We start from the raw sequence: 110938 nt of genomic DNA, 5'->3' as shown, positions 1-110938 counted from the left end.
TTCAGCTCGGCCCAATCCGGCCTCCAGAAGCGCTGGAACAGGTGATATTTGCGCGCCGCCGGCAGCCATGCGGCATAGGCGATCAACGCCACCATCTGCAGCAATTGCACCGTCAGCGAGGCAATCGCGGCCCCCTCGACGCCCAGTTCGGGCGCCCCCAGACGACCGAAGATCAGAACCCAGTTCAGGAAGATATTGACCGGCAATCCGATCAGGGTGATCCACAGGACGACCTGCGTACGCTCCATCGCGGCAAGGTAGCTGTTCAACGTCAGAGCGCAAAGCACCGGGAGCATGCCGAAACCCGCGATCCGCAGATATTGCTGCGCAAAATGGGCGACGACCGGCTCCTGACCGATGGCCAGTAGGATGGGTTCCGAATACCACATAGCCGGCATGACCAGAAGCGCATGGGCTATCGACAGCCACAACGCCATCCTAGCCGAACGCCGCACTTCGGTTTCATCGCCGCGCGCAATGGCGGCGGCGATCAGACCCATCACGCCGATGCCGAAGCCCATGCCCAGAAAAAACAGGATGTGGAAGAACGAGGTGGCGATCACCAGCGCGGCCAGTTCCTCGACGCCGTAGCGCCCGATCATCACGGTATCGGCCACCCCTATGGCCATGCGCGCGAGATGGCTGCCGACAAGCGGCAGGCCGAGCGCGAGAGTCGCACGCAGATGCGGGGCATAACGGTCGTAGGTCATGGCACTGCCTTATCCTCGGGCAAATGCCGTAGCAAGATGCAGCTATGCAACGCTTACGGGCGGATCTCGACCTGTGTGCCAATGGCTGCATGGGCGAAGATCTCTTCGATCTCGGGATTGGTCAGGGCAATGCAGCCAGCCGTCCAATCACCCTTGACCTTGAAGCCATCCGCGATCTGGTTCGGCTGGCCGTGGATCATGATATCGCCGCCCGGATCATATCCCGCCTTCCGCGCGGCCTCGCGGTGGCGCCTCTGAGGGTAATCCAGCCCCAGGGACAGATGATAGGCACTTTGCCGGTTCAATCGGTCGATATGAAACGTCCCTTCGGGCGTGCGGCCATCGCCTTGTCTGGATTTATCGCCATCGGGCGAAAACCCCAACGCGATACGGAACGTGCGTGAACCACCGTTCCGCTGAAAGACCGTCATCTTACGCGCCGCCTTTTCGATCAGGATCCGCTCGACCGGTGAGGTGATAGGCAGTTCCGGAACCGGCTTGGGTTGGATCGACGGCAATCCCAGATCAGGCAGATGGAATTGCGGCAGATCAAAATGCGGCAGCCGAAAGCGTGGAAGACCGGGAAGACTCCAGCCCTCAGCAGGTCGTGGGGGCGCGACGGGTGCGGTGGCCTTTTGCGGTGCCCAAAGGAGCCAAAGCCCCCAAAGCACCGCCACCAGACACAGCGCAGAAAAAAGCGCCCCCAGACGTCTCATTGCAGATCGCTGAAGGCGCGCTGCAGCCGTTCGACCGCCTCGACCACGCGGGCACGGGGCGTGGCTAGGTTGAAGCGCTGGAAGTGCTCTCCGCCCAGTCCGAAACTACCGCCATGGTTCGCCGCGATACGGGCCGTGCTTTGGACACGCGTGATGAACTCTTCCGACGACATCCCCGTCGCCGAGAAATCGACCCATGCCAGATAAGTCGCCTCTAGCGGCATCGAGCGCAGGCCCGGGATCGCGTTGATCCCTTCGTCGAAGATGCGGCGGTTGCCGTCCAGATATTCGACCAGTGCGTCCACCCATGCCGCCCCTTCGGGCGAATAGGAGGCGGCAACCATGCCCAACCCGAACATCCCCGGAGAGATCCCCAGCGCGACCATCCGCTGCCTGATCCGCTCGCGCAAGGCTTCGTCGGCAATGATCATGTTGCCGATATGGGCGCCGGCGATGTTGAAGGTCTTGGTCGCCGCGGTCAGCGTGATCAGGCGAGGGGCAATCTCGGGCGCGACATTGGCCATCACCTGATGCCGCGGCGATCCGGGAAGGACGATATCGGCGTGGATCTCGTCCGAGATCAGGATCAGGTCGTGCTTCACGCAGAAATCCGCGATCTCGCGCAGTTCGGCCTCGGACCAGACCCGACCACCGGGGTTATGCGGCGAGCACAGGATCAGCATCTTCTCGCGGCCGGTCATGCGCACCGCCCAACCGTCCCAGTCCAGACCGTAGCGGTCACCTTCAAGTGCCAGCGGGAATTCGGTCACCTCGCAGCCCGCAGCGCGGGTGATGCGGGCAAAGGCGTGATAGACCGGCGTCATCAGGATCACCCCATCGCCCGGCTGCAGCAGGGCGTCGATGCAGATGCCGGTGCCGTTCACAAGCCCGTGGACAGTCAGGATCCACTCGGGCTGGATCTGCCAGCCATGCCGTGTCTCGGACCACCAGCGGATCGCCTCGGTATAGGCGCGGTTCGCACCGGGATAGCCATAGACACCATGAGCGGCGATGGCTTCGACCGCGCGCTGGACCGAGGCGGGCGGGCGGAAGTCCATGTCAGCAACCCACATCGCGATTCCGTCCTCGGGCGCAACGCCGAATGCCGACTGCATGTCGTCCCATTTGCTGCAATCGGTGCCGATGCGGTCGATGATCTCGTCAAAGTCGGGTTTCGTCATGGTTTCCTCTCGGATTCTGGTGCGCCTGAACATAGCGGCTTGTTGCGCAAGGCCAAGGCTTGCCCTAGATCACAGGCATGACATTGCGCAGCATCCTTCTTCACCCCGATCCCCGGCTGAAAAAGCCGTGCGACCCCGTCGCGCGCATTTCACCCGAGATCGAGACATTGGCCGCCGACATGCTGGCCACCATGTATGACGCACCGGGCGTAGGTCTGGCTGCGCCGCAGGTGGGCGTGCTGTCGCGTATGTTTGTCATGGATTGCGAGAAAGACCCCGAGGCACCGCCGAAGCCCATCGTGATGGTCAACCCTGTGATCACATGGGGCTCGGAAGGGTTGAACACCTACGAGGAAGGCTGCCTCTCGATTCCTGACCAATATGCCGAAGTGACCCGTCCCGCCGAGGTGCGCGTCGAATGGCTGGGGCTGGACGGCAAGACCCATGAGCGCGAGTTCGACGGGCTTTGGGCGACCTGCGCCCAGCACGAGATCGACCATCTGGATGGCCGTCTGTTCATCGACTACCTGAGTCCGATGAAGCGCCAGATGATCACGCGCAAGATGGTCAAGCTCAAGCGCGACCGCGCCCGCGCCTGATCCGTCCCAGTTAACGATTTCCGAAAAGCACCGCCGATGACCGTCCGCCCGTTCATTCCCTATTCCGACCGTCGCCTGCATACCGCCGCCGAACCAGTGGCCGAGATCACCGAGACGGTGCGGATGATCTGGGATGACATGATCGACACCATGGATGCGATGCCAGGCGTCGGGCTTGCCGCGCCGCAGATCGGGATCATGCAGCGTCTGGCCGTGGTCGATGCCTCGGACAAGCGCGGCCAAGCCGTGCGCATGGCCAACCCCGAGGTCCTGCACGCCTCGGTCCAGATGCGCGGCCATGACGAGGCCAGCCCCAACCTGCCCGGCGTCTTTGCCAAGATCGAGCGTCCCCGTGCGGTGACTGTCCGCTTCCTCAACGATCAGGGTCAGATCGAGGAACGCGATTTCGTCGGATTGTGGGCGACCTCGGTTCAGCACCAGATCGACCACCTGAACGGCAAGGTCTATGTTGATCACCTGTCGCCTTTGCGCCGCAAGATGCTGGTCGCGAAATCGGACAAGCTGAACCGGCGCTGAGCGGCGCTTTCTTTTCGCGAAAACCGCGTCTAACCTGAGCGCGGGCGTAGATTCATAGGCCCGATCCTGATCGAAAAGGGACCGCCGGCCTATGTTTTCGATTCTTCCTTTGTTGGCCGGACTGCTGATGGCCGCAGCCTCATTGACCCCCTCGCTGATTCCCCGCGACTGGATATTGCAGGGCGTGCTGGCCGGAACCTCGATGGCGGCAGGCTATCTGGTGCTGGTCTTTCTGCTGGCGCTGTGGCGGGCGTTACAGATCCCGCTGTTGCCCCGCCGCTGGGCAACGCTCTGCCATGTCGTATTGGCCATTCCGGTGCTGGCTTTGCTGGTGCGCTGCGTCGCGCTGACCGATGACTGGCAGAACAGCATCCGTTCGCGCATGGAAATGCCGCCGCTGGAGGCCGCGAACACCACCAAGATGATCCTGCTGGCGGCTGCGGTATTCCTGATCCTGTATCTGCTGGGTCGGGGCATGCAGGGCCTGTTCAACCTGCTGCGCAACCGGTTGGCGCGCTATATCCCCTCGGCCAGCGCGAATGTGCTGGGATTGCTGCTGGCGGCGGTGATCGTGTTGCTGGTCACCCGCGACGGCGTGGTCAACTGGGCCTTCCGCATCGCCGACCAGTCCTATGCCGCAGCCCAGCACATCACCGACCCGAACACCCCTGCCCCGATCGAAGACTGGCGCGCGGGAGGCCCCGATTCCAAGGTCGATTGGGGCCTGATGGGCAAGCCGGGGCGCGATTTCGTCCTGAGCGGACCACGCGCCGCCGCGATCTCGGGCTTTGTCGGGCGTCCGGCGCTTGAACCGCTGCGGATCTATGTCGGCCTTGCGCAGGAAAAATCGCCTGAGGTCCGCGCCCAGATCGCGCTGGACGAGATGATCCGGCTAGGCGCGTTCGAGCGCAAGGTGCTGATCGTCGCCAGCCCGACCGGCACCGGCTGGATGGACCCCGCCAGTTACGACGCGCTGGAATACATGCATGCGGGCGATGTCGCGACGGTGGCGGTCCAATATTCCTACCTGCAAAGCCCGATGGCGCTGATCTTTGAAACCCAATCGGGGCTGGATCAGGCCACCGCGACCATGCGCCTGATCTACGAACATTGGCGGCACATGCCCGACGACGCCCGACCCCGGCTATATATGCACGGGATCTCGCTGGGGGCGTGGTCGTCGATGTATTCCTTCAGCCCGTTCCAGATGATGAACGAGCCGATTCAGGGCGCGCTGTGGGTCGGCCCGCCTTTCCCGTCGGAACTGTGGCGCCAGACCAACAATGCCCGCCGCCCCGGCAGTCCCTTCATCCTTCCCGAAGTGGATGACGGCGAAGTCATCCGCTATTCCAGCCAGTTCGCGCCGCCCGACCGCTCGGGCAAGCCTTGGGGACGGCTGCGCATCCTGTATCTGCAACACGCCAGCGACGCGATCGTGTTCTACAACGCCACCTCGCTTTGGCGCGCGCCGGAATGGATGTATGAACCGCCCGCGCCGGATGTCTCACCTTTCCTGAACTTCACCCCGATTGTCACCCAGTTGCAGCTGGCCGTGGACATGGCGGTTTCGACCTCGACGCCACCGGGCTTCGGTCATACCTACGATGCCGAGGAATATATCGACGGATGGGTCGCGGTCACCGCGCCCGAAAACTGGACGGCAGCGGATACCGCGCGGCTGAAGGCGAAATGCGGCAAGGACGGGCTGCTCGGATGCAAAAACGGCTGATCCTGATGGGTGCAGGTGCAGGTGTTGCAATCATTCTGGCGATACTCGGCCTGAACACGGCGCGTAACGCCGCGGGGTGGCAGCCGATCACCCAAACGCCCGCCGAACGACTGGAAATGCTGGCCCCGTCATGGCGCATCCTGCAACCCGCGACTCCCGGCCCCCACAAGGCAGCGATCCTGCTGTCGGGCTGCGACGGGGTGCATGACAATATGGATTACTGGGCGCAGGTCATGCTGAAGCAGGACCGCGCCGTGATGATCCTGAACAGCCACGAGCCGCGCCGTTTGGACCGCGCACAGGCTTGGCGAGCGGTCTGCGCCGGACAGATACTTCCAGGGGCAGAGCGTGCGGGGGATCTTGCCGTTGCACTGACCGCCATGCACCGGATGTCCGGCATCGAACCCGACGACACCTTGATCCTTGGCGCCTCACATGGCGGCTGGACCGCGATGGAGTTCATGGCGGGGCTAACCAAAAACACCCCGCCGCCGGGGCTCACGGCATGGCCAGACAAGCCCGCCAGCCTTGCGGCCCAGATCGGTCCGGTCGTGCTGCTTTACCCCTATTGCGGCATTCTGAGCAGCGGCGAGGAACGCCGCTGGCCCGAAGGCACTGCCGGATTGATGATCCTTGCGCAGAAAGACAGTATCACCGACCCCGAGGCCTGCCGCAAAATGGCCGACAAACTGGCGGGAAAAGGCGTCGGCATCAATGTCACGACTTTGGCCGGCACCGATCACGGTTTCGACCAGCGCGAACGCTCGTCCCTTTCCCCGCTCGAATTCAATCAGCCCGCCCGCGACAAGGCGACCAAGCTGGTGACCGACTTCCTCAAGGGTTTTGAATCCGCCAAACCGAAGATATGACAAGCGCGACATAGGTAAGGGGCCAAAGCATATGCGCGTCATCTTCATGGGAACTCCGGATTTCTCGGTACCTGCGCTGCGCGCGATTGCCGCCAGCCACGAGGTCGTCGCGGTCTATTCGCAACCGCCCCGCGCCGCCGGTCGCGGGCAAAAGCCGCGCCCCTCTCCGGTCCATCGTACCGCTGATGAATTGGGTCTGCCCGTCCGCACCCCCGAACGTCTCAAATCCCCCGAGGATCAGGCAGAATTCGCCGCGCTGGATGCCGATGTCGCCGTGGTCGTCGCTTACGGCCTGATCCTGCCGCAAGCCGTGCTGGACGCGCCGCGACTTGGTTGCCTGAACATCCATGCCTCGCTGCTGCCACGCTGGCGCGGTGCCGCCCCGATCCACCGCGCGATCATGGCGGGCGATGCCGAAACCGGTGTCGCCATCATGCAGATGGAGGCGGGGCTGGATACCGGGCCGGTTCTGGCCGAAACCCGCACGCTGATCGGACCTCAGGACACCACGGCGGATCTGCATGACCGCCTGTCCGCGATGGGGGCTGAACTGATCACCCGCACGCTTGAAAACCTGCCCTTGCCCGCCACGCAGCAACCGGCCGATGGCGTGACCTATGCCAACAAGATCGACAAGGCCGAGGCCCGCATCGACTGGAACCGACCGGCCACCGAGATCGACCGCCAGATCCGCGCGCTTTCCCCGTTCCCCGGCGCATGGTGCATGATCGGGGAAGAGCGGGTGAAGCTGCTGCGCTCGCGCCTGACCGAAGGTTCGGGTGTGGCAGGACAGGTCATCACGGGCTTTGTCATTGCCTGCGGCGAGGGGGCCATCGAAATCCTCGAGGCGCAGCGCGAAGGCAAGCGTCCGATGCCTGCCTCCGAAATCCTGCGCGGTCTGACCTTGCCGGAAAGCCTTGGCTAAGCCTTAGCGATAGCTGCATTTTCATCACAACGCCGCCTCATCTCGTGCCGGAATAACCGGAGCCTTCCCGACCATGTTATCATCCTGTCACGAATGGTTCATGGGAGGTTGCGATGGACGAAACGATGCGCCTCATGGCGGCGAACTGGTGGCTGATCCTGCTGCGAGGAATTGCGGCAATCCTGTTCGGGATCGTTACTCTGATCTGGCCCGGCCTGACGGTGTTTGCTCTGCTGCTGGTCTTCGGAGCCTATGCGATCTTTGACGGTGCGCTGACGCTGGTCACTGCCTTCCAACGGCGCAATTCGGACGAGCGCTGGTGGGCATGGGCGCTGGACGGTCTGCTTTCCATTACCATCGGCGTCATGGCGCTGTTCTGGACCGGACCGACGGCGCTTGCCTTCATCATCTGGATGGCCATCTGGGGCGTCATCGCCGGTATCTTCCGCATCGTCGCCGCCATCCGCCTGCGCAACGAGATCGACGGCGAATGGGCGCTCGGACTCAGCGGACTTCTATTGCTGATCTGGGGCATTTTGATGGCAACCCTGCCAGCGGCCGGACTGCTCAGTATCGCATGGCTGATCGGAACATTCGCCCTGCTGATCGGGATCAGCCTGATTGTGCTGTCCTTCCACCTGCGCAAACTCAAGACCGCCTAAGTCCCGCGGGGCTTGGCCCGCGTTGTCGGGTCGGCCTCGAGCGGATTTTCGGGCCACGGGTGGCGCGGATAACGACCGCGCATGTCCTTGCGCACATCCGCATATCCTCCGGACCAGAAACCGGGAAGATCGGTCGTAACCGCAATCGGCTTGCCGCCCGGAGACAACATCGAGATCCGCAGCGCCCGCCCGCCCACAACCGGATGGCGCGCGACCCCGAACAATTCCTGCAATTTCAGCTCGATCGAGGGCGTCTCGTGGTCGTAATCAATCGGCACCTTGCGCCCGAGCGGCGTCACAAAATGCGCCGGAGTCGCAGCGGCCAGACGTTGCTGTCCGTCCCAACCGATCCGGGCCTTCAGGGCCTCGGTCAGGTCAAGCCCCTTCAGATCCGCAGCCGTCCGCATCTTGCCAAGCCACGGCAGAATCCAGTCCGGATCGGCCAGCAGGCTTGCATCATCGACCGGACCAAGTTCGGGCATCAAAACAATCCGCGCCCGCAAGCGCGCCGCACCCGCAGTCCAGTTCAGACCGATGGCTCGCAACCCCTCGAAGGCTGCGCGCGCCATTGCATCGGGATCCGGATCGTCCAGCGCCCTGTCGGCAAGGACCAACGCACCCAGCCGTTCCTGCCGTCGGGCTGAGATTCGTCCGTCGCGACGCGCCCATTCGACCTGCTCGACGATCTCGATACGGTCGGCAAACAGGCTGCGAATGTCATCCTCGTCAACGGCAACCGCCATGCGGATGCGGGCCTCGCGCGTGTCGCCGTCCAGATCGGTCGCAACGACAAAGCGGGCATTCGCCAAGACATCACCCTCGGGCATGATTGCGCCTTTGCCGCCCGAAAGAACGTAACGGGGCTGTTCGCCCTTGCGCCGCAAACCGATCCGGTCCGGGTAGGCCAGCGCGGCCATCGCTCCAACAGACAGCCCCTGACCGTCACGGGCCATCCGCCGCAATCTTTTCGCATCGTCGCGGATCCGGTGCAGTCCGCCGGAACTGATCTGCCAAGGGTGACGCGTCTCATAGGCACGACTGTCGTTGATTGCGCTCAGCCGCAGGGTCAGGTCTGTTGGCGCGCCGGTCAAAGGATCACGCTCGGCCAGCAGCGCGGCAAGATTTGCCGCATCCTTGCCCGCGACCGCCAGCATATGCGCAAGTCGGGGATGCAGCGGCAACGCAACCAGCGCACGACCATGCGTCGTGATGCGATTGTCGGCGTCAAGCGCCTTGAGGTCACGCAAAAGCCCTCGAGCTTCGGCCAACGCCCCTTCCGGCGGAGGCGTGAGGAAGGCCAGATCGCTCCCGTCCGACCCCCAATTCGCCAGCTCCAACGCGAGTCCCGCCAGATCGGCCACCGCAATCTCGGGCGGCGCGAAAGCCGGCAACGCGCCCTCTTCGGCCCGCGCCCACATCCGGTAGCAAATTCCAGCCGCGACCCGACCCGCGCGACCACGGCGCTGCTCGGCCTCGGCACAGCTGACGCGTTCGGTCACCAAGCGGGACATGCCGGAACCCGGATCAAAGCGCGCCCGCCGCGCACGTCCCGCGTCCACGACGACCGTAACCCCCGGAATCGTCAACGAGGTCTCTGCGATCGACGTGGCCAATACGATCCGCCGCCGCGCTCCGGCGGGCTGCAAGGCGGCGCGCTGTGCCTTGAAATCCATCGCCCCGAACAAAGGCACGACCTCGGCTTCAACATTCAACGCCGAAGCGACACGACGGATTTCGCCCTCGCCCGGCAGAAACGCAAGGATCGTTCCGCCCGTCGCACGGGTCGCGGCTTCGGCCTCGGAAATCAACCTCGCTGCCTCGGGGACCAGACGCGCCTGCGCGGGCAATGGCCGGTCCAGCCAACGGGTCTCGACCGGAAAGGCCCGCCCGTCAGAGCGGATCACCGGCGCATCGTCCAGCAAAGCCGCGACCGGCTCGGCATCCAATGTGGCGGACATCATGACAATCGCCAGATCAGGCCGCAGCGCCTGCCGAGCCTCCCATGCAAGGGCAAGGCCCAGATCGGCGTTCAGGCTCCGCTCGTGGAATTCATCGAAGATCACGCAACCAATGCCCGACAGTTCCGGATCGGATTGCAGCATGCGGGTCAGAATGCCCTCGGTCACGACCTCGATCCGACGGCCCGCAACTGCTTCGCCGCGGATGCGATAGCCGACGGTCTGGCCCAGCGGTTCGCCCAGCGTCTCGGCCATCCGTTCGGCTGCTGCCCGAGCCGCCAGACGGCGAGGTTCCAGCATCACGATGCGTCCCGCGACAACAGGCAGTAGTGCCAGCGGGACCCGCGTCGTCTTCCCCGCACCCGGCGGCGCCATAAGCACAGCGCGGCCATACGCCTTTAGCGCAGCGACAAGCTCGGGAAGGGCGGATTCGATAGGTAAAGTCATGCGGCGCTTATGACAAAACTGACCCGTCCTCGAAAGGGTTCGCGTCCATTTCTGGCGGAGCAGTCGGCGCTTTTTGTGGAACCGGACATGCCGGACGTGATCGCTACCGACGATGCGACGTTTGGGCCATAAGCCACGGGGACACTACAAATCTGCGGTCCCTCTGCATATCTTGGGGTCCAAGAAGCCAGACCGGGGACAGGATGGGTATCGCAGACGACTTGATGCAGGGCTTGGGGATCTCGGACCCGGTGATCCGGTTGGGCGTGACCGGCCTGTCGCGGGCGGGCAAGACCGTCTTCATCACGTCGCTGGTCGCAAATCTGTTGGATCGCGGCCGGATGTCGGCGCTGCGGGCGGCGGCGGATGGGTCGCTCAAGACGGCTTGGCTGCAACCGCAACCCGATGACACCATTCCGCGCTTTGATTTCGAGCGGCATCTGGCCGCAATGACCGGCCCCGATCCGCATTGGCCCGAAGGCACACGCCATGTCAGCCAGTTGCGTCTGTCCTTGCGCGTGCAGCCGCGCGGACTGCTGGCAGGGTGGCGCGGCCAACAAGTCCTGCATCTGGATATTGTCGACTATCCCGGAGAATGGCTGCTTGACCTGCGCCTGATGGACAAGGAGTTTGACGCATGGTCCGATGAGGTCTTCCAGCGCATGGAGGGCCGTCCCGCAGCCGACGAATTCCGCGCCGCACTGGCCGCGACCAATCGTGACAAATTCGACGAGACAGCGGCCCAGACCTTGGCCGCCGCCTACACCAAGCACCTTCATGTCGCCCGCGAGGCGGGGTGGTCCGACTGCACCCCCGGTCGCTTCCTGATGCCCGGCGAGCTTGAGGGTTCGCCCGCATTGACCTTCACCCCTCTGCCGTCCGACTTTCGCGACACCGCGCTTTGGCGCGAATTCGCCCGCCGCTTCGGGGCCTATAAGTCGCGTGTGGTGAAACCGTTCTTTCGCGACCATTTCGCCCGCATCGACCGGCAGGTGGTGTTGATGGACGTCTTGGGCGCAATCCATGCCGGACCTCAGGCGGTCGAGGATATGCGCCGCGCCATGGCCGATATCCTGACCGCATTCCGCCCGGGTAGGTCGGGCTGGCTCAGCCAGCTTCTGGGCACGCGGCGGGTCGGTCGTATCCTGTTCGCCGCGACCAAGGCCGACCATTTGCACCACATCCAGCATCCCCGCCTGACCGCCATCACCGGAGCGATGTTGCGCGATGCCCGTGATCGGGCTGATTTTTCCGGCGCACGGACCGAGGCGATGTCCATCGCTTCGCTGCGCACCACGACCGAGGAAACCATCCGGCAGGACGGGGCAGAACTGCCCGCCGTGCGCGGAACCTTGATGGACGGGCGGCAGGCTGCCTTCTATCCGGGCGAGCTACCCTCCAATCCGGCCGAACTTCTGGCCCATGCCCGCCAAGGCGCGGATCGCTGGCTGGACGGAGATTACGCGATCATGGATTTCGCGCCCGCTCCGAACACGCTTCGCGCAGGTGACGGGCCTCCGCATATCCGGCTGGATCGGGCAGCCGAATTCCTGTTCGGCGACCAGATTTGAGGGGATGATAAATGGCTGAACCTCCGAAAAGACGCGGGCCGGTCCTGATCGAGATGGGCGATGCGCCCACGCGTCCGGCACCGGAACCAACCGGCCAACCCAGCGGCCCCGAGCCGGTGACGCATCTCGAGCAGGGCGATGCCGCCAGAGATCGCTCGCGTCGTGCGCCGCGCACGGAACCCCGCGAGGGCGAGGCAAGGCCCTCCCCTGCCGACGCCCCGATGATTGATGACGGGATAACGCCAGCACTTCCACAACCACGGACAATGCAATTGGTGACGCGGCTTGTGGGAGCCGGTCCATCACGGCTGACGCGCTTCTTCATCAATACCGGGGTCGCGCTGTTCAGCTTCCTGCTGTCGGTCGCCGCGCTGCGCTATCTTTCCGACCTGCTGCATTCCTACCCCTTGTTAGGCTGGATCGGCGTATTGCTGATGGTGCTGTTCTGCATCGCGGCCTTGGCCATGGCTTGGCGGGAATATCGCGCATGGGCGCGCTTTGCCGCCATTGACGGCATCAATCGCGAGGCTGGCGCGGCCATGGCCTCGGGAGATGTGAAAGCGGCGCAGAACGTCGTCGGGCGGCTCGAACATCTTTATCGCGGACGCGACGAACTGGAATGGGGCCGCAAACGTCTGGCCGAACGCAAGGCCGAAGCCTACGATGCCACAACCCTGATCTCGCTGGCCGAAACCGAACTACTGGCCCCGCTGGACCAGCAGGCCCGACGCGAGATCGAGGCCGCCGCGCGCACCGTCGCCGCGGCTACCGCACTGATCCCCTTGGCAATGGCCGATGTCGTCGCGGCGCTGGCCGCGAACCTGCGGATGATCCGGCGGATGGCCGAAATCTATGGCGGACGCGCAGGAGCCGTCGGTGGCTGGCGGCTGGCCCGTACGGTGATGACCCATCTGGTCGCGACCGGTGCCGTGGCCGCTGGCGATGACCTGATCCATACCGTTGCGGGTGGCGGGATTTTGGCGCGGGTCTCGAAGCGGTTTGGCGAAGGTGTGGTGAATGGTGCGCTGACGGCGCGGGTGGGCATTGCCGCGATGGAGGTGTGCCGCCCCCTGCCCTTCATTCATCAGCCTCGCCCGAAAGTCGGCAACCTGATCGCACGTGGCCTGAAAGGGCTGTTCGGCGATGACGAGACAAAATCCGGCCCCAGCTGACGGCCTCACCTGATATTTTGATACGCGAAACGACGTAGGGCGTTCTGTCCGGTCAGCCCATGACGTATTCATAGGTTATGAGATCGCGCCGCGTTGCCTTGTCGATGATTACCGCCGTTCTGACGCTGGGACTGGTTGCCGCAGCGCGAGACCGGTTTGACCTCTGGATCGGTGCGACCGAACTGCCGCGGCTTGAGGTCACTGTCGGAGTCGAGGTGCTGGCGCGGGACAATAGCCTGCTGCGCGCGTTTCAGGTCGCTGACGGTCGGTGGCGGCTGGACGCGGGCAATGTCGATCCGCTTTTCCTTGATATGCTGATGCTGTGGGAGGACCAGCGGTTCGAACACCATGGCGGCGTCGATCCGGTCGCGCTGCTGCGCGCTGGCGGACAGGCGCTCTGGCATCGGCGCATCGTCTCGGGGGGATCGACTCTGACCATGCAGGTCGCGCGACTGCTTGAAAGCGGCACGACCGGCGAATGGGGCGGCAAAGCCCGACAGATCCGGCTGGCCCTTGCGCTGGAGCGGAGGTTGTCCAAGCGCCAGATCCTTGATCTGTATCTGCGGCTTGCGCCCTATGGCGCGAATGTCGAGGGTATTCGCGCCGCCAGTCTGCAATGGTTCGGAAAAGAGCCGACGCGGCTTTCCCCTGCCGAGGCCGCCTTGCTGGTCGCCTTGCCACAATCGCCGGAACGCAGACGCCCGGATCGTTTTCCTGACACCGCACGCAAGGCACGCGATCGCGTTCTGGCGCGGGCGGTTCACGCGGGACTGCTGTCGGATGCAGATGCAGGCGCGGCCATGGCCGAACCGGTGCCGCGAAAGCGGCGGGCATTTCCGGCCTTGGCGCCGCTGTTGACGGCACGGCTGGTCCGCACCCATCCCAATGTCGGCCGGATCGAGACCACGATCGACCCGCGTCTGCAACGTCGGGCCGAGGAACTTGCCTCGCGCGCGGTGCGGGGCGCAGGTCGCAGGTTGTCGGCCGCGATCATGCTGGCGGACCACCGCACGGGCGAGATCCTGGCCGAGGTCGGGGCGGCGGATTGGACCGATGGCGGTTCTGCCGGATTTGTAGACATGACGCAGGCATGGCGCTCGCCCGGATCGACGCTGAAACCCTTTGTCTACGGGCTTGCCTTCGATACGGGACTGGCCCATCCCGAAACCCTGATCGAGGATCGCCCTGCCGCATTCGGACGCTGGCAACCGCAGAATTTCGATCACATCTTCCGCGGAACCGTCAGTCTAAGACAGGCCCTGATCTGGTCGCTGAATATTCCCGTTGTGAAACTGGCAGATGCGCTCGGGCCGAACCGTGTTGCGCAGACCCTGCGTCAAGGCGGGATCGCTCTGCGCCTGCCCGAGGAAACCGCAGGCCTGGCGCTGATGCTGGGCGGCGGCGGCGTGACGCTGCAAGGGCTTGCCACGGGATATGCGGCGCTGGCCCGAGGTGGGCGGGGGATCGAGCTATCGGCGCTTCCGGGCGGCGCACGCGAGTTGCCCTTGGCCATGTTCGGTCCGGTCGCTGCTTGGCAGGTCGGCGATGTGCTGGCCGGAAACCCCGCTCCGCATGGGACACGGATCAGGCCGATGGCCTACAAGACGGGAACCTCCTACGGGCATCGCGATGCTCTGGCCGTGGGTTATGACGGGGCGTATGTCGGTGCGGTCTGGCTGGGACGGCCCGACGGGACGCCCGTTCCCGGAGCGTTCGGCGGTGATCTGGCGGCTCCGGTGCTGTTCGATCTGTTCGACGCCCTGCCTCCGGTCCCGCTGCCACCCCCACCGCCGCAAACCCTGACCTTGCCCAATAGCGCGTTGCCCTTGCCACTGCGGCGCTTCGCCCCTGCGGGCGAGGTCAGCAGCATTGCGGCCAATCCCTCGGCTCCGGATCGTTTGGTGCTGACATTTCCGCCCGACGGGGCATTGATCGAAACCAGCGGCCCCTTGGTCGTCAAGGCACGCGGAGGACGCTCGCCATGGACATTTCTGGTCAATGGCGCACCGGCAGGGGTTGGCTTGACGCGGCCCGAAAGCCTCCTTCCCGACCCCGGTCCGGGATTTGCCCAATTGACAGTCATCGACGCAAACGGCGCATCCGCAAGTGCGACCATTAGATTGCAGCCCGCCGATTTGACGCCGCGATGATTTAAGCCGGTCTTTTCATCGCCGCAGTTTGCGACATATTCGCTTCATGTTGCGCATAGATGATCATCTGACGATTCACGACTGGGAACTTTCCGAGCAGTTCAGCCGCTCGCAAGGGCCGGGTGGGCAGAACGTGAACAAGGTCGAAACCGCCGTCGAGTTGCGGTTCGAAGCCGAACGCTCGCCCCATCTGACCCCCGCCGTGAAAGCTCGTCTGCGTCGTCTGGCCGGACGGCGCTGGACGAATGACGGGGCGGTCCTGATCAGGGCCGAGGAAACCCGCAGTCAGGCCCGCAACCGCGAACTGGCCCGCGAGAGGCTGGTCGAATTGATCCGCGAGGCGCTGGTCGCACCGCGCAAGCGGATCGCAACCCGTCCGACACTGGGAAGCCAGCGTCGGCGGCTCGCGGCAAAAACACAAAAAGGGACGGTCAAGTCCCTGCGCGGCAAAGTCCGCGAGAACGAGGGGGGAGAGTGAAGAAGACTCTACGCGACAAACTGGGCCGACTTCTGGGCCATAAGCCGCCGGAAATTCAGGTGGCGGCCTTGTGCATGGATAGCCGCAAAGGCAAGGTTCTGCTGGTGACCAGTCGCGGCACCGGCCGATGGATCGTGCCCAAAGGCTGGCCGATGCCCGGTCGCAGTCTGGCCGATGCCGCCAAACAAGAGGCTTGGGAGGAAGCGGGCGTTCGTGGCAAGGTGGATCAGGACGCGGTCGGGACCTACCACTACGACAAGCAGCAGGATCGCGGCTTTGCCATCCCCGTCGAGGTGCATGTCTTTGTTCTTGAGGTCGATGGGCTGGTCGATGAGTTTCCAGAGGACTCGCAGCGCAAGCGCCGTTGGTATAGTCCCGAACGCGCGGCAGAACTTGTCGCGGAAACCGGATTGAAGAAACTCCTCCGCGCGCTTCCGGCAAAAGCGGGAAAACAGGCCTGAAATGTCGCCCAACGAGCGGGAGTACCGCATCCTAGACAAGGACCTTGGTCGGGTCACCAATGCCGAGCGCGCAGCCTCGGCATCGGCACGTCCTTTGGTGCGGATCGGTCTGGCTTTCGTCTTTATCGCGGCGGCGGCGGAATTCGCGGCGGCAACGCTTGCCGGACAACCCCTGCTGGGGATCATGGCGGCTTCGGTTGCAATTGCGACTTATCTGGCTTTGTCGATTGGCGCGAACGACGTCTCGAACGCCTTGGGACCTGCAGTCGGGGCCGGAGCGATCGGGTTGACCACCGGCCTGTTCCTTGTGGCCGGAATGGATGTGTTGGGTGCTGTTCTGGCGGGCGGGGCCGTAACCCGCACCCTGACCGAAGGTCTGGTCGGTGATACGCTGGGACAAGGCATGCCCACCGCCAAGATGATGCTGGCGGCCCTGATCGGCGCGGCAAGCTGGATCAGCCTTGCTACCCGCCTGAACGCGCCGGTCAGCACCACCCATTCGGTCGTCGGCGCGATTGCCGGCGCAGGTATCGCCACTTTCGGCTTCGGAGCGGTGAACTGGGGCGCGATGGCTGCGATTGCCGTTGGCTGGATCGTGTCTCCGGTCATATCGGGGGTTTTGGCCGCAATGTTCCTGTCGGTGCTGCACCGGCGGGTTCTGGACAAGGACGACCCCATTCCCGCCGGACGGATCTGGCTGACCGTGCTGGTGGCAGCAACGGCGGCGCTGCTGGTCGCCATGGCCTCGGTCGCGTTCCAGGATCTGGGATGGTCCAAGGTGCTGGCTCTGGCCCTGATCGGCGCAGGACTGGGCGCGGGCTACGCGCATGTCATGCTGGGTCGTCAGATCCGGCGCGAGGCAGGCAAGAAGCAGGCATTGGAGCGCCTGCTGGGTGTTCCGCTGGTCGCGACGGCCCTAGTGATGGGCTTTGGTCACGGCGCGAACGATACCTCGAACATCGCGGCTCCGCTGACGATCATCCTGCAACACATCTCGGAAACGGGCGTACCGCTGATGAACCAGCAGATGGTGCTGCTGCTGTCGGGTCTGGGCATCGCCGTGGGGATCGTGCTGTTCGGCGGGCGACTGGTCCATATGGTCGGCAGCCGCATCACCCGCCTCAACCCGTCGCGCGCGCTGTGCATCGCGCTGGCTACGGCAGTCACGGTGCTGGGGTTTTCGCTGGCGGGTCTGCCGGTCTCGACCACACATGTCTCGGTCGGCGGCGTGTTCGGCGTCGGCTTCTACCGCGAATGGCGCGACCGGCAGCGTACCAAGAAACGCGCGCCCATGCCCGATGAGGAAATCCGCCGCCGACATCTTGTCCGCCGCTCGCATGTCCGGACGATTCTGGGGGCATGGGTCGTGACGGTTCCGGTCAATGCCGTTCTGGCGGCGGCTTTGGTGATGTTGCTGAAGCTTTAGCCCGCGAAATCTTTACTTTGCCCCTATAGGCCCCTATCTCTGCCCGATCATGGCTGCCAAATCTGATCCCAACTACAAAATCATCGCCGAGAACCGGCGCGCGCGTTTCGATTACTTCATCGAAAACGACCTCGAGGTCGGCATTGTCCTGACCGGTTCCGAGGTGAAAAGCCTGCGCACCGGCCAGTCGAACATTGCCGAAAGCTATGCCTCGGTCGAACAGGGCGAGCTATGGCTGATCAACGGCTATATCGCGGCCTACAAGCAGGCCGGCGTCTTTGGCCACGAAGAACGGCGGCGGCGCAAACTGCTGGTCTCGCGCAAGGAACTGGCCCGCTTGTGGCAGGCGATCGGGCGCGAGGGCATGACGCTGATCCCGCTGGTCATGTATTTCAATGATCGCGGCATGGTGAAGCTGAAGATCGGCGTCGCCAAGGGCAAGAAGAACCACGACAAGCGTGAGACCGACGCCAAGCGCGACTGGAACCGCCAGAAACAGCGTTTGCTGAAGCACGGCTGACGGCTTCGGGCATTGCGAAGCCGCGCCCCTGCGGTTAGAGGAAAGACGCTTTCGCGTCTGCCCGGGGGAAGGACGATGCCGACAGATTCCGAAGATCCAAGATCGCTCGTTTCGACCGGGTGGCTGGCCGCGCATCTGCACGATCCCGACCTGCGCATTCTGGACGCGACATGGTTCCTTGACACGGGCCGCGATGCCCGTTCGGAATATGCCGCTGCCCATATACCCGGCGCACAATTCTTCGATCTGGACGCGATCACCGACCAGAACAGCCCCCTGCCCCACATGGCCCCCACGCCCGAGACATTCGCGAACCGGATGGGCGGACTGGGGATCGGCGATGCTGATCGAGTCGTGGTCTATGACAACTCTCCGGTCCGGTCTGCAGCGCGCGTCTGGTGGACCTTCCGCCTGATGGGCAAGACCGACGTCGCCGTGCTGGACGGCGGCTTGGGCAAATGGCTGGCCGAGGGCCGCGCGGTCGAGGCGGGCAAGCCCGTGGTCCAGACGCGCGAGTTGACCGCCACATATCAAGCGGATCTGGTCCGTGACGTCACGCAGGTCGCGGCGGCCAGCAAGCTTGACTCGCACCAGATCATAGATGCACGAGGGGAGCCGCGCTTTCGCGGCGAAGCTGCCGAACCGCGCGCAGGGCTACGCTCGGGCCACATTCCCGGCTCGAAAAACCTGCCCTATGGCCGCCTGTTCAATGCCGACGGCACGATGAAATCCAAGGAAGCGCTCGTTGCCGAGTTTCAGGCAGCCGGTGTCGACCTTACAAAACCCGCCATCACGACCTGCGGCTCGGGTGTGACGGCGGCAATCCTGTTCCTTGCGCTCGATCGCATCGGACATATCGACCACTCGCTTTACGACGGAAGCTGGGCCGAATGGGGCAGCTTCCCGGACCTTAAAATCGCAACCGGAGACGCGTGATGCTGGGCAATCTGAAACCGCAAGCCCCCGATAAAATTCTGGCCCTGATGGGCGAGTTCAAGGCCGATACCCGTCAGGGCAAGATCGACCTTGGCGTCGGGGTCTATAAGGACGCGACCGGCCATACCCCGATCATGCGCGCCGTTCTGGCTGCTGAAAAACGCATGCTGGAAACCGAAACGACCAAGACCTATGCCGGTCTGGCCGGTGAGCCCGACTTCCAAAAAGCCATGGGCGAGATGATCCTTGCCGACGGCTACAAGCCCGAGACAACTGCTGCGCTGGCAACTGTCGGCGGCACCGGCGCGATCCGCCAGGCGCTGGAACTGGCCCGTCTGGCCAATCCCGACCTGCGCGTGTTTGTCAGCGACCCGACCTGGCCGAACCACATCTCGATCATGAACTTCATGGGTCTGCCGGTCGTCACCTACCGCTATTTCGACAGCGAGACCCGCGCCGTCAATTTCGAAGCCATGGTCGAGGACATCTCGGCGGCGAAAAAAGGCGACGTGGTGCTGCTGCATGGTTGCTGCCACAATCCGACCGGAGCGAACCTGAACATCGAGCAATGGGCCGAGGTCGCCTCGATCCTTGAGAAAACCGGCGCTACGCCCCTGATCGACCTGGCCTATCAGGGCTTTGGCGATGGTCTGGAAGAAGACGCGGCGGGCACCCGCCTGATCGCCTCGCGCATTCCGGAAGTGCTGATCGCTGCTTCGTGCAGCAAGAACTTCGGCATCTACCGCGAGCGCACCGGCATCCTGCTGGCTCTGTGCGAAGACAAGGCGACCAAGGATCTGGCGCAAGGCTCGATGGCCTATCTGAACCGCCAGACCTATTCGTTCCCGCCTTTCCACGGCGCGAAAATCGTCGCGACCATCCTGAACGACGCAGAACTGCGTGCCGACTGGATGGCCGAACTGGAAGACGTCCGCAACGGAATGCTGCGCCTGCGTTCGCAACTGGCCTCCGAGCTTGGGACACTGTCGGGCTCGGACCGTTTCGGCTTCATTGCGGAACATCGCGGCATGTTCTCGCGTCTTGGCTGCTCGCCCGAGCAGGTCGCCAAGATGAAGGAAGAATTCGGCATCTACATGGTCGGCGATTCGCGTCTGAACATTGCTGGCCTGAATGACACCACCGTTCCGATCCTGGCCCGCGCGATCATCGAAGCCGGCGTCTGATCCGAGCCACTTGGACCAAAGAAAACGCCCGGTTGGTTGACCGGGCGTTTTTCGTTCAGGATTTGCGACCCAGTTGGCGGTCGATATATTCGCGCAATTCCTCGATCTCGGCCTGACTTTCCTTGATATTGCCCTTGGCCAACAGCAATTCGTTTTTGGTCCGCCCCAGTTCCTCGATCAACTGGGCCTCGCGCAGTTCCAGAACACGAATGGCGCGGTGACGTTCTTCATCGGCTTCGTGCAGCTTCTGGGCCATATCGTCCAGCTCGTCCATCTGGGTCGGAGTGACCCGGCTCAGGCGCAGGACCAGCCAACTGACAAGCCAACCAAGGATGAAGGCGGTAAATAGAATGATCGCGGTTGCAATGATGAATTCGTTGCGATTCATGGTCGGCTTTCAGGTGTAACGAGCTTGAGGAACTGAGCTTCTCTAGCCTGTTATGCCAGCACTGTCATTCTTTGGTCGTCGCGGCCCCGTCGGTTTCGCTTTGACCCTCGGGCCCCATCACCCCTTCGCTATTGTCAGGGAAGGCCGCTTCGAGTGCAGGAACGGTCAGCGCCTCGATCAGTTTCTCAAGCACGACGGGGTCGGTCACGGTAACAGGCGGCGCATCGGGGTCGATGGCATCGGACGCGGTAGGTTGATCTGCCTTGGGCGCATCATCACCCAAGGCGACCGGCAAGGCACCGGTGGCCGCCGCGGCCGTCGCCTGTGCAGTCCGAGCCTCGGTTGCCTCGACCGAGTCGGTTACGCCGCTGACATTTGTCGCCGGCGCGACTTCTTCCTTGGTCAGCGGTTCGTCGGACAGCAGGGTAAATTCGATCCGGCGGTTCGCCTCACGCCCCTCCTCCGTGTCATTCCCGGCAATCGGACGGCTTTCCCCATAGCCCTTGGCGACCATGTTCGTGATGTCGATGCCATGTTCCTTCATCGCGTCCAGAACCGCCAGCGCACGGGTGCGCGACAATTCGGCATTCAGATCCTCGGAACCTTGCGAATCCGTATGCCCGCCGACTTCCAAACGATAATCGCCGCATTCGGCCATGATCGTCGCAAGGCGTTCCAGCGTCGGTTGCGGGTCACCGGCGATGACCGATTTCGAGGGCTCGAAACCGATCTCGGATTCATGCATCGCCGCGTTCAGCCCGTCGACACATTCCACGCCGCCGGGAATCTTGACCAAAGGATCAAGCCTGCGGTCGTAGCGCACCGAAAGCTCGTAATGCGCACCGGCTCCCAGTCGTTGCGACAATCGCGCCGCCAGCAAATCCGAGGCGCTTTGATTGCCCGAGATACCCTCGAGCCGGATCAGATCGGGGGTCACATGGACCACACCACTCTCCAATGCGGCGAGCGCCTCCATCGCCGCAATCATGCGCATGGTCCAGCCCGAAGGCATGCTGTCATCCACGCTCAGCGCATTATCGACTTTGCTAAAACGCGAGCGGGCAAGGCTGTCGACGGCATTGCGCATCCGCTCATCGGTGACTGCTCCGCGCAGGGTGACCCCACTGCGGTCCAGAATGGCACTGAAACGGGCAGGTTCGTCCTGTTCGCCCGCTTTCTTTTCGTGCCGTGTCGTCAGCTTGAACAGGGGCGAAAGCGCGCCGTCAAGACGACCGACCGCCTCGTTGAAAACGTCGGCATTGACCGATGCCGGAGCATAAAGCGCAATATCGGTGTTCGAGATCGTCACCGATCCGGCCCCCATCGCAGCGACGGCCTCGATAGCCGGAACCGCAGCTTCGGACCAGTGCGAGGTCGGTGCACCAAGGCCCAGACGGCAGGGCGGCTGGCCCGGAATCCCCGCCTTGACGCCAACATCCACGATCCGCTTCAGACCGGCTTCGGAGTCAGCCGAGCACGCGTCGAACCGTGCGCCATGTTCGTCCTTCACAAAGCGCAGCGTAAAGGGCGTGATGACGGGGCGCGGCGCGGTGATCTCGGCCTGCAATGTAACGTTCTTGGGCTTTGCGCGGTGCAATGCGGCCTCAAGCGCGGCTTTTTCGGCGTCACTGTCGGTGATGGCGCGGATCGACACCTTGCCCGGCTCGATCGAGATCTTGGCGCGCTTGGCAAGCTGCGCCGCCTCAAGACCGAAATCGAAGGCTGCATCCCAGCCCTCGGGTTCGGGATAATCGGCCGTCTCGACCAGATCCGAGACTTTGCTTTCGGTGGTCACGCCTTGCAGGGTCGTGACCATCGCATTGCGATCAAGCGAGGCAGGCACCAGACCGACGACCGAAATTCCCTGATCGTTGCGCAACAGCTCGACCTCGAACGTCGGGGTACCAATGCTCGCGCGGGTGGCAACCTGCATATTGTCGACAACACGGTCCGCACCGATCACGTTCTCGGCTTGGGATTTGGCCCGAAAACGCTGGACCTCGTCCGGAGCAGTCCCCGACAAGCGGACAATCAACCCGTCGGCCTCGACGTTTGCAAAATCATAGCCACCAAGGTGTAGCGCCTCGGACACCTCTGCCTCGGAGCGGTTGCCAAGGAAATCCGTTGCTGCCTCGGCAGCCAGATAGGACAGGCCGCCCGCCGCGACGAGTGCAATGATACTGGTGACCACGGCAAGACCGCGGCGTGGCTTTGGATTGGCCATCGGGGGGACCTTCGGGCTATTTCCGACCGTCGGCGTTTAACGCCAGCGACGGGAAATCGCAATCAGACCAGCCCCGACAAGGCGAGAAACAGCGCAACGATCAGGCCGGCATCGCGATTGGAACGAAAAAGCCTGAGGCACCCCGCACTGTCATCCATGTCGAAGCGCTTGAGTTGCCACAAAAGATGCGCGGCAAAGCCCGCAATCCCCACCAGCGCAAGGGTCAGGCTTACCCCTTTGGCACCGGCGGCCAGCACAGCCAACACCAGAAGCGCGACCGAGGCCGCACCGAACCAAGTCAGCCAGCGCTTCGAATCACGTCCGAACAGACGCGCTGTGGATTTCACCCCGATCAGGGCGTCGTCCTCGGCGTCCTGATGGGCATAGATGGTGTCGTAAAAGATCGTCCACGCAATCCCCGCAAGATAGGCCAGCACCGGTGCGGGGGCGATGTTGCCCATATGCGCTGCCCAAGCCAGCAGCGCACCCCAGTTGAAAGCCAGCCCCAGAAAGACCTGCGGCCACCACGTGAAGCGTTTGGCAAAAGGATAGATCGCGACCAGCGCCAGTGACGCCACGCCCAGCCAGATCGCCGCGCTGCCCAGTGTCAGCAAGATCAGGAACCCGACCAGACATTGCGCGATCAGCCAAAGATACGCGCCTGTCACAGTCACCTGCCCCGAAGGGATCGGCCGCGAACGCGTCCGGCTGACTTTTGCATCGATATCGCGATCCGTAATGTCATTCCATGTGCAGCCCGCGCCCCGCATCAGGATCGCACCCAATGCGCAGGCAACCGCGATCCACAGGTCGCGCCACATCGGAGCGCCCGAGATCATTGCCAGTCCCACGCCCCACCAGCAGGGCAGCAACAGCAACCACGTCCCGATAGGGCGGTCGGCCCGCGACAGGCGCAGCCATGGCCGCCAGCCTGCAGGAGCGTAGCGATCAACCCAATTATCTGCGGGTGCATCGGCGACGCTGCGGTGGGCCTCTGGCGTCTGGCGGTCGGTATGCATTAGTCTGCGCCCCATCATGGCGAAAATCAGGCTGTTCATAGATCACCCGCTGGCACTCGGACAAGGCATCGCGCTGAATACCGATCAGGCCCATTATCTTTCCTCGGTCATGCGGCAGGGACCGGGTGACGAAATCCTGCTGTTCAATGGGCAGGATGGCGAATGGCTGGCACGGATCGAGCGTCTGGCAAAACGCAATGGCGAGGTCGTGCCGCAAAGGCAGTCGGCGCCGCAGATGGACCCGCCCGACCTGTGGCTGATGTTCGCTCCAATCAAGAAGGCCCGCACCGATTTCATCGTCGAGAAAGCCGCCGAGTTGGGCGCGGCCCGCATCTTGCCAGTTCAGACCGACTTCACCAATTCCGAACGTATCCGGCAGGACCGGCTGCAAGCCCATGCCGTCGAAGCCGCCGAGCAATGCGGCGGCACTTTCGTTCCCGAGGTCACGGATCTTGTCCCATTGCCGCGCGTTCTGGACGGTTGGGACGTCACGCGCCGGATCTTATGGGCCGATGAGGCGCTGGTCGGTGCGGCAGAAACCCTTGCGGGCTTGGAAAAGGGGCCATGGGCGATCCTGATTGGCCCCGAGGGCGGGTTCTCCGAATCAGAACGAAAGCGGCTTTGCGCGATGCATTGTGTCACGCGCATATCACTTGGCCCCCGTATCCTGCGTGCCGACACCGCCGCCGTGGCTGCACTCGCGTTGTGGCAATCGGAATTGGGTGATTGGCGCTAAGCCGATACTGAGAATTTTGTGCAATTAATCTGCGTAACCTTAGCGAATCCCGCAGATTAATTGCGCGAGAAAGCCAATTCTGGCCCTTCCACTCAAAAAACAAATGAAATCTGCGCCTTATGCATTCGACGCATAGCGGAAATGCCGCGGTGTTCGTGGAATTTTAACTTTGCCCAGCCTATATGCTTCTCATCAGATAAACGCCCGGATTTAGGGCAACTTCAAACACAGGTGAAATGATGTCGGCGATTGACACGAACCGCGTCCATGGCGGGACGCGCTCTTTCGGTATTGGCTCGAAACTTCTGGCGGCAGTGGCTGCCTGGAATGATGCACGCGTTACGAAAAACGCGCTGAGCCGCCTTTCCGACCGCGAATTGGACGATATCGGTCTGACCCGCGGTGATATCGAACGGGTTGCGCACGCTCGCTAATCGAAGCGTTGCTGCTATAACGAGAACGGCCCCAGGGGAAACTCCCCAAGGGGCCTTTTTCATGTCCAATGATCGGGCAAATCGAAAAAACCCGCCATCTAGGCGGGTTTTCGGTCAGATACGGGTCACGACCAGCGTGGACCACTCGCCGTAATCGTCGCGACGGTCCAGCTCCAGCCCTCCGGCCTTATAGGCCGCAGTCACCTCATCGGCTTGGGTGGTCAGAATGCCCGACAGGATCGCCTTGCCGCCCCGAGCGATATAGCGGGCCATATCCGGCACCAGATCGATCAACGGCTGCTTCAGGATATTGGCGAAAACCAGATCGAATGGCGCAGCGCCTTCGATCAGAGGTTGGTCGAAACCGACGGCTTCGACACATTCGACGCGGCCATCCAGCCCGTTCGCAATGACATTCGCCTTGGCAACATCGACTGCCAGAGGGTCGATATCCCCCGCCAGAACCACGACCGGAAAAACCCGCGCGGCAGCCATTGCCAGAACCGCCGTGCCGCATCCGATATCGACAATACGCTCGGGCGTGGCACCAGACTCGATCAGGCGATCCAGCGCCAGCAGGCAACCTTTGGTCGTGCTGTGATGGCCGGTGCCAAAGGCCATCGCGGCCTCGATCAGCAACGCCTCGGACCCGGCGGGGACTTTGTCGGCATCGTGGCTGCCATGGACGAAGAACCGCCCCGCCTCGACCGGAGATAATTCGCGTTTGACATGCGCGACCCAATCCACCTCGGGCAATTCCGAAATGATGAAGGGATCCGCGCCAAAAGCCGCAGCCATCAACGTCAACGCTATCTCGTCGGGAGCTTCGGTGAAATACAGCCCCACTTCCCAGCGGTCGCTGCCGTCCTCGATTTCGAAAACGCCGCTGCCAACGGGTTCAGGGGTCAGATCTTCACCCATTTCAGCCAAGGCCTCGGCGGCCTCGCGGCCGGCGGTCTGGGTCAGCGCGGTCCATGTGGGCATTAGATTTCCTCGGGAATATCAGTCAAAGGGGCCTGTACGCCCGTGCCGCGCAGCCCGCAATAGCCGTCAGGATAACGGTCCAGATATTGCTGGTGATCTTCCTCGGCCAGATAGAACGGTCCGGCCGGTTCGATCTGGGTGGTGATCGCGCGGAAACCTTCCACCGCGAGCCGGTTACCATAATCTGCCTTGCTGAGTTCGGCCGACGTTTTCTGGCTGTCGGTGTAATACATGATCAGCGAGCGATACTGCGAACCGATGTCATTGCCCTGACGGTTGCCTTGGGTCGGGTTATGGTTTTCCCAGAACACCTGCAACAAGCGCTCGTAGCTGATGCGCGAACTGTCATAGATCAGGCGGACAACCTCGGCATGGGCGGTATTGCCTTCGCAGACCTGCTTGTAGGTCGGGTTTTCCACGGTTCCGCCAGCAAAGCCGACCTCGGTCAACCAGACTCCGTCAAGCTGCCAGAACAAGCGTTCGACGCCCCAATAGCAGCCCATTCCGAAAATGGCCTGATCGAAACCTGCGGGAACCGGTGCATCCAGCGGACGCCCGTAAATACGGTGGAGGAGAGCGGTCATTAGCGCATCCTTTCAAAAGACTTGCCGTGGATTTAAGCGCGGCAATACCTTCGTGCAACGTCACAGGCCCCGCTCGGGTTCGGATCAGGGGCCATAACAGCAAAAAGGCTCTCTCATGCGCGCAGGTCCACGCAATCTGATCACCGATGTCTCTGGCCTGCGGATTGGCAATGCGCGCGATGACGACCTGCGCTCGGGTGTAACCGTGCTGATCGCTGATGCGCCTATGGCATGCGGGGTCAATGTCATGGGCGGCGCACCCGGCACGCGCGAGACCGAGCTTCTGGCCCCAGACAAGATGGTACAGTGCGTGGATGCGCTGGTCCTTTCCGGCGGCTCAACCTTTGGACTGGCCGCCTGCGACGGCGTCTCCGAAGGGCTGCGCCATATGGGTCGGGGCTTCGAGATCGGCCCCGTTCGCGTTCCGATCGTGCCGGGCGCCATCATCTTCGACCTGCTGAACGGAGGCGACAAGAATTGGGCGCAGAACCCTTATCCCGCGCTTGGTCGTGCAGCACTTGATGCGGCCCGCACCGATTTCGCCTTAGGAAGCGAGGGCGCTGGTACCGGTGCGCTGACCCATCAATGGAAAGGCGGCCTTGGTTCGGCCTCGGCCGTTCTGGACAATGGCCTGACGGTGGGAGCTATCGTTGCCGTCAACGCGCTTGGCTCGGTGACGCTTGGCGATACCCGTCAGTTCTGGGCCGCCCCGTGGGAGCTCGACCGCGAGTTCGGTGGACTGGGGCTGGACGGACCCTTTGACGGCACCCTTGAGCCACGGATGACAAAACGTCTGGGCGAGGCCACGACCATCGCCATCGTCGCCACCGACGCCGTCATGGACAAGGCTGCGCTGACACGGCTGGCCACAGCCGCCCAAGACGGCATGGCCCGCGCCATTGTGCCCAGCCACACACCCCATGACGGGGATCTGGTTTTCGCGGTCTCGACCGGCACGAAGCCCATGCCGGACCCTTTGTCGACTCCGTTCCAACTGGGACATGCCGCGGCCTCGGTACTGGCGCGGGCCATTGCTCGGGGGGTCTACTCCGCCACATCCAGATCCGGAGACCTGCAACCCCGCTGGAGCGCATAAAGAAAGGGACGACGGGAGAGAGATCCGTCGTCCCCAAGTAATACACGCCAAGAGGGAAAAACCTGACGATACGACAAAACGTGCGAAAAGCGCACAAGTTCAAAACTATTTCAGCAATCACAGGTTCTTGACTTCCGGCTTGCGCGACGGCCCCGAAAGCGCAAGCCTGTTAACCTACGGGCCTGCCAACGAGGAATTCGGATGAACAAGCATGTGACCGATCTGAAGATGATCCTGAAAGACCCCTCGCTGTTCGAAACCCGCGCCTATGTGGCAGGCGAATGGGTTGGCGCAGATGATGGCGCGACCTTTGCGGTAACCAATCCGGCGCGCGGCGATGTGATCGCACATGTGGCCGATCTGGGCCGCACCGAGGTCGCTCGCGCGATCAAGGCCGCCGACCAGGCGATGAAGCTATGGGCAGCCCGCACCGCCAAGGACCGGGCACAGGTCATGCGCAAATGGTACGACCTGATGATGGAAAACCAGGATGATCTGGGCAAGATCCTGACTGCCGAAATGGGCAAGCCCCTGCCCGAGGCCAAAGGCGAGATCGCATATGGCGCCAGTTTCGTCGAATGGTTCGGCGAGGAGGCCAAACGCATTTACGGCGAAACCATTCCCGGCCATATGCCCGACAAGCGCCTGACCGTGATCCGCCAGCCGATCGGGGTCGTCGGCTCGATCACGCCGTGGAATTTCCCGAATGCTATGATCGCCCGCAAATGCGCCCCCGCCATCGCGGCAGGCTGCGGCTTTGTCGGCCGTCCTGCCTCGGAAACCCCGCTGTCGGCACTTGCGATGGCGGTGCTGGGCGAACGCGCAGGACTGCCCAAGGGCCTGTTCAATATCGTGCCCTCGACCAAGGCCTCGGATATTGGCAAGGAATTCTGTGAAAATCCGCTGATCCGTAAGCTCACTTTCACCGGCTCGACCAATACGGGACGTATCCTTTTGCGTCAGGCGGCGGATCAGGTGCTGAAATGCTCGATGGAACTGGGCGGAAACGCGCCCTTCATCGTCTTTGACGATGCCGATCTGGATGCGGCGGTCGAAGGCGCGATGGCCTCGAAATTCCGCAATAACGGCCAGACATGCGTCTGCGCGAACCGTATCTATGTGCAGGCTCGGGTCTACGATGCCTTTGCCGACAAACTGGCCAAGGCCGTCGAGAAGCTGAAAGTCGGCGACGGCCTGACCGAAGGCGTGACCACCGGTCCCCTGATCAACGAAAAGGCCGTCGAGAAGGTACAGGACCATATCCGTGACGCGGTCGATAACGGCGCGCAGGTCGTGACCGGCGGCAAGCCGATCGAGGGACTGTTCTTCGAGCCAACCGTCGTGACTGGTATCACCCAGACGATGAAAGTCGCGAACGAGGAAACTTTCGGCCCCCTCGCCCCCCTGTTCAAGTTCGACACCGAGGACGAGGCAATCGCTTACGCCAATGCCACCATCTTCGGCCTCGCCTCATATTTCTATGCCCGCGATATCGGCCGCATCACACGCGTTCAGGAAGCGCTTGAATACGGCATTGTCGGGGTGAATACGGGGATCATCTCGACCGAGGTCGCGCCGTTCGGTGGCGTCAAGCAATCAGGGCTTGGTCGCGAAGGCTCGCGCCACGGGATCGAGGATTATCTTGAGCTGAAATATATCTGCCTGTCGGTTTGATCATGCAGAACGCGAAACCCCGGAGCAGCGCCCCGGGGTTTTAAACTAATCAGTTATCTTCTTCTTCGTCGTCTTCATCCGAGGCCGGCAGGTTGAAGAAGCTTTCGGCATCCAGCTTCTCTTCCTTCGCCGGTTTGTCGTCATCGCGCGACAAGGTGAAGTTCTCGAGTCCGGCCATCGAATCCGGCACGCGCGGCTCGTCGGACATCGCCAGCGAGGTTTCGGTCGACAACAGCTTGCGACGCTCGTCATCGGTCATCGCACCACCTTCGGCAGCTTTGCGCTTGGCGGCTTTCTGAACGGCCGAGTCCAACTCGGTCTGACGGCACAGCCCCAAGGCAACCGGATCGATCGGCTGGATGTTCTGGATGTTCCAATGCGTCCGGTCACGGATCGACGCGATCGTCGGCTTGGTCGTACCGACCAGCTTCGAGATCTGCGCATCGGCCAGCTCGGGATGGAACTTCACCAGCCACAGGATCGCGGCGGGACGGTCCTGACGTTTGGACAGTGGCGTGTAACGCGGGCCGCGACGTTTTTCCTCACCCTCGGCGGCAGGATTGTGCTTGAGCTTCAGCTTGTAGCGCGGATCTTTCTGACCCTTCTCGATCTCGATCTGATCAAGCTGGTTCGAGGCAATCGGATCGAAGCCCTTCACGCCAACCGCCACGTCGCCATCGGCAATGCCCTGAACCTCGAGTTCGTGCATGCCACAGAAGTCGCCGATCTGCTTGAAGCTTAGCGTCGTGTTGTCGACCAGCCAGACGGCGGTGGCCTTGGCCATCAGCGGCTTATTCATGACGTTCTCCTTAACAATATCTTCTTCGGCCGGGAAAACGGCTTTTGGCGGGTGCCATTCCATTTTCAGGGGAGGGATTGACAGGTTATATAAGGCTTCATGGACGCGGAATAAAGCCTGAATTTCGTGGCGCGGGATGGCCTGCGCAGCTAGGCTTGCGCCATGAAAACGCTTATCGCCCTTATCCTTGCCACCTGCCTGACAACGCCCGCCCAAGCCCGTGATAGGGCCGGAGACTTCGATTATTATGTGTTGTCACTCAGTTGGTCGCCCAGTTGGTGCGCGCAGGAAGGCAGCGCCGAGGGATCCGAACAATGCGATCCCGGTCGCAAGCTGGGCTTTACCGTCCACGGCCTGTGGCCCCAGCACGAGAAAGGCTGGCCCGAGGATTGCGCGACCAATGCCCGCGACCCATCCAGACGCGAGACGCGCGACATGGCCGACGTGATGGGAACCAGCGGACTGGCTTGGTATCAATGGAAAAAACACGGCCGTTGCTCGGGACTGACCGCGCATGACTATTTTGCGCTGGTCAGGACAGCCACCAAGCGGGTCCACCTGCCCGAGGTGCTGAACCGGCTGTCGCGCGATGTGACCTTACCCTCACGCGTGATCGAACAGGCGTTTCTGGAAACCAACCCCGACATGAAGCCCGAAGGCATAACGGTCACCTGCCGCGCCCGCGCCTTGCAAGAGGTTCGGATCTGTCTGACCAAAGACCTTGAACCACGGCAATGTGCGCATGACAGCCGCCGCGATTGCCAAGGCACCTTCCTGATGCAAGCGCCGCGTTAATCGCGGCGCTTCGGTTTCCGGCCTGTCAACAGCCAGGTCCGGTTCCCGATTCGCACCCCTTGACAAGGCTCGCAGGCTTTCTGCATCAAGACTCGGCTGCGACCTGCAACATGATCTTGCCGATATGTTTGCTGGTTTCCATGCGTTCATGCGCCAAGGCGGCATCGGCCAATGGATAGGTGCTGTCGATGATCGGGCGAACCGCACCGGCCTCGATCAGCGGCCAAAGCTGCGCGGACAGATCCCGCGCGATACTGGCCTTGGCCGCGTCGGTTTGGGGCCGCAACGTCGATCCGGTCACCGTAAGCCGCCGCATCATGATCTGGGCAAAATTGATATCCGCTTTGGCCCCTCCCAGAAACGCGATCATCACAAGGCGACCGTCATCGGCAAGTGCCCGCAGGTTTCGGGCGATATAGTCGCCTCCAACCATGTCCAGAAGCAGATTTGCCCCACCTGCCTTGTGCAGGACGGCAACAAAATCCTCGGTCCGGTAGTTGATCGGCGTTGCGCCCAGTTTCCTGATCGCTTCGCATTTGTCATCCGATCCGGCGGTCGCCCAGACACGGGCGCCCAAAGCATTCGCGATCTGGATGGCCATTGTCCCGATGCCGGACGTGCCGCCTTGCACCAGAAAACGCTCACCTGCCTTCAGGCGACCGCGCGTGACGATGTTTGACCACACGGTGAAAGCGGTTTCAGGCAATGCGGCAGCATCACGCAAACTTACCCCCTTCGGGATGGGAAGCGCGTGATCGGCCGGACAAGTCACATATTCGGCATATCCGCCACCGGGCAAAAGTGCGCAGACCTGATCGCCCACTTTCCAGCGGTTCACCCCAATCCCGATGCCCACAACCGTCCCCGAGCATTCCAGTCCCGGCAGATCCGACGCTCCTGCAGGTGGCGCATAAAGACCCGCACGCTGCAATGCATCGGGCCGGTTGACGCCCGCCCATGCGACGCGGATCAGGATTTGACCATGGCCAGCGACCGGTACCGCGCGTGCGACAGATTTCAGCACCTCGGGCGCGCCGGCCTCGGTGATTTCGACGGCCTGCATCATGTCAGGAATCATGCATCGCCCCTTTCGGCCTCGGGGAGCGTCCGATCCCGTAACGAGCCCGGAGAAGAAGAACGCGTCGGACGCCTGATCCAACCGGTGGCAAAACCGGCCAAGGTTCCGACACCGGGCAGGCTTCCTAGCCGACCCTTGATTTTCTCGAAGCGCATGACGCCTTCGATCCGCCGATCCAGAAACGCGCGGGTGTCGTCCATCTCGGGCGAATCGTCGCCCAGCCAATACAGCACGGTCGCGCCGTACACGGTCGAAAGCGTCGCGCGCTTCGAATACCAGTTCACGTCCTGCGAGTTATCACCCAGCCCTTCCCAAACGGCGTCGGTGGTCTCCCAGATCAGTCGCGCACCCAAGGCCGCGTTCTGCGGCAGCGCCAGCGTGACAGCCCCTGCGCGCGCCATTTCGCGGTTGCTCAGTGTCAGTCTATGCATCACCGCATCTGTGATCCGGTCGCGGAAGCGACCTTGCAGCGGCGTGGTCGCCAGCCATTGCCGCAATGCCGCGTCGCCGCGCCGGTGATAGGCCGCCGCCAGATCCAGGCCTGCTCGCGGCAGATGGACATGGGCCAGATGTGGCGACATGCCGATGTCACGCGCACCCGCCAAAACGGCCTTCTCGCTCATGCCGTCGAAGATCACATGTTCGAGCGCGGCGTCTATTAACCTGTCCCGTTCGGTGGTCATTATACCCTCCTGTGGATGGCCGGAGAAAATCTGGACAAAAGCGATTCGCCCTGCTAGAAGGCCGCTTCCTGCAATTCGCTCAACTCTAACTTAGGAAGGTGGTGACAACCACATGCAGGTAAGTGTTCGCGACAATAACGTCGAACAGGCGCTTCGTGCTCTGAAGAAAAAACTTCAGCGCGAGGGGGTGTTCCGTGAAATGAAGCTCAAGCAGCATTTCGAGAAACCCTCGGTCAAGAAGGCCCGTGAAAAGGCCGAGGCCGTCCGCCGTGCCCGTAAACTGGCACGCAAAAAAGCGCAACGCGAAGGCGCGCTGTAAGACACTGCGACACGTGTTTCTTGAACCCTCCGTAGCCCAGGCTTCGGGGGTTTCTTTTTTTGCCCGAAGGCGACCTCCGCTCAGACCGGCAAGGCAGTCGTGAAGGCCACCGTCTTGAGCGAGAAGGACGAGTGCATCTGCGCTACGCCGGGTAGCTTGGCCAAGCGCTGGCGGTGGATTCGGGCGAAATCGTCGGTGTCTTGAGCTACGACTTTCAACAGATAGTCCGCCGATCCCGCCATCAGGTGACATTCCAGCACATCCGGAATGGTGCGCACGGCCCGCTCGAATGCTTCCAGCAATTCGTCCGCCTGCCCAGACAGGGTGATCTCGACAAAGACGGTCGTCGGGCGTTCAAGTTTGCGGGCATCCAGAAGCGCGACATAACCGCGGATCAGACCGGTTTCCTCCAGACGCTGGACACGGCGATGGCAAGCACTGGGAGAAAGGCTGACCTCGGCGGCAAGCTCGGCATTGGTGATGCGTCCGGCGCGTTGCAGGACGGACAGGATACGGCGGTCTGTTGCGTCAATCTCGATCACGACGGAGTTCCCTGCACATTCTGGCCCCGATGAGGGGATTTTTGTGCAGCCTATCCGTCACAGGCAAAAAAGAAAACGGCGCGCGAAAACCGCACGCCGCCGGTCCGTTCAGGGCAATCAGGCACGGGTCGCGCGCAATTCGTCGCGGATCTCCATGAGCAGTTCTTCCTGCGTCGGACCCGCCGGAGCCGCTGCCTCTTCGGCTTTTTTCTTGAGTACGGCGCTGTTCTGGACCTTGTTCACGGCCTTCACCAGCAAGAACACGGCCCAAGCGATGATCAGGAAATTGATGATGGCCGACAAGAACGAACCATAGGCAAAGACCGAGGCACCGGCATCGCGGGCCGCGGCAAGGCTTGCGCCCTCGGGCACAGTGCCTTTCAGAACCAGATAGTGGCCGCTGAAATCCGTGCCGCCGGTCAGAAGGCCGATGATCGGGTTGATCAGGTCGGCAACCAGCGAGTTTACGATCGCCGTGAACGCCGCACCAATGATGATACCCACCGCCAGATCGACAACATTGCCTCGGGCGATGAACTCCTTGAACTCGTTGAGCATGTGCTTACCTTTTCTCAGACCTGTCGCGCTGATGTGGTAGGTATGTGCCGTTCCACTCAGCAACCATCCCTCAAAGATTGCTCAGGATCTATCCAAAATGTCTGCCCTTTCAGATTTTCCGATCACCCGTCGCTGGCCGCCTGTCCGTCAGGACGTCATCCAGCTTTACACGCTGAACACCCCGAACGGCATCAAGACCTCGGTCATGCTCGAGGAATGCGGGCTTGAATATGACGCGCATCATATCAGCATCGGCAACCCCGAGGACCAGTTCACCCCCGAATTCCTGTCACTGAACCCGAACAACAAGATCCCTGCCATGATCGACCCGAACGGGCCGGACGGCAAGCCGCTGGGTCTGTTCGAGACCGGAGCCATGTTGATCTATCTGGGCGACAAGACCGGAAAGTTCCTGCCTGCCTCGGGCGAGGCGCGCTATCACACGATCCAATGGCTGATGTGGCAGATGGGCGGCGTCGGACCGATGTTCGGACAGGTCGGGTTCTTCCACCGCTACAAGGGCAAGGAGATCGAAGACCCGCGTCCGCGCACCCGTTATTACAACGAAGCACGGCGTCTGCTGGGCGTGCTCGAGAAGCAGTTGGACGGCAAAGACTGGATCACCGGCGAATATTCCATCGCCGATATGGCGGTCGCGCCATGGCTGGGGACGGTGCGCCTGAATTACGACGCCGAGGTCGAAACCGGCATGTCCGACATGGCCAATGTTCAGGCCTATCTGGACCGCTTCCTTGCCCGCCCCGCCGTGCAGCGCGGCCGGCTGGTCGGCGCGGCGTGAACCTGCTGCCAGTCGCCGATATCCGGCGGCTGGCTTTCCCCAAAGCGGCGATGACATGGCTCGACGCAAGCGCATCACCCGCCCCTTCGCATCGGCCCGCGTTCTGCTGGGCCATCGGCGCAGCCCCGGCAGCGATTATGCCTTGGCGACGATCCTTGCCTTTGTCGCCGGGGCCGCCAATGCGGGCGGCTTCTTCGCGCTGGGGCAATATACCTCGCATGTGACGGGCCATCTTTCCGAGATCCCGGACCGATTGGTGGGTGGCGACCTGCCCCATGCCGCGACCGCCTTTCTGGCAGTCAGCGCCTTCGCGGCGGGCGCGAGCTTCAGCAGCCTCTTGATCAACTGGGCAAGCTTCCGCGTCGGGCGCAGGCAATATGCCCTGCCCATCGCGCTTCAGGGGGTGTTTCTGCTGTGCTTCGCATGGGGCGGCATTTTTTCAAGCGTCGCGGGGCGGCTATTCGCGCTGGCCTGCCTGTGCTTCATCATGGGAATGCAGAACGCGACCATCACCAAGATTTCCTATGCCCGCGTGCGCACGACCCATGCGACCGGGATGATGACGGATATCGGGATTGAGATTGGCCGGGCGATGTTCGGACGGTTGCGCCCCGCCTCGGGCGTCCGGGCCGACAGGCTGAAGCTCAAGATCCTGCTGACCCTGATTGGCGCTTTCGTGTTGGGCGGGATCACCGGCGCGGTGGGGTATTCGAAGCTTGGCTTCTTCTTCTCGGTCCCGCTTGCGCTGCTGCTTTTGGGCCTATCGGTCCCGGCTTTGTCCCAGATGCGGCGGCGGGCCTGAATGCAAACGGCCCGCCGGATGGGCGGGCCGTTTGTGTATGATCAGCTGCGCAAAGTGCCGCCGGTGGCCTTGGTGACCTTTTCGACGATCTTGGCGCTGACGGCCTCGATCTCGGCATCGGTCAGGGTCTTGTCCTTGGGCTGCAAGCGCACGGTGATCGCGATGGATTTCTTGCCGCCGTCCAGACCCGCGAACTGGTCAAAGACCGAGACGCGCTCGATCAGCGCCTTATCCGCACCGGCGGCGGCATTGACCAGCGTCAGAGCCTCGACATTGCCGTCCACGACAAAGGCAAAGTCACGCTCGACCGCTTGCAGATCCGACAGAACCAGCGCCGGGCGCGAGGGCGTCTTGACCTTGGGCAGCGGGATCGCCGCGATGCGGATGGTAAAGGCCACGACCGTGCCCTTGATGCCGAAATGGCGCAGGACGCGGGGGTGAACCTCGCCGAAGCTCGCCAGCGTATTCGGACCCAGCGCGATATTGCCCGCGCGGCCCGGATGCCACCAGCCGTCCAGCTTGCGGTTGATCTGGGCTTTCGCGGGCGCGCCGATCACCTGCAGGATCGCTTCGGCATCGGCCTTGGCGTCATAGATATCGACCTTACGGCGCGAGGCGAAGGGGTCGCGCGGCGCGGTCGCACCGACAAGGATACCCGACAGATGCAGGTCCTGCTCGCCCGGCTCACCGCCCGAGAAGACCGGGCCACATTCGAACAGCGACAGGTCCATGAAGCCGCGCGCCTGATTGCGCGCCGCCGCCGCCAGCAGACCCGGCAGCAGGTCGGGGCGCATATGCGTCATCTCGCTGCTGATCGGGTTCTCGATGCGCAGCGCATCCGAGCCGCCGCCGAACAGTTCCGCCTGCGCCTTGTCGATGAAGCTATAGGTCACGCATTCATTGTAACCAAGGCTTGCCGCCAAACGGCGCGCGGCCTTTTCGCGGGTCTGCAAGGGGGTCAGAACCGGCTGCGGCACGCCCGATTGCGGGCGCGGCAAAGGCTGGCCTTGCAGCTTGGTCAGCGAGGCGATGCGGGCCACTTCCTCGACCAGATCGGCGCTGCCCAGCACGTCAGGACGCCAGCCGGGAACGAAAGCCTGATCGCCTTCCAGACGGAAGCCAAGGGCGGTCAGCGTGGCGCGCTGCTCGGCCTCGGGGATCTCCATGCCGACAAGGCTGATGACGCGGGCGGGCTCCAGCGTATAGCTGCGGCTGGTGTCGGGAACGCTGCCTGCGGTCACGACCTCGGAGGCCTCGCCGCCGCACAGATCAAGGATCATCCGCGTCGCCAGTTCCAGCCCCGGTTGGGTGAAGCTGGGGTCCACGCCGCGCTCGAAACGGTAGCGCGCATCCGAGTTGATCTTGAGCGCGCGGCCCGCCGTCGCAATCGCGATCGGGTCCCAATAGGCGCTTTCAAGGAAGACATCGACCGTCTCATCCGCGCAGCCCGAATGCTCGCCGCCCATGATGCCGGCGATGCTTTCGGGGCCGTTTTCATCGGCGATGATCATCGTGCCGGGGGCAAAGGCATAGGTCTTGCCGTCCAGCGCCAGCAGTTCCTCACCCTGAACCGAGGGGCGGACATGCAGGTCGCCCTTGACCTTGGCCGCGTCAAAGACATGCAGCGGGCGGTTCAGGTCGAAGGTGAAGAAGTTGGTGATATCGACCAGCGAATTGATCGGACGCAGGCCGATGGCCGTCAGGCGTTTTTGCAGCCATTCCGGCGAGGGGCCGTTCTTGACGCCACGGATCAGCCGCCCCGAGAAGAACGGCGCCTTCGCGGCCACTTCCGGCGCGATCACCACCTTGATCGGCGAGGCGAAGCTGCCCGGAACGGTCGCATCGCCGACCGCTTTCAGCGTGCCAAGGCCACGCGCCGCCAGATCGCGGGCGACGCCATGGACACCAAGCGCGTCGGGACGGTTCGGGGTGATCTTGATCTCAATGACCGGATCGACCGTCTCGGGCCGGTTCGCGGCCAGCCAGTCGACGAACTTGTCCCCGACCTCGCCCGAGGGCAGTTCGATAATGCCATTATGCTCTTCCGACAGCTCCAGCTCGCGTTCCGAGGCCATCATGCCGTGGGATTCCACGCCACGGATCTTGCCGACGCTCAGCGTGACATCAAGGCCCGGGACGTAATCGCCGGGCTTTGCCAGCACGACGGTGATGCCTTCACGGGCATTGGGCGCGCCGCAGACGATCTGCTTTTCGCCCTCATCCGTCATCACGCGGCAGACGCGCAGCCGGTCGGCATCGGGGTGCTGAACCGCCTCGATCACCTTGGCGATGGTAAAGGTCTTCAGCTTGGATGCGGGGTCGACGATGCCCTCGACCTCGAGGCCGAGATCGGTCAGCGCCTCGGCGATCTGGTCGATCGAGGCGGTGGTGTCGAGATGCTCCTTTAGCCAGGAGAGGGTGAATTTCATGGCGCGGCTCCGTCGGGTTTGGGCGTCCCTTAGCGCATGGCGCGGCGGATTGGTAGGGTCGTGCACCGCGACATTGGCCAGTGCTGCGATTTCCCCGCATTTGCGGGGAATGGGACCGCGCCGGACGTGCAGCAGGCGTACACCGCGCGTACACAGGTTGTACACAGCCCTTGCGCCGCGCCCCTTGTCCGGCGGCTGGGCCTTCCTATGTTAATATCGTAAACATCAAGGACAGAGGACCGATGGACACCAACCGGGAAATGCTGATCGAACAGAGGGTCGCGAATGACGCCAAGTCGCCGCTGGTGGCCTATCTTCTGGCGATCCTGCTTTGGGGCTTCGGCGCGCATCGCATGTATCTGGGCCGTTGGTTGAGCGGGTTGATCATGCTGGCGATGTCCGGCATCGGCTGGCTGCTGTCTCCGGTCCTGATCGGATGGCCGCTGCTCGGGGTGGTCTGGCTTTGGGCCGTGATCGACCTGTTCCTGATCCCCGGGATGATACAGGACGACAAGGACGACATCCGCAGGCGACTCGGGTCGACGCTGAGATAAAAATCCCTTTGCCTTGCCGGACCATCTGGCCAATCATCCGTTGAATGATCGGTCTGTGGCCCAGCGCATTCTACGGGGTCGCCTTTGTCGGCGGCTCCATCGCGATTTCGCTAGTCACCTATTTCCTGACCCGCGCCTTGCTGGCCAGTCCAGAATACGAACGGCACAAAGAGATGGCCGGCTCGGTAGTCGTCCGGCTTGGAGCATTGCAGGGCCTGATCCTTGCGCTGGTTTTCGCTCAGGAGATGACCTCTTATCAGCGACTCGAGGCGGTGTTGTCGGGCGAAGCCAACGCCATCGCCGATATCTATCACGATGCCGAACGCTACGAGGCCTCCGAAACCGAACCGATCAAGGCCGCGATGCTGCGCTATCTGCAGATCGCCACCGACAAGGAATGGCCCAAAAACGGACCCGGCGGGCAATTGTCGGGCGAGGGCTGGATTGCATGGGACGACGCCTATCGCGACGTGTTGAACCTGACTCCCGAAAGCGCGCGGCAGCAGGCGCTTGCGGCAAATATGTTGGCCCGCATTCATGATATATCGCGGGCGCGAAACCAGCGTGACCTGACATGGTCCCTGCCCACCATCGCGATCTTCTGGTTCGCCGCGATCTCGGGCATGATCCTGATCGCGGCGGGCTATTACATCTTTCCACCCGAGCGACAGAACATCGTGCTGCTGTCGATTTTCAGCGCCTATACCGGCATCGTCATGTTCATGATCTTTGCCTTCTCGAACCCCTATTCGCCACCCGCGGCCATTCAGCCCGACGCTTTGCTGGACCTGCTGGCCCAGCTACGAACGGGCTGACGGGTTATTGCAGGAATTTATCGTGTCTGGCATGACGCTGGGCCAATTGGCGGCATTGCCGGCCCAGAGGCAGAATCCGCGCCGGAGCCGGTGCCTGATCGCGCAGATGCGGGAACAGGGCAGAGATTTCCTCGGCCCCCGCTTTTCCGATGGATCGCAGCGCCTCGGGACCGGGGTAAAGCGATTCCGTCTGCGCACCGTTCGAGGTGACAACCTCGTGGGCATCGAACAGGATGTGGAAATACTCGACCTCGGCCAGATCGGTCGCGATGTCGATGCCCGCGACGGACAGAAGCTGCTTTGCGGCGACCAGAACCTCGGGCGCGCCGAACATCCTTTGCGCGATCTGCGAACGCACAAGCACGCGATGCTGTGGCGAGACAAGTAGATCAGACAGAGGCAGGCCATGACCCAATGCCCCTGCCGCAATGCGGATCGGTTTGAGATGCGGGTTCAGGGCCAGTGCCGCGCGGCCAAGTTTCGCCGATCCGACCCACCGCACGGTTTGCGCGCCATGATCGCGAGTGCTGACCTGGTCCCCGATCGTGATATCCTGTACCGCGACCGGACCGCGCGGCGTTTCGATCAACGTGTCACGAGCGAAACAGGGCGCGCCATTGATCTCGTTCACGGTGAAGTCGACAGTTCCGACCTCGTCGCCATTGGCATTTCGCACGACATAGGTCGCGTGCTTGTAGGACGGGGTTTCGCTGTCATCCTCGTCGAAGGACGTCGTGGTGACCGTCCAGCCCGGCGGAAGCTGGACATCGACGTTTTCGATTTCTCCATCGGTCGGCGACGAGTTGACGACGACCGTGCCGGAAAAATCCTCGGTGACGATGATCGTGACGGTATCGTCCGTGCCGTTGCCGCCAATGTTCTCTACATACGAACCCGGTGCATTCGCATTGATCGTAATATCGACCATTCTGAACCTCGCTCATGATTTCAGCCCGCAGCACCGCTGGAACAACCGGCGGCCGGACGCATCATTTCCCCCTTAGAAGGTGGCACGCGATCTCGCCGTTGGGAAGGCAGGTTATGTGCAATATGTTGACGCAGGCAAAAGTCAGCCCTGCGCGGAACGCTGGCCTGATTTAATGCCGCAAGCCGGTCGGCGGTTAACTATAAGTTCACTCAAGTAGTTGAATTTACGTAATACATCGAAATTCTGGCGATCTTGAAAAGCCACAGGGGATATGGAATGAGCCTGACCACACAACAACAAATGCTCGTTGAACAGCGCCTTGCCAATGACGCGAAATCACCGGTCGTCGCCTATCTGCTGTTGATATTCGTCGGGGGTTTGGGCGCGCACCGCTTTTATCTGGGCCAGATCGGCACCGCAATCGCGATGCTGATCATGTTCATTCTTGGATGGTTGACACTGGTCATCGGCGTTGGGCTAATCCTGCTCGCTGCGGTCGGAATCTGGTGCCTTGTCGATCTGTTCCTGATCCCCGGCATGATCCGGACGGACAGGGACGCGCTGCGCGAGCGCTATTCCATGCAGACGATCCAGACTTCTCCGGACGTATCGGCAGCCTGACGCAAAAGGGCCATTCTAGCGAATGGCCCGATGCACGCTCGTCAGGTTTGGCAGGTCTGTGACGGATTACCGCGACAAACCACCTGCCACGCTGGGCACATCACCCGCGGCAAAGCCATAATGGCGCAGCCAACGCAGGTCGGATTCGAAGAAGGCGCGCAGGTCAGGGATGCCGTATTTCAGCATGGCGATCCGGTCGATGCCCATACCGAAGGCGAAGCCTTGCCATTGTTCAGGGTCAACGCCAGCCGCCGCCAGCACCTTGGGATGGACCATGCCCGAGCCGAGAATCTCCAGCCACGAGTTGCCCTCGCCGATGGTCAGTTTGCCGCCTTCCCACGAGCAGCGGATATCGACCTCGGCCGAAGGCTCGGTGAAGGGGAAATGCGAGGCGCGGAAGCGCAGCTCGACATTGTCGACCTCGAAGAAGGCGCGGCAGAATTCTTCCAGCGTCCATTTCAGGTTCGCCATCGAGATATCCTTGCCCAAGGCGAGGCCCTCGACTTGGTGGAACATGGGCGAATGGGTCTGGTCCATGTCCATGCGATAGACGCGGCCCGGCGCGATGACGCGGATCGGCGCGCCGGTCGCCTGCATGGCGCGGATCTGCACCGGCGAGGTATGGGTGCGCAGGACATGCGGCGGGCGCGGATCGTCCTCGGCGCGGGCCATGAAGAAGGTGTCGTGTTCCTGTCGCGCGGGGTGTTCCGGCGGGATGTTCAGCGCATCAAAATTGAACCAGTCGGATTCGATCTGCGGGCCTTCGGCGACGCGGAAGCCCATATCGGCGAAGATCGCGGTGACTTCCTCGGTCACTTGGCTGACCGGGTGAATGGTGCCTTGGCCGCGCGGGCGGCCCGGCAGGGTGACGTCGAGCCATTCTTCCTTCAAGCGGGCGTCGAGGGCCGCATCCTCAAGCCCCTGCTTGCGGGCGCGCAGGGCGGCGTCGATCTCATCCTTCAGGCGGTTCAGGTCGGCACCGCGGGTCTGCCGCTCTTCCGGCGTCATGCGACCCAGTTCCTTCATCATGCCGCTGATCTCGCCCTTCTTGCCAAGCGCGCCAAGGCGCACCTGTTCCAGCGCATCACCATCGGCAGCGCCGGAGATGCGGTCGAGATAGGACTGGCGAAGGGTGGTCAGATCGGACATGGCGGCTTTCCTTGCGGTTCCCGCGCGCCTTATCACGCGCGGGCGGAATGCGAAAGTGTGGGGGAATGCTTAGCGGGCGAAGGTCTGGGCGACCAGTTCCGCCGGACGGCAAAGGCGAACGCCGCCGGGGCCGCTGACGATGGGCCGCTCGACCAAGGCCGGGTTTTCCAGCATCTGGTCAAGGATGGTCTTGTCATCCGCGCCAACCAACCCGCGTTCGGCCGCATCGGTGCCCTTGACCCGCAGCGCCTGTGCCGGCGTCACATTGGCGGCGGCAAGCAGGTCTTGCAACTCGTCGCGGCTCCAGCCGGTTTTGACATAATCGATGACCTGCGGCTCGAAACCGGCATCGCGGATCATCTGCAGCACCTTGCGCGAGGTGCTGCAGGTCGGTTTGTGATAGATGGTGATCAAGTGCTATTTCCAGATTGTATGGTTCACCCCCAGCGCGATCTCGGGGTGATCCGAGATATGGAAGGTCGGCTGTTTCCCTGCCGCGCGCTGGCTCAGATAGTCGCGGGTGACATAAGCGATCGTACCCGACAGGGCAACGATTGCGATCAGGTTGATCGTCGCCATCAGCCCCATCGAGGCATCGGCAAAGTCGAACACCGTCTGCACCGACTGGATCGCCCCCCAGATCACCATGCCCAGCACCGCCACTCGCAAGGCCAACACAACGCTTTGATGACCATGGCCAAGGAAGATGATGGCGTTTTCGGCATAGGCATAATTGCCGATGATCGAGGTGAAGGCGAAGAAGAAGATCGCGATTGCCACGAAATACTGTCCGAACGCGCCGAAATGTTCGGTCAAGGCGGCTTGGGTCAGGGCGACTCCGGTCAGTTCGGCACTGGGGATCGCGCCCGAGAGCAGGATCATGACAGCGGTGGCCGAGCAAACCAGCAGGGTGTCGATAAAGACGCCAAGCGCCTGCACGAAGCCTTGGCTCGAGGGGTGATGCGGTGCCGGAACCGCGACCGCCGCGATGTTCGGGGCCGAGCCCATGCCGGCCTCGTTCGAGAAGAGCCCGCGCTTGACGCCGTTCAGCATGGCCGCGGCCATCCCGCCTGCCACTCCGCCGGCCGCCTCGCTCCAGCCGAACGCCGAGGCCACGATATGGCCCAGAACGCCGGGAACTTCGGTGAAGTTGGTGATCAGCACCCATGCCGCCGCCAGCAGGTAGGCCCCCGCCATGAAGGGGACGACGAATTCGGCGACCCGCGCAATCTGCGGGATGCCGCCGAAGATGATAACTCCGGTCAGGACCGCCACCAGCACGCCGACGACCACCTTGTTGATGCCAAAGGCCCCCGACACCGCCTCGGCGATCGAATTCGACTGCACCGAGTTGAAGATCAGCCCGAACGCGATGATCAGGGCGACCGCGAACAGACCCGCAAGCCAGCCCTGCCCCAACCCTTTCTGGATGTAATAGGCAGGCCCGCCGCGATACATCCCTCCCGGTCCATGTTCCTTGTAAAGCTGGGCAAGGGTCGATTCCGCATAGGCAGTCGCCATGCCGACAAGGGCGACCATCCACATCCAGAAAATGGCCCCCGGACCGCCAAGCGTGATCGCGACCGCGACTCCGGCAATGTTGCCCGTTCCGACGCGGCTGGCCAGACTGACGGTCAGCGCCTGAAAGGGCGAAATGCCATCCTTGTCGCCTGCACGCGAGCCAAGCACGCAGCGGAACATCTCGCCGAAATGTAGGAATTGTATGAAACCAAGCCGGATGGTGAAGTAGATCCCGACCGCCAACAGGCCGTAAATCAGAACATATCCCCAGAAGATCGTATTCAGGAAGTTGATGATCGTCGTCATTGGCCTACTCCTGTTGCATGTCGAGATTGTGTAACGCGGCCGTGACTGGCGCAAGGATTAGCGCGTTTTGACTGCAAGCCAGACCCCGCCATGTGGCCGGAGTGTCAGGATCATGCGCGGCTCGGGGTGACGGGCGGTCAGGTCGAAGCGCAAACGGGCCAGCAATGTGGCAAGGATGATGACGGCCTCTTGCAACGAGAAGCTGGCACCGATGCAGATCCTCGGACCGGCACCAAATGGCAGAAAGGCATAGCGGTCACGGACGATCCCGGGGGCGAAACGGTCGGGATCGAAGCGGTCGGGATCGTCCCACAGCAGATGATGGCGGTGTAGCGCATAGACCGGCAGCATGATGGTGTCGCCGGGATGGACCTCGCGACCGCCCAAACTGTCGTAGATCCGCGATGTCCGCGACAGGAAGGCGGCAGGGGGATAAAGCCGCAGCGTTTCCTCGACGATCTGGCGGACATAGATCAGGTGCGGGACGTCCGCCGCGGTGGCGGCGCGTGCGCCCAGAACCGTGCGGGCCTCGATGGCCGCGCGGTTCTGCACCTCGGGATCGAAGGCCAGCAGATAAAGCGCCCAAGCCAAGGTCAATGCCGTGGTCTCGTGCCCCGCGACAATGAATGTCAGCAGATTGTCCCGCAATTCGGCTGCGGACATGACGCGATGCGTTTCCGGATCGCTCCCCGCCCGCAGCAGGTCCAGCAGATCGGGCACCTCGCGCGGTCCCGAACGCGCCCGCGCCCCGATTGCGTCATCCGCGACCCGTTTCATCCGCCGCAGATCGCGCCCCGCAGTCAGCCTTCCCGGACGGGGAATCCATCCCGGCAGACCCAGTATATCCATCACGGACAGCCGCGCCGTGCCCGAGATATAGGCCTCGATTGCCTGATGCACGGCCTGCCGGTCAAAACCCTCGTCGCCCGAGAAGGTCACATCCGAGATCACCTCGAAGGTCGCGGCTACCGTTTCGGCAAACAGATCGACCGGACCGGTCGCCGCGGCAAGACGACGGACGCTGGCCTCGGCCGCAGCAGTCATCACCGGAGCCAGCGCCTCGACATTCCGTTGCGCAAAGGCCGGAGCCGCGGCGCGCCGCTGCCAGCGCCAATGCGCCCCCTCGGCGACGAATAGCGACTGACCGATCGCAGGCTCCAGGATCAGCCGCGTCACCAGAGATTTAGGGTAATCGTCGACCTTGTCCTTCAGCACGATCCGCAGCGCCGCAGGGTCCATGACCATGTGCCAGCGCTTGCCCGTTTTCCCCGAGACCATCGGTTGGCGCGTCGCGATTTCGGGGATCAGTTCCAGGACATTCCGCCTTGCCGTCATGGCCGATCCGATCACCCCAAGCGGCTTGCGGCCAAGGGCAACGCGGGCAGGATAGGCTGATGCGCTGAACTCATCCATGAAAGGCAAACATCCGGCTGCCTTACCGGTTCCGGATCAAGCCTATTGACAGAAATTCGGACGCAATGACGATGGCTTTGCCGTTTGACCAAGGACAGCCCGATGCCCGATCCCGCAAGCCTGTTCGCCTTTGCCGCCATCGCGATGGGGATGGTGCTGACACCCGGACCGAACATGATCTACCTGATCTCGCGCTCGATCTCGCAAGGGCCGGTCGCGGGGCTGATCTCGCTGGCAGGCGTCGCGCTGGGTTTCGTTTTCTACATGCTTTGCGCGGCCTTCGGGATCACGGCCATCGTCATGGCTGTGCCCTATGCCTATGATGCGCTCAGAGCCGCAGGCGCGGCCTATCTGCTGTATCTGGCGTGGCAATCGGTCAGACCGGGCGGGCGCTCGCCGTTTCAGGTCCGCAACCTGCCCAAGGACAGCCCACGAAAGCTGTTCGCCATGGGTTTTCTGACGAACCTGCTCAATCCCAAGATCGCGATCCTGTACCTGTCGCTTCTGCCGCAATTCGTCTCGCCCGAGCAGAGCAACGTATTGACCCAATCCTTGATTCTGGGGTCGGTCCAGATCGCGATCAGCGTCACGGTCAACGCGCTCATCGCCATCGCCGCCGGAGGCATCGCCTCGTTTCTGGCCGGACGCCCGATCTGGCTGGTGGTTCAACGCTGGCTGATGGGGACGGTACTTGCGGGATTGGCGATCCGGTTATTGACCGAGGCCCGCCGTTAGGCAGCCCCTGCTCTGATCCCGAAACGAAAAAACCCGCACTTGCGTGCGGGTTTCACCATATCGGGCTTTCGCCTGAAATCAGGCAGCAGCTTTGGCCTGAGCGACGATGGCAGCGAATGCCTCGGGCTCATGCACAGCCAGATCGGCCAGAACCTTGCGGTCCACTTCGATGCCGGCTTTCGCCAGAGCAGCGATGAAGCGCGAATAGGTCATCTCGGCATCAAGCGCACGGACACCGGCGTTGATACGCTGGATCCACAGCGCGCGGAAGTTACGCTTGCGATTCTTGCGGTCGCGGGTCGCGTACTGGTTGGCTTTGTCGACAGCCTGGGTCGCGGTACGGAAGTTCCGCGAACGGTTGCCGTAATAACCTTTTGCCGCGTCAAGAACCTTCTTGTGGCGGGCGTGGGTAACTTTACCCGATTTGACTCGTGCCATTTCCGGTTCTCCTTAGCGGTTGTAGGGCATGTATTTCTTGACGATTTTCGCGTCCGCATCGCACAGGACCATGGTCCCGGTGACATCGCGGATGAACTTCGTCGAGCGTTTGATCATGCCGTGGCGCTTGCCGGCCGGGCCAGCTTTGACTTTACCCGAGGCCGTGAACGAGAACCGCTTTTTAGCGGCCGCTTTGGTCTTCATCTTCGGCATTTTACTCTCCTTGCGGTCAGAGTGAACGCGCGACTCGGCAATGCCATATTGGCCGGCCGCGCGGGTGGAAGGGCGCCTATACGGGCGCGACGAAAAAAAAGCAAGCCTTACCGGCGTTATTAGTTCGCAGCCGGAGCCGCAGATGCAGGCGCTTCGCTTGCCGGAGCAGGCTCGACCGGAGTCGCAGCCGGAGCAGCGGGCTCGGGCGTTGGCGCGGCAGCGGGCGCCGCTTCGACCGGAGCCGGGGTTTCGGCAGCCGCCGGAGCCTCGGCAGGGACCGGCGCGGCCGTGCCAAGACTTTCGCCATTGACCAGACGGCTCCATGATTGCGCAAGGCTGTTCAGACCCAACGGGCGATCATCAAGCAGATTGCTGGCGAAGACCAGCGCAAGCCCAAGCACCAGCGTGATCGCAGCCCCGCGCGGAGCGCGCGTTGCAATCAGCGCCAGAATCGCCAGCAGCACCGACAGAACGCACAAAGCGGTGCCTGCCAACAACAAGATATCGATCATAGGAAAGCCTTTCGCTTCATAGATCCTGTTGGATCAGTGGCTTATTCCGGATCTGTGCGATAGATCAAGCGTTCGTCGCAGGGCGCGATACGCAGGATGTTGGTCGTACCCGACTGATTGAAGGGTACGCCGGCCATCACCACGATCTGCTGGGATTCATCCGCGAAACCGAAGTCCCGTGCCGCCTTGGCTGCGTTGACGACCGCCTGCTTGAACCGTTCCAGCGACGGGGTCAAAACGCAATGCGTTCCCCAGGTCAGGCACAACCGGCGCAGGGTACCGGTTTCCGAGGACATCGCGATGATCGGAACACGCGGACGTTCGCGCGCGATCAGGCTGCCCGTGGTTCCGGACTGCGTATAGGCGCAGATCGCCGAAATATCCGTGGTTTCCGCGATTTCCCGGGCGGCGGCGACGATGGCATCGGCGACGGTCTGGCGCTTGGCCACGCGCGAGCTTTCGATGATTTCGCGATAGGTCGGGTCGGTCTCGACCGAGCGGGCAACGTTATCCATCGTGGCAACCGCTTCGATCGGATAGGCTCCGGCGGCGCTTTCGGCCGACAGCATGATCGCATCGGTACCTTCATAGATGGCGGTCGCCACATCCGATACCTCGGCGCGGGTCGGCATCGGGCTTTCGATCATCGATTCCAGCATCTGGGTGGCGACGATCACCGGTTTCGCCGCCGCGCGGCACTGGCGCACCAGACGTTTCTGGATCGGCGGCACCGAATGCACCGGCAGTTCGACCCCCAGATCGCCTCGTGCCACCATGATCCCGTCCGAAACCTTAAGGATCTCGGGGAAGGCGCGGACTGCGGCGGGTTTCTCGATCTTGGAAAGAATCGCGGCACGACCTTTGGCAAGCTTGCGCGCTTCGATCACGTCTTCGGCGCGCTGGACAAAGGACAAGGCCAGCCAATCCACACCCAGCTCGCAGGCGAATTCCAGATCATCACGATCCTTGTCCGACAGCGCTGCCAAGGGCAGCACGACGTCAGGAACGTTCACGCCCTTGCGGTTCGAAATCGGCCCGCCCGCCGTCACCGTGCAATCGGCAAAATCGGGGCCACAGCTTTCAACCCTGAGGCGGATCTTCCCGTCATTGACCAGCAGTTCCGCGCCCGGCTGCAGGGCCGCGAAAATCTCGGGATGGGGCAGTTGTACGCGCTCGGTCGTGCCGGGCGCGTCATCAAGGTCAAAGCGGAAAGCCTGCCCGTCCTGCAAATCATGCGGACCTTCGGCAAAGGTTCCCACGCGCAGTTTCGGCCCCTGAAGGTCGGCCAGAATTGCGATGGGACGGCCGGATTCGGATTCGACCCGGCGGATAATGTCGTATCGCGCCTTCTGTTCTTGATGGGTGCCATGGCTCATGTTCAGGCGGAACACGTCGGCCCCTGCCTCGAACAACGAGCGGATGGTGGCGAAATCGCTGGACGACGGTCCCAGAGTTGCCACGATCTTGACCTTGCGATGCCGTCTCATCCGTTTCTCCCGTCGGTGTTTGCGCTAGCAAGCGATGTATAGCCTCAACCGCGCGCCCACGGCAACTGGCCGAGGGTCAGGGGTTGCACTAAACATTGTCGCATGCAAGGCCAAGGAATCATGACGGCAGCAGCTTTTACCACCATCGGGCCGACGCGGCCGTCGCGTTGGCTTTTGACGTGCGACCACGCCTCGAACCGGGTTCCGGACTGGATCGACGGCGGCAACCTTGGCATCGCCCCCGAGGACATGGCCCGCCATATCGCCTATGATGTCGGCGCGGCGGCCCTGACGCGGGCTTTGGCCGAGCGGCTGGATGCCCCTGCAATCCTGTCGAATTTCTCGCGGCTCGTGATCGACCCGAACCGGGGCGAGGACGATCCGACCCTGCTGATGCGCATCTATGACGGCACCGTCATTCCCGCCAACCGGCACATGGACGCGGCCGAGCGCGAACGGCGGCTGAACCTGCTCTACCGCCCCTATCACACGGCCTATGCCGATTTGGCCGACAGCCATCCGCATCGCGCCATCTGCGCCATCCACAGCTTCACCCGCCAGTTGCGTGGCCGCGCCCGCCGACCTTGGGCGATCGGCGTGCTTTACTCGCACCGCGACGAGCGACTGGGACCGGCATTGGTGCGGGAATCCCGCGCAAGGGAATGGATTACCGGCGATAACGAGCCCTATTCAGGCCATCTTGACGGCGATTCCATCGACCGCCACGCGCTGGCACATGGTCGGCCGAACCTGTTGATCGAGATCTGCAACGACCTGATCGAGAACGAGACCGGTCAGCAACTATGGGCCGACCGGTTGGCCGAGGTTCTTACCGGTTTTCTTGATCGCTGCGGGGTCTGATCGGCGAGCGACTCCACGTCGCGCCCTGACAAATAACTTGGGAAACGGATGATTGGTGGAGCCGAGGGGAATCGAACCCCTGGCCTCATCATTGCGAACGATGCGCTCTACCAACTGAGCTACGGCCCCACTGGCAGGGTTTGTAGGACTGCCCCGCGGGCGATGTCAAGTCGCTCGGGTCCGGGAACTTGTTTCGGCAAACCTGACAATATCTGCCGCCGGACGAGCGCCTGCCTCGCGTCCGATCTCCTTGCCCGCACGGAACATGATCAGGGCCGGAATTCCGCGGATATTCCAGCGTTGGCTGGCTTTCGGGTGGGTCTGGGTGTCGATCTTGACCAGCCGCACCCTGCCCCGCAACTGCTGGGCGGCTTTCTCGAATTCGGGGGCCATTGCGCGGCAGGGACCGCACCACGGGGCCCAGAAATCGACGAGCAGCGGCAATTCGTCGCTGCGAGCGGCTTTCTGGAGGGTCTCGAAATCGACGGGCTGGGGCTTGGCAGATAGCAGCGCCGCACCGCAGATGCCGCATTTCGGGGTATCTGCCAGCCGCTCGGTGGGCAGGCGGTTCACCTGTCCGCAGGACAGGCAGGTCAGTTTCACGGCGGGCATCGCGGATCTCCGGGGCTTTGCCCCAAAGATGTTCCCGCGATGCCCGATTTCAATAGGCGCGCTTACTCAGCGGCTTCGGCGTATTCCTCGACCGGCGGGCAGGTGCAGACGAGGTTGCGGTCGCCGTAAGCGTTGTCGACGCGACCGACCGGAGGCCAGTATTTGTCCACACGGAACGCGCCCGGCGGGAAGCAGCCCTGTTCGCGCGAATATTCGCGGTCCCAATCGGCGACCAGATCCTCGACCGTGTGTGGCGCATGGCGCAGAGGCGAGGCCTCGGCGCTGATGCGACCCTCGGCCACGTCGGTGATCTCGGCGCGGATGGCGAGGAAGGCGGTGATCAGGCGGTCGATCTCGGCTTTGGTTTCCGACTCGGTCGGCTCGACCATCAGCGTGCCTGCGACGGGCCAGCTCATCGTGGGCGCGTGGAAGCCGTTATCGACCAGACGTTTGGCGATGTCGTCCACGGTCACGCCATGGGCCTGGAAGGGCCGGGTGTCGAGGATGCATTCATGCGCCACGCGACCGCGATTGCCCATGAACAGGACCGGATAGGCCCCGGCCAGACGGCTCGCGATGTAGTTCGCGTTCAGGATCGCGACGCGGGTAGCCTGAGTTAGCCCCTCGCCGCCCATCATCAGGCAATACGCCCAGCTGATCAGCAGGATCGAGGCCGAACCCCAAGGCGCCGCCGACACCGCGCCGGTATCGCCCGTGCGCGGGTCCGAGGGCAGGAAGGGCGCGAGATGCGACTTCACCCCGATCGGGCCCATGCCCGGACCGCCGCCGCCATGCGGGATGGCAAAGGTCTTGTGCAGGTTCAGGTGGCTGACATCGCCACCGATCTCGCCCGGCTTCACCAGACCGACCAACGCGTTCATATTCGCGCCGTCAATATAGACCTGACCGCCATGCTGATGGGTGATGTCGCAGACCTCGCGCACGGTGTCCTCGAATACGCCATGCGTGCTGGGATAGGTGATCATCACCGCCGCCAGCTTATCGCCCGCCTTGGCCGCTTTATCCGCGAAATCCTCAAGGTCGATATCGCCGTTAGGGGCCGATTTCACGACCACAACCTTCATCCCGCACATTTGCGCGGTCGCCGGGTTCGTGCCATGGGCCGAGACCGGGATCAGGCAGATATCGCGATCTTCGCCGCGCGACTTATGATAGCCCGCGATGGTCAGAAGACCCGCATATTCGCCCTGCGCGCCCGAGTTCGGCTGCAGCGAGAAGGCGTCATAGCCGGTGATCTCGCACAGCTTCTCGGTCAGGTCGGCGAAGACCTCGTGATAGCCAGCAGCCTGATCTTCCGGCGCGAAGGGGTGCAGCGCGCCGAATTCCGGCCAAGTGATCGGCATCATCTCGGCAGCAGCGTTCAGCTTCATCGTGCACGACCCCAACGGGATCATCGCGCGGTCCAGCGCCAGATCGCGGTCCGAAAGGCGCCGCATATAGCGCATCATCTCGGATTCGGCGCGGTTCATGTGGAAGACCGGATGGGTCAGGTAATCGCTTTCGCGGATCAGCGCCTCGGGGATCGCAGGCGCAGTCGCGGCTTCAGCCGGAGCGGCCAGACCAAAGGCATCCAGCACCCGCGCGATGACGCTGGCATCCGTAGTCTCATCGACGGCGATGCCGACGCGGTCACGGCCGACCTTGCGCAGGTTGATGCCACGATGACGGGCAGCGGCCATGATGCCCTGCTGGCCGACGCCGACGCGCACGGTGATCGTGTCGAAGAAGGCTTCCGGCTCAACCTCGGCACCGGCAGCACGCAGCGCATTGGCCAGCGTTACGGCGTTCAGATGCACCCGCTGCGCAATGGCGCGCAGGCCCACGGGACCATGAAACACGGCATAGAAGCTTGCCATGACCGCCAGCAGTGCCTGCGCGGTGCAGACGTTGGAGGTGGCCTTCTCGCGACGGATATGCTGCTCGCGGGTTTGCAGCGACAGGCGGTAAGCCTTGTTGCCCTTGGCGTCGATGGACACACCGACAATCCGGCCCGGCATCGAGCGTTTCAACTCATCGCGGCAGGCCATGAATCCGGCATGCGGACCACCGTAACCCATCGGAACGCCGAAACGCTGGGCCGAGCCGACGGCGATATCAGCACCCATCGCGCCCGGCTCTTTCAGCACGCATAGCGCCAGCAGATCGGTCGCGACGATAGCGATGCCGCCCGCGGCATGCAGGGCGGCGCATTCCGCGGTCAGGTCGCGGACATGGCCGAAAGTGCCCGGATATTGGAAGATCGCGCCAAAGACGGTTGCAGGATCGCATTCTGTACCGCGGATGATCTCGATGCCCAGCGGCTCGGCGCGGGTCTCGATGACCGAGATGGTCTGGGGATGCAGGTCTTCGCTGACAAAGAAGGCCTTGGCTTTCGACTTGGCGCTGCGCTGCGCCATGGCCATGGCCTCGGCGGCGGCGGTGGCCTCATCCAGCAGCGAGGCATTGGCGACGGGCAGACCGGTCAGGTCCGACACCATGGTCTGGTAGTTCAGCAAAGCCTCAAGACGGCCCTGCGCGATCTCGGGCTGGTAAGGCGTATAGGCCGTGTACCATGCCGGGTTTTCCAGAATATTGCGCTGGATCGCAGGCGGCGTGACGGTGCCGTAATAGCCCTGCCCGATCAGGCTGGTCATGACGCGGTTGCGGCTTGCGACTTCGCGCATGCGCTGCAGAAGTGCGGCCTCGGACAGCGCCGGCCAGTTCAGAGCCTTGGCTTGCCGGATATTCGCGGGCACGGTCTGCTCGATCAGGGTGTCGAGCGTGTCCGCGCCGATGACCTTCAGCATGGCCTCCATTTCGGCCGGAGAGGGGCCGATATGGCGGCGATTGGCGAAATCGTCGGGATTATAGGTGGTCGGGGTCCAGGGGGCCATGTGCGCCTTCCAGTCAGATCGCTTGATGCCGCAGGGGCGGCTTCACTCGTGAAAGATTGTGTTCGCGCGCAGGGGCGGCGGAACCGCCCCCGGCAGGTCCGGACCAAGCGGCCCGGAAGGAAAGGATCAGCCGATCATCTCGTTATAGGCGGCTTCGTCCATGAAACCGTCCAGATCGACCGAGGCCGGTTTGATGCGGAAGAACCAAGTGCCAAGCGCGTCCTCGTTCACCGCGCCGGGGGTGTCGGGCAGCGCCTCATTCACGGCAGTGATGGTGCCCGCGACCGGGGCCACGATGTCCGAGGCGGCCTTGACCGACTCGATCACGACGATCTCTTCGCCGGCTTCGACTTCACGGCCGACTTCCGGCAGCTCGATGAAGACGACGTCGCCCAGCTGCTCGGTCGCATAGGCTGTGATGCCGACGATGATCTCGTCGCCATCCTGTTTCAGCCATTCGTGGTCTTCGGTGTATTTCAGCATGCCTGGCCTCTCAGCGCTTGTAGCTCGGTTTGTGGAAGGGGAGTGCGGTCAGCACGACGGGCAGACGCTTGCCGCGCAATTCGGCGTAAACGGTTTCGCCCTCGGCAAGTTCCGCAGGCAGGATCGCCATGGCGATCGGCCCACCGACCGAGGGGCCGAAACCACCCGAGCAGACCTTGCCAATGGCTTCGCCGCCCTCGGGGCCCGCGAAAATCTCGACGCCCTCGCGGATCGGGGCGCGGCCCTCGGGGCGCAGCCCACGGCGGGTCTTGGCAGCACCCGCTGCCAGTTCCGCCAGAATCGCATCGGCACCGGGGAAGCCGCCCTCACGTGCGCCGCCCAGACGGCGGGCTTTCGGGATCGACCAGCCAAGCGCTGCGGCGGCGGGGCTGGTCTCAATGTCCATGTCATGGCCGTAAAGCGGCATTCCGGCTTCCAGCCGCAGGCTGTCGCGGGCACCCAGACCAATCGGGGCGACGGCCTCGTCACCCAGCAGCGCCTCGGCCAAGGCCACAGCCTGCGCCTCGGGGACCGAGATTTCGAACCCGTCTTCGCCTGTATAGCCCGAGCGGCTGATCCAGAGCGTCGCGCCCTGCCAGTCGAATTCGGCGACATCCATGAATTTCATCGCCTCGACGCCGGGGATCAGGCCCGACAGCACGCCCTCGGCCTCGGGGCCTTGCAGCGCCAGCAGCGCGCGGCCCGCAATCGGCTCGACCGAGATGCCAAGCGACTCAAGCTTCCGCAGATGGGCAATGTCCTGATCGACGCAGGCGGCGTTCACGACCAAGAACAGATGATCGCCCTTATTCGCGATCATCAGATCGTCAAGGATGCCGCCGGTCCCGTTGGTGAACAGACCGTAGCGCTGACGGCCCTGCCCCAGCCCAACGATATCGGCGGGGACCAGCGACTCCAGTGCTTCGGCCACGTTCGGCCCGCGCAGGATCACCTGACCCATATGGCTCACGTCGAACAGCCCGGCCTTGGCGCGGGTGTGCAGATGCTCTCCCAGCACGCCCATCGGATATTGGACCGGCATCTCCCAGCCGGCAAAGGGGACCATCTTTCCTCCACGCGAGAGGTGGAGATCGAAAAGCTTCGTGCGGCGCAACTCGGCCATGGGCATCCCTCATCTTGCGGACAGACCAATCCTGCCCGTTTCGATGCCCCCTCTGTCTTTACCCCGCGGGGGGCGCCTGAGATCGTTATCCCTTCGGCGGGCGGACAAGCCGCCACTCTCCAGAGTCTTCGTCGGAAAACGGTTCGCTTTGCCTGAGAGTTTACCGGGGCGGTTGCTCCTTCGGCCCTGACATCCGCCAGTGTCTCCCGATTTCCGACTTTTGTCGTAGCGGGGCGGCAGAATTCTGGCAAGAGCCAACCTACCGCCCCGCAGCGATTACATCGAGATGTTCGACGCCCCGCCATCCAGCAGGATGTTCTGGCCGACAATGAAACGTGCGTGCTGGCTGCACAGGAAAGCGCAGGTCGCGCCGAAGTCCTCGGCGGTACCGTAGCTATGCGTCGGGATGGTCTGCTCGCGGCGCTTGCGGGCGTCCTCGATCGAGATGCCTTCGGCTTTCGCGACACCGGAATCGAGACTTTCGGCACGGTCGGTCGCGTGGATACCGGGCAACAGGTTGTTCACGATAACCCCGTTTGGTGCGACCTGACGCGACATGCCCGCGACAAAGCCGGTCAGCCCAGCGCGCGCCGTGTTTGACAAGCCCAAAATTGCGATCGGCGTACGCACCGATTGCGAGGTGATGTTGACGACCCGACCCCAGCCGCGCTCCATCATGCCAGGAACCAGCGCCTGCATCAGCGCGACGGCGGTTAGCATATTGGCGTCAATCGCCTTGATGAAGTCGTCGCGGCTCCAGTCGGTCCACTTCCCGGGCGGGGGGCCGCCCGCGTTGTTGACCAGAATATCGGCCTGACCACCCAGCGCCTTCAGCACCGCGTCACGGCCCGCGTCTGTCGTGATATCGGCAGCGACCGGAGTGACATTCACCCCGTATTTCGCGACGATTTCTTCGGCGGTCTTATTCAGCGCCTCGGCCCCGCGGGCGTTGATGACCAGATCGACACCCGCCTCGGCCAAAGCTTCGGCGCAACCGCGGCCCAACCCCTTGGACGCGGCGCAGACCAGCGCACGCTTGCCTTTGATCCCCAGATCCATCCGTTTTCCTCCTGTTCAGGTTGGCGCCAAGGAAACGCGATGAGGCGGGATTGTCCAGTTCAGAAGCAGAGGATCTCGGCCTCGGCCTGAGCGCGCCGGAACTCGGCGACCATGTCATTGACCTGCTGGCCCTGCCGGAACATCGCACTGCGTTCCCCCGAGGTCTGCCGCATCCGCAGCACGGTTTCGGCCCGTACATAGTCGTCATAGGGCAAGATTTCGGAAATATGGTCGATTGCGCAGGAACATTTGTCCAGCATGTCCCGCGTCTGGCCATTCGTCGCCATGCAGACAAAGACATAGTCCGCGCGGGCATTGGTCGGATAGTCGTTTACCGCCTGCGCGTTGGCCGATGCAGCCCATATCCCCAGCACGACCGCCGCCGTTGACCGCCAGATCATTTCAGAACCATTTCGTTGACATAGGCGGGCCTGTCTCCGGCCAAGGGGCCGGTCTGCGCGGTCATTCTTTCGATCGGCTGCTTGGGGTCGCTCAGGGCAAAGCGCAGGACCAGCGTTTCGAATCCGTACATGCGCTGGGTGTTCTTGTCGTCCTTGAACGGCTCGAAACTGGCGATGGTCAGATCGCCTTCGCGCGAGACCTCGCCGCCGCGAAACAGCGCGTCCTTGAGACGGTTGCGGATATAGAACGGGCTGCCTCCGGTCATCGCGGCCATGTCGCGCGCAACGGTTTCCAGAAAGAAGGTCAAAGACGGGTCGCCGCCGCTGATCGGAAACGGCCCGATCTTGCGCTTGATCCGGTCGGTGCTTTCGGCCAGTTGCAGAACAGGTTTTCCGTCCGAGGGATCGGTCACCTGATCCATGGTGAGTGTTCCCTTGCCCAGTGGCTTGAAGCTCTCAAGCTCCGGTCCGGTCTGCGATATTTCCCAACTGACCGGACCTTTCGACATGTCCCAAGGGCCGCGCTCGGTGAAAACCATGTCGCCGGCATCGCCGGCCAGCGCCGGAATGGCGTAAAGCGCTCCGATCAGAACGAAGCTGCAAAAAATCTTCATGGTGGTGTTCCCTTCCCTGAAGCCGAACCTGCCCCCGTGCCAATCGGCACGAAAGTCCGCCCCTTCGGCTCTGATGCTTTTGTCTTAGGCAAGCATACGCTGCAGCGTCGCCTGCAGATCATCGGGACGCAGCGGCTTTTCCAGCACCAGCGCGCCCATTTCCAAGCCCGCGCGTCCGATTTCGGGATCGCGACGGGCCGTGATGATGATGGCCGGGATCGACTGTCCTGCCGCCTGATGAAGCGCACGGATCGCCCGCAATCCGGTATCGCCATTATCCAGATTGTAATCCGCGATCACCACATCGGGCGGATCGTCGCCCATTTCGGCCAAAGCCTCGGCGGTACCGCCGGTGACGCGGGCAACCATACCAAGGCGATCCTGCAAAACCAGTTGCAGGGCACGGCGCATCGCCGCATCATTTTCAATGACTAGCGCCACCCTTCCGCGCAGGCATGGGCCGGACAAGGGCATGGCCGTGGGGCGCGGTTGGCTTGCGGGAGCGATCAGCGGCAGGCTGACGCGGAACACGGTCCCCCGCCCCGGTTCGCTGTCCATCGCGATCGGGTGACCCAGCTTGGCACAGGCGCGACGCACGATGGACAGGCCAAGCCCCATCCCCGGCGCGCCACCATCGCGACTGATGCGGTGGAATTCGTCAAAAATGCGGGCGCGATCATGCGCTGCGATGCCGATGCCGGTATCGAATATCTCGAGCCAGACGGATTCGCCGCGTTTGCGCGCGCCAACCAGAACTCCGCCATGATCGGTATACTTGATTGCATTCGAGATCAGGTTCTGCGCGATCCGGCGCAGGAATGTCGGATCGCTTTCCACCACAGCCGAGGTCGGAGCCAGCTTCAGCCGAAGGCCCTTGGCCTCGGCCACCGGAGCATATTCTGCACCAAGCCGCTGGAACATCTCGCCCAGATCGACGGGCTTCTTCTGGAACTCGATCCGCTGGCTATCCAGGCGCGAGATGTCCAGAACCGCATGCATCAGTTCCTCGACCGACTCGAAGGCTCCGCCAAGCCGCTGCGACAGCTCGGACTGGAACTCGTCCAGCTGCGTATCCTGTAAGGCCGAGAGGAACAGCTTGGCCGCCGATAACGGTTGCAGCAGATCGTGGCTGGCCGCGCGCAGGAAACGCGTCTTCGAGCGGTTCGCCTCTTCGGCGAAGGCACGCGCGACGGCCAATTCGCGGTTGCGCTCGGACAGATCAGCCAGTGCCTTTTCCAGATCGCGGGTGCGGGCCTGCACTTCCTGCTCAAGCGCGACAGCAGCCTGAAACATCGACCACGCCGAGCCACGGGTTTCTTCCAGCCGGTCGATCCGCTCGACCAGCACATCCGAGATCCGGGTCAGCTTTTCGACCCGTCGGGCCTCGGTATCGTCGATCCGCAGGAACATGGTTCAGCCTATTTCGGGCAGCATCATCGCGATGCCGACAAAGGTCTGGTTCACATGCATACCACTATGCTGCTCGCCGTAAGTGTTGAAGCCCGCGACATGGTAACGGGCGAACAGTTCCGACATCTGTCCGGCCATGCCCGCCCGCTCGAGCGCGAGGCGCCGCAAGATGCAGTCGAAACCCAGCACCATGACCGGCGGGCGCGGCAGCGCGTCCATCGCCTCGGCATAGCCGCGCGTCATGTCCACCGCATGGCCAAGGGTCAGGATATTTCCCGCCTCGATCCCGCATAGCAGTTGCAAGCCACCATCCGGCGTCACCGCACGGATCGCGCGGACATGGTGCCGCCGACCGGTGCGTTGCAGCAAGGGATGGCGGGCGAAATCGGTGGTCGTCAGCTTCGCCAGTTCCAATCCCGTCAATCGGGCATATTCCTCGGCTGCGGGCTCGGCGTTCAGTTCCCAGATGATGCGGTTTTGCGAATCGGCTGCCGTCACTACGGCGCGGTGCTCGGACGGGCGGAAATGCGCGAAAGACACTTCGGCCACCGAAAAATCCGTTTCGACCAGCAGAAAGATCGCCGCTCCCGCATGGGATTGGCCGTCGATCATCTGGCAGCTGGGATCGAAGCACATGCCCTGCGCCGCCGACCCCCCGACGACCGGCAGACCCGGAATGGCGGCATCCAGCGTGGCGACAAGAACGTCCTCTTGTCGGGCTTGGGCATCGGCCAGCAGCACCCCGAAGCAGGATCGCGACGGGATCGGACGAAAGTCGGCATGGAACCGGCGCAGCGTTCCCATCCAGTCCGACACCGGCACATGCGCCTGATCGCGCAGCAGACACGTGCCGACGCGAAAACTGCTGGCCGGAAATCCCAGGGCGATCACGCTGTCGGTACAGTAACCGTCAGGCCCGATCTCGCCCGCCGAGGAACAGCCGATGACCCGACACTTTTCACCAAGCGCGCCGTTCAGTTCCGCGCCGACCTGACCCAACCCCGCTGCCGGATCGCCAAACAGCAGAACAAGCGCCGGTTCCAGCGGCTGCATCGCGGCAAGCACGCATTCCACCAGATCCGGCGCATCGATCGCGACCGAGATCGCGACAGGCGGCGCGGGAGCCGCCTTTACGGGCTTTCGGCGAGCATGTGGCGCGAAACCCGGCCAATGCTCGGGCAAGACGCGGTTCATGCGGGTTCAAACAACCTGACGCTATTGGCCAACAGCACCGCCTGAGTGCGGCGACGGGCGTTGATCTTGGACATGATCGCGGTGATGTGGGTCTTGACCGTGGCTTCGGCGATGGACAGCTCGTAGCTGATTTCCTTGTTGGCCTTGCCTTGACAGATCAGCCGCAGGATTTTCATCTGCTGCGGCGTGAGGCTGGAAAAACGCCGCGCCAGTTCGGCTTTCGCGGCATCCTCATCGCCAGCATCCTCGGGGACATAGCTGTCAGGGGTAACCCTTTCGCCTTCCCACATCCGGCGCAGGCTGGCGACCAGCGCCTCGCGGGCAAGCGATTTCGAGATATAGCCCTGCGCCCCTGCGGCCATGGCGGCTGCGATCATGGCATTGTCCAGATCGGCCGAGATCATGGTGATCGGCACGTCGGGAATCTGCCGCCGAAGCATGACCAGCCCCTCGGCCCCGCGCGCGTCAGGCAGGTTCACGTCAAGGATCACCGCATCCGGCGCGCCCTGATCGCGGATCTGTTCTTGCGCGGCGGCAAGGCTGCGTGCCGTCCTGACGTTTTTCAGCCCGAAGCTGATCTTGAGCGTCAATGCGAGCGCGTCGCACATCAGCGGATGGTCTTCGACAATCAGGATCTCGCGCACACGGTCCACCGGAAGATGGCGTGCAACATTGCGGTCCTGCGCGTTCGATGTAGCTGAGTCCACCGTCCTCCTCCCAAAAGACGAGATGGTTGCCGGGCTTATGTGACGCTGCGGCAGTTATTGGCATCTTAGGACGCTGTTCGATTGGCGCAAGGCTTATGGCGCGGTTGGAGAAAATCTTCTACGACTTCGGGTGGATTGGTTGGACCTGCGTCGCATGTCAGGTTGGGCGCAATTTTCGGGGGGAGAACAGAACAATGCCGATTACTCGCAGACTTACGCTGCTAGGCGGCGCGGCAATGCTGGCGGCGCCGACACTGCCCGCGCGCGCAGCCGCAACTGGCCCCGCGATCCGCATCGGCACGCTGGAAAACGGCACCGTCAACTGGGAGATCCAGACCATCATCGGACAAGGCCTTGACCAAGCGAACGGATTCTCGCTTGTTCCGATGATTCTGGCGGGCAATCCCGCGACGCAGGTCGCGATGCAGGGCGGCGAGGTCGAGACCATCGTCTCGGACTGGCTATGGGTCGCACAACAGCGCGCACGCGGCAGCGATTTCACCTTCCTGCCCTATTCGACGGCGGTCGGCGGGTTGATGGTTAAGAACGACAGTCCGGTAAAAACCCTTACCGACCTGAAAGGTAAAAAGATCGGCATCGCAGGTGGTCCGGTTGATAAAAGCTGGCTGATCCTGCGCGCCTGGTCGCGCGAGAAGATGGGACAGGATATCGCGGAAGTGACCGAGCAGGTCTTTGGCGCGCCGCCGATGATCATGAACGCCGCCGAGACCGGCGAGGTCGATGCAGCGATCAATTTCTGGCATTTTCAGGCCAAGATGAAGGCACGCGGCATGCGCGAAGTCATCTCGGTCGAAACGGCCGCGCGCGAGTTGGGGCTGGACCCTGCGACCCCTTTGCTGGGCTATGTGTTGCGCGACAGCTGGATCGCCGCCAATCCCGCGCTGGCGCAGGGGCTGGCAAAGGCTTCGCGCGCGGCCAAGGAACTGCTTCTCAGGGACGACGCGGCATGGACGGCGCTTCGCCCGCGCATGGATGCCAAGGACGATGCCGAGTTCGAGGCCCTCAAGGCGGGTTGGCGCGCCGGCATTCCCAAGCCTGCTCCGGTCAATGTCGGGAACGCGCAAAAAATGTTCGCCGCCATGGCCGAACTGGGCGGAGAGGAACTGACAGGCGGGATCAAGACCCTGCCCGAAGGTCTGTTCTGGTCACCGGAGTAGCCCTTTGACCGATAGCGGAAAGCCGCGCTCGGCCGTGCAGCCGGGCGTCCTGTCGGTGCTTGCGATGCTGGCCGTCTGGACCGTGGCATCGCAATTGACCGAGCGGCCACAAACCCTGCCCGCGCCGTGGCAGGTACTGGACCGCATCGGCCACCTCATGGCGACCGGAGAGTTGTGGTTCAATGCCGGAATGACCCTGATGCGGGTCGGCGCAAGCTTTGCCTTGGCCATGGCGGTCGGGCTGGCCATCGGGCTTCTGATGGGGCGCAGCCGGACCGTGGATGACTGGTTGAATCCCGGCCTCATCATCTTTCTGAATGTCCCCGCGCTGGTCGTCATCGTGCTGTGCTATATCTGGATCGGCCTGAACGAGACTGCCGCGATCTTTGCCGTCGCGCTGAACAAGATCCCCGTCGTTGCGGTGATGATCCGCGAAGGAGCCCGCGCCTTGCGCCCCGATCTGGATGAAATGGCTCGCGCGTTTCGCATGTCCACAATCAGCCGTTTGCGCCATGTCGTACTGCCGCAGCTTGCACCGCAGATCGCTGCCTCGGCACGGGCGGGGATTTCTCTGATCTGGAAGATCGTGCTGGTTGTCGAATTTCTTGGCCGCTCGAACGGGGTCGGTTTCAAGATCCATCTGCTGTTCTCGAGCTTCGATGTGACGGGCGTCCTTGCATGGGCACTGGCCTTCGTCGGCGTAATGCTGGCAATCGACCTGTTCGTCCTGCGCCCGTGGGAAAGACGCGCAAACCGCTGGAGGCAGGATGCAGCTTGAGCTTGAGGGCAAGCAGTTCGGCCCCCGCGAGGTGCTGGGCCGGATCTCGCTTTCGGTCGCCAAAGGCGAAAGGCTCGCCATCCTTGGCCCGTCGGGTATCGGAAAATCGACGCTTCTGCGGATTCTAGCGGGTCTGGACCCCAAATTCCGCGGGCGGCTGGATGCGGGTGACCGTTTGGCGCTGGTCTTTCAGGAACCCGTCTTGCTGCCTTGGCGCGATGCTTTGGCCAACATCACCTTGCCGACCGGCTGCGACCGCCTGACCGCGCTGGATTGGCTGGGTCAAGTCGGGCTGGCAGGACACGAGAACAAATTCCCCCGCCAGCTTTCACTGGGCCAGCAAAGGCGGCTTGCCCTCGCGCGGGCCTTTGCCGCTGGACCCGACATTCTGCTGGCGGACGAACCCTTTGCCTCGCTCGACCCCGAGACCCGCGAGCGGATGCTGGCCTTGACCGACGCGCTGCTGACCCGCACCGGCGCCGGATTGGTTCTGGTGACCCATGATCCTGACGAGGCCGCCGCGCTGAAGGCGCGAACCCTACGGCTTCAGGGAAATCCTGCGGTGCTTCAGAACGACTGATCCCAGACCTTGCCTTCGGTATCCTCGGCATGGACCGTGATCGGTCCCTTGTCCGGCGTATAGGCAAAGCGGAACACGGGATCTTCAGAAATCGAGATGCCCGCGTTCATGGTGAACAACTCGGTCCCGTCCTGCCGGACCGCGAGCGTCTGGATGAACTCGGCGGGGATCGTCAGCAGCGACACCTGATCACGCTGCAGGCCCGAGAAGTTCGGATGCCGGATCATCAAGGTGCCGATGTGCCGCCCGTCTTCCTCGGATTGGCGGAAGCGCATTTCGCCCATGGTCGCGCGAACCTCGTCCATGCTTTTGCCCGCAGGCGCAGCGCAACCGCCCGAGGCCTTGACGTAACGCCCCGCCATGACCTTGCTTCCATCCGCCAGCGTCGCAATGGCGCGCAGGTTGGAATAGGTGTTCACCCGGACCCGCACTTCGAAGTCCAGAGGCGTCATGGCCGCGCCAAAGGTGAACTCGGCCGCGACTGGCGCGGGATTGCCGTCGACCACCAAGGATAGCGCGGTGACGGCAGGCGCACCGGCCGGTTGCGTGATCCGGACCGGAACCAGCGCCGGATTGTCGGCGCGTTTCGGCGCGTCAAGCAACAGGGCCAAGGGATCGATGGGGGGCTCGGCCTCGGTCCCGATGATGCTGAGTTTCAGATCATCCCAGATCGGCGAGGGCTCCAGCGGGTTTTCGATATCGGCGGCCCATGCCAGATGCGGCAAGCAAATCAGGGCCAACAGGGCCATCAGTCTCATGGTCGTGTCTCCCGAGCCATGCGACGATACACCAGCGCGACGTCGTCGCTTTCGGAATCCGCCTCGGCCTCGGCGCGAAGTCGGGCGTTGAACGGCGAGCGTGAACAGACAGGATCGGTCGCTGTCGGGTCTTGCGCCATCGCCATCGCCTGACAGCGGCAGCCGCCGAAATCGACCTCGCGGCGCTCGCACGAGGCGCAGGGCTCGGGCAGCCAAGCCGTGCCGCGGAAGGCATTGAAGGCCGCACCATCGCGCCAGATCCGCGCCAGTGTCGTGTCGCGGATGTTCTCGAATTCAAGGCCCTTGATCGTCTGGGCGGCGTGGCAGGGCAGCACGATCCCGTCCGGAGCGATATTCAGACCTGTCGAGCCCCATCCCCCCATGCAGCTTTTCGGAAAAGCCGCGTGATGGTCGGCGGGCACATAGTCGATGACCATCCGTCCGCGCAGCCGCTGGCGGGCCTCGTTCACCACGGCGCGGGCACGTTTCGCCTGTTCGAGCGTCGGCATCAGGGGACGGCGGTTCAGATCGGCCCAGCCGTGGAACTGCACGGTCGCGACCTCTATCCTGCGACAGCCCAGCCGCTCGGCCAGATCGATCATCTCGGGCAGACGGTCAAGGTTCTGGCGATGCACCACGGCGTTCAGCGTCAACGGGAAGCCGATCGCTCCGATCCACTCCGCGACCTGCATCTTGCGCGCGAAACTGCCGCCATAGCCGCTGATCCAGTCGGCCATCTCGGCGTCGATGCCTTGCAGCGAAAGCTGGATGTGATCGACCAACCCATCCAGTTCGCGCAACCGTGCCTCGGTCAGACCGATGCCCGAGGTGATCAGGTTGACGTAAAGCCCCGCCTCATGCGCCGCAGCCGCGATTTCGGCCAGATCACGGCGCGACGCCGGTTCGCCCCCCGACAGATGCACCTGCAACACGCCCAGATCCGCCGCCTGACGAAAGATTCCGGCCCATTCCCCGGCGGTCAGTTCGGACGAGACCCGCGCCAATTCGAGAGGGTTGGAACAATAGGGACAGGCCAGCGGGCAACGATGCGTCAGTTCCGCCAGCATAGCCATCGGCAAGCCAACCCGCACCGGATTGCCGCGAATATCATGAGGCTGCAACTGCTCGGTCATGGAAACGCCACCTCGGACTGGCTCAGAAAGACCATCCGGCGGTCGATCAGGCCCGCGATGAATTCATGCACGTCACCCTCGATCTGTTCGACGGGGGCAGAGTAACGCTCGCACAGGGTCAGGATCACATCGGCAAGGCTGCGGCGGCCATCAAGCTCGGACAGGATCGCGTCACCAACGGCATCAAGCTGCATCGCTCGCTCGGGGGCCAGAAGGACGCGGATACCGCGCACGCGGTCGTCATGCAGCCGGACCCCGCGCGGCAGATAAGGAATGCAAGCGTTGCTGAGATGCGGACCCGTCATGACACCTCGGCCATTTTGGGATCGTGTACGGCAAGGCCCTCGCCGGGATGCCAGGCACCCGGCGGTATCCGGCCCTCGACATAACCATGCCAAAGCGCGTCAAGCTGCGCCCATAGAACGTCCGTCTTGAACGTCAGCGCCGCAGCGGCCGCATCCTGTTTTTCCCGCGTATCGGCATGATCCAGAACATAGTTCAGCCCGAACTCGACGTCTTTCGGAGCCTCGGACAGGCGGTTGCGGAAATAGGACAGGCTGATTTCATCGGCAAAGTCGTAATGCTTCAGCAGCCCCTCGATCCGCTCGGCGTGGATTTTGGGGGCGAACATCTCGGTCAGGCTGGCGGCGACGGCATCAAGCAAGGGCATGTCGCGCACGAAGCGGACATAGGCATCGACGGCAAAGCGCGTCGCAGGCATCACCCCCGCCCCGCTTGCGACGTAATTCGGATCAAGCCCGACCGCGCCTGCCAAAGCCAGCCAGCGCCGGATGCCTCCGCCCTCGGTAACGCCACCGTCATGATCCTCGATGCGACTGCGCCAGATGCGACGCAGATGCGGATCATCTATGCGTGACATGAAGGCCGCGTCTTTCATCGGGATGCGGGATTGGTACTGCCAACGATTGATGACCCATGCCCGCACCTCGTCAGGGGTGCATTGCCCAGCGTGCAGCCGCTTATGGAACGGATGGCGATCATGGTAACGCTCGGCCCCGATATGCTTAAGACGCTCGTGGAACTCGGCGCGTGACTGGGGGCCACGATCGGTAAGCTTCATGGCGTGATCTCCATGCCGTCATGCCCGATCTGCCATCCCGCAGCCTCGACGCTGGCGCGTTCGGGGCTATAGGGGTCGACCAGCGGGTTCGAATTGTTCAGGTGCACGTAAATACGGCGTTGCATCGGCACCTCAGCCAGCGCGGTCATGCTGCCATCCGCCCCCGAGACCGGCACATGTCCCATGCGCCGTCCGGTCTTGATGCCCAGTCCGGCGCGGATCATCTCGTCATCGGTCCAGAGCGTGCCGTCCAGCAGCAACGCATCCGCCCCCGCGATGCGCGATTTCAGCCAATCGGGAACCGTCGCGCAGCCGGGAATGTAATAGACCCTGCTTCTGTCCGACGTCAGTTCGACGCCCACGGTCTGCTCACCCATTTGTCCGGTTTCGACGGTCTCGCCTTCCAGATAAAGCGGAACCTTGCCCGGCACGGCAAACAGCGTAGCCGATATTCCTTCGACCAGTCCAAAAGGCTGATCCAGCGCGATTTCACGCCGCATGACCAGTTCGGGGCGCAACACAGCCAACATCGGATTGGCAGCCAGCACATCATGGATGGCAGGTGTCGCGAATAGATTGAATGACTGTCCCTCGCGCAGGGTTAATAGCCCCGCGACATGATCTATATCCCCATTGGTCACAAGCACCGACCGGATGGGCGAGCCTCGTAATCCTGCCGGTCTGAGCGCCGGATTGGCGGCCAGCTGGCTTCTTAGATCGGGCGAGGCGTTCACCAGCGCCCAGTTGATTCCATCCGCGGAGATAGCGATCCCGCTCTGGCTCATCGAGGGAATCCGTCCCTCGCGCGCGGCTTCGCAGTTCGGACAGCCACAGTTCCACTGCGGCAGCCCTCCACCGGCGCCGGTGCCGAGAATCACGATACGCATTTGCACGGTTTCTGGCGCGACCGGTTCCGACGCGGACGGAACCGGCCGGTATTACGCCCTTTTCAGATCAGAACAGAACCGGCTCGTCTTCAGCCGGGGCATACATGTTGATTTCCATGCCGCAGGAGATTTCCTTCAGCGCAGGTTTGGTCCAAGCCATGAGTTCCTCCTCCTCATCGATCCGCACTCGCGAACCCGCTGCAGATGCTAGGCCGATGACGATTTCAGTCAACCAGCCAAAGGTCTTAGATGGCGCAGATCCGCGTGCCATGTTACCGTCGCCTGCCACGCGCAACGAAAGGAGCCGGTGGTGTTTCATTTGCTGCTTGCAGCCTGTCTGGCAAACGATCCCGCCATCTGCGCCGAGCGCCTGTTGCCCGCCGCCGATGCCCCGGACCAGCAGGATTGCCAGCGCAAGGCCGAACCGATCGCCCGCGATTGGCTGGCGCGTCACCCCGATCTGAAGGGAGGCGAGGCGCGCTGCGTCGCGACTTCCGAACTGCCCGCGTTGACCGTCACCGAGATCGCTGACGAGGTCTATTTCCATCAGGGTGCGGTCGAACAGCTTTCCCATCGAAACCAGGGACGTATCGCGAATACGGCATTCATCGTCGGCGATACGGTCGCGGTGATCGATGCAGGTAGCAGCCGCGCCGAAGCCGAGGCGCTTTATGCCGCGATCCGCGAGGTGACCGACAAACCGGTCAGCCATCTGATACTGACCCATATGCATCCCGACCACATCATGGGGGCCGAAGTCTTTTCCGAGGCTGGCGCGACCATCGTCGCAAGCGCCCGCCTGCCCGAGGGCGTCGCCCGACGCGTCGATGACTGGATGATGTCGATCCCGAGGCAGATCGGCGCGCAAGCGTTTCTTGGCACCCATATCGCGTCGATCGACCAGAAAATCGACGCGCCGATGACCATCTCGCTGGGTTCGACCGAGTTGATGGTGACACCTGTCCCCAAAGCCCATACCGATAACGACCTGCTGATCCATGACAGCGATTCGGCTACGCTATTCACCGGAGATCTGGTGTTTCGCGGGCTAACCCCTTCGCTGGAGGGATCGCTGAAAGGCTGGCTCGACTGGATCGCGGCGGGGCCTCCGATGCCCGACATCGCGCTGGTTGTGCCCGGTCACGGACCGGTTGCCGCGACTTGGGAAGAAGCGGTCGCGCCCGAATGGCAATATCTCGAGGCGTTGCGCGACACGACCCGAAAAGCGGTTTCAGGAAATATGCCGCTGTCCCGTGCGATCCCCGCCATCGTGTCGATGATGAAGCCCTTTTCCGAAGGTTGGGCCGATTTCGACGCGACCACAGCGCACAACGCCTCGACCGCCTTTTCCCAGATCGAGTGGGAATAGCCCGATTGCCCGCCGCCGCACCGGATGGCACAACTGGGCCATGCGGAACGGGAGGGAACCATGCCAGCTTATCGCCTTGTCGCAGCAACTCTGGCGCTTGGGCTGTTGGCCGCGTGGCCGGTTCATGCGCAAGAATCTCCGGTTCCTGAAAAGCGCCTGCAACTTCTTCCCGATACCGACCTTCCCGGCGGCGATCTGGGGCGGATTTTCGACACCACGTTGCAAGCTTGCATTCAGGCATGTCTTGGCGACGACCAATGCCTTGCGCTGACCTATAACCAGAAGGCGCGCTCCTGCTTCCCGAAAGGCGAGGGCGCGGCCGAACCGGCCCCGTTTGCAGGCGCAATCTCGGCCCGCGTTGCCGCGCTTTCGCCGGACGCTGCCGCCCATGCGAAGGCCCGCGCGGCAGCGGCAACCTTCCTTGGTGCAGGTGATCTTGATGCTGCCCTGAAACAGGCGCGTTTACTGCCGGCGATGAACCCGCCGCTTGGCACGGGCGATCCCCGCCCCGAAGCGGAGGCCGCCGAAGTTGCTGGCGATCTGGCAGGTGCCGCCCAGATCATGACCCGCATCGTCGCCGCCGACGATCTGGCCGAGGACTGGACCAATCTGTCGCGACTGACGCTCTACACCAGCGATTCCGGTGACCGCGACGCATCGAACGCGATCGCGTCGATGGCGACGAACGGCTATCTTCGTGCCGATAGCGATGCCGTCGCGGGGCGGGCGCTGTCATGGCTGGCCATGGCCCTTGAGCGGTTGGATCGCGGACCGGATTCGCTGAACGCGCTCCGGCTTGCGGCGGAGCTTTCGCCCGGCGACAGCGAGATCGCTTCGGCGCTGGCGGGTTCCGAGGACCGGAACGGCCTGCGCGTGACCGATACGCAGGTCGAATCCGAAGGCCGCCTGCCCCGCTTTTGTGCCGTCCTGTCCCGACAGTTGGAAACCGGCACCGATTACACGCCTTTCGTGCGCCTGCCCGCCGGAGACCTGACTGTCGAGGCCGCCGACGACCGCCTCTGCGTCGCGGGCCTGACCCATGGCCAAGAGATCGAACTGGGTCTGCGCGCGGGTCTGCCTTCCGCCGATGGCGAAAGGCTTGCGCGCGATGTGTCCTTGCGCGGCTATGTCCGCGACCGTTCACCCGAGATCCGCTTTCCGGGGCGGGCCTATGTTCTGCCCTCGTCCGGCGACCAGCGGTTGTCGATGGTCACGGTCAATGCCGACCAGATCGACCTGACGCTGCTACGCATCTCGGACCGGAACCTGATCCGCGCCATGGCCGAAGATATGTTCGCCTCGCCGCTGGACAGCTGGCAGACCGACTATTTCTCGAGCCGGATGGCGCGCGAGGTCTGGAAAGGCACGGCTCAGGTCGCAAAACCGGCGGGCGCGAATGTCCTGAATCAGGAACTGACCACCAGCCTTGCGATCCCCGCCGCTGCTGGCCCGCTGGAGCCGGGGATCTATATCGTCGAGGCCAGCGTCTCGGGCACGGATGTCTCGGATACGGGGCTGGCGACGCAATGGTTCGTCATCTCGGATTTCGGAATCTCGACCTATTCGGGCAGCGACGGGCTGACGGTCGCCGTCCGTAGTCTGAACGACACCACTGCCAAGGTCGGGACCGAAATCGCGCTGGTCAGCCGCTCGAACGAGGTGCTGGCCAAGGTACTGACAAACGATCAGGGGATCGCGCATTTTGCACCGGGACTTAGCCTTGGAACGGACGGGGCCGCGCCCGCGCTGGTCACGGCGACCGACTGGCAAGGTGAAGGGGCCAAACGCGCACCGCGCGACATGGCCTTCCTGTCGCTGACCGATCCCGAGTTCGACCTGTCCGACCGAGGTGTCGAAGGCCAGCCGCCCGCTCCTCCGATCGACCTGTTCGTCACGACCGAGCGCGGCGCTTATCGGGTCGGCGAGACGTTGAACGCCACCATCCTGACCCGCAATCCCGAAGCGCGCGCATTAGAGAACCTGCCGCTGACCGCCGTGATCCTGCGCCCCGACGGTGTCGAACAGACCCGCCTGACCCCGACAGCAGCAGGTGCGGGCGGAAACGTCGTCGCATGGAAAATTCCCGGCAACGCGCCACGTGGAACATGGCGGCTGGAATTGCGCGCCGAGGCCGATGGCCCCGCGCTGTCCACCTCGCGCCTGCTGATCGAGGACTTCCTGCCCGAACGGATCGACTTCACCCCCACTCTGCCCGAAGGTCCGGCGCAGGCGGGCGGCGAACTGGCGCTGACGCTGAACGCCCATTGGCTGTTCGGTGCGCCCGCCGCCAATCTGCCCGTCGAAGGCCAGTTGCGCCTGACCCCGACCCGCAGTCTTGCCGGATTTGACGGCTATGTCTTTGGCCGCGACGACAATGAAACTGCGGCCGTGACGAACAGCCTTCCCGCAGGTCAAACCGATGCCCAAGGAAACTACCAGACGCAGATCACCCTGCCTCCGGCCTCCGAACTTGGCCCCCGCCCCGTCGAGGCACAGGTGGTTCTGGACATCCGCGAAGGCGCGGGGCGTCCGGTCGAGCGGGTCGAATCCCGTACCGTCATGCCGACGGGGCCAGTGATCGGCATCAAACCGGTGTTCAAGGGCGATACGGTTCCGGAAAACGCCGAGGCCCGCTTTTCGCTGATCGCCGTCGGGCCCGATCTGAAACCGGCCCCTGCCCCCGTCCGTTGGGTGCTGAACCGGATCGACACCGATTACCAATGGTATTCGCTTGACGGGCAATGGAACTGGGAGCCGGTCACCAGCCGCAGCCGCATTGCCGAAGGCACAGCCGAACCTAGCGAAACACCCGCCGAAATTGCCGCCCCCGTCGAATGGGGCCAGTATGAACTGGTCGCCGAACCTGCCTTGGGTCAGGGCGGTCAAAGCGCGATCCGGTTCTATGCGGGCTGGGGCGCGGTTGCGGATGCGGGCACGCCCACGCCCGACCGCCTGCAGGTCGTACTGGATAAACCCGCCTATCGTAGCGGCGACACCGCGCGGGTCAGGGTTCAGGCGCTGGCCGACGGAGCGGGTCTGGTATCCGTGTTGTCGAACCGGCTTGTCTCGATGCAGACCGTGTCGCTGAAATCGGGCGAGAACCGCATTGATCTGCCGGTAACGGACGATTGGGGCGCGGGGGTCTATATCACCGTCAGTGCAATCCGGCCCTTGGGCGATGCTCCGGCCGCAAGCCGCATACCGGCGCGGGCCTTGGGACTGGCTCATGCCACCGTCGATCCGGGCGACCGCCAACTTGCCGCGAGCATTTCGGCACCTGCGGAAACGCGTCCGCGCGGAGTTATTCCCGTCTCGCTGAAGGTCGACGGCGCGGCAGGTGAGACGGTCTTTGCCACCATCGCCGCCGTCGATCAGGGTATCCTGAATCTGACGCGCTTTGCGCCACCCGATCCCTCGGGGCATTATTTCGGTCAAAGGCGATTGGGTGTCGGACTACGCGATCTTTACGGGCGGCTGATCCTGTCCTCGGGAGCGCCTGACGGGGCACTGCGCGAAGGGGGCGACGCCATGTCCGCAAGCACCGAGGCACCGCCCCCCACCGAAAAGCTGATGAGTTGGTTCTCGGGACCGGTGACGGTCGCGGCGGATGGCACGGCATCGGTCGAGGTTCCGGTCGGGGACTTCAATGGCGAGGTGCGCGTCATGGCGGTCGTCTGGTCGGCCAAGGGGGTAGGACAGGCGGATGCCTCGGTCCTTGTGCGCGACCCGATCGTGATGACGGTGACCGCGCCCGCCTTCCTTGCGCCGGGCGATCAGGCGCAGGTCGGATTGCGCCTGACCCATGCCAGCGGTCCCGCCGGAGAGATGAGACTCGCCGTCGAACAGACAGGCGGCGACGCGCCATTGAGAGCCAATCTTACGACCGATAGCGTGACCTTGGCTGACAAGGCCGAAGCGCAGGTGCAAATGCCCGTGGTCGCCGGTGATGCCGAAGGGGTGGCCAGATTACGCCTGACCCTGACCACGCCGGATGGTCTGGCGCTGGCCAAGGATATCGCTATTCCCGTCGCCCTGAACGAGGCCGACATCCAGCTTCAGGATCGACTGACTATTCCGGCGGGCCAAAGCATCACGCTGCCGCCCGCACTGACGGCGAACTTGATGCCCGGTGCGCTGCTGACCGCCGCCTTTGGTCCCTATGCCCGACTGGATGTCGCGGGCGCTTTGGCGCGGCTCGACCGCTATCCTTACGGCTGCACCGAACAGCTGACCTCGGGGGCGATGCCCTTGCTGTATGTGTCGGGCCTGTCCGCGATCGAAGGCGTCGCAAGCGGGGACAGCGACAAACAGGTGCAGGATGCGATCACGCAGATCCTGACCCGTCAGGGTTCGAATGGCGGCTTCGGATTGTGGCGCGCCGATTCCGGCGATCTGTGGCTAGAGGCCTATGTCACCGATTTCCTGTCTCGGGCACGCGGCGCAGGCTATCAGGTGCCCGACAAGGCCTTCCGCATGGCCATCGACAATCTCAGGAACCGCGCCAATTACGCGACCGATCCGATGTCCGCCACGCCCGAGGATAACGCGGCTCTTGCCTATGCGCTTGCGGTTCTCGCGCGGGAACGTGCGGCGACAATCGGCGATCTGCGTTATTACGCGGATACAGCGTCGGGGGCGTTCTCGACCCCGATGGCGGCCGGAAATCTGGGTGCGGCGCTGGCCTCTTATGGCGATCAGGTGCGGGCCGACCGACTGTTCGCGCAGGCCCGCGAGTTGCTGGATCTTGGCGCGCCCGAGGCGCATGTCCTCCGTGCCGATTACGGCACCAGATTGCGCGATGCGACGGCGCTGCTGGCCTTGGCCGCGGATGCAAAATCCGAGGCCGTCGATCAGACCGGCCTGACCTCGCAAGTGGCCGAGCGGATCGCCCAGGCACAGGCGGGCGGGCAGACGCTATCGACACAGGAATCGGTCTGGACCGTGATGGCGGCCAAGGCGCTCTCGCAATCCCCACCCTCCGTCAGCCTGAACGGAGTCGCTTTGTCCGAGGCCGTCACCAGCCTGCCCGATGCCTCGGCCAGTATCGCGAATACGGGTGAGCAACCACTTGAGGTCACGCTGACCGCAACCGGAAAACCCACAGCGTCGCCGCAAGCGGGCGGGCGCGGCTACCGCATCCAGCGCAGCTATTACCGCATCGACGGCACGGCGCTTGATCCAAGCTCGGTGCCGCAGGGAACACGCATGGTCGTCGAGTTGAAAGTCATTCCCGAAGCCGAGGGTGGCGGTCGGCTGATCGTCAACGACCCCCTACCGGCCGGATGGGAGATCGACAACCCGAACCTTTTGCGAGCGGGCGACATCTCGGCGCTGGACTGGCTGCAGGGACAGACCGATGCCGAAATGACCGAGTTCCGTGCCGACCGCTTTACCGCCGCACTCAGTTGGACCTCGATCGATCCGTTCTCGCTGGCCTACATCGTGCGTGCGGTGACTCCGGGCGGATTCCGCCATCCCGCCGCCAGCGTCGAGGATATGTACCGCCCCGAGTTCCGGGCATGGAGCGACGGCGGCACGGTGACAGTCACGCCCTAAAGGTTTTCTTGCTCCGACCGGCAAGCCATCTCATACTCGCCCCATCGAGTAAGGAGGGAGGAAGCCTTGCCCGAACACCGACACGAAGACCGCGTCGCACAAGCGTCCCAATCGCCGGGGGCCGTGACACGACTTGCCGCGAGTTGGCGGCGGTCGATGGTCAAGCACGGGCTGGACCCGGCCCGAGCCCCATTGGTGCGCCGTCTTGACGCGCGCGAACTGGCCGAACGGCACGAAAGGCTGGACGGCTTCGTCGCCGTAGCCCGCCCGCAACTGGACCATCTGTTCCAGCTTGTCTGCCCGACCGGATGCAATGTGCTGCTGACCGACTCGACCGGCATCGTGCTTGAACAGCGCGTCAACGAGGCCGACGCCGCCACCTTCCGCGATTGGGGCCTATGGGCCGGAACCGACTGGTCCGAGGCCGCCGAGGGAACGAACGGCATCGGCACCTGTCTGGCCGAAGGTCGGCAGGTTACGATCCACCGCAACGAGCATTTCTACGCCCGCAATACCGGCCTGTCCTGCATGGACGCGCCGATCTGGGGGCCGGACGGACGGCTGATCGCGGCGCTGGATGTCAGCACCGCGCGTCTGGATCACAGCGAACGCTGGAACGCGCTGATCGCGGCGCAGGTCGCCCAAAGCGCCCGCCAGATCGAAGCGGCGTTCTTTCGCGTCTCGTTCCCCTGCGCACGGATCATCACGGCCCAGATCGACGGCATGGATGACGCGACACTGCTGGTCGCCGTCGACAAGGACGATCTGGCGATCGGTGCGAACCGTGCCGCGCGCCGCGCTTACGGTCTGGAAAAGGAAGGCCAGCTGCGCCCCCGCCCCGCCTCGGACCTGTTCGGGCGCGAGGACGAGGTCACCGGTTTCGAGCGGGCCGAACGTGCCGCCGTGATTCGTGCGCTGGCGCGGGCCGAGGGCAATGTCTCGGCTGCGGCGCGCGCGCTTGGTGTGGGCCGCGCAACGCTGTACCGGCGCATGACCCGATTGGGGATTTCGGAAAATCGGGGCCGACTGTCTCAGGGGTGAAACACATTCTGCGCTGCGGCGTATCGCCCACGTTGCTTTGTGTTTCGCCCCGTCACAGGCTGCTTGTCGAACCGGCTGGAGGAGCCGGTCTGACAGGAGGATACCATGCCGAACGACCAGACACATGACTTCAAAGGGGTCAATGTTCTGCCCTTCGCGAAACGTTACGACAACTATATCGGCGGCAACTGGGTCGCGCCGAAATCCGGCAAATACTTCATCAACACGACGCCGATCACCGGCGCTGAAATCGGCGAGATCGCGCGCTCGAATGCCGAGGATATCGAACTGGCGCTGGATGCTGCCCATGCCGCCAAGGACCGCTGGGGCCATACGCCCGCAGCCGAGCGTTCCAACATCCTGCTGAAGATCGCCGACCGGATGGAGGCGAATCTGGAACTGCTGGCCACTGCCGAAACATGGGACAACGGCAAGCCGATCCGCGAGACCATGGCCGCCGACCTGCCGCTGGCGATCGACCATTTCCGTTATTTCGCCGGCGTCCTGCGCGGTCAGGAAGGCACGATCTCGGAAATCGACTCGACCACCATCGCCTATCACTTCCACGAACCGCTGGGCGTCGTGGGCCAGATCATCCCGTGGAACTTCCCGCTGCTGATGGCCTGCTGGAAGCTGGCTCCGGCGCTGGCCGCAGGCAACTGCGTGGTGCTGAAGCCCGCAGAACAGACCCCCGCCACCATCATGGTCTGGGCCAGCCTGATCGGCGATCTGCTGCCTCCGGGTGTGCTCAACATCGTGAACGGCTTCGGTCTGGAAGCGGGTAAGCCGCTGGCCTCGAATCCGCGCATTGCCAAGATTGCCTTCACCGGCGAGACGACAACCGGCCGCTTGATAATGCAATACGCGGCCGAAAACCTGATTCCGGTGACGCTGGAACTGGGCGGCAAATCCCCCAACATCTTCTTCGAGGACGTCGCCCGCGAGGATGACGATTTCTTCGACAAGGCGCTGGAAGGCTTTGCGATGTTCGCGCTGAACCAGGGCGAGGTCTGCACCTGCCCATCGCGCGTACTGATCCAGGAATCGATCTATGACCGCTTCATGGAACGCGCCGTGGCCCGTACCAAGGCGATCAAGCAAGGCGACCCGCGCGATATCTCGACCATGATCGGCGCGCAGGCATCGTCCGAGCAAAAGGAAAAGATCCTCAGCTATCTCGATATCGGCAAGAAGGAAGGGGCCGAAGTTCTGACCGGCGGCAAGGCAGCCGATCTGGGCGGCGAGTTGTCCAGCGGTTTCTATATCGAGCCGACGATCTTCCGCGGCACCAACAAGATGCGGATCTTCCAAGAGGAAATCTTTGGTCCCGTGGTCTCGGTCACGACCTTCAAGACCGAAGCCGAGGCCTTGGAGATCGCCAATGACACGCTTTACGGACTTGGCGCGGGCGTGTGGTCGCGTGACGCGAACACCTGCTTCCGCATGGGTCGCAGCATCAAGGCGGGTCGGGTCTGGACCAACTGCTACCACGCCTATCCGGCGCATGCAGCCTTTGGCGGCTACAAGCAATCCGGCATCGGGCGCGAAACCCACAAGATGATGCTCGATCACTACCAGCAGACCAAAAACATGTTGGTCAGCTATTCGCCGAAGAAACTGGGCTTCTTCTAGGTCCGGTTCGACAAGAAACTGGCGGGGCGGCGCGAACCGCCCCGCTTCAGTCGTTCTTACCAGATAGCGAGGACTTCTTTCATGGCTAAAACGATGAAGGCTGCGGTCGTCCGCGAATTCGGCAAACCCCTTACCATTGACGAGGTGCCGATCCCCGAACCCGGCCACGGCATGATTCAGGTCAAGATTCAAGCCTCCGGCGTATGCCATACAGATCTGCATGCCGCCGAAGGCGACTGGCCCGTCAAGCCCAACCCACCGTTCATTCCCGGCCATGAGGGCGTCGGTTTCGTCTCGGCCGTGGGGGCGGGCGTCAAGCATGTGAAAGAAGGCGACCGCGTCGGCGTGCCGTGGCTATATACCGCCTGCGGCCATTGTCGCCATTGTCTGGGCGGCTGGGAGACGCTGTGCGAAACGCAGGAAAACACCGGTTATTCGGTGAATGGCGGCTTTGCCGATTACGTCGTGGCCGATCCGAATTATGTGGGCCACCTGCCCAAAAACATCGACTTCCTCGAAATTGCTCCGGTGCTTTGTGCGGGCGTAACGGTCTATAAGGGGCTGAAAGTCACCGACACCAAGCCGGGCGACTGGGTGGTCATCTCGGGAATTGGCGGGCTGGGCCATATGGCGGTGCAATATGCCAAGGCCATGGGCCTGAACGTCGCCGCTGTCGATATCGACGATGAGAAACTGGCTTTTGCGCGCAAGCTGGGCGCGACCGTCACCGTCAACGCGGCGACGGACAATGACCCCGCTGCCACGATCAAGCGCGCGACGGATGGCGGCGCTCAGGGTGTGCTGGTGACGGCTGTTGGACGCAAGGCGTTCGAACAAGCCATCGGCATGGCCGCACGGGGCGGCACCGTGGCGCTGAACGGATTGCCTCCGGGGGATTTCCCGCTGGATATCTTCGGCATGGTCCTGAACGGGATCACGGTGCGCGGCTCGATCGTGGGCACGCGGCTGGACCTGCAGGAATCGCTGGATTTCGCCGCCGAGGGCAAGGTCAAGGCGACCATCCACAAGGCCAAGCTGGAAGACATCAACGATATCTTCGCCAAAATGCACAAGGGCCAGATCGAGGGCCGCATGGTCTTGGACATGACAAGCTGATGGAAAGCGTCGCAGCACATCAAGGGCTTGATCAGGTCGAGGCCACACCCGCCGCGCTTGATCTGCTGGCCGAGATCGTCGCCGATCATGGGCCGGTGATGTTCCACCAATCCGGCGGGTGCTGCGACGGCTCGTCTCCGATGTGCTACCCGCAAGGAGAGTTCCGTCTGAGCGAGCGTGACGTGAAACTGGGCGAGATCGGGAACATGCCGTTCTATATCTCGGCCAGCCAGTACGAAACGTGGAAACATACCCGCCTGACCATCGACGCGGTCCCCGGTCGGGGCGGGATGTTCAGTTTGGATAACGGTCGGGAGAGGCGTTTTCTGGTCCGCTCGGATCTGTGCGGGATCTGAGATCCGCAGGGCAATCACGATTTGCCTCGACCCTGACGCCGCGCTAAAAGGCCCTGCAAACAGGAGGCCCTCATGGCGCATAAGGTTTTCATCGACGGCGAGGCCGGCACGACCGGCCTGCAGATCCGTGACCGTCTGATCGGACGCGACGATATCGAGCTGATCCAGATCGATCCCGCCCGCCGCAAGGATGCCGATGCCCGCCGCGAGGCTTTTGCCAGCGCCGATGTCGCGATCCTGTGCCTGCCTGACGCCGCCGCCAAGGAAGCCGTGGCGCTGGCCGCCGGACTGCCCGTGCGTTTCATCGACGCCTCGACCGCGCATCGCGTTGATCCGGAATGGGTTTTCGGTTTTGCCGAGCTGACCGAAGATGCACGCGGGGCGATTGCAGGCGCGCAATATGTCTCGAATCCCGGCTGCTATGCGACCGGAGCCATCTCGCTGCTGGCACCGCTGGTCAAGGCCGGTCTGGTCGGCAAGGATGAAGTCCTGTCGATCAATGCCGTGTCGGGCTATTCCGGTGGCGGCAAAGAGATGATCGGCGAGTATGAGCGTGGCGAAGCGCCCGCCTCGTTTGTCTATGCACTTGGCCAGAAGCACAAGCATCTGCCTGAAATTATGAAATATTCCGACCTGACGACGCGTCCGGTCTTTGCCCCTTCGGTCGGGAATTTTGCGCAGGGCATGGCAGTCCAGATCCCGCTACACCTGAATGCGGCCCGCAATCTGGACAACCTGCGCGAGACGCTGGCGGCGCATTACGCGGGCAGCCAGTTCGTCTCGGTTGTCGAGCCCGAGGCACGGGTCGTCCCGACGAAACTGAACGACACGAACAAGCTGGAACTGTCGGTCCACGGCGATGCCGAAAACGGCTGCGCGGTGCTGGTCGCGGTGCTGGACAACCTTGGCAAGGGTGCGTCGGGCGCGGCGGTCCAGAACCTGAACATCATGCTGGGCACCGACGAAGCCGCAGGACTGTAAGTCCCTGATATCATGAAAATACGGCCTGTGGCATCTGTACACAGGCCGTACACCGCCCGTACACAGGGCGTACAGCGGGTTTCGCCTAGTCGGCTTTAAGCTGGCGCGCCTCGTCGATCAGCATGATCGGGATGCCGTCATGGATCGGAAAGGCCAGACCCGCAGCTTCCGAGATCAGTTCCTGCCGCTGGGCGTCGTAACGCAGCGTGGTGTGGGTGACCGGACAGACCAGAGCCTCAAGCATGTGGCGATCAAAGCCACGCTCGCTTGCGGATGTGGTCGCAGCCACCGGAGATTTCGCATCGGTCATTGGATCGTTTCCTCGTCATCGCCGCCCCTCAGGGCGTATTCCAGCAGCCCGTCCAGCAATTCGCGGCGGTCCGCAAGGGTCGGGCTTTCCAGCAGCGCCTGTTTTTCCTCGGCCGAGAAAGGCAGCAGCATGGCCAGCGAATTGACCAGTGTCTCTTCTTCGGTAACCGCGGCCGCGCCCCAATCCGAGGCCAGACCACGCAATTCCGCGTAACGCTTGATGCGCTGGATCAGAACCTCGCGGTCGAAGCCTTCGACCGTCTGGCAGCGCGGATCGCGGTCGGCCTCGAAACCGGACCAGTCGACACGACCGACGCGGTAGGGCGTGTCGGTCGAATCCGACTTGAGCAGCCGGAACCGTGACCGCGCCCGCAGCGAGATCATCACGCGGCGGTCATCCAGTTCCGAAAAAGCGACGATCCGGCCAGCGCAGCCGATCTGGCACAGCCGCTCGGCCCCCATTTGCACCGGTTGGATGATGCCGATCAGTCGCGAGCGGGTTTTCAGCACGTCCTCGACCATCTGCAGATAGCGCGGCTCGAAGACCTGAAGCGGCAAGCGGGTGCGGGGCAGCAGGACCGCCCCGCTCAGCGGAAACAGCGGGATCTCGACCGGCAGTTCCTCGGTTTTGGCCATATTACAGGAAAATCAGCGACGAGAGGCGACGACGGCCTTTTTGCGCGATCGGATCGGTCGGCTTCAGCGCGTCGAAAATGGTGATAAGCTGGACCTTGGCCGCGCCTTCGTTCCATTCGCGGTCGCGGCGGAAGCTTTCCAGAAGCTGGTCGATCGCCAGTTCGATCTCGCCCCCCGCATGCAGGGCCGTCGCGTAATCGAAGCGGGCCTGTTGATCGGCGGGATCCGCCTCGACCTTGAGGCGCAGATCGTCGAGCGGACCGGCGGACGCGGCCTGACGGGCCAGTTGCAACTGCGCGCGCGCGGCCTCGACCGGCGCGGCATTCGCCGCAGCGGCGGGAACGCGGGCCAGATCGGCCTCGGCCCCGTCCAGATCGTCCTGTGCCATGCGCGAGCGGATCAGGCCGCCCCAGGCGATGGCGTTTTCCGGCTCTTCCTCGATGATGGCGGCGAAGGTTTCGGCGGCATCATCGGCCGCGCCTTCGGTCAGCATCGCCTCGGCGGCTTCAAGGGCGTCGGCCAGTCCGCCGTCATCGCCGCCCATCGCGGCAAGCTTCTCGACGAATTTCTTGATCTCGCTTTGCGAAATCGAACCCTGGAACCCATCGACGGGCTGGCCCTGGAAAAAGGCATAGACGGTCGGGATCGACTGCACGCGCATTTGCGCGGCGATCATCTGGTTTTCGTCGACATTGATCTTGGCCATGCGGACCCGGCCTTTGTGGCGGGCGACCTCGGCCTCCATCTGGGGGCCAAGGGTCTTGCAGGGGCCGCACCACGGCGCCCAGAAATCCACGATGACCGGAATCTGCATCGACTTTTCTACGACCTCGGCCATGAAATTGGCTTCGGTCACGTCAATGATGAAGTCTTCGGTTTGCGGGGCGCTCGAAGCGGCGCCGTCAAATAGCATGGCCATGTATTTCCCCTGCAGTGTCGGGTTTTATGTGTCAGGCGCAATATGGTGCGTGACGGCCCTGAGCGAAAGGGCGCATCACAGGTCGAAGCTGGCCAGAACCGGGACGTGATCGCTGGGCTGCTCCCAGCCGCGCACGGGACGCAGGATGCGGCTGGCGTGGCCCGCATTCGAGATGTCCGGCGTGGCCCAGATATGGTCCAGACGACGGCCCTTGTCGGCAGCGTCCCAATCCTTGGCGCGGTAGCTCCACCAGCTGTAAAGCAGGCCCGAGGGGATGTCCTGACGGGTGATGTCGACCCATTTGCCCGCGTCCTGCGCGGCGCCCAGATGCTCGACCTCGACGGGCGTGTGGCTGACGATCTTCAGCAATTGCTTGTGGGACCAGACATCATCCTCGCGGGGTGCGATGTTCAGATCGCCCACCATGATGGATTTCGACGGGTTGTCGGCGTGGAAGGCGTCGCGCATCTCGGTCAGGAAATCCAGCTTCTGGCCGAATTTCACGTTCTGCTCGCGGTCGGGAATATCGCCACCGGCAGGGACATAGAAATTGTGGATGGTGACGCCGTTCTCCAGCTTGGCAGCGACATGGCGGGCATGGCCAAGGGCGGCGTAATCGCGGTCGCCCGCATCCTCCAAGGGCAGCTTCGACAGGATGGCAACGCCGTTATAGCCCTTTTGACCGCGGGCCACGAGGTAGCGATAGCCAAGGGCGGCAAAGGCCTCGGTCGGGAATTTCTCGACGGGTGTCTTGATCTCTTGCAGGCACAGGATGTCGGGGGCCTCTTCGGTCAGCAGCCGCGAGACCAGCGCCTCGCGCAGACGGACCGAGTTGATGTTCCAGGTGGCAAGGGTGAACATGAAAAGCCTCCGGTTGATCGAGGCGCGAACCTAGGGGGCCGGACGGGCTTTGTCCACTGGCGCGAGGGGTTCGGGGGCAAGGCCCCCGCGACACGGGCGGCCCTCGACGGGCCGTCCGGGGCGTGCCTGCCGCGCGGGCAGAAACGCAAAGACCCGGCCACAGGGGACCGGGTCTTGCATGTGGCCGTATCCGCCGAACCACTGGGCTTCGCGGGGAAAACCCGCGAAAGGCCCCATGGTTCCCGATGCGTCAGGCGACCAGCCGGTATCCGCCGGATTCGGTCACCAGCAGGCGCGCGCTTGACGGATCGGGCTCGATCTTCTGGCGCAGGCGGTAGATATGGGTTTCCAGCGTGTGCGTCGTCACACCGGCGTTATAGCCCCAAACCTCGTGCAGCAGCACGTCGCGCGGCACGACACCGTCCTGCGCGCGATACAGGAACTTGAGGATGTTCGTTTCCTTCTCGGTCAGGCGGATCTTGCGGTCCTTGGGATCGATCAGAAGCTTCATCGCGGGCTTGAACGTATACGGCCCAAGCTGGAAGATCGCATCCTCTGACTGCTCATGCGTCCGCAACTGCGCGCGCAGGCGGGCCAGAAGCACCGGGAATTTGAACGGCTTGATGATGTAGTCGTTCGCACCGCTATCAAGGCCAAGGATCGTGTCCGCATCGGTGTCATGGCCCGTCAGCATGACGATCGGGCATTTCACGCCTTGCTTGCGCAGGCGCTTGCACAATTCCCGCCCGTCGGTATCGGGCAATCCGACATCCAGCACGACCAGATCGAAAATCGCGCCTTTGGTGCGTTCGACCGCCTCGTGGCCCGAGCCAGCCTCGAACACTTCGAAATCTTCGGTGGCGACAAGTTGTTCGGCCAGCGCCTCGCGCAGATCTTCCTCATCGTCAACCAGCAGGATCTTTTTAAGTCCGGCCATTCTTGCCTCCTTTGGCGATATGGCGGAAACGTGAGGTGCGGGGGCGCTCGCGTCCAGCGCATTGCAGCAATTCTCACATGGAGTTGTCGGAAAACGTCCCTATGTTTCAGTTTGTTTCAGTTTGGCTGCTCCGATGTCCCTGATCCCGACCCTGACCGAGACCGTTTCGCGCGCCCGCAGTGATTTGCGGATGGGCCTGCCGATCGTGATCGGCGACCATCTGGCCGCCGCGGTCGAGACCCTGTCCTCTGGCCGTCTGGCTCTGCTGCGAACCATGGGGCCCGCCGTTCTGACCGTCACAAGCTGGCGCGCGGGGACGCTCAAGGCGCGGGTCTATGACGGCGATCTGGCCCGCATCGAGGTGCCGCTGGACGCCGATCTGGCATGGTTGCGCGCCGTAGCCGATCCGGCGGGCGATCTGATGACCCCGATGAAGGGACCGCTGCGCAGCGAGCGCGGCGGCGATGTCACCGCCCATCGCGCGGCGATCGCCTTGGTCAAATCGGCGCAGCTTCTGCCCGCCGTGCTGCTGGTGCGGGTCGAATCCATCCCCGAGGGCCTTACGCGCCTGCAACCCGGACCGGCGCTAGAGCAACTGGCGACCGAAGCCGCGATGACTCCGGTGGCGGCTGCCCGTCTGCCCCTGCTCGCGGCCGAAAACTCGAAGCTGCACATTTTCCGCCCCGATGATGGCGCGGCCGAGCATTACGCCGTCGAGATCGGCAGCCCCTCACGCGCGGAACCCGTTCTGGCGCGGCTGCATTCGGCCTGTTTTACCGGCGACGTGCTGGGCAGTCTGAAATGCGATTGCGGGCCGCAACTACATACGGCCTTGGCCGCGATGGGTCAGGCGGGCGAAGGTGTCCTGCTGTATCTGAATCAAGAGGGGCGCGGCATCGGGCTGGCCAACAAGATGCGGGCCTATGCGCTGCAAAATCAGGGTTTCGACACGGTCGAGGCCAACCATCGTCTGGGCTTCGAGGATGACGAGCGCGACTTCCGCATCGGCGCGGGTATCCTGCGCAAGATGGGGTTCAACTCGGTCCGGCTGATGACGAACAACCCGCGCAAGGTGTCGATGCTGGAAGGGCATGGCATTGCCGTGGCCGAGCGCGTGCCGCTGATCACCCAGCGCAACCGCCACAACACGAATTATCTGGACGTGAAGGCCGAAAAATCGGGGCATCTGCTATGATACGACTGACACCGATGGGACTGGGTGCGCGCGGCAGGATCATCCCTTGCAGCGTCGGGCGTGGCGGCTTGACCCTTAACAAGCGCGAGGGCGACGGCGCGACGCCGATCGGCGAACACCGCATCGTCGGGCTGCTGTACCGACCCGACCGCGTGGCCCGTCCCGCCAGATGGGCGCAGCCGATCCTGACGGGGGATCTGTGGTGCGATGCGTCGGGCGATGTCGAATATAACCAGTATGTCCGCGCGCCCTTTTCCCCCAGCCACGAGGCATTGCGCCGCGCCGATCCGCTTTACGACATCGTGCTGATTACCGACTGGAACTGGCCCGATGCCGAGGCAGGCAAGGGTTCGGCGATTTTCCTGCACCAATGGCGCAGACCCGGCTTTCCGACGGCGGGTTGCATCGCGATGGCGCGGCGGGATCTGGCTTGGCTCGCATCGGTGATCGAGCCGGGCGAGGTTCTGGACGTCCCCGCCCTGCCCCGCTGGCCCGCGAAACGGGCTGCGGCGCGGCACGGCAAGGATTAAAGCGGCGCGGTCAGATACAGCCGGATCTTCAGCCCGCCATGCGCGACATAGGGACCGGGTTCGCGGAATGGCAGGCCGGTCGCGCGGGCAAGCTGCGGGTCGCTGGTGACGATGCCGACGCGCCAGCCCTTGAACCGCTCGCGCAGGACTTCGCCCATCGCGGCGTGCAGGCCGAATAGTGGCCCCTTATTGCCGATCCGCGCGCCATAGGGCGGGTTGATGATGACCAGACCGGCAGGCCCTTCGGGGCGCTCGATGTCGCTGATCGACAGGTTCCTGAACGCGGTCCAACCGATCAAGCCAGCGCGTTCGGCGTTCTCGCTGCTCATGCGGATCGCGCCCGGATCGCGGTCGCTGCCGTAAAAACGCAGTTCAGGCGTGACGCGGGCCGTATCGGCCTTCATCGCCGCCCATGCCGCCGGATCGAAACTGGTGAAGTGCTGGAACGCGAAGTCGCGGACGCGACCTGGTTGCAGACCGGCGGCCATCTCGGCAGCTTCGATGACAAACGTCCCCGAGCCGCACATCGGGTCCAGCACCGGCTCGGTCCCGTCAAAGCCACATTGGCGCAGGAACATCGCGGCCATGGTCTCGCGCATGGGGGCCTTGCCGACAGCCTGCTTGTGGCCACGGCGATGCAGCGACTCGCCCGAGGAATCAAGGCTGATCGTGCAAAGGTCGTCCTCGATCCGGACCTTGATGGTCACGGGGGCGTCATCGGCGATGGGCGCGCCAAGGCTTTCCGTGATCGCGGCCTCGATCCGCTGGGTGATCGCACCGGCATGATAGATGCGGGATTTCCGGCTGGTCGCCTCGACCCGCACGGGCACATCCGCGCGCAGGAAGTCTGACCAGGGGAAACGCTTCGCCCGCTTGTCCAGCTGCGCCGGATGCATCGCGCGGAACGAACCGATGCGGACCAGAACACGGGTCGCGCCCCGCATCTGCAGGTTCGCGCGCCACACATCGGGCCAACCGCCGGTAAAGGTCACGCCGCCCTGCTCGGGGCGGATGTCGAAGCCTAGCGCCGAGGCCTCCTGCGCCAGCGGTTCCTCGAGCCCCGGTGTGGCGACCAGATAGATCTCCATCCGCGACTGGTCGGCGGCCAGCGGCGCGGTTTCGGGTTTCTCTGCCACGGGCGGGCGGGGGGCAGCCGGAGCGCGGGACTTGGCCTGCCGATGCGGAGTTTGGGGTCTGGGTTTCATTGCGCACCGGCTGGAAAAAGGGTCCCGCATAATGCGCCCAAGGGCCACGGAAGGCAATTGGTCGAATTGTCTCCATTCGGGCGATTGTGTTACCCATTACCCGCCATTTCAGGGCAAATCGTGATCGCCTAGATTGGTGTCAAATCAGACACGCAAAGGAGATCGCCATGGCAACCAGTGATGCCCCCATCCAGATCGGACATGTCGCGCTGACAGTCAACGACCTGTCCAAGGTTGGCGATTATTACCAGAAAATCATTGGCTTGCAGCGCCTGTCGGGCGATGCCGAGGAGCTGGTACTTGGTGCGGGGAACCGCCCGCTGCTGAAGCTGCATCGCGACAAGGCCGCCCGCTACCGCCCGCGCGAGGCGGGGCTGTTCCACACCGCGTTCCTGCTGCCCGACCGCGCGGCACTGGGAAGCTGGCTTCGCTTCATCGCCGCGAACCAGATCGGCCTTGACGGTGCGTCCGATCACCTCGTGAGCGAGGCGGTCTATCTGCACGACCCGGAAGGCAACGGGATCGAGGTCTATGTCGATCGCCCCCGCGACAGCTGGGTATGGACCGGAACCGAGGTCGAAATGGACACGACCCCCCTGAACCTGCAATCCGTTCTCGATGACGGAAGCGACGGCTGGGCGACCACGCCCGAAGACACCGTGGTCGGTCACGTTCACCTGCAGGTGGGCGATGTGGCGCAGGCCGAGGATTTCTACATGAACCGGCTGGGCATGGACCGGACCTCGCACCGCTTCGGCGCAAGCTTCTTTGCCACCGGCGGTTACCACCACCATCTGGCGGGAAACATCTGGAACAGCCGCGGCGCGGGCAAGCGCAGCCGGAACGTGACCGGCCTGTCCGAGGTCGTGCTACAGGCCGATGCCACCGCTTTGGCGGCGCTTGGCAGCGACAGCCTTGCTGACCCCTGGGGCACACGGATCAGGATCGAGCCCAAGACCTGATGCCGGGACGGGGGCATCGCCCCCCGCCTGCCTTGCCCCTCGATGGGGCGGGGCGGGCGTCCCGCGTGGCGGTTCAGACGTGATGCAGGATCAGGGGCCGATCCTGATGCGTACCGACCGTGACGGGTGTGTCATACAGCATGGACAGCGTCTCGCTGGTCAGAACCTCGTGCGGCGTTCCTTGCGCGACGATGCGACCATCTTTCATCGCGACGACATGATCGGCCCAAGCGGCAGCGTAATTCACCTCATGGATGACGGTGACCACACTTTTCCCTGATCCGCGTACCAGTTCGGCCAACCGGCACATCAAGGCCCGCGCATGGGCCATGTCCAGATTGTTCAGCGGCTCGTCCAGCAACAACCAGTCGGTATCCTGCGCCACCGTCATCGCCAGATAGGCGCGTTGCGCCTGCCCGCCCGAGATCTCGTCGATGAAGCGATCGGCGAGATCGCCCAATGCGAACCCTGCCAAAGCCTCGTCGACAATCGCGCTGTCCTTGGCACATGGGCGACCGCGATGATGCGGCCAGCGACCGAAGCCGACCAACTCGCGCAGCCGCAAACGGCTGGCAATCGCGGTCTGCTGGCCAAGGACGGCCATGCGCAGGGCAAGATCCTCGGTTCGGGTGCTGGCAAGATCGGCACCGTCAAGGCTGACCGATCCGGTTTGCAGCGGCTCGAGGCGTCCGATCAGCCGCAGCAGGGTCGACTTTCCTGCACCGTTCGGACCGATCAGCGCGGTCAGCGCTCCTTTCGGCAGTTCGGTCGAAATATCGCGAAGAATGGTGGCCTTGCCGATCCGGTAAGAGAGGTCGGAAATACGGATCATCGGATACGCCCCCTGATGAGCAGGAACAGGAAGAACAGCCCGCCAGCAAATTCGATCACGACGGACAGGAAGGCGGCCTGACCCAGCACGCGCTCGAAAACGAGCTGGCCAAGGATCAGCGTGACCGCCGCGATCATGGCGCTGACAGGCAGCAAGGCCGCGTGGCGCGGGCTTCGGGTCAGGCCATGGGTCAGCCCCGCGACAATCAGGCCGAAGAAGGTGATCGGCCCGACCAGCGCCGTCGATACGGAAACCAGTAAGGCCACGATCGCCAAACTCGCCAGCACCTCACGCTGGTGGCGCAAACCGAGCGAGATCGCGGGATCCCGCCCCAACCCCAGCACATCCAGTCGCGACGACAGGCAAAGCGCGGCGACCACCCCGCCCGCCGTCAGGGCAAGGGCCACGGGCAACAGGCTTGCGTCGATCTTGCTGAAGCTCGCGAAGCTTGCCTGCTGCACGACCGCGTATTCGTTCGGGTCCAGCACCCGCCCGACGAATGCGTTCAACGAACGGAACAGCACGCCAAGGATCACGCCGGTCAGGATGGTGCGGGGGATGTCGCGCACGCCCTTGCCCAGCAGGGTTCCGAACAGGATCGAGGCCAGCAGCACCATCACGCCGACCTCGCCCAGAAACTTGACGCCGGTCGGCAGGGCCGAAAATCCGGCAATGCCGAATGTCGCGACCATGATCGTCTGCATCAGCATATAAAGGGAATCAAACCCCATGATCTGCGGCGTGAGCACGCGGTTGGCGGCAACGGTCTGGAACAGGATCGTTGCGATGCCGGTCGAAATCCCGACCAGCAGAAGGCCCAGCAACCGCTCGGCGCGAAGCTTCAGGACAAAGGCGCGGGCCTGCCCCGAGGGCAGCCCTTGCAGCATCCAGAATGCCACGACCAGCCCCAGCACAGCGGCAAGGCAAAGCATCACGCGCCGGTCAGCCATGCGCGGGCCTGCGGTAAAGCAACCAAAGAAAGATCGCCGCGCCGACCACACCCAGAATCGTGCCGACGGGGATCTCGTACGGATAGCGGATCAGGCGCCCGAGCAGGTCGCAAGCCAGAAGCAGCACCGCCCCGAAAACCGCGACAACCGGAATCGAGGCGCGCAGATTGTCCCCCATGATGCGGGCGACGATGTTCGGAACGACCAGACCGACAAACGGGATCAGCCCGACCGTGGTAATGACCATCGCAGTCACCACGGCGACCACGGCAAGCCCCAGTCGCATGACCGAGGCCGGAGACAGGCCAAGACCTGTCGCGACATTGTCGCCAAGGCCCAGAATGGCGAAGCGATCGGCGGCGAACCACGCCAGCCCCGCCGCCGCTGCGGCGACCCAAAGCAGTTCGTAGCGGCCAGCCAGCACGCCCGAGAACTCGCCCGACAACAGCCAGCCATTCACATATTGCAACAGATCGGTCTGCCAACCGACAAAGGTCGCGACCGAGCCGATGACCCCCGACAGGACCAATCCGGCAATCGGAACCAGCATGACCTCGCGGACAGGAAGACGGCGGATCACCGCGACGAACAGCGCCGTGCCCAGCATCGCGGCGACGCTTGCCGCGACCATCTTGGCCCAAAGCGGCGAGGCCGGAAACACGATGGTGACGGCCAGAAGTCCAAGCGTCGCGCTTTCAGCCGTGCCGGTGGTTTCGGGCCCGACGAAGCGGTTGCGCACCAGCGCCTGCAGTACGACCCCCGCCACCGCCAGCGCCGCCCCCGTCAGGATCACGGCCAAGGTACGGGGCAGACGCGATTGCATCAGGATAAGCGCCGCCCAAGGATCGCGCGACGCCTCGAGGATGCTGATGCTGGCGGCGCCGATGGTCAGGCTGGCACAGGCAAGGCCAACCAGAACCAGCATCGCGGCTGGCAGAAGTCTCATCCCTTGGTCAGTGCCGCGGTCAGTTCATCCAGCAGCGTGATGGTCGAGGTGTAGCCTCCGGCCGAGATATAGGCATCGGCCGCGTCCAAATAGACGACATGGCCGGCTTTCCATGCATTGGTGCCCTCGACCAGCGGGTTCTTGAGGGTGGCTTCGGCGGATTGCCCCTCTTCGCCGACGGCAGCGCCGCGGTCGATCACGAACAGCCAGTCGGGATTGGCTTCGGCGATGAATTCATGGCTGACGGCATCGCCGTGATTGGCGGTGTTGATGTGCTCGGCGGCTTCGGGCATTCCGGTCGCTTCATGGATCCAGCCAAAACGCGAGGCCCTGCCGTAAACCGCAAGCTTCGGCCCGTTGGTCATCACGATCAGCGCGCGACCCTTGTCTTTGCCCGCAGCATTCACGGCAGCGATTTTCTGGTCCAGTGTCGCCGCCAGTTCGCTGGCCTTGTCCTGACGCTCGAACAACGCGCCAAAAGCGGCAAGGCGGGCTTTGGAATCGGCCAGCAGATCCTCGCCAATGGTCATGTCGATGGCGGGCGCGACTTGCTCGACCGCGGATTTCTGCGCGGCAGAGCGACCACCGACCACAACCAGATCCGGCCCCAAACCGGCCAGAGCTTCTAGGTTCGGCTCGAACAGAGTGCCGACCGGAGCGGCATTGCCTGCCAGATCCTGAAGATGCTTGACATAAAGCTTCTCGGGGACGCCTGCGGCGCTGACGCCAAGCGCGGTCAACGTGTCCAGCGACGGCAGGTCATAGACCGCGACCTTCTGGGGGACGCCCGCGAACGCGACATCGCCCTGAGCGGTCGGAACCGAAATATCAGCAGCAATGGCGGCCGAACCGGATGAGAAAGCAAGGAAAGTCGTAAGGGCAAGGGCACGCATGGCTGGACCTCTGATGCTTTGACTGCCGCGAAACGCGGATTCGCGAACTAGCTAGCCGCTGCCCGCCATCAGGTCCAGCCAAAACAAAGTGAAACTGTCGGATTTTCGCCTAGACTTGCCGCCAGCGCCGGTTCGCTCGGCGGAAGTGTATAAATTCCGGAGGCCTAAAACCGGATTCGTCCATCGGCGCGACGTAACGCTCAATCGTCAGATCCGGGCCCTGAAAGTCGAGGACGGCAAATTCGTTCTGCAGGTCCGTTTCGCGCGCGCACAGGGCGGTTCCGGCCTGAATCTGCAGCATTCCCCTGCCCTCGGGGGGCAGAAAGGCGCCCGCAGCCCAGATATGCAGATGACCGGTCAGCACGATATCGACGCCGCGCAATTCAAACAGGGCCAGCGCCTCGGGAGCGCCGCGCATCAGCGCCTTGTCAACGGTCGGGCGCTGTTGCAGCGGGTGGTGCAAAGCGACGATGTTGATGCAATCGGGGTCGATCCCTTCGCCGATCCGGCGTATCTGGGCCGCTGTGATCACACCGCGCTGCCACGCCATCGGGTCTACGCTGTTCACGCCCTGCACCCGCAACTTGCCGACATGGCCGACCGGTTCGAGATTCTCGGCGATGCTTCGACGATAACGGCGATAGGGCTTCATCATCCGGTCGGTCAGGCGATAAAGCGGGATGTCGTGATTGCCCGGCACTGCGAAAAGCGGTGCCTCGATCCGGCGCAGGAATTTCGCGGCCCGAGCGAATTGCGCCGAACGGCCGCGATGGGTCAGATCACCCGTCACCACGACCAGATCGGCATTTGCGGCGTTGACCCGTTCAAGCAGCGGTTCGACCAGTTCGCTGCGCTCGTAGCCGAAATGCAGGTCCGAGAGATGGATCAATCGGGTCATGCCGAATCCCGTCCAGCGGAATCGGCAGGAACCAGAACGGCCAAGGCCCGATGGCGGACACGCACGGAAAACGGCGAATCCATCCACATCTTTTCACCGTCATGGGCGATGTATTCGTGGCGCGGCAGGGTCTCGATCTCCATCCGGTCGGCGCTGATCAGGTCGAAATCCTCGTAGCGGGCGGATTTGCCCATGGCCAGCCGCAGCGCAGAACGGACCAGTGGTCCGGGGCGGCGGGCGCGTGCGATCAACAGGGCAACGCGGCCCTCGCGAATGTCTTTTGCCCCGTCCAGTCCGAAGCTTTCAAGCTGGTAGGCACTTTTCGCCACGAAAGCGAGCGCGGTGGTAAATTGCTGCTCGCGGCCATTCGCCCGCACGGTCAGCCGCAGCGGATGGCGCAGGTTCCACAAGGCCGCGACCGCCGACCAATAGGCCGCGATACGGGACCGGCCCCAGCGTTTGTAGATGCTTTCACGCCGCTTGAGGATCTCGGGATAGGCACCGAAACTGACATTGTTCAGGAACAGCATGCCGTTGATCTCGCCGACATGGATACGGCGCTGATGCGGGGAGTCTAAAACCTCAAGCGCCTTATCGACGGTCTCGCCCACGCCAAGATCGCGGGCAAAATAATTGAACGTGCCGGCCGGAATCACCACCATCGTGGCCGCGCTGTCAACGACCGCGCCCGCAATCGCGGCCTGCGTGCCGTCCCCGCCCGCCGCCACGATCAGGTCGAATCCCTCGGACACGGCGCTGGCGGCGATGGCGGGCAGATCGCTGCCCTTCGTCACACGGCGCAGATCGAAACGGGCGACGCGGTCCTGCAAACGCTGGCGGATCTGATCGGCAATGGCATCCCCCGCTTTCCGCCCCGAGCCCAGATTCACGATGACGCATACCCGCGCGCGGGCCAGATCGTAGTGTATGGGTTCGGGCATGTTGTCCTCGGGTTCGGGAAGGGCAGCATAGGGCCAACACCGCGGCGGGGACTGGGTTCCCCGCTGGGTCGAACGGCAAGGTTTCGCCGCCCGAAACAATCCTGATGTTTTTTCTTGCCTTTGCAGATCGCCTCTGACAGGTTCCCGGCGGGAAGCCAAATCAGGGGTCGGCCCTGACCGTCCGTCCTTCGTATTCACCGAAGCGACCATGCGTATTCGCCACCCGGGAATGTCACGAGCAGGAGAGTTCCGCCCCGCAGACCCCGGCTGGCTTCAGCCATTTGCGACAATTTCCGCCGACCGATGCCACCGTGCGAACGGTGGCACGACCATGGCGCATTTCCATTCCATGAGATCACCCATGAACATCCAGATTTCAGACGCTTCCGAAGTGGTCGAGCGACCTCTGGCCGATACGATCCCATTTGCCTTCCATGGCAGGGACAACACCGCAGGTTGCGGCACCCCGCTGGGCTTGCCGCGCGGAACCAATGACACCTTGGCGCAACGGATCGCGCAGGCGTTCAGGACAGGGCCAGAAGGTTCGCTGATCGGCGGAGCGTTGCCCTTTGACCGCGACGATCAGGACTGTCTGTGGCAATGCGAGCGTACCATGGCGACCGCGCCCGCAACCGCGTCCGGCCTGCCGCTGGACAACTGGACCCTGCACCCCGAGCCGACCGCCGATGACTTTGCCGGACAGGTTGCCAAGGCGCTTGGCATCATGGCCGACGAAGCCGGGCGACCCGACGCTTTGGAAAAGATTGTGCTGGCGCGCAGCCTGCTGATCCGCACGCGGCGTGACATTCCCGTTGCCGCATTGATGCAGCGGTTGGAGCAGGACCCCGCCGTGACTGCCTTCCGCGTGGCCCTGCCGCCGCGCGACGGGCGCTCTCGTGTGCTTTGCGGAGCGACGCCGGAATTGCTGATCGAGAAATCCGGCGCGGCGATTGCCTCGCATCCGCTTGCCGGATCGGCACGGCGTTGCGGCAATCCGGTACAGGATCGGGCCGCCGCCGCGGGACTTATGAGGTCGGAAAAAGACCACCGCGAACACGCAATTGTCACCGAATACATCATGGACGTGCTGTCGCCCCTATGCAGCACCCTTGCCGCGCCTCAGGGAACCACGCTGACCTCGACCCGCAGCATGTGGCATCTGGGGACCCGCATCGAAGGGCGGTTGCGCGACGCCAGCACCCCCTCGGCATTGTTGGCATCGCTGCTGCATCCGACGCCAGCGGTGTGCGGATTGCCGATGGCCCGTGCAGGCGGGTTGATCCGCAAGCTCGAACCACATCCGCGCGATTTCTATGCCGGAGCGGTCGGCTGGTGCGATGCCAGCGGCGACGGCGCGTGGCACGTCGCCATTCGTTGCGCCGAAATCTATGGACCCGAGGCACGGCTTTATGCTGGCGCGGGAATCGTTCCCGGCTCGGACCCCTATGCCGAAGCCGCCGAGACCGGCGCCAAATTCGGAGCCTTCCTTGCCGCCCTTGGCCTGCCGGTCGATGCCGGTCTGGCCGGATTAGATCACTGAACGGAGAGACAAGACCGATGGCCCTTCCCGGCATCGCCCCCTACGACCTGCCCTCGCAAGCCGACCTGCCGCAGCCCCGTGCTCCGTGGCAGCCCAGCCGCGACCGCCTTGCCCTGCTGGTCCATGACATGCAGCGCTATTTCTGTCGCCCCTATCCCGATGCAGCACCGCTGACCCCCGCCAGCGCCAATATCGCGCGGCTGATCGCCTCGGCGCGGGCCGCGGATGTGCCGGTGTTCTACACCGCGCAAAAGGGCAACCAGTTCCGACCGGATCGCGGTTTGCAAGCAGACCTGTGGGGGCCGGGCATGAGCGCCCTGCCCGAGCACGAGGAAATCCTGCCTGCTCTGGCCCCGACCAATGGCGACATCGTTCTGGTCAAGCACCGCTACAGCGCCTTCCAGCGCTCGAATCTGGAAAGCCTGATGCGCGCGCGCGGACGCGACCAACTTATGATTTGCGGGGTATACGCGCATATCGGCTGCCTCGCGACCGCAGTCGAGGCCTTCCAACGCGATATCGAGCCCTTCGCCGTGGCCGACGCGCAGGCCGATTTCAGCCGCGAGAAGCACGATCTGGCGATGAACTGGATCGCAGCCACCTGCGGCGTCCCGCTGACAACCGATCAGGCCGTGACCGCACTTGACCAGCGCGGGGTGAAATCATGCGCCTAACAGGATTCGAGGGCAATCTTGCCATCGTCACCGGAGCGGCGGGCGGCATCGGGCAGGCAATCACGCGCGCCCTGCTGGATGCTGGCGCAACGGTCATCGGCACCGATATCGCTGCGGCCGTTGCCGCGAGCCCGCTGCCCGATGGTGCACTGGCACAAGAACTGGATGTGCGCGACAGCGCCGCGGTCGAGGCCATGATCCAAGAGGCGGAAGCCGCGTATGGTCCGCTGAAACTGGGCATCCACACCGCTGGCATCCTGTCGATAGGCCCGCTGCTGGACCTGCCCCTGACCGAATGGGAACGGGTGATCGGCACGAACACAACCGGCACATTCAACGTCACCCGCGCCTTCGGCAGGGCCATGGCGCAGCATGGCGGCGGGGCGATCGTCGCGGTCAGCTCGAACGCTGCGGGCGTGCCGCGCCTGAACATGGGGGCCTATGCCGCGTCCAAGGCGGCAGCGACCATGCTGATCCGCTGTCTGGGGCTAGAGCTGGCCGACAAAGGCGTGCGCTGCAATATCGTCGCTCCCGGATCGACCCTGACGGCGATGCAGACCGGCATGTGGACAGACAAGGACGGCAGCGGCGAGCAGGCAGTGATCCAAGGCAGTCTGGAAAGCTTCCGCACCGGCATCCCGCTGAAAAAGCTGGCAACACCCGAGGATATCGCTGGCGCCGTCATGTATCTTCTGTCCGATCAGGCCGGCCATGTCACCATGACCGACCTTTACGTGGACGGAGGCGCGACGCTGCGGGCCTAACGCCGCGCCGCGATCAGCGCCGACCAGGCATCCAGCGTGGGTTCGCGGGCCAGTTCTTCGAAACTGGCCTCGATCCCGCGCTGTTTCAGTTCCGCCGACAGCGTCATCACGGCAATGGAATCCAGCCCGTACAGGACCAGATTCTCGGTCGGGTCGATCTCGCAATCATCCTCGATCAGGCGCTGCACGCGCTTGGCCAGCCACTCGGCGCCAAGGTCGGAGGTTTCGGCAATTGTCATTGTCTTCCTTTCAGGCAGTTTCTGCGGCGAGACTGTCGCGCAGGTGGCGTTTGTCGATCTTGCCGACCGCCGTCAGCGGCAGTTCGGCGACGATGCGGAAACGGTCGGGCAACTTGTATTCGGCCACCCCCAGGTCAAGCAGGTGACGCCGCAGCGCCGGAGGGCTGAGTTTCGCCACCCCTTCCCGCAGAACCAGAAAGGCGCAGCTTTTCTCGCCCAGATGCGGGTCGGGCGAGGCGACCAGCGCGACATGGGTGACATCGGGATGGCGCACCAGCAGGTTTTCGATCTCTTCTGCGGCGATCTTTTCGCCACCACGGTTGATCTGGTCCTTGATGCGTCCGACGACGCGCAGATAGCCGCCTTCGCGCACCACGACATCGCCCGAGTGGTAGAAACCTTCCGCGTCAAAGGCTTTGGCATTATGTTCGGGGCTGCGGTAATAACCGCGGAACGTATATGGCCCCCGTGTCGCCAAAGCACCCGGCTGGCCATCGGGAACGGGGTTGCCATCCTCGTCCAGCACGCGGATTTCGTCGTCGGGGCTGATCGGGCGACCCTGTGTCGTGAAGACGGTCTCGGGCGGATCATCCAGACGTGTGTAGTTCACCAATCCTTCGGCCATGCCGAAAACCTGTTGCAGATCGCAGCCCAACACTTCGGTGGCGCGGCGCGCGGTAGCTTCGGCAAAGCTTGCCCCCCCGACCGGCATCAGTTCCAGCGTGGCAAGCTGGTCGCGGCGGGACGGGTCTTCCTCGACCGCACGCAGCCACAAGGCGACAGCAGGCGGCACCAGAGGCGCCATCGTCACCCCTTCCCGCGCGATGATGTCAAAGCAGTTCAGCGGTTCGGGGCTGGGCGCCAGAATGACGCTCCCGCCCGCATGGAACACCCCGAGCGCTCCGGGCGAACTAAGGGCGAAGTTGTGGCCGGCGGGCAAGGCGCACAGGAACCGCGTGTCGGACGTCACGCCACAGATTTCGGCGCTGGCGCGCACGCTGTAATCGTAATCGTTATGGGTGCGGGGAATAAGCTTGGGCGTACCCGTGCTGCCGCCCGAAAGCTGGAAAAACGCGACCTGATCGGGCGGCGTCGGTCCGCTTCCTTCGGGCAATGCAGGCCCTATGCCAAGCCAGACGGACAGGCTACGCGAGGGATCTTCATCTCCCAGCAACAGAATGTGACGCGTACCGCCCTCGCGCAATTCATCTGCAAAGGTGTCGTCACGGAACAACTCGTGCGCACGCGACGCAATCACCACCGAAGGCGCGATCTGGCGGGCGTAATCCGCCAGCTCAAGGCGGCGGTGACTGAACAGCGCGTTGACCGGCGCAACGCCGATCCGCAGCAGCGCGAAAAAGGTGATGTAGAACTCGGCCACATTCGGCAACTGCACCAGTGCCGTATCGCCATGCCCCAACCCAAGACCTGCCAGACGTGCGGCCAGATTGCTCGATTGCCGGTCGAATTCGGTATAGCTGATCCGTCGCGCGCCACAGACAATCGCGATCGCTTCAGGGTTTGCGGCCAGTTGCGCATCAAGAAGATGGGTCAAGGGCCGGTCCTGCCAGTATCCGGCCGCCCGATAGTGTTGGGCCAGATCGTCGGGCCAAGGAGTAAACTCGATCATCACGAAACGTCCTGTCCTTCGAAGGCAATAAACGCGCCTTCCACTGCTTCTCCGCTTGACGCGGCATAATAGTCGAGTATTTTTATCCGGCTTTCTCTCTCGAAGCAAGTTGGTCCGCGGCACTGCCGCGGGCCGGCCAGCAATGAGGCAAAAATCCCCTTCACAGATCTTGCCTTCGGGCGAAGGTGAATCATGTCCCAAAATCAGCACATTGAACGCGACTATGCGCTTACGCTTGCGCAACTGGATTTCTGGGAGGAATTCCGGATGCATCCCGGCGAGGCCGTCTCGACCGTCGCCCATGCCATCGAGCTTACCGGAGAAGTCGACGAGAGCGCGCTGGCCGCAGCTATCACGCAGACCATCGCCGAAACGGACGTGCTGGCATTGCGCTTTACGACGGCTCCGGATGGAACGCCGCGCCAACAACTTGATGAAACCCGCAGACCCGTGTTGCGCCGTCTGGACCTGTCCGGAGAATTTGACCCGATGGCCCGTGCCATGGCGCTGATGCAGGCCGATGTGGAAGAACCGCTGGATCTGCTCTCCGAGCCATTGGCGGCGCAATGGCTGATCCGTCTCGGTCCGGATCACGTGATCTGGTACAATCGCGGCCACCACATCGTTCTGGACGGCTACGCGATGGGGCTGATCGAGTCGCGCTGCGCAAGGCTTTATGCCGCCGGAACCGGTCACGGCGAGGCAGGCGCACCGATGGGCCGCTTCTTTGCCTATGTCGACGAGGAAACGACCTACCGTGCCAGCCCCCGCCACGACACCGATGGCCAGCATTGGGCGAAGGTGCTGTCGGGTCCGGCACCGGCGAAGACGCTCGACAAAGGCTCCGAGGATTATCCTACCGAGGAAATGTTCCACGAGGAATCGCTGGCCGACCTGCGCGAGACGCTGCTGGCGCGAAGCGCCGAGTTCGGTATTGGCTGGCCCGATCTGCTGACCCTGCTTTGTGGGGTTTGGGCGGCGCTGAACGTCAAGGATCGCTCGGTCTCGCGTCACGTCGACGGTCATGGGGGCATCACCATGCCGGTTTGGTTGCCCTATCTCAGCCGTATGGGCAGCGTTGCCATCGACGTTCCCGCGCTGGTGGTGAACATCCTGCCCTTCGAGGTCACGATCATGCCTGATGAAACGCTGGCCGGTGCAGCGCCGCGGCTTGCTGGCCAGTTGCGGAAATTGCGCCGCCATGGCCGCTACCGGATCGAGCAGATCGGTTTCGATCACGGTCAGGGAGCGGGGCAGCGATTTTTCTTTTCGCCACTGATCAACGTGCTGCCCTTTGACAAGGCGCGGTTCGTTGGATGCGAGACAGAGCGACACGTCCTGTCGAACGGTCCGGGCGATGGTTTCAACATCACAATTCGCGGCGACAGCCATGCAGGCGGACTGGAGTTGCGCATGGATGCCGACCCCTCGCTGACGGCCCGCACCGATTTTGCTCAACACGCGAGTTCCCTACCTGCATTTCTGCGCGAAACTCTGCGTCCCGAATCTCGCGACCTTCCGATTTCGCCCCTGATAGCCTGCTTCGAATCTGCATAGCTTCAACGCAGCGGTTATCCACAGGCGGAAAACGTGATATTAAATTTATTAAAATCAATGTCATAAATGAAAGTTCAAAGTTTTTTCGGCAAAAGTGTTTTTTTGCGCTTGCGCCTCCCCGCGCCCTCCCCTAAATCACCGCTCACCGAGACGGCAGAGAGACAAACGAAGCCAGACGGTACGGAGTGCGGGCGTAGCTCAGGGGTAGAGCATAACCTTGCCAAGGTTAGGGTCGTGAGTTCGAATCTCATCGCCCGCTCCAAAATCTTCCGAAAGGAAGAAAACATAAAAGCGGCCTTCGGGCCGCTTTTGTTTTTTCGGCCACAGGCTTTGGCCGGAACGGTCACTTGACCGGAACCCGTGCTGCGCAGTTTACTTTCCCCTCACATCGTTGCGTCGATGAAACGCGGTATTTGCCGACGGGGTTTGTCATGGTCGCTCTGGATCGTGTGATCGCGAGCAAGCTTGATCGCTTGTCGGTCCCTCTGCGTGTCCGGCTTCCCTCGGGAGCGACGCTTGGCCCCCAATCCGCAGCCGTCGAACTTGTTTTCCACGACCCGACGGCACTCAGCCGGTTGGCAGCAGGCAATCTGGGGGCGCTGGCAGGCGAAGTCGTCGCAGGCAAAGTCTCGATCGACGGTGGGATGCGCGATCTGATGAAAGTCGTCGCGGCACTTGCGCCGGATGAAGGTCAGGGCCTGCGCCCTCCACCGTGGCAGCGCATCTGGGCAAACCTGAAATCTGCTCATCTGCACAGCCGCGCCAAGGACGCCGCGCAGATCCGGTACCATTACGACGTCTCGGACGAGTTCTACCAGCTTTGGCTGGACCCGCTCAGGGTCTATTCCTGCGCCTATTACCGCGACCCTGACATGGATCTGACTCAGGCGCAGGTAGCCAAACTGGATCACATCTGCCGCAAGCTTGATCTGCGCAAAGGGGAACGGTTCGTCGATATCGGGGCGGGCTGGGGCGGACTTCTGTTTCATGCCGCCGAAAACTACGACGTCAAGGCGACCGGAATTACCTTGTCGCAAAACCAATTCGATCATGTCTCGGGCATGATCCGCCAGAAGGGACTGGAAAAGCAGATCACGATCGAATTGTGCGACTATCGCGATTTCCACCCCGATCGGCCGTTCGACAAGTTGGCGTCCGTCGGGATGTTCGAGCATGTCGGGCGCACGAATATGGCATCCTATTGTCAATGCATCCGCGATCTTTTGCGACCGGGCGGCATGGCGTTGAACCATGGCATCACCCTGACCGGACTGGACGATGCGACTGTCGGCGGGCGCTTGGGCGAGTTCATCGAGCACTACATCTTTCCCGGAGGCGACCTGCTGCATATCAGCCAGGTGATCCGCCACATGTCCGAGGCAGGACTGGAAATGGTCGATACCGAGAACCTTCGCCCGCACTACGCCCGGACCCTATGGGCCTGGTCAGACCGTTTGGAAGCGCGACTTTCCGAAGCCGAAGATATTCTGGAGCAGACTCTCCCCCCCACACAAGCCGGTCAGGTCCTGCGAGCGTTCCGGCTTTATCTTGCAGGCTGCGCCCTTGGTTTCGAGGAAAGCTGGACATCCCTGTTCCAGATCCTGCTGACGCGTCCGGACGGGGCGCCCACTGCCAAGGATCTGCCGGGCGCACGTTCATCCTACCCGTTCAGGCGCGACTACATCTACGACGACCGGTCAAACTGACAACAAGCAATGATTCGCCATCTTGCGCGTCGCAACCGAAGCGGCTAAACCCCACGCGAAGCTACGGCAACGGCGGGTTGGCGGAGAGGTTACGCAGCGGATTGCAAATCCGTGAAGACCGGTTCGATTCCGGTACCCGCCTCCAATATTATCAAGCACTTGCGATCTCCTTTGTGATCCTTGCATGGTGTTTTGAAACTCCCGTTGAAACTTTCACGTTCTGGACTTGTTCTGTTCCGCGACATCCCGCGCGGCCTGCGCTTTGATCGCGAGAACCTTCTGGCGGACCTGACCGCCGTATTTTTTCAGCATCTCGACGCCCGAATGCCCGGTAACGGCCTTGACCATCTCATCGTCGCAACCCGCCAAATAAAGCTCGATGGTCGCGTTCTTGCGCAGCCCGTGGGTAACGTAGCGCTTAGCGTCTGGGTGGCTCATCGCGTCCTTGATCCGATTCATTTCATCGCGGATCGCGGCATAGGTCGGGGGCAAGCCGCCTTGATTGCAGATGACCGTCATCCCTTCCTTCGGGACCGTCGCCATGTAGGCGCGCAGGCGGTCGGTGAAGGGGATCAATAGCGGCTTGTCGGTCTTGCCTTGATGGAAGTCGTATGCGCCGTCTTCGATGTGGTTCCAGCGGATCTTCAGGACATCGCCAATACGCTGGCCCAGTCCAAGGCAAAGCTCGTAGACCAATCGTGCGCGCGGCGTGGCGACAGCCTCGAACTCGGCGCGAACATCATCCGGCCACGGCTCCCAACCGTCACTTTGTTGCTTGAACAGCGGGACGCCCTTCGCCGGGTTGCCATGCTCTTTTTTCAGGAAGCCGATGAGACGGGCATGGTTCATCAGAATGACCATGACCTGCACCAAGTAATTAGCGCGCCTCCAACTGTCGGCATTCTCATTGCGCAGTTTGAAGATGTGGTGGGTCTCAATCTTCTGCGGGTCGAGATGTCCCCAGATGATCCGGATATGTTCGATGTATTTCCTGTAATCGGCTTGCGTGCGGGGCTTCTTCGACCGGAATGCCTCGCTCTCGAAATAGCTCAGAATTAGCGCCTCGAAGTTGCGCTTGGCAGGGACATGCTCACGGCCTTTCAGGAGCAAGTTGTAATGTTCCCAAAATTCCGGCGTGCCAGGTTCCTCTTTCATCATCACCGACTGGCCGCGTGATCGACGAATGAACCGGACATAGCCACGATCACCGTAGACGAATTTCGGCAGCGCCTTTTTCGTCATTTGCCCATCCTCATGCTCGTGCTTTCGAAGTCGTCATGCGTTTCCGCCTCGGCCATGCTGGCGTCGACCAGAAGTGTTCCGTCCGGTCGATACTCGATCTTTGCCCGCGACCAGCCAGCGGCACGCGCTTCGCGAAGGAAGGCGATTGCGGTCTGTTTGGCTTGGGCGCGGGGGCTTGTCGTCATGCAGCCTAGCCCTTCGCTTCTTCGGGGTAGGCCGCATCAAGAACCGAACGATAATCCAGCGGCAGTTTGGCGCAGACCTCGGCAAATACCTCGGTCACGTCGATAACCAGCATCGGTTCGCTCGTGCGCGACTGGCTCACGGTGCGAAGGTGGTAAAACAGGCTGTTAAGGTCGGGGTTGCCCGTGCCGCTGATCTCGGCGGAACGGCCCGCCATCATCCCCATGTAGGTGTGACCGTGCTTGAGGTGATAAGGCAGGCCGGGAAGGCGGCGAACCTCTTTGCCCTGCCCTGCCGCTGTAAAGTCCATAGCGCCCGTGTGGGCGAACTCAGCTGCGTATGCGAACGCCTCCTTAACGCCGATGCCGGACGCCTCGATGCGATAGGCGAGCGCAATTTCCATCAGGGAGTTTGCGCTAAACCGTTCGTGCTTTCCCTTGTCCTTGTCGCTCGACGACTTTCGCGGCCCCTGCCCAACGACATAGCCGCGATTAATATGGGTACGGATCGTAGCCGGATTTTTACCGACGATTTCGCCGATGCGCTCCAAGGTGAAATGATTCTCGATCATGTAGAGTACCTCTCTTTAATTCAGATTGAACCAAAGAGCAGCGGCAGTCAATATTTGTTTCAAAGTGAACCAAAAGCCGCCCCGAAGGACGGCCAAGTTGGCAGGAATTTCAGATGGTTCATGCGGCTCGGACTTCCGACCATTCCTTGATCTTCGCCCATTGCCAAAGCTGGATTTCGGGTTGTTCTCCCTCCGAGTCAGCCCCGAAGTGCTGATCCGTTTGAACGTAGTGACAGAAGGCGGCAAAGCCCGCAGCCGTTGTGATAGGCGTAGCCTTCATACGCTCTTCCATCGCATCCTTGATGCAATCCATTTCCAGATGGATCGGCAGATCAAAGTTTCCGCCGTCTGGTCGTGCGCTGGCCTCTCCCCACGCTTCGAACGCAGCAAGCCATTGGCGCACATATGAAATGATAGGGTCTTCCGCGATAAGATTAGCCGCGAAGGACGGGGCAGCACCCACCGCAAGCGCGGCAGGGGCCAGTTTTAGGAGGGTGCGACGCTTCATACCACGCCCTCCATCAGCTTGCCGACGCGGCGCAGGGCGGCGCGAACGTAGGAACGGGCTTCGCGCTCGGCTTGGGAATAGCCGCGAGCGCTCTCACCGGCATCGAGTGCCAGCGTCAGACAGTCATGAATTTCGTGAAGGCTTGCGACAGGCAAGCCGGGTCCGTTATGGCAATGAATAGCCATTCTCGATCTCCTCAGCGATCGGGTTTCGGTTAGGGCCGGGTGAAAGGTGGTTCTTTTACTCGGCCTGAATTTACGATATCGTAATAAGCATGAGCACACAAGATAAAACGATATCGAAAAATAAGCGTGGTCGTCCGGCGACGGGATTAGGCATGGGCGTTCTAGTTCGTTTGCATCCTGACCTGCTCGACTGGCTCGACGCCGAACGCGAGAAGCTGGACCCGCAGCCCTCGCGGCCCGAAATGATCCGGTTGTTCCTCGAAGAACGGCGCGGGCGCGTGATAGTCAGGGATTAGGAATGCTACGGACAATCTTCTTTGTTACAGGCTTCGGGATGACGCTTGCAGCCTTTGCCAGTTTCCATCGGATCGAAGATCCGTTCAGCGGCAACGGCCCGGAAAGGGCTTTTATCTCGCTCTTTTGGTTTATCGCCGGAACCACAATCGCGTCATGGGCGGCACGCCCTTTGTTGACAGCCATTCGTAGACTGACAGATTCATGGTTCGATATCAAAAATGGCAACGACTTCGTGACCCTTTGGATCAAATGCAAGCAAGCGGAGTTGCAGGCGAGAACAGCCGAGTATCTGGAAAAGGCCAAAGGGAACGGCGAGTGAGAGGGTAACCACCCTACCCCCTCACGAAAACCGATCTCTGTGAAAATGAAGTATCATCGCGGGTTCTCTGGCACGAAGGCTCCCGACTTTGATAGCCCCCCGTCAATGGTCAGGCAGGGCGTTCGGCTTTTTCTGAATTGCAGATGTTTGTCTTCTTCGATGGGGCGCGGGTGGGCAGGTGAAAGGGGGCAAGATTGCTCTGCCCCCTCTACTGTGATGCACGCCACGCTTGGATTAACTGCCGCGCGCTGTCGGGGTTAGACCTCACTCACCGACTGACAGGGGAAGCGTTCGGCAGGAGTAACCGGGTGCTTCCAAGCCCAGCAGGCCGCGCGATCAAACAACGCGGCCCGCCAATCGTCATTCGCCGTCGAACGCGCCGTAGGTCAGCGCCAACGGTTGCTTGATCGCCAGTGCCAGACGTTCTTCGGCCAGAATGGCGACAAGGTTGCGAATGAAGAAGTCAGCGTGGTCGGTGCTGACTTGGACAGTCGGCTGCCAACGGTCATAGACCGTGGCCGATGCGCGGAAGTTGCCGACAAGGAACTGGCCTTGCGTGATCGCCGGGGTAACAACAGCAGGCAAGCCGAACAGACGCGGCTCCACTGCCGCTGCCGGATGACCGAGGATGTAATCGCCGTCGCCGTTCTTGAGCGTGCGCATGGTCGTCCAGTCTGCCGGATGAACGATCAGGCCATCGGCTGGCAGGTTCGCCAAGGCATTCTGCAGAATGGCAGACGCAATCGTGTCGATCATCGATCCACCCGTCACACCTAGCGGATCCGAAAACGCGGTGGCGTTCGGGATCAGGCCCGTCAGATTGCTGCCGGTGCCGTCGCCGTTCAGCAATTGGACTTCTTCAGCCTCTTGCAGCCCATAGCGCAGTTCGCCGTTGATCAGGTCGCGAAGCTGGGCACTGTCATCAAGCACCTGGCGGCTCGCGGTGATCCAGTGAGCGATGACGCGGGTCGGAGCGGTGCGCAGTTCCAGCGCCATATCGCTTTCGGGTTTGAGCGCACCTTCCGCAACGGTTGCGGCAGCGTTCGGGCGCGAAGTCTGCACGACATATTCAGCCGCGTTCCCGCTGACCTGCACGACTGGCAGAAGGTCACGGACCGTCATGCGCTTGCGGGCAAGGGTCGTAACTTCTCCGTCACGGAAGTTCTGCGACATCGCGCCGCCGCTGGTCGCACCGGTAGTGATGTCCTTCACCTCGACGCGGAAGCGCCCCGGTCGGCTGGTGTCTTCTGAGAAGGATTTCAGGCCGGGATTATCTGCGAACTGCTCGCCCCACGACTTGGAACGGGCTGGAGCTGCACTGCCTTCGCGGGCAAGCATCTGTTCCATTTCCTGCACCATAGCGCGGGTGCCGGTGGCCTTCTGATCGACCTCCTCGATACGGCGGAGGGTTTCATCGGCGTGCTGGCCGAACTTCTTGGTCAGGACCTCGAAGGGGTCACCAGCGTCTTTGGTTTCGATCAGATGCTTACGCGCTGCGGCGATAGCTTTGAACTGGTAGGTCATTTGAGCCTCATGCGATTGGTGGCCTGTTCGATGATGTCGGCCAGTTTCTGGACGCGCTCTTGCGCGAATGTGTCAGGTGCCAGCGCCGGGAAGCCCCCCGCCGCAAAGCGTTGCGCAGCCGCCTTTGGCAGTCCTGCTTGGCGCAGGAACTCAACGGCTTCGGATTTCGTGGAAAGGAGCGGCGCGGCCTTTACGGCAGTGACGACGGCGTTGCGATTTGCCGGGGCAGCAACCAAGCTGATCTCGACCAGATCGACCTCATCCAGCGCCCATACGCCTTTTCCCAGATAGCGGCGTCCGCCTTCCGGTGTCGTGAAGCCGATAGAGAACGCGCCGACGTCGCCAGCCTTGGCGTGCTCGAAAGCCTCGCGGCCCCGTTCTGTTTTCAGATTGAACTGTCCGGTGACGCGCAACCCTTTCGGGTCGTCGTGGAAGTCCAGCCAGTTGCCGACCGGGCTTTCCATCTGATGCGACCAGAGCATCGCCGGACGGGTGCCGCGCCGCTGATGCTCGGCCAGTGATTTCGTGAAGGCACCAGGCGTCACGATGTCGCCATGACGGTCAGGCTCACCACCATAAGTCGAAGCCCAGCCGGTGATACGGCCATCGGCTTGCGCCTTGGTGTCGATCTCGATTGCCGCAGCAATGCGCAGATCATCGGTGTATTTCTGTAGGGGATCCATTTGCCACCTATGCAGACACGGAAAAGAACGGGGAATTTCCCGCTCGCTTGCCTCGTGCCCGGTTTGGTGGCCGGTACATTCCGAAGATGTCAGTCGGTAAGGTGGCCGATCGGACAAGAATAGAATGCGGGAAAGCAGCAGGAAATTCAAGTGAATCAGTGCTTTTTCAATCGCACGCCTGTTTTGACGTGATCGAAAAGACCGGACTCGACCACCTTAGCGCATTGGCGGAACGCGTCGGCAGCATCGGCCTTGCTCGTGGTGTACACCATCTGCCCCGCCGTGAAGGTCAGAAGGCGGTCGATAACCATGCCTACGTCCGCCCCAGCCTCGATCATCTTATTGGCTGCCTCGTGCAGCACTGCGTCACAAGCATCTGTTACTTTGCGGCTCATTTGAGCACCTCGCGTTGTTGCCTCGCGCGTGCGCGCATGAGTTGGAAAAACTGTGTTTGCAGAGAGGCTGTCTATCATCGGCGGTTCTCTGATTGGCCGGTCGGGAAGATTTGACGCCCCCCGGTGGGCTGCGGCGTGATCCGGACCGATGCAGGAAAATTGTCGCGGTTTTTGATCGGGAAGTATCATCGGCGGTTCTCTGTCCAATGAAGCCGCAACTTGCTATGTCCCCGGTCATGCCCACGCCCTCGCGTCGAAGGAATCGTTGGTCGCGGCGTAATCCTCGAAGGCAGCGTGAATGGCAGCGGCGATGCGAGGCGGTACCGGGAGAACCTGCCCTGCGACATTTGCGACATTGAGACATTCTTTATTATTCAATGCCTTAGCTTGCGACACAGCTGCGACATCATTGCGACACGGTTCTTTGCGCCCTGCCGTGTCGCAGCGGGGTCGCGGTGGTGTCGCAGGTGTAAGCTGTTGATCGTTATCGTTTGTCGCAAATGTCGCGATTGTCGCAGGTGCATCGGTCAGGATTTCAGCCAAGGCGGCATCGAAGTCGAAGGTCATGCGCTGCCCCCTTCCTTCACAATCCGATAGGCTTCTTTCCGGGCACCGCCACGAATTACGGTCCCGGACGGCAGCGCGAGCAGATGCCCGGACTTAACCAGCATCGCCAACGGCCCGGACAACGCTTTTGCATCCCGCAGAGGATTCGGACCTCGCCGGATAATTTCGCGGGGCACCACGTCATCATGCGGCCAGCTTTCCACCAGCCATTGCCGCAGTCGTTCAGCCTTGGCGGTTTCCTCGGACACAAGCCCGACCTCTGCCAATCGCCGCGCCTCTTTCAGATAGAACCCCGCCAGCGCGATGCCCCACTTCATCGCCACAGGATCAACTTCAGGGGAGTTCAGATCGGTCCACAGCGTCAGCACCCCGGCGATACGGGCCGCTTGCTCTGCCGACTTGGACGCATAGGCGCGGACGTGTTCCATCTGCCCGCCAGTCGCCTGCGACTTTTCCGCCGCCTCATAGAAGCGCCACAGCAGTTCCTTCGCACCAGCGGATAGCGGCAATCGTGCCGGGGCAAGTTCCTGAGGGTTATCCCCGGTCGGCATGGGGGTTGCGAGGATTTGCGACAGCCGCTCCGCGAAGGCGGCAACAGACAAGTCGCTACCTGCATCATGTCCACGCCGCAGGCGAGTTCCGATCAAGCTGGGCGGTTCGGTAATCAGAAATCGCGCCAGAAAGCCTTGGCCGGATGCCTGCGGATCGGCCAGCAACGGGCGGGCCGCGATGGGTTGAGCCATCAGGTGCATGGCTAGCCTGCGCCCCGGATAGTCGGTCGCCCCGTCACCGGAACGAATACGATTCACGGTGTCGCCATTCCAAAGCTGGGACAAACCGGCAATGGTTTTCAGCTTGTTATCGCTGTTCATCGCATGGCCGCCGATAAACCCTCCAGCTTCATCCGAGAACAGCCCCAATGCGGGACGTCCGACCTGAAACAGCTTCATCAGCCCCTCAAAGGTCGGTTCCTGCGCGGTCATGTTGGGAAGCAACGGCGGGCGGGGTTCTTGTCCAAGTTCGCGAAGATCAGCCTCGGCCCCGGTGGCCTTGGTTTTGTCAGCCCCTGCCGCCTCAGAAAGCATCCGCTTGCGCTTGCCCTGCCAGATTTCGCGGGCCGTCTCATACTCGGCAAAATCATCCTTATAGCCGGACGCCTGTTCGCGCTCATGGTCGCGAACGCCACGCATCAGCAGGCGGTCGCAGGACGATTTACGTTCGCCACTTTCGGCAATCGTCAGGCAAAACAAAGACAGCGGGGCATCACCGCCCAGCGTCTCGACATCGGCAAAGCCCTGCACTGCCAGCGAGGCCACCGAAAGGGCAGACTGCGCCGCAATGCCAAGCGGGGCCTGCGTGATATTCTGCACGGCCTCCACGGCGGCTTGCAGAGGCCCCAGCGCATGAACCGGATAGTCCTCCCCCACCGGGATTTCGCGCAGCAGGGGTTGCGGTCCTTCGGGAACGAAGGCGACGGCCTGATCTTCGATATTGAGTTGGTGCGCGGTCATACGTTGCCGCCTTTCATCAGAAGAATGTCGTTCCAGTCGCGCCCATCCGGCGCGGGAAGCATGGATACGGTCCAGCCGAGAGCGGCAGCACGCTCGGCCAACTTGTGCGCAGCCTCACGGCCAGCGGTGTCACCGTCGCTGGCGATGGTCAGACGGTGAGGCTGGCGAGGCAGGATCAGGCTCGACATGCCGGACGTGCTGAGCGCGGCCCAGATCGTCGCCGGACGCGCCAGCAGGCCGAACGCCAGCGCCAGTGCGGTTTCGATGCCCTCGGCCACCACAAGCGGCCCATCGGCCTTAGCGACCTCGACATGCCCGCCAGCGGTCGTGCCAAGCATCATCTTGTTCGGCTGGACCTCGGCCTTCGCTGTACCGTGCGGGGCCAGGTAGGTGCGATGCACGGCGGGCAGATCCAGCCCCTCGATCAGCGCCACCATCGCGGGCAGACGCTGGGCGGTCGGCCCGTGCCACGCAGCCGAATGGAAGCGCAGCGTCGAGGGCAAGGGCGCGGTGATGCCACGGATTTCGCGAAGGTAGACTTCGGCGGGCGTTCCGTTGATCGGTCCTGCCTCATTCCAGCAACGGAGCGCCTGATCGGCACGCTTCCGGGCTTCCTGATGCTCGGCTTCGCGGATCGCGGCCAGTTCGGCTTGTGACGGCGGGCTATAACTGCCCTTGCCCTCGACCAGCCCCAGACCACGCAGGGCGTCCATGATCTCCTCGAAGGCGCATCCGGTGTAGCAATGCAGGAGCAGGCGACCGTCGCGACCGTCCATAACGGACAGGGCCGGGGTCTTGGTGTTGGCGTGCGCGGGGCAGAAGCACAGCCCACCGGAGCGATACATGCGACCGCGCAGGGCGGTCACGATTTCACGGGCGGTCATTCGTCACCCCCGATCATATCGGCCATCTGGCGGAGCAGGTCACGCTCGGATTGCTCGGCAACCTTCACCACCTCCAGCGCATCCTTCGGCAAGAACACCTCGATATTCTGGCGCAAAAGGTCACGCAGGATATGCGCGGGCATCGCCTCGGCCTCGACCGTCTCCTTGATATGGGGGGCGCGGCGATCCGTGGCTTTGCGCGGCTTGGTCGGAAGATCATATTCTTCGATCTGCTGTTCCGTGATGCCCAACCGAATGAAATGCAACTTCACATCGGAGTTGAGATGCTCGCGCAACTCGCGTTCAAGCGACTGGTCGATCAGCACGCCCGCCGGGTCATAGTCCCCGATGTAGTAGATCACGCAGTCCTTACCGTTGGCGCACTGCCAGTTGATCATCTGCGCGGCCTCATAGGCCAAGGTGATCGACGAAAAGCCCCCGCAGGGATACAGGCTCACGGCCAGTTCGCGGCAGGTGCCTTCAAGGACGCCAGCGATAGATCGGCTTTCGCACCACACTTCGACGTAGAACTGGGACTGCGCCCACAAGTCGCCGCGATACAGGCCCGCCATGCGACGCAAGAAGTCATCTGCCCCGGAATAGGTCGTCGTGTGGTATCCGCGGCGGGTCGAATCGGAGATCCAGCCATAGGAAAGGCGACCGTCGCGGCGAAGCTTTTTGATCCGATCCTGAACCGCGCGATAACCGTTGTTCGGCCCGTGATCGATCTTCGGAACCGGGACCGGCAAGCGGGGATCCGTCATCCGGTAAAACATGTGACGAACCGATTGCGGATGATCCTCGCGCAGCACTTCGGTGATCTGTTGGTCGAGTTGGTCGATTTCGTCGGCGGTGCGGCGTTTGCGTTTTATCGTGCCCGCACGATAAATATCATCGGTCATGCGCGGCCCTCCCCGAAGGCGAGGTCGGCCAGCATCTCGGCCTGTCCGGCATTCAGACGATGACGGTTGACCAGATGCAGGACGCGCAGGGCAGCAGTGCCGATAGGCGTAAAGGTGGCGGTTGCGGGATTATCTTCGACGGAGTAAGGCTTGTGGAAGAAGTTTGCCGCTTCGTAATCAGCCTCGGTAGCGCCCGCCAGCGCGCCGAGGTTTTCTTTTACCTGCTGATCGTCGTTTGAAACTTTCTCGCTCTGTTCGCGATATGTCTCGGGGGTTTTTGAAACAGGTGATAGTTGTTTTTGCTCAACTTTCTTCCTGATTGCAAATCCGTGAAGACCGGTTCGATTCCGGTACCCGCCTCCAAATCTTTCAATGAGTTAACGAACGCGACTGCCTCAAGGGTATCACTTGGGGTATCAGGTTTCCGTTCTGTGCCTGTTCTGTTCATTGCCGCTTCTCCCTCGCTTGACGCGCCCGCATCTCCTGCCGAGCCTCGCCCGCATACTTCGCAATCATCTCTTTGGTGGCGTGGCCGGAATAGGCCGCGATCTCATCATCATCGCAGCCGGCCCATGCCAATTCCTTGACTCCGCGATAGCGCAGCTCGTGAAGGTCATAGGCTTCCAGCCCCATCCCCTTGTCTGTTGATTTCCACCCAGAACTTAGCCGGGATTTTCACCGAGAAGTGAGCCATCGCTGACTATGGAATTCGGGTCATGCTTTGGTCAATGTGTGTGTGGTCTCCTTCTTTTTCGCCGCCAATGCAGCTGAGCTGGCCTTAAAGCGGAAGCTGTCGTTTCCCGTTTCCAGGATGTGGCAGCGATGGGTGAGGCGATCGAGCAGCGCGGTGGTCATCTTTGCATCCCCAAAGACTGTCGCCCATTCGCTGAAGCTGAGGTTGGTGGTGATGATAACGCTGGTGCGCTCGTAAAGCTTGCTCAGCAGATGAAAGAGCAGCGCGCCGCCCGAGGCGCTGAAGGGCAGATAGCCCAGCTCATCCAGGATCACGAGCTCCAGGCGGGTGAGACTTTCGGCGATCTGTCCCGCCTTTCCCTTGACCTTCTCCTGCTCAAGAGCGTTGACCAGTTCGATAGTGGAAAAGAAGCGGCCCTTTCGGCGGTGGTGCTCGATAGCCTGAATGCCGAGGGCCGTCGCGGCATGGGTCTTCCCTGTGCCCGGGCCGCCGATCAGAACCACATTCTGTGCCCCGTCCATGAACTCGCAGCGGTGCAGCTGGCGCACTGTGGCCTCGTTGATTTCGCTGGCAGAGAAATCGAAGCCCGAGAGATCCTTGTAGGCCGGAAAGCGCACCGCCTTCATATGATAGGCAATGGAGCGGACTTCGCGCTCGGCCATTTCGGCCTTCAGCAATT

At 62.8% G+C, this 110938-nt stretch carries 117 protein-coding genes, 3 tRNA genes and 1 riboswitch (1 of these 121 cut by a window edge); of the genes, 51 read left to right on the top strand and 69 right to left on the bottom strand.

The window, feature by feature from the left end; all coding sequences use genetic code 11:
* The 3 genes in view from GL286_RS08050 to GL286_RS08040 are tightly spaced (at most 53 nt apart) and all read right to left on the bottom strand, a layout consistent with a single transcriptional unit that may run on beyond the window.
* Window positions 1-710, bottom strand: partial view of an MATE family efflux transporter gene (locus GL286_RS08050; protein WP_155095049.1) — the 5' portion only. It extends 667 nt beyond the left edge of the window; 710 of the gene's 1377 nt are visible here — the first part of the coding sequence; it begins with the start codon at window positions 708-710; its stop codon lies beyond the left edge, outside the window.
* Between the two features lie 53 nt (window positions 711-763).
* Window positions 764-1426 (bottom strand): L,D-transpeptidase family protein, encoded by a 663-nt coding sequence (locus tag GL286_RS08045; RefSeq protein ID WP_155095048.1) that lies wholly within the window; start codon window positions 1424-1426, stop codon window positions 764-766.
* Window positions 1423-2607, bottom strand: coding sequence for a MalY/PatB family protein (locus GL286_RS08040; RefSeq protein WP_155095047.1), 1185 nt, complete (start codon window positions 2605-2607; stop codon window positions 1423-1425). The genes GL286_RS08045 and GL286_RS08040 overlap by 4 nt, the downstream gene beginning before the upstream one ends.
* A 77-nt stretch (window positions 2608-2684) precedes the next feature.
* Here GL286_RS08040 and def (GL286_RS08035) point away from each other — a divergent pair, with 77 nt between their 5' ends.
* The 6 genes from def (GL286_RS08035) to GL286_RS08010 all read left to right on the top strand — a co-directional run bounded on the left by def (GL286_RS08035) (window position 2685) and on the right by GL286_RS08010 (window position 7928).
* Window positions 2685-3206, top strand: a complete 522-nt coding sequence (gene def, locus GL286_RS08035; RefSeq protein WP_155095046.1) for a peptide deformylase — start codon at window positions 2685-2687, stop codon at window positions 3204-3206.
* A gap of 36 nt (window positions 3207-3242) precedes the next feature.
* Window positions 3243-3743, top strand: coding sequence for a peptide deformylase (def, locus tag GL286_RS08030; RefSeq protein WP_155095045.1), 501 nt, complete (start codon window positions 3243-3245; stop codon window positions 3741-3743).
* Between the two features lie 91 nt (window positions 3744-3834).
* Window positions 3835-5472, top strand: coding sequence for an alpha/beta hydrolase (locus GL286_RS08025; protein ID WP_155095044.1), 1638 nt, complete (start codon window positions 3835-3837; stop codon window positions 5470-5472).
* Entirely contained in the window at window positions 5457-6341 is an 885-nt protein-coding gene (locus GL286_RS08020; protein ID WP_155095043.1) for a dienelactone hydrolase family protein, read from the top strand. The genes GL286_RS08025 and GL286_RS08020 overlap by 16 nt, the downstream gene beginning before the upstream one ends.
* A gap of 31 nt (window positions 6342-6372) precedes the next feature.
* Entirely contained in the window at window positions 6373-7266 is an 894-nt protein-coding gene (gene fmt / locus GL286_RS08015; RefSeq protein WP_155095042.1) for a methionyl-tRNA formyltransferase, read from the top strand.
* Window positions 7267-7379: 113 nt separating this feature from the next.
* Window positions 7380-7928 (top strand): HdeD family acid-resistance protein, encoded by a 549-nt coding sequence (locus tag GL286_RS08010; RefSeq protein WP_155095041.1) that lies wholly within the window; start codon window positions 7380-7382, stop codon window positions 7926-7928.
* Here the strand turns inward: GL286_RS08010 and hrpB are convergent.
* Window positions 7925-10333: an ATP-dependent helicase HrpB gene (gene hrpB, locus GL286_RS08005; RefSeq protein ID WP_155095040.1), complete on the bottom strand. Its 2409-nt coding sequence runs from the start codon at window positions 10331-10333 to the stop codon at window positions 7925-7927. The two genes, GL286_RS08010 and hrpB, sit on opposite strands and share 4 nt — an antisense overlap.
* A gap of 203 nt (window positions 10334-10536) precedes the next feature.
* Here hrpB and GL286_RS08000 point away from each other — a divergent pair, with 203 nt between their 5' ends.
* The 9 genes from GL286_RS08000 (at window position 10537) to GL286_RS07960 (ending at window position 20231) form a co-directional block, all read left to right on the top strand.
* Complete coding sequence (locus tag GL286_RS08000; protein ID WP_155095039.1) at window positions 10537-11904, top strand: YcjX family GTP-binding protein; 1368 nt, start codon at window positions 10537-10539, stop codon at window positions 11902-11904.
* An 11-nt stretch (window positions 11905-11915) separates the two neighbouring features.
* Window positions 11916-13076, top strand: a complete 1161-nt coding sequence (locus GL286_RS07995; RefSeq protein WP_155095038.1) for a YcjF family protein — start codon at window positions 11916-11918, stop codon at window positions 13074-13076.
* 77 nt (window positions 13077-13153) lie between these two features.
* The gene (pbpC, locus tag GL286_RS07990) at window positions 13154-15226 is read left to right on the top strand and encodes a penicillin-binding protein 1C (RefSeq protein ID WP_155095037.1); all 2073 of its coding nucleotides are present in this window, start codon (window positions 13154-13156) and stop codon (window positions 15224-15226) included.
* Window positions 15227-15272: 46 nt separating this feature from the next.
* Entirely contained in the window at window positions 15273-15704 is a 432-nt protein-coding gene (gene arfB, locus GL286_RS07985; RefSeq protein WP_155095036.1) for an alternative ribosome rescue aminoacyl-tRNA hydrolase ArfB, read from the top strand.
* The gene (locus tag GL286_RS07980; RefSeq protein WP_343038850.1) at window positions 15701-16165 is read left to right on the top strand and encodes an NUDIX hydrolase; all 465 of its coding nucleotides are present in this window, start codon (window positions 15701-15703) and stop codon (window positions 16163-16165) included. The genes arfB and GL286_RS07980 overlap by 4 nt, the downstream gene beginning before the upstream one ends.
* Window position 16166: 1 nt before the next feature.
* A complete protein-coding gene (locus GL286_RS07975) occupies window positions 16167-17591 on the top strand; it encodes an inorganic phosphate transporter (protein ID WP_155095035.1) in 1425 nt (474 codons plus the stop codon).
* Window positions 17592-17640: 49 nt separating this feature from the next.
* Window positions 17641-18111 carry an SsrA-binding protein SmpB gene (smpB, locus tag GL286_RS07970; protein WP_155095034.1) on the top strand — a complete coding sequence of 157 codons (471 nt, stop codon included), beginning with the start codon at window positions 17641-17643 and terminating at the stop codon, window positions 18109-18111.
* A 75-nt stretch (window positions 18112-18186) separates the two neighbouring features.
* Window positions 18187-19047, top strand: a complete 861-nt coding sequence (sseA, locus tag GL286_RS07965; protein WP_155095033.1) for a 3-mercaptopyruvate sulfurtransferase — start codon at window positions 18187-18189, stop codon at window positions 19045-19047.
* Window positions 19047-20231, top strand: coding sequence for an amino acid aminotransferase (locus GL286_RS07960; RefSeq protein WP_155095032.1), 1185 nt, complete (start codon window positions 19047-19049; stop codon window positions 20229-20231). Before sseA ends, GL286_RS07960 begins: the two co-directional genes overlap by 1 nt.
* A gap of 55 nt (window positions 20232-20286) precedes the next feature.
* Here GL286_RS07960 and GL286_RS07955 read toward each other — a convergent pair whose 3' ends face one another.
* From GL286_RS07955 to ubiA, 3 genes are all read right to left on the bottom strand, one after another.
* Window positions 20287-20619, bottom strand: a complete 333-nt coding sequence (locus tag GL286_RS07955; RefSeq protein ID WP_155095031.1) for a hypothetical protein — start codon at window positions 20617-20619, stop codon at window positions 20287-20289.
* 64 nt (window positions 20620-20683) lie between these two features.
* Window positions 20684-22843 carry an OmpA family protein gene (locus GL286_RS07950; RefSeq protein ID WP_155095030.1) on the bottom strand — a complete coding sequence of 720 codons (2160 nt, stop codon included), beginning with the start codon at window positions 22841-22843 and terminating at the stop codon, window positions 20684-20686.
* Window positions 22844-22905: 62 nt separating this feature from the next.
* On the bottom strand, window positions 22906-23862 hold the full coding sequence (gene ubiA, locus GL286_RS07945) for a 4-hydroxybenzoate octaprenyltransferase (RefSeq protein ID WP_155095199.1): 957 nt from the start codon (window positions 23860-23862) through the stop codon (window positions 22906-22908).
* 16 nt (window positions 23863-23878) lie between these two features.
* Here ubiA and GL286_RS07940 point away from each other — a divergent pair, with 16 nt between their 5' ends.
* Both GL286_RS07940 and GL286_RS07935 read left to right on the top strand, forming a co-directional pair.
* Window positions 23879-24598 (top strand): 16S rRNA (uracil(1498)-N(3))-methyltransferase, encoded by a 720-nt coding sequence (locus GL286_RS07940; protein WP_155095029.1) that lies wholly within the window; start codon window positions 23879-23881, stop codon window positions 24596-24598.
* Window positions 24599-24837: 239 nt separating this feature from the next.
* Window positions 24838-25032: a DUF1127 domain-containing protein gene (locus tag GL286_RS07935; protein WP_155095028.1), complete on the top strand. Its 195-nt coding sequence runs from the start codon at window positions 24838-24840 to the stop codon at window positions 25030-25032.
* 114 nt (window positions 25033-25146) lie between these two features.
* Here the strand turns inward: GL286_RS07935 and GL286_RS07930 are convergent, their stop codons facing one another.
* On the bottom strand, window positions 25147-26016 hold the full coding sequence (locus GL286_RS07930) for a 50S ribosomal protein L11 methyltransferase (RefSeq protein ID WP_155095027.1): 870 nt from the start codon (window positions 26014-26016) through the stop codon (window positions 25147-25149).
* A complete protein-coding gene (msrA, locus tag GL286_RS07925; RefSeq protein WP_155095026.1) occupies window positions 26016-26600 on the bottom strand; it encodes a peptide-methionine (S)-S-oxide reductase MsrA in 585 nt (194 codons plus the stop codon). The genes GL286_RS07930 and msrA overlap by 1 nt, the downstream gene beginning before the upstream one ends.
* 115 nt (window positions 26601-26715) lie before the next feature.
* Here msrA and GL286_RS07920 point away from each other — a divergent pair, with 115 nt between their 5' ends.
* Both GL286_RS07920 and GL286_RS07915 read left to right on the top strand, forming a co-directional pair.
* The gene (locus GL286_RS07920; protein ID WP_155095025.1) at window positions 26716-27696 is read left to right on the top strand and encodes a P1 family peptidase; all 981 of its coding nucleotides are present in this window, start codon (window positions 26716-26718) and stop codon (window positions 27694-27696) included.
* A gap of 201 nt (window positions 27697-27897) precedes the next feature.
* A complete protein-coding gene (locus GL286_RS07915; protein ID WP_155095024.1) occupies window positions 27898-29370 on the top strand; it encodes an NAD-dependent succinate-semialdehyde dehydrogenase in 1473 nt (490 codons plus the stop codon).
* Between the two features lie 49 nt (window positions 29371-29419).
* On the opposite strand, the gene GL286_RS07910 is transcribed toward GL286_RS07915, so the two are convergent.
* On the bottom strand, window positions 29420-30169 hold the full coding sequence (locus GL286_RS07910; RefSeq protein WP_155095023.1) for a DUF1013 domain-containing protein: 750 nt from the start codon (window positions 30167-30169) through the stop codon (window positions 29420-29422).
* Window positions 30170-30331: 162 nt separating this feature from the next.
* Between GL286_RS07910 and GL286_RS07905 the strand changes: the two genes are divergently transcribed.
* Window positions 30332-30964 (top strand): ribonuclease T2 family protein, encoded by a 633-nt coding sequence (locus GL286_RS07905; protein WP_155095022.1) that lies wholly within the window; start codon window positions 30332-30334, stop codon window positions 30962-30964.
* Window positions 30965-31049: 85 nt separating this feature from the next.
* Here GL286_RS07905 and GL286_RS07900 read toward each other — a convergent pair whose 3' ends face one another.
* Together GL286_RS07900 and GL286_RS07895 are read right to left on the bottom strand one after the other, a co-directional pair.
* On the bottom strand, window positions 31050-32042 hold the full coding sequence (locus tag GL286_RS07900) for an NAD(P)H-quinone oxidoreductase (protein WP_155095021.1): 993 nt from the start codon (window positions 32040-32042) through the stop codon (window positions 31050-31052).
* Window positions 32039-32725, bottom strand: a complete 687-nt coding sequence (locus GL286_RS07895) for a COQ9 family protein (protein ID WP_155095020.1) — start codon at window positions 32723-32725, stop codon at window positions 32039-32041. The genes GL286_RS07900 and GL286_RS07895 overlap by 4 nt, the downstream gene beginning before the upstream one ends.
* Window positions 32726-32837: 112 nt before the next feature.
* On the opposite strand from GL286_RS07895, the gene rpsU reads away from it, so the two are divergent.
* Window positions 32838-33044, top strand: a complete 207-nt coding sequence (gene rpsU / locus GL286_RS07890; protein WP_011748553.1) for a 30S ribosomal protein S21 — start codon at window positions 32838-32840, stop codon at window positions 33042-33044.
* A gap of 80 nt (window positions 33045-33124) precedes the next feature.
* Here rpsU and GL286_RS07885 read toward each other — a convergent pair whose 3' ends face one another.
* A complete protein-coding gene (locus GL286_RS07885) occupies window positions 33125-33583 on the bottom strand; it encodes an Lrp/AsnC family transcriptional regulator (protein ID WP_343038856.1) in 459 nt (152 codons plus the stop codon).
* A gap of 120 nt (window positions 33584-33703) precedes the next feature.
* A complete protein-coding gene (mscL, locus tag GL286_RS07880; RefSeq protein ID WP_155095019.1) occupies window positions 33704-34144 on the bottom strand; it encodes a large conductance mechanosensitive channel protein MscL in 441 nt (146 codons plus the stop codon).
* Between the two features lie 97 nt (window positions 34145-34241).
* On the opposite strand from mscL, the gene GL286_RS07875 reads away from it, so the two are divergent.
* Together GL286_RS07875 and GL286_RS07870 are read left to right on the top strand one after the other, a co-directional pair.
* Window positions 34242-34943, top strand: coding sequence for a glutathione S-transferase C-terminal domain-containing protein (locus GL286_RS07875; RefSeq protein WP_155095018.1), 702 nt, complete (start codon window positions 34242-34244; stop codon window positions 34941-34943).
* Between the two features lie 55 nt (window positions 34944-34998).
* On the top strand, window positions 34999-35745 hold the full coding sequence (locus GL286_RS07870; RefSeq protein WP_170295101.1) for a YoaK family protein: 747 nt from the start codon (window positions 34999-35001) through the stop codon (window positions 35743-35745).
* Window positions 35746-35786: 41 nt separating this feature from the next.
* On the opposite strand, the gene pheT is transcribed toward GL286_RS07870, so the two are convergent.
* On the bottom strand, window positions 35787-38174 hold the full coding sequence (gene pheT, locus GL286_RS07865) for a phenylalanine--tRNA ligase subunit beta (protein ID WP_155095016.1): 2388 nt from the start codon (window positions 38172-38174) through the stop codon (window positions 35787-35789).
* A 242-nt stretch (window positions 38175-38416) separates the two neighbouring features.
* Between pheT and GL286_RS07860 the strand changes: the two genes are divergently transcribed.
* Window positions 38417-38728 (top strand): TM2 domain-containing protein, encoded by a 312-nt coding sequence (locus tag GL286_RS07860; RefSeq protein WP_155095015.1) that lies wholly within the window; start codon window positions 38417-38419, stop codon window positions 38726-38728.
* 44 nt (window positions 38729-38772) lie between these two features.
* On the top strand, window positions 38773-39543 hold the full coding sequence (locus tag GL286_RS07855; protein ID WP_155095014.1) for a bestrophin-like domain: 771 nt from the start codon (window positions 38773-38775) through the stop codon (window positions 39541-39543).
* A gap of 4 nt (window positions 39544-39547) precedes the next feature.
* Here GL286_RS07855 and GL286_RS07850 read toward each other — a convergent pair whose 3' ends face one another.
* The gene (locus GL286_RS07850; RefSeq protein ID WP_155095013.1) at window positions 39548-40471 is read right to left on the bottom strand and encodes a Hint domain-containing protein; all 924 of its coding nucleotides are present in this window, start codon (window positions 40469-40471) and stop codon (window positions 39548-39550) included.
* 276 nt (window positions 40472-40747) lie between these two features.
* Between GL286_RS07850 and GL286_RS07845 the strand changes: the two genes are divergently transcribed.
* Complete coding sequence (locus GL286_RS07845; RefSeq protein ID WP_155095012.1) at window positions 40748-41092, top strand: TM2 domain-containing protein; 345 nt, start codon at window positions 40748-40750, stop codon at window positions 41090-41092.
* A 66-nt stretch (window positions 41093-41158) separates the two neighbouring features.
* Here GL286_RS07845 and pheS read toward each other — a convergent pair whose 3' ends face one another.
* From pheS to GL286_RS07825, 4 genes are all read right to left on the bottom strand, one after another.
* Window positions 41159-42241, bottom strand: coding sequence for a phenylalanine--tRNA ligase subunit alpha (gene pheS / locus GL286_RS07840; RefSeq protein WP_155095011.1), 1083 nt, complete (start codon window positions 42239-42241; stop codon window positions 41159-41161).
* Between the two features lie 69 nt (window positions 42242-42310).
* Window positions 42311-42655: an arsenate reductase family protein gene (locus GL286_RS07835; RefSeq protein ID WP_155095010.1), complete on the bottom strand. Its 345-nt coding sequence runs from the start codon at window positions 42653-42655 to the stop codon at window positions 42311-42313.
* A gap of 3 nt (window positions 42656-42658) precedes the next feature.
* Window positions 42659-44068 carry an alanine/glycine:cation symporter family protein gene (locus GL286_RS07830; protein ID WP_155095009.1) on the bottom strand — a complete coding sequence of 470 codons (1410 nt, stop codon included), beginning with the start codon at window positions 44066-44068 and terminating at the stop codon, window positions 42659-42661.
* A 57-nt stretch (window positions 44069-44125) separates the two neighbouring features.
* A complete protein-coding gene (locus tag GL286_RS07825) occupies window positions 44126-45481 on the bottom strand; it encodes a cytochrome P450 (RefSeq protein ID WP_155095008.1) in 1356 nt (451 codons plus the stop codon).
* Between the two features lie 102 nt (window positions 45482-45583).
* Here GL286_RS07825 and GL286_RS07820 point away from each other — a divergent pair, with 102 nt between their 5' ends.
* Window positions 45584-46216 (top strand): LysE family translocator, encoded by a 633-nt coding sequence (locus tag GL286_RS07820; protein ID WP_155095007.1) that lies wholly within the window; start codon window positions 45584-45586, stop codon window positions 46214-46216.
* Between the two features lie 78 nt (window positions 46217-46294).
* Here the strand turns inward: GL286_RS07820 and rplT are convergent, their stop codons facing one another.
* From rplT to pyk, 4 genes are all read right to left on the bottom strand, one after another.
* Window positions 46295-46654: a 50S ribosomal protein L20 gene (gene rplT, locus GL286_RS07815; protein WP_155095006.1), complete on the bottom strand. Its 360-nt coding sequence runs from the start codon at window positions 46652-46654 to the stop codon at window positions 46295-46297.
* A 12-nt stretch (window positions 46655-46666) separates the two neighbouring features.
* Window positions 46667-46867 (bottom strand): 50S ribosomal protein L35, encoded by a 201-nt coding sequence (rpmI, locus tag GL286_RS07810; protein ID WP_145397818.1) that lies wholly within the window; start codon window positions 46865-46867, stop codon window positions 46667-46669.
* A 119-nt stretch (window positions 46868-46986) separates the two neighbouring features.
* Entirely contained in the window at window positions 46987-47379 is a 393-nt protein-coding gene (locus tag GL286_RS22295) for a hypothetical protein (RefSeq protein WP_211596236.1), read from the bottom strand.
* Between the two features lie 41 nt (window positions 47380-47420).
* The gene (gene pyk / locus GL286_RS07800) at window positions 47421-48866 is read right to left on the bottom strand and encodes a pyruvate kinase (protein ID WP_155095005.1); all 1446 of its coding nucleotides are present in this window, start codon (window positions 48864-48866) and stop codon (window positions 47421-47423) included.
* A 120-nt stretch (window positions 48867-48986) separates the two neighbouring features.
* On the opposite strand from pyk, the gene GL286_RS07795 reads away from it, so the two are divergent.
* Window positions 48987-49727 (top strand): N-formylglutamate amidohydrolase, encoded by a 741-nt coding sequence (locus GL286_RS07795; protein ID WP_155095004.1) that lies wholly within the window; start codon window positions 48987-48989, stop codon window positions 49725-49727.
* Between the two features lie 53 nt (window positions 49728-49780).
* Here the strand turns inward: GL286_RS07795 and GL286_RS07790 are convergent.
* The 11 genes from GL286_RS07790 to GL286_RS07740 all read right to left on the bottom strand — a co-directional run bounded on the left by GL286_RS07790 (window position 49781) and on the right by GL286_RS07740 (window position 60224).
* Window positions 49781-49856, bottom strand: a tRNA-Ala gene (locus GL286_RS07790).
* A 36-nt stretch (window positions 49857-49892) separates the two neighbouring features.
* A complete protein-coding gene (gene trxC, locus GL286_RS07785; RefSeq protein ID WP_155095003.1) occupies window positions 49893-50339 on the bottom strand; it encodes a thioredoxin TrxC in 447 nt (148 codons plus the stop codon).
* A gap of 62 nt (window positions 50340-50401) precedes the next feature.
* Window positions 50402-53233, bottom strand: a complete 2832-nt coding sequence (gene gcvP, locus GL286_RS07780) for an aminomethyl-transferring glycine dehydrogenase (protein ID WP_155095002.1) — start codon at window positions 53231-53233, stop codon at window positions 50402-50404.
* A 126-nt stretch (window positions 53234-53359) separates the two neighbouring features.
* Window positions 53360-53716: a glycine cleavage system protein GcvH gene (gcvH, locus tag GL286_RS07775; protein ID WP_155095001.1), complete on the bottom strand. Its 357-nt coding sequence runs from the start codon at window positions 53714-53716 to the stop codon at window positions 53360-53362.
* A 10-nt stretch (window positions 53717-53726) separates the two neighbouring features.
* Window positions 53727-54839 carry a glycine cleavage system aminomethyltransferase GcvT gene (gene gcvT, locus GL286_RS07770; protein WP_155095000.1) on the bottom strand — a complete coding sequence of 371 codons (1113 nt, stop codon included), beginning with the start codon at window positions 54837-54839 and terminating at the stop codon, window positions 53727-53729.
* A 129-nt stretch (window positions 54840-54968) separates the two neighbouring features.
* A riboswitch (glycine riboswitch) is annotated at window positions 54969-55058 on the bottom strand.
* A 57-nt stretch (window positions 55059-55115) separates the two neighbouring features.
* Window positions 55116-55898, bottom strand: a complete 783-nt coding sequence (locus tag GL286_RS07765; RefSeq protein WP_155094999.1) for an SDR family oxidoreductase — start codon at window positions 55896-55898, stop codon at window positions 55116-55118.
* A gap of 59 nt (window positions 55899-55957) precedes the next feature.
* Window positions 55958-56299 carry a hypothetical protein gene (locus GL286_RS07760; protein WP_155094998.1) on the bottom strand — a complete coding sequence of 114 codons (342 nt, stop codon included), beginning with the start codon at window positions 56297-56299 and terminating at the stop codon, window positions 55958-55960.
* Window positions 56296-56913, bottom strand: a complete 618-nt coding sequence (locus GL286_RS07755; protein ID WP_155094997.1) for a hypothetical protein — start codon at window positions 56911-56913, stop codon at window positions 56296-56298. The genes GL286_RS07760 and GL286_RS07755 overlap by 4 nt, the downstream gene beginning before the upstream one ends.
* A gap of 84 nt (window positions 56914-56997) precedes the next feature.
* Window positions 56998-58323: an ATP-binding response regulator gene (locus GL286_RS07750; protein WP_155094996.1), complete on the bottom strand. Its 1326-nt coding sequence runs from the start codon at window positions 58321-58323 to the stop codon at window positions 56998-57000.
* Window positions 58324-58326: 3 nt separating this feature from the next.
* The gene (locus GL286_RS07745; protein ID WP_155094995.1) at window positions 58327-59517 is read right to left on the bottom strand and encodes an FIST N-terminal domain-containing protein; all 1191 of its coding nucleotides are present in this window, start codon (window positions 59515-59517) and stop codon (window positions 58327-58329) included.
* Window positions 59514-60224 (bottom strand): response regulator transcription factor, encoded by a 711-nt coding sequence (locus GL286_RS07740; RefSeq protein WP_170295100.1) that lies wholly within the window; start codon window positions 60222-60224, stop codon window positions 59514-59516. The genes GL286_RS07745 and GL286_RS07740 overlap by 4 nt, the downstream gene beginning before the upstream one ends.
* A 194-nt stretch (window positions 60225-60418) precedes the next feature.
* Between GL286_RS07740 and GL286_RS07735 the strand changes: the two genes are divergently transcribed.
* The 3 genes from GL286_RS07735 (at window position 60419) to GL286_RS07725 (ending at window position 62760) form a co-directional block, all read left to right on the top strand.
* Window positions 60419-61402, top strand: coding sequence for an ABC transporter substrate-binding protein (locus tag GL286_RS07735; protein ID WP_155094994.1), 984 nt, complete (start codon window positions 60419-60421; stop codon window positions 61400-61402).
* A gap of 64 nt (window positions 61403-61466) precedes the next feature.
* Window positions 61467-62180 carry an ABC transporter permease gene (locus GL286_RS07730; RefSeq protein ID WP_155095196.1) on the top strand — a complete coding sequence of 238 codons (714 nt, stop codon included), beginning with the start codon at window positions 61467-61469 and terminating at the stop codon, window positions 62178-62180.
* Complete coding sequence (locus GL286_RS07725) at window positions 62170-62760, top strand: ATP-binding cassette domain-containing protein (RefSeq protein WP_155094993.1); 591 nt, start codon at window positions 62170-62172, stop codon at window positions 62758-62760. The genes GL286_RS07730 and GL286_RS07725 overlap by 11 nt, the downstream gene beginning before the upstream one ends.
* Here GL286_RS07725 and GL286_RS07720 read toward each other — a convergent pair.
* From GL286_RS07720 to pqqA, 6 genes are all read right to left on the bottom strand, one after another.
* Complete coding sequence (locus GL286_RS07720) at window positions 62748-63518, bottom strand: quinoprotein dehydrogenase-associated SoxYZ-like carrier (RefSeq protein WP_155094992.1); 771 nt, start codon at window positions 63516-63518, stop codon at window positions 62748-62750. The two genes, GL286_RS07725 and GL286_RS07720, sit on opposite strands and share 13 nt — an antisense overlap.
* The gene (gene pqqE / locus GL286_RS07715; protein WP_155094991.1) at window positions 63515-64651 is read right to left on the bottom strand and encodes a pyrroloquinoline quinone biosynthesis protein PqqE; all 1137 of its coding nucleotides are present in this window, start codon (window positions 64649-64651) and stop codon (window positions 63515-63517) included. Before pqqE ends, GL286_RS07720 begins: the two co-directional genes overlap by 4 nt.
* A complete protein-coding gene (pqqD, locus tag GL286_RS07710; protein WP_155094990.1) occupies window positions 64648-64956 on the bottom strand; it encodes a pyrroloquinoline quinone biosynthesis peptide chaperone PqqD in 309 nt (102 codons plus the stop codon). Before pqqD ends, pqqE begins: the two co-directional genes overlap by 4 nt.
* Entirely contained in the window at window positions 64953-65732 is a 780-nt protein-coding gene (gene pqqC, locus GL286_RS07705; protein ID WP_155094989.1) for a pyrroloquinoline-quinone synthase PqqC, read from the bottom strand. Before pqqC ends, pqqD begins: the two co-directional genes overlap by 4 nt.
* Window positions 65729-66619, bottom strand: coding sequence for a pyrroloquinoline quinone biosynthesis protein PqqB (pqqB, locus tag GL286_RS07700; protein WP_155094988.1), 891 nt, complete (start codon window positions 66617-66619; stop codon window positions 65729-65731). The genes pqqC and pqqB overlap by 4 nt, the downstream gene beginning before the upstream one ends.
* 67 nt (window positions 66620-66686) lie before the next feature.
* On the bottom strand, window positions 66687-66890 hold the full coding sequence (gene pqqA, locus GL286_RS22910) for a pyrroloquinoline quinone precursor peptide PqqA (protein WP_425496092.1): 204 nt from the start codon (window positions 66888-66890) through the stop codon (window positions 66687-66689).
* A gap of 39 nt (window positions 66891-66929) precedes the next feature.
* On the opposite strand from pqqA, the gene GL286_RS07690 reads away from it, so the two are divergent.
* From GL286_RS07690 to argC, 7 genes are all read left to right on the top strand, one after another.
* On the top strand, window positions 66930-67988 hold the full coding sequence (locus GL286_RS07690; protein WP_170295099.1) for a quinoprotein relay system zinc metallohydrolase 2: 1059 nt from the start codon (window positions 66930-66932) through the stop codon (window positions 67986-67988).
* Between the two features lie 60 nt (window positions 67989-68048).
* Entirely contained in the window at window positions 68049-73544 is a 5496-nt protein-coding gene (locus tag GL286_RS07685) for an alpha-2-macroglobulin family protein (protein WP_155094987.1), read from the top strand.
* Between the two features lie 66 nt (window positions 73545-73610).
* Window positions 73611-74585, top strand: coding sequence for a helix-turn-helix domain-containing protein (locus GL286_RS07680; RefSeq protein ID WP_155094986.1), 975 nt, complete (start codon window positions 73611-73613; stop codon window positions 74583-74585).
* A gap of 105 nt (window positions 74586-74690) precedes the next feature.
* Window positions 74691-76217: an aldehyde dehydrogenase gene (gene adh, locus GL286_RS07675; RefSeq protein WP_155094985.1), complete on the top strand. Its 1527-nt coding sequence runs from the start codon at window positions 74691-74693 to the stop codon at window positions 76215-76217.
* Window positions 76218-76298: 81 nt separating this feature from the next.
* Window positions 76299-77333, top strand: coding sequence for an alcohol dehydrogenase AdhP (gene adhP, locus GL286_RS07670; protein WP_155094984.1), 1035 nt, complete (start codon window positions 76299-76301; stop codon window positions 77331-77333).
* The gene (locus GL286_RS07665) at window positions 77333-77689 is read left to right on the top strand and encodes a DUF779 domain-containing protein (protein ID WP_155094983.1); all 357 of its coding nucleotides are present in this window, start codon (window positions 77333-77335) and stop codon (window positions 77687-77689) included. The genes adhP and GL286_RS07665 overlap by 1 nt, the downstream gene beginning before the upstream one ends.
* A 72-nt stretch (window positions 77690-77761) precedes the next feature.
* Window positions 77762-78670: an N-acetyl-gamma-glutamyl-phosphate reductase gene (argC, locus tag GL286_RS07660; RefSeq protein WP_155094982.1), complete on the top strand. Its 909-nt coding sequence runs from the start codon at window positions 77762-77764 to the stop codon at window positions 78668-78670.
* Between the two features lie 85 nt (window positions 78671-78755).
* Here the strand turns inward: argC and GL286_RS07655 are convergent, their stop codons facing one another.
* From GL286_RS07655 to GL286_RS07635, 5 genes are all read right to left on the bottom strand, one after another.
* Entirely contained in the window at window positions 78756-78980 is a 225-nt protein-coding gene (locus GL286_RS07655; RefSeq protein WP_155094981.1) for a Trm112 family protein, read from the bottom strand.
* Window positions 78977-79615, bottom strand: coding sequence for an LON peptidase substrate-binding domain-containing protein (locus GL286_RS07650; RefSeq protein ID WP_155094980.1), 639 nt, complete (start codon window positions 79613-79615; stop codon window positions 78977-78979). The genes GL286_RS07655 and GL286_RS07650 overlap by 4 nt, the downstream gene beginning before the upstream one ends.
* A 1-nt stretch (window position 79616) precedes the next feature.
* Window positions 79617-80534: a tetratricopeptide repeat protein gene (locus GL286_RS07645; RefSeq protein ID WP_425496091.1), complete on the bottom strand. Its 918-nt coding sequence runs from the start codon at window positions 80532-80534 to the stop codon at window positions 79617-79619.
* A 75-nt stretch (window positions 80535-80609) separates the two neighbouring features.
* Complete coding sequence (locus GL286_RS07640) at window positions 80610-81395, bottom strand: exodeoxyribonuclease III (protein ID WP_155094979.1); 786 nt, start codon at window positions 81393-81395, stop codon at window positions 80610-80612.
* Window positions 81396-81645: 250 nt separating this feature from the next.
* The gene (locus GL286_RS07635) at window positions 81646-82332 is read right to left on the bottom strand and encodes a response regulator transcription factor (RefSeq protein WP_155094978.1); all 687 of its coding nucleotides are present in this window, start codon (window positions 82330-82332) and stop codon (window positions 81646-81648) included.
* A gap of 133 nt (window positions 82333-82465) precedes the next feature.
* Between GL286_RS07635 and ribA the strand changes: the two genes are divergently transcribed.
* A complete protein-coding gene (gene ribA, locus GL286_RS07630; protein ID WP_155094977.1) occupies window positions 82466-83527 on the top strand; it encodes a GTP cyclohydrolase II in 1062 nt (353 codons plus the stop codon).
* Window positions 83524-84057 (top strand): L,D-transpeptidase family protein, encoded by a 534-nt coding sequence (locus tag GL286_RS07625; RefSeq protein WP_155094976.1) that lies wholly within the window; start codon window positions 83524-83526, stop codon window positions 84055-84057. The genes ribA and GL286_RS07625 overlap by 4 nt, the downstream gene beginning before the upstream one ends.
* On the opposite strand, the gene GL286_RS07620 is transcribed toward GL286_RS07625, so the two are convergent.
* A complete protein-coding gene (locus GL286_RS07620) occupies window positions 84054-85262 on the bottom strand; it encodes a THUMP domain-containing class I SAM-dependent RNA methyltransferase (RefSeq protein ID WP_155094975.1) in 1209 nt (402 codons plus the stop codon). The two genes, GL286_RS07625 and GL286_RS07620, sit on opposite strands and share 4 nt — an antisense overlap.
* A gap of 167 nt (window positions 85263-85429) precedes the next feature.
* Here GL286_RS07620 and GL286_RS07615 point away from each other — a divergent pair, with 167 nt between their 5' ends.
* A complete protein-coding gene (locus GL286_RS07615; protein ID WP_155094974.1) occupies window positions 85430-86224 on the top strand; it encodes a VOC family protein in 795 nt (264 codons plus the stop codon).
* A 73-nt stretch (window positions 86225-86297) separates the two neighbouring features.
* Here the strand turns inward: GL286_RS07615 and GL286_RS07610 are convergent, their stop codons facing one another.
* The 6 genes from GL286_RS07610 to GL286_RS07585 form a co-directional block, all read right to left on the bottom strand.
* The gene (locus GL286_RS07610) at window positions 86298-87056 is read right to left on the bottom strand and encodes an iron ABC transporter ATP-binding protein (RefSeq protein WP_155094973.1); all 759 of its coding nucleotides are present in this window, start codon (window positions 87054-87056) and stop codon (window positions 86298-86300) included.
* Window positions 87053-88006, bottom strand: coding sequence for an iron chelate uptake ABC transporter family permease subunit (locus tag GL286_RS07605; protein ID WP_155094972.1), 954 nt, complete (start codon window positions 88004-88006; stop codon window positions 87053-87055). Before GL286_RS07605 ends, GL286_RS07610 begins: the two co-directional genes overlap by 4 nt.
* On the bottom strand, window positions 87999-88952 hold the full coding sequence (locus GL286_RS07600) for an ABC transporter permease (RefSeq protein ID WP_155094971.1): 954 nt from the start codon (window positions 88950-88952) through the stop codon (window positions 87999-88001). The genes GL286_RS07605 and GL286_RS07600 overlap by 8 nt, the downstream gene beginning before the upstream one ends.
* Window positions 88949-89845, bottom strand: coding sequence for a siderophore ABC transporter substrate-binding protein (locus GL286_RS07595; protein WP_155094970.1), 897 nt, complete (start codon window positions 89843-89845; stop codon window positions 88949-88951). Before GL286_RS07595 ends, GL286_RS07600 begins: the two co-directional genes overlap by 4 nt.
* Before the next feature lie 109 nt (window positions 89846-89954).
* A complete protein-coding gene (locus GL286_RS07590; protein ID WP_155094969.1) occupies window positions 89955-90743 on the bottom strand; it encodes a metallophosphoesterase family protein in 789 nt (262 codons plus the stop codon).
* Window positions 90740-91684: a diacylglycerol/lipid kinase family protein gene (locus tag GL286_RS07585; RefSeq protein ID WP_155094968.1), complete on the bottom strand. Its 945-nt coding sequence runs from the start codon at window positions 91682-91684 to the stop codon at window positions 90740-90742. The genes GL286_RS07590 and GL286_RS07585 overlap by 4 nt, the downstream gene beginning before the upstream one ends.
* Before the next feature lie 361 nt (window positions 91685-92045).
* Here GL286_RS07585 and GL286_RS07580 point away from each other — a divergent pair, with 361 nt between their 5' ends.
* The 3 genes from GL286_RS07580 to GL286_RS07570 are packed head-to-tail and all read left to right on the top strand — an operon-like array spanning window position 92046 to window position 94662.
* Window positions 92046-93224 (top strand): isochorismate synthase, encoded by a 1179-nt coding sequence (locus GL286_RS07580; protein ID WP_155094967.1) that lies wholly within the window; start codon window positions 92046-92048, stop codon window positions 93222-93224.
* A gap of 17 nt (window positions 93225-93241) precedes the next feature.
* Complete coding sequence (locus tag GL286_RS07575; RefSeq protein WP_155094966.1) at window positions 93242-93898, top strand: isochorismatase family protein; 657 nt, start codon at window positions 93242-93244, stop codon at window positions 93896-93898.
* The gene (locus tag GL286_RS07570) at window positions 93889-94662 is read left to right on the top strand and encodes an SDR family oxidoreductase (RefSeq protein ID WP_155094965.1); all 774 of its coding nucleotides are present in this window, start codon (window positions 93889-93891) and stop codon (window positions 94660-94662) included. The genes GL286_RS07575 and GL286_RS07570 overlap by 10 nt, the downstream gene beginning before the upstream one ends.
* On the opposite strand, the gene GL286_RS07565 is transcribed toward GL286_RS07570, so the two are convergent.
* Window positions 94659-94901 carry a phosphopantetheine-binding protein gene (locus GL286_RS07565; RefSeq protein ID WP_155094964.1) on the bottom strand — a complete coding sequence of 81 codons (243 nt, stop codon included), beginning with the start codon at window positions 94899-94901 and terminating at the stop codon, window positions 94659-94661. The two genes, GL286_RS07570 and GL286_RS07565, sit on opposite strands and share 4 nt — an antisense overlap.
* Window positions 94902-94911: 10 nt before the next feature.
* Window positions 94912-96531, bottom strand: a complete 1620-nt coding sequence (locus GL286_RS07560) for a (2,3-dihydroxybenzoyl)adenylate synthase (RefSeq protein ID WP_155094963.1) — start codon at window positions 96529-96531, stop codon at window positions 94912-94914.
* 192 nt (window positions 96532-96723) lie between these two features.
* On the opposite strand from GL286_RS07560, the gene GL286_RS07555 reads away from it, so the two are divergent.
* The 4 genes from GL286_RS07555 (at window position 96724) to GL286_RS07540 (ending at window position 99939) form a co-directional block, all read left to right on the top strand.
* Complete coding sequence (locus tag GL286_RS07555; protein ID WP_155094962.1) at window positions 96724-98088, top strand: condensation domain-containing protein; 1365 nt, start codon at window positions 96724-96726, stop codon at window positions 98086-98088.
* A gap of 187 nt (window positions 98089-98275) precedes the next feature.
* Window positions 98276-98350, top strand: a tRNA-Gly gene (locus GL286_RS07550).
* A gap of 169 nt (window positions 98351-98519) precedes the next feature.
* Window positions 98520-99794 (top strand): class I SAM-dependent methyltransferase, encoded by a 1275-nt coding sequence (locus GL286_RS07545; RefSeq protein WP_155094961.1) that lies wholly within the window; start codon window positions 98520-98522, stop codon window positions 99792-99794.
* 71 nt (window positions 99795-99865) lie between these two features.
* Window positions 99866-99939 (top strand) — tRNA-Cys (locus GL286_RS07540).
* 68 nt (window positions 99940-100007) lie between these two features.
* On the opposite strand, the gene GL286_RS07535 is transcribed toward GL286_RS07540, so the two are convergent.
* From GL286_RS07535 to GL286_RS07515, 5 genes are all read right to left on the bottom strand, one after another.
* Entirely contained in the window at window positions 100008-101036 is a 1029-nt protein-coding gene (locus GL286_RS07535; RefSeq protein WP_155094960.1) for a site-specific integrase, read from the bottom strand.
* A complete protein-coding gene (locus tag GL286_RS07530; protein WP_155094959.1) occupies window positions 101033-101221 on the bottom strand; it encodes a hypothetical protein in 189 nt (62 codons plus the stop codon). Before GL286_RS07530 ends, GL286_RS07535 begins: the two co-directional genes overlap by 4 nt.
* A gap of 5 nt (window positions 101222-101226) precedes the next feature.
* Complete coding sequence (locus tag GL286_RS07525; protein WP_155094958.1) at window positions 101227-101790, bottom strand: hypothetical protein; 564 nt, start codon at window positions 101788-101790, stop codon at window positions 101227-101229.
* Window positions 101791-101908: 118 nt separating this feature from the next.
* Complete coding sequence (locus GL286_RS07520; RefSeq protein WP_155094957.1) at window positions 101909-102298, bottom strand: hypothetical protein; 390 nt, start codon at window positions 102296-102298, stop codon at window positions 101909-101911.
* A complete protein-coding gene (locus GL286_RS07515) occupies window positions 102295-102483 on the bottom strand; it encodes a hypothetical protein (RefSeq protein WP_155094956.1) in 189 nt (62 codons plus the stop codon). The genes GL286_RS07520 and GL286_RS07515 overlap by 4 nt, the downstream gene beginning before the upstream one ends.
* Window positions 102484-102635: 152 nt before the next feature.
* On the opposite strand from GL286_RS07515, the gene GL286_RS07510 reads away from it, so the two are divergent.
* Complete coding sequence (locus GL286_RS07510; RefSeq protein WP_211596234.1) at window positions 102636-102779, top strand: hypothetical protein; 144 nt, start codon at window positions 102636-102638, stop codon at window positions 102777-102779.
* Between the two features lie 2 nt (window positions 102780-102781).
* Entirely contained in the window at window positions 102782-103099 is a 318-nt protein-coding gene (locus tag GL286_RS07505; RefSeq protein WP_155094954.1) for a hypothetical protein, read from the top strand.
* A 360-nt stretch (window positions 103100-103459) separates the two neighbouring features.
* Here the strand turns inward: GL286_RS07505 and GL286_RS07500 are convergent, their stop codons facing one another.
* From GL286_RS07500 to GL286_RS07470, 7 genes are all read right to left on the bottom strand, one after another.
* Window positions 103460-104623 carry a phage major capsid protein gene (locus GL286_RS07500; RefSeq protein ID WP_155094953.1) on the bottom strand — a complete coding sequence of 388 codons (1164 nt, stop codon included), beginning with the start codon at window positions 104621-104623 and terminating at the stop codon, window positions 103460-103462.
* Window positions 104620-105306 carry an HK97 family phage prohead protease gene (locus GL286_RS07495; protein WP_155094952.1) on the bottom strand — a complete coding sequence of 229 codons (687 nt, stop codon included), beginning with the start codon at window positions 105304-105306 and terminating at the stop codon, window positions 104620-104622. The genes GL286_RS07500 and GL286_RS07495 overlap by 4 nt, the downstream gene beginning before the upstream one ends.
* 155 nt (window positions 105307-105461) lie before the next feature.
* The gene (locus GL286_RS07490; RefSeq protein ID WP_155094951.1) at window positions 105462-105701 is read right to left on the bottom strand and encodes a hypothetical protein; all 240 of its coding nucleotides are present in this window, start codon (window positions 105699-105701) and stop codon (window positions 105462-105464) included.
* Window positions 105702-105935: 234 nt separating this feature from the next.
* The gene (locus GL286_RS07485) at window positions 105936-106268 is read right to left on the bottom strand and encodes a hypothetical protein (RefSeq protein WP_155094950.1); all 333 of its coding nucleotides are present in this window, start codon (window positions 106266-106268) and stop codon (window positions 105936-105938) included.
* A complete protein-coding gene (locus GL286_RS07480; protein WP_155094949.1) occupies window positions 106265-107779 on the bottom strand; it encodes a YfjI family protein in 1515 nt (504 codons plus the stop codon). The genes GL286_RS07485 and GL286_RS07480 overlap by 4 nt, the downstream gene beginning before the upstream one ends.
* Window positions 107776-108663 carry a DUF7146 domain-containing protein gene (locus tag GL286_RS07475; RefSeq protein WP_155094948.1) on the bottom strand — a complete coding sequence of 296 codons (888 nt, stop codon included), beginning with the start codon at window positions 108661-108663 and terminating at the stop codon, window positions 107776-107778. Before GL286_RS07475 ends, GL286_RS07480 begins: the two co-directional genes overlap by 4 nt.
* Complete coding sequence (locus GL286_RS07470; RefSeq protein WP_155094947.1) at window positions 108660-109565, bottom strand: hypothetical protein; 906 nt, start codon at window positions 109563-109565, stop codon at window positions 108660-108662. The genes GL286_RS07475 and GL286_RS07470 overlap by 4 nt, the downstream gene beginning before the upstream one ends.
* Before the next feature lie 59 nt (window positions 109566-109624).
* On the opposite strand from GL286_RS07470, the gene GL286_RS07465 reads away from it, so the two are divergent.
* A complete protein-coding gene (locus tag GL286_RS07465; RefSeq protein ID WP_170295098.1) occupies window positions 109625-109804 on the top strand; it encodes a hypothetical protein in 180 nt (59 codons plus the stop codon).
* 205 nt (window positions 109805-110009) lie between these two features.
* Here the strand turns inward: GL286_RS07465 and GL286_RS07460 are convergent, their stop codons facing one another.
* A complete protein-coding gene (locus tag GL286_RS07460) occupies window positions 110010-110198 on the bottom strand; it encodes a hypothetical protein (protein WP_246184875.1) in 189 nt (62 codons plus the stop codon).
* An 81-nt stretch (window positions 110199-110279) separates the two neighbouring features.
* A partial coding sequence (gene istB, locus GL286_RS07455) for an IS21-like element helper ATPase IstB (protein ID WP_155094945.1) occupies window positions 110280-110938 on the bottom strand: 659 nt, incomplete at its 5' end.

The sequence above is a fragment of the Paracoccus aestuariivivens genome, assembly GCF_009711225.1.
GTDB lineage: Bacteria > Pseudomonadota > Alphaproteobacteria > Rhodobacterales > Rhodobacteraceae > Paracoccus > Paracoccus aestuariivivens.
Note: the sequence above shows the minus strand (reverse complement) of the source record. Positions and strands in the feature narration are given on the sequence as shown.

Coding starts and splice junctions, on each gene's coding strand:
- GL286_RS08045 (WP_155095048.1), bottom strand. CDS start 1,426: ATGAGACGTCTGGGGGCGCTTTTTTCTGCGCTGTGTCTGGTGGCGGTG.
- GL286_RS08040 (WP_155095047.1), bottom strand. CDS start 2,607: ATGACGAAACCCGACTTTGACGAGATCATCGACCGCATCGGCACCGAT.
- def (WP_155095046.1), top strand. CDS start 2,685: ATGACATTGCGCAGCATCCTTCTTCACCCCGATCCCCGGCTGAAAAAG.
- def (WP_155095045.1), top strand. CDS start 3,243: ATGACCGTCCGCCCGTTCATTCCCTATTCCGACCGTCGCCTGCATACC.
- GL286_RS08025 (WP_155095044.1), top strand. CDS start 3,835: ATGTTTTCGATTCTTCCTTTGTTGGCCGGACTGCTGATGGCCGCAGCC.
- GL286_RS08020 (WP_155095043.1), top strand. CDS start 5,457: ATGCAAAAACGGCTGATCCTGATGGGTGCAGGTGCAGGTGTTGCAATC.
- fmt (WP_155095042.1), top strand. CDS start 6,373: ATGCGCGTCATCTTCATGGGAACTCCGGATTTCTCGGTACCTGCGCTG.
- GL286_RS08010 (WP_155095041.1), top strand. CDS start 7,380: ATGGACGAAACGATGCGCCTCATGGCGGCGAACTGGTGGCTGATCCTG.
- hrpB (WP_155095040.1), bottom strand. CDS start 10,333: ATGACTTTACCTATCGAATCCGCCCTTCCCGAGCTTGTCGCTGCGCTA.
- GL286_RS08000 (WP_155095039.1), top strand. CDS start 10,537: ATGGGTATCGCAGACGACTTGATGCAGGGCTTGGGGATCTCGGACCCG.
- GL286_RS07995 (WP_155095038.1), top strand. CDS start 11,916: ATGGCTGAACCTCCGAAAAGACGCGGGCCGGTCCTGATCGAGATGGGC.
- pbpC (WP_155095037.1), top strand. CDS start 13,154: ATGAGATCGCGCCGCGTTGCCTTGTCGATGATTACCGCCGTTCTGACG.
- arfB (WP_155095036.1), top strand. CDS start 15,273: ATGTTGCGCATAGATGATCATCTGACGATTCACGACTGGGAACTTTCC.
- GL286_RS07975 (WP_155095035.1), top strand. CDS start 16,167: ATGTCGCCCAACGAGCGGGAGTACCGCATCCTAGACAAGGACCTTGGT.
- smpB (WP_155095034.1), top strand. CDS start 17,641: ATGGCTGCCAAATCTGATCCCAACTACAAAATCATCGCCGAGAACCGG.
- sseA (WP_155095033.1), top strand. CDS start 18,187: ATGCCGACAGATTCCGAAGATCCAAGATCGCTCGTTTCGACCGGGTGG.
- GL286_RS07960 (WP_155095032.1), top strand. CDS start 19,047: ATGCTGGGCAATCTGAAACCGCAAGCCCCCGATAAAATTCTGGCCCTG.
- GL286_RS07955 (WP_155095031.1), bottom strand. CDS start 20,619: ATGAATCGCAACGAATTCATCATTGCAACCGCGATCATTCTATTTACC.
- GL286_RS07950 (WP_155095030.1), bottom strand. CDS start 22,843: ATGGCCAATCCAAAGCCACGCCGCGGTCTTGCCGTGGTCACCAGTATC.
- ubiA (WP_155095199.1), bottom strand. CDS start 23,862: ATGCATACCGACCGCCAGACGCCAGAGGCCCACCGCAGCGTCGCCGAT.
- GL286_RS07940 (WP_155095029.1), top strand. CDS start 23,879: ATGGCGAAAATCAGGCTGTTCATAGATCACCCGCTGGCACTCGGACAA.
- GL286_RS07935 (WP_155095028.1), top strand. CDS start 24,838: ATGTCGGCGATTGACACGAACCGCGTCCATGGCGGGACGCGCTCTTTC.
- GL286_RS07930 (WP_155095027.1), bottom strand. CDS start 26,016: ATGCCCACATGGACCGCGCTGACCCAGACCGCCGGCCGCGAGGCCGCC.
- msrA (WP_155095026.1), bottom strand. CDS start 26,600: ATGACCGCTCTCCTCCACCGTATTTACGGGCGTCCGCTGGATGCACCG.
- GL286_RS07920 (WP_155095025.1), top strand. CDS start 26,716: ATGCGCGCAGGTCCACGCAATCTGATCACCGATGTCTCTGGCCTGCGG.
- GL286_RS07915 (WP_155095024.1), top strand. CDS start 27,898: ATGAACAAGCATGTGACCGATCTGAAGATGATCCTGAAAGACCCCTCG.
- GL286_RS07910 (WP_155095023.1), bottom strand. CDS start 30,169: ATGAATAAGCCGCTGATGGCCAAGGCCACCGCCGTCTGGCTGGTCGAC.
- GL286_RS07905 (WP_155095022.1), top strand. CDS start 30,332: ATGAAAACGCTTATCGCCCTTATCCTTGCCACCTGCCTGACAACGCCC.
- GL286_RS07900 (WP_155095021.1), bottom strand. CDS start 32,042: ATGATTCCTGACATGATGCAGGCCGTCGAAATCACCGAGGCCGGCGCG.
- GL286_RS07895 (WP_155095020.1), bottom strand. CDS start 32,725: ATGACCACCGAACGGGACAGGTTAATAGACGCCGCGCTCGAACATGTG.
- rpsU (WP_011748553.1), top strand. CDS start 32,838: ATGCAGGTAAGTGTTCGCGACAATAACGTCGAACAGGCGCTTCGTGCT.
- mscL (WP_155095019.1), bottom strand. CDS start 34,144: ATGCTCAACGAGTTCAAGGAGTTCATCGCCCGAGGCAATGTTGTCGAT.
- GL286_RS07875 (WP_155095018.1), top strand. CDS start 34,242: ATGTCTGCCCTTTCAGATTTTCCGATCACCCGTCGCTGGCCGCCTGTC.
- GL286_RS07870 (WP_170295101.1), top strand. CDS start 34,999: ATGGCTCGACGCAAGCGCATCACCCGCCCCTTCGCATCGGCCCGCGTT.
- pheT (WP_155095016.1), bottom strand. CDS start 38,174: ATGAAATTCACCCTCTCCTGGCTAAAGGAGCATCTCGACACCACCGCC.
- GL286_RS07860 (WP_155095015.1), top strand. CDS start 38,417: ATGGACACCAACCGGGAAATGCTGATCGAACAGAGGGTCGCGAATGAC.
- GL286_RS07855 (WP_155095014.1), top strand. CDS start 38,773: ATGATCGGTCTGTGGCCCAGCGCATTCTACGGGGTCGCCTTTGTCGGC.
- GL286_RS07850 (WP_155095013.1), bottom strand. CDS start 40,471: ATGGTCGATATTACGATCAATGCGAATGCACCGGGTTCGTATGTAGAG.
- GL286_RS07845 (WP_155095012.1), top strand. CDS start 40,748: ATGAGCCTGACCACACAACAACAAATGCTCGTTGAACAGCGCCTTGCC.
- pheS (WP_155095011.1), bottom strand. CDS start 42,241: ATGTCCGATCTGACCACCCTTCGCCAGTCCTATCTCGACCGCATCTCC.
- GL286_RS07830 (WP_155095009.1), bottom strand. CDS start 44,068: ATGACGACGATCATCAACTTCCTGAATACGATCTTCTGGGGATATGTT.
- GL286_RS07825 (WP_155095008.1), bottom strand. CDS start 45,481: ATGGATGAGTTCAGCGCATCAGCCTATCCTGCCCGCGTTGCCCTTGGC.
- GL286_RS07820 (WP_155095007.1), top strand. CDS start 45,584: ATGCCCGATCCCGCAAGCCTGTTCGCCTTTGCCGCCATCGCGATGGGG.
- rplT (WP_155095006.1), bottom strand. CDS start 46,654: ATGGCACGAGTCAAATCGGGTAAAGTTACCCACGCCCGCCACAAGAAG.
- rpmI (WP_145397818.1), bottom strand. CDS start 46,867: ATGCCGAAGATGAAGACCAAAGCGGCCGCTAAAAAGCGGTTCTCGTTC.
- GL286_RS22295 (WP_211596236.1), bottom strand. CDS start 47,379: ATGATCGATATCTTGTTGTTGGCAGGCACCGCTTTGTGCGTTCTGTCG.
- pyk (WP_155095005.1), bottom strand. CDS start 48,866: ATGAGACGGCATCGCAAGGTCAAGATCGTGGCAACTCTGGGACCGTCG.
- GL286_RS07795 (WP_155095004.1), top strand. CDS start 48,987: ATGACGGCAGCAGCTTTTACCACCATCGGGCCGACGCGGCCGTCGCGT.
- trxC (WP_155095003.1), bottom strand. CDS start 50,339: ATGCCCGCCGTGAAACTGACCTGCCTGTCCTGCGGACAGGTGAACCGC.
- gcvP (WP_155095002.1), bottom strand. CDS start 53,233: ATGGCCCCCTGGACCCCGACCACCTATAATCCCGACGATTTCGCCAAT.
- gcvH (WP_155095001.1), bottom strand. CDS start 53,716: ATGCTGAAATACACCGAAGACCACGAATGGCTGAAACAGGATGGCGAC.
- gcvT (WP_155095000.1), bottom strand. CDS start 54,839: ATGGCCGAGTTGCGCCGCACGAAGCTTTTCGATCTCCACCTCTCGCGT.
- GL286_RS07765 (WP_155094999.1), bottom strand. CDS start 55,898: ATGGATCTGGGGATCAAAGGCAAGCGTGCGCTGGTCTGCGCCGCGTCC.
- GL286_RS07760 (WP_155094998.1), bottom strand. CDS start 56,299: ATGATCTGGCGGTCAACGGCGGCGGTCGTGCTGGGGATATGGGCTGCA.
- GL286_RS07755 (WP_155094997.1), bottom strand. CDS start 56,913: ATGAAGATTTTTTGCAGCTTCGTTCTGATCGGAGCGCTTTACGCCATT.
- GL286_RS07750 (WP_155094996.1), bottom strand. CDS start 58,323: ATGTTCCTGCGGATCGACGATACCGAGGCCCGACGGGTCGAAAAGCTG.
- GL286_RS07745 (WP_155094995.1), bottom strand. CDS start 59,517: ATGAACCGCGTCTTGCCCGAGCATTGGCCGGGTTTCGCGCCACATGCT.
- GL286_RS07735 (WP_155094994.1), top strand. CDS start 60,419: ATGCCGATTACTCGCAGACTTACGCTGCTAGGCGGCGCGGCAATGCTG.
- GL286_RS07730 (WP_155095196.1), top strand. CDS start 61,467: ATGCTGGCCGTCTGGACCGTGGCATCGCAATTGACCGAGCGGCCACAA.
- GL286_RS07725 (WP_155094993.1), top strand. CDS start 62,170: ATGCAGCTTGAGCTTGAGGGCAAGCAGTTCGGCCCCCGCGAGGTGCTG.
- GL286_RS07720 (WP_155094992.1), bottom strand. CDS start 63,518: ATGAGACTGATGGCCCTGTTGGCCCTGATTTGCTTGCCGCATCTGGCA.
- pqqE (WP_155094991.1), bottom strand. CDS start 64,651: ATGACCGAGCAGTTGCAGCCTCATGATATTCGCGGCAATCCGGTGCGG.
- pqqD (WP_155094990.1), bottom strand. CDS start 64,956: ATGACGGGTCCGCATCTCAGCAACGCTTGCATTCCTTATCTGCCGCGC.
- pqqC (WP_155094989.1), bottom strand. CDS start 65,732: ATGAAGCTTACCGATCGTGGCCCCCAGTCACGCGCCGAGTTCCACGAG.
- pqqB (WP_155094988.1), bottom strand. CDS start 66,619: ATGCGTATCGTGATTCTCGGCACCGGCGCCGGTGGAGGGCTGCCGCAG.
- pqqA (WP_425496092.1), bottom strand. CDS start 66,890: ATGGCACGCGGATCTGCGCCATCTAAGACCTTTGGCTGGTTGACTGAA.
- GL286_RS07685 (WP_155094987.1), top strand. CDS start 68,049: ATGCCAGCTTATCGCCTTGTCGCAGCAACTCTGGCGCTTGGGCTGTTG.
- adh (WP_155094985.1), top strand. CDS start 74,691: ATGCCGAACGACCAGACACATGACTTCAAAGGGGTCAATGTTCTGCCC.
- adhP (WP_155094984.1), top strand. CDS start 76,299: ATGGCTAAAACGATGAAGGCTGCGGTCGTCCGCGAATTCGGCAAACCC.
- GL286_RS07665 (WP_155094983.1), top strand. CDS start 77,333: ATGGAAAGCGTCGCAGCACATCAAGGGCTTGATCAGGTCGAGGCCACA.
- argC (WP_155094982.1), top strand. CDS start 77,762: ATGGCGCATAAGGTTTTCATCGACGGCGAGGCCGGCACGACCGGCCTG.
- GL286_RS07655 (WP_155094981.1), bottom strand. CDS start 78,980: ATGACCGATGCGAAATCTCCGGTGGCTGCGACCACATCCGCAAGCGAG.
- GL286_RS07650 (WP_155094980.1), bottom strand. CDS start 79,615: ATGGCCAAAACCGAGGAACTGCCGGTCGAGATCCCGCTGTTTCCGCTG.
- GL286_RS07645 (WP_425496091.1), bottom strand. CDS start 80,534: ATGGCCATGCTATTTGACGGCGCCGCTTCGAGCGCCCCGCAAACCGAA.
- GL286_RS07640 (WP_155094979.1), bottom strand. CDS start 81,395: ATGTTCACCCTTGCCACCTGGAACATCAACTCGGTCCGTCTGCGCGAG.
- GL286_RS07635 (WP_155094978.1), bottom strand. CDS start 82,332: ATGGCCGGACTTAAAAAGATCCTGCTGGTTGACGATGAGGAAGATCTG.
- ribA (WP_155094977.1), top strand. CDS start 82,466: ATGTCCCTGATCCCGACCCTGACCGAGACCGTTTCGCGCGCCCGCAGT.
- GL286_RS07625 (WP_155094976.1), top strand. CDS start 83,524: ATGATACGACTGACACCGATGGGACTGGGTGCGCGCGGCAGGATCATC.
- GL286_RS07620 (WP_155094975.1), bottom strand. CDS start 85,262: ATGAAACCCAGACCCCAAACTCCGCATCGGCAGGCCAAGTCCCGCGCT.
- GL286_RS07615 (WP_155094974.1), top strand. CDS start 85,430: ATGGCAACCAGTGATGCCCCCATCCAGATCGGACATGTCGCGCTGACA.
- GL286_RS07610 (WP_155094973.1), bottom strand. CDS start 87,056: ATGATCCGTATTTCCGACCTCTCTTACCGGATCGGCAAGGCCACCATT.
- GL286_RS07605 (WP_155094972.1), bottom strand. CDS start 88,006: ATGGCTGACCGGCGCGTGATGCTTTGCCTTGCCGCTGTGCTGGGGCTG.
- GL286_RS07600 (WP_155094971.1), bottom strand. CDS start 88,952: ATGAGACTTCTGCCAGCCGCGATGCTGGTTCTGGTTGGCCTTGCCTGT.
- GL286_RS07595 (WP_155094970.1), bottom strand. CDS start 89,845: ATGCGTGCCCTTGCCCTTACGACTTTCCTTGCTTTCTCATCCGGTTCG.
- GL286_RS07590 (WP_155094969.1), bottom strand. CDS start 90,743: ATGACCCGATTGATCCATCTCTCGGACCTGCATTTCGGCTACGAGCGC.
- GL286_RS07585 (WP_155094968.1), bottom strand. CDS start 91,684: ATGCCCGAACCCATACACTACGATCTGGCCCGCGCGCGGGTATGCGTC.
- GL286_RS07580 (WP_155094967.1), top strand. CDS start 92,046: ATGAACATCCAGATTTCAGACGCTTCCGAAGTGGTCGAGCGACCTCTG.
- GL286_RS07575 (WP_155094966.1), top strand. CDS start 93,242: ATGGCCCTTCCCGGCATCGCCCCCTACGACCTGCCCTCGCAAGCCGAC.
- GL286_RS07570 (WP_155094965.1), top strand. CDS start 93,889: ATGCGCCTAACAGGATTCGAGGGCAATCTTGCCATCGTCACCGGAGCG.
- GL286_RS07565 (WP_155094964.1), bottom strand. CDS start 94,901: ATGACAATTGCCGAAACCTCCGACCTTGGCGCCGAGTGGCTGGCCAAG.
- GL286_RS07560 (WP_155094963.1), bottom strand. CDS start 96,531: ATGATCGAGTTTACTCCTTGGCCCGACGATCTGGCCCAACACTATCGG.
- GL286_RS07555 (WP_155094962.1), top strand. CDS start 96,724: ATGTCCCAAAATCAGCACATTGAACGCGACTATGCGCTTACGCTTGCG.
- GL286_RS07545 (WP_155094961.1), top strand. CDS start 98,520: ATGGTCGCTCTGGATCGTGTGATCGCGAGCAAGCTTGATCGCTTGTCG.
- GL286_RS07535 (WP_155094960.1), bottom strand. CDS start 101,036: ATGACGAAAAAGGCGCTGCCGAAATTCGTCTACGGTGATCGTGGCTAT.
- GL286_RS07530 (WP_155094959.1), bottom strand. CDS start 101,221: ATGACGACAAGCCCCCGCGCCCAAGCCAAACAGACCGCAATCGCCTTC.
- GL286_RS07525 (WP_155094958.1), bottom strand. CDS start 101,790: ATGATCGAGAATCATTTCACCTTGGAGCGCATCGGCGAAATCGTCGGT.
- GL286_RS07520 (WP_155094957.1), bottom strand. CDS start 102,298: ATGAAGCGTCGCACCCTCCTAAAACTGGCCCCTGCCGCGCTTGCGGTG.
- GL286_RS07515 (WP_155094956.1), bottom strand. CDS start 102,483: ATGGCTATTCATTGCCATAACGGACCCGGCTTGCCTGTCGCAAGCCTT.
- GL286_RS07510 (WP_211596234.1), top strand. CDS start 102,636: ATGGGCGTTCTAGTTCGTTTGCATCCTGACCTGCTCGACTGGCTCGAC.
- GL286_RS07505 (WP_155094954.1), top strand. CDS start 102,782: ATGCTACGGACAATCTTCTTTGTTACAGGCTTCGGGATGACGCTTGCA.
- GL286_RS07500 (WP_155094953.1), bottom strand. CDS start 104,623: ATGACCTACCAGTTCAAAGCTATCGCCGCAGCGCGTAAGCATCTGATC.
- GL286_RS07495 (WP_155094952.1), bottom strand. CDS start 105,306: ATGGATCCCCTACAGAAATACACCGATGATCTGCGCATTGCTGCGGCA.
- GL286_RS07490 (WP_155094951.1), bottom strand. CDS start 105,701: ATGAGCCGCAAAGTAACAGATGCTTGTGACGCAGTGCTGCACGAGGCA.
- GL286_RS07485 (WP_155094950.1), bottom strand. CDS start 106,268: ATGACCTTCGACTTCGATGCCGCCTTGGCTGAAATCCTGACCGATGCA.
- GL286_RS07480 (WP_155094949.1), bottom strand. CDS start 107,779: ATGACCGCGCACCAACTCAATATCGAAGATCAGGCCGTCGCCTTCGTT.
- GL286_RS07475 (WP_155094948.1), bottom strand. CDS start 108,663: ATGACCGCCCGTGAAATCGTGACCGCCCTGCGCGGTCGCATGTATCGC.
- GL286_RS07470 (WP_155094947.1), bottom strand. CDS start 109,565: ATGACCGATGATATTTATCGTGCGGGCACGATAAAACGCAAACGCCGC.
- GL286_RS07465 (WP_170295098.1), top strand. CDS start 109,625: ATGACGGTTGACCAGATGCAGGACGCGCAGGGCAGCAGTGCCGATAGG.
- GL286_RS07460 (WP_246184875.1), bottom strand. CDS start 110,198: ATGGGGCTGGAAGCCTATGACCTTCACGAGCTGCGCTATCGCGGAGTC.